110 protein-coding genes and 1 pseudogene (2 of these 111 running past the window's edge) are annotated in these 114,390 nt (G+C 59.2%); 55 read left to right on the top strand and 56 right to left on the bottom strand.

The window, feature by feature from the left end; genetic code table 11:
* Positions 1-62: the 3' portion of a universal stress protein gene (locus BDK61_RS20255; RefSeq protein ID WP_121304371.1), read on the top strand. 382 nt of this gene lie to the left of the window's left edge; 62 of the gene's 444 nt are visible here — the last part of the coding sequence; the start codon falls outside the window, past its left edge; the stop codon is at positions 60-62.
* Between the two features lie 259 nt (positions 63-321).
* On the opposite strand, the gene BDK61_RS20250 is transcribed toward BDK61_RS20255, so the two are convergent.
* A complete protein-coding gene (locus tag BDK61_RS20250) occupies positions 322-1,383 on the bottom strand; it encodes a hypothetical protein (RefSeq protein ID WP_121304370.1) in 1,062 nt (353 codons plus the stop codon).
* A 436-nt stretch (positions 1,384-1,819) separates the two neighbouring features.
* Between BDK61_RS20250 and xseA the strand changes: the two genes are divergently transcribed.
* The 6 genes from xseA (at position 1,820) to BDK61_RS20215 (ending at position 7,252) form a co-directional block, all read left to right on the top strand.
* Positions 1,820-3,031 carry an exodeoxyribonuclease VII large subunit gene (gene xseA, locus BDK61_RS20245; RefSeq protein ID WP_121304369.1) on the top strand — a complete coding sequence of 404 codons (1,212 nt, stop codon included), beginning with the start codon at positions 1,820-1,822 and terminating at the stop codon, positions 3,029-3,031.
* On the top strand, positions 3,028-3,204 hold the full coding sequence (gene xseB, locus BDK61_RS20240; protein ID WP_011225057.1) for an exodeoxyribonuclease VII small subunit: 177 nt from the start codon (positions 3,028-3,030) through the stop codon (positions 3,202-3,204). Before xseA ends, xseB begins: the two co-directional genes overlap by 4 nt.
* Before the next feature lie 289 nt (positions 3,205-3,493).
* Entirely contained in the window at positions 3,494-4,639 is a 1,146-nt protein-coding gene (locus BDK61_RS20235) for an ISH3 family transposase (protein WP_121302948.1), read from the top strand.
* Positions 4,640-4,826: 187 nt separating this feature from the next.
* Complete coding sequence (locus BDK61_RS20225) at positions 4,827-5,321, top strand: hypothetical protein (protein WP_004966844.1); 495 nt, start codon at positions 4,827-4,829, stop codon at positions 5,319-5,321.
* A gap of 266 nt (positions 5,322-5,587) precedes the next feature.
* Positions 5,588-6,169, top strand: coding sequence for a hypothetical protein (locus tag BDK61_RS20220; RefSeq protein WP_121304368.1), 582 nt, complete (start codon positions 5,588-5,590; stop codon positions 6,167-6,169).
* A 63-nt stretch (positions 6,170-6,232) separates the two neighbouring features.
* Entirely contained in the window at positions 6,233-7,252 is a 1,020-nt protein-coding gene (locus tag BDK61_RS20215; RefSeq protein ID WP_004966842.1) for a hypothetical protein, read from the top strand.
* Here BDK61_RS20215 and BDK61_RS20210 read toward each other — a convergent pair whose 3' ends face one another.
* From BDK61_RS20210 to BDK61_RS20190, 4 genes are all read right to left on the bottom strand, one after another.
* Positions 7,253-7,744: a DUF3368 domain-containing protein gene (locus BDK61_RS20210; RefSeq protein ID WP_011225035.1), complete on the bottom strand. Its 492-nt coding sequence runs from the start codon at positions 7,742-7,744 to the stop codon at positions 7,253-7,255.
* Entirely contained in the window at positions 7,734-7,979 is a 246-nt protein-coding gene (locus tag BDK61_RS20205; RefSeq protein WP_004966840.1) for a UPF0175 family protein, read from the bottom strand. The genes BDK61_RS20210 and BDK61_RS20205 overlap by 11 nt, the downstream gene beginning before the upstream one ends.
* A gap of 821 nt (positions 7,980-8,800) precedes the next feature.
* Positions 8,801-10,075 (bottom strand): IS4-like element ISHma1 family transposase, encoded by a 1,275-nt coding sequence (locus BDK61_RS20200; protein WP_011222252.1) that lies wholly within the window; start codon positions 10,073-10,075, stop codon positions 8,801-8,803.
* 559 nt (positions 10,076-10,634) lie between these two features.
* Positions 10,635-11,780 carry an ISH3 family transposase gene (locus BDK61_RS20190; protein ID WP_121302948.1) on the bottom strand — a complete coding sequence of 382 codons (1,146 nt, stop codon included), beginning with the start codon at positions 11,778-11,780 and terminating at the stop codon, positions 10,635-10,637.
* Positions 11,781-12,680: 900 nt separating this feature from the next.
* Between BDK61_RS20190 and BDK61_RS20185 the strand changes: the two genes are divergently transcribed.
* The 3 genes from BDK61_RS20185 to BDK61_RS20175 all read left to right on the top strand — a co-directional run bounded on the left by BDK61_RS20185 (position 12,681) and on the right by BDK61_RS20175 (position 15,240).
* Positions 12,681-13,916, top strand: a complete 1,236-nt coding sequence (locus tag BDK61_RS20185) for a tyrosine-type recombinase/integrase (RefSeq protein WP_121304367.1) — start codon at positions 12,681-12,683, stop codon at positions 13,914-13,916.
* A gap of 101 nt (positions 13,917-14,017) precedes the next feature.
* Positions 14,018-14,863: a ParA family protein gene (locus BDK61_RS20180; RefSeq protein ID WP_004965622.1), complete on the top strand. Its 846-nt coding sequence runs from the start codon at positions 14,018-14,020 to the stop codon at positions 14,861-14,863.
* Positions 14,860-15,240 carry a hypothetical protein gene (locus tag BDK61_RS20175; protein ID WP_004965623.1) on the top strand — a complete coding sequence of 127 codons (381 nt, stop codon included), beginning with the start codon at positions 14,860-14,862 and terminating at the stop codon, positions 15,238-15,240. The genes BDK61_RS20180 and BDK61_RS20175 overlap by 4 nt, the downstream gene beginning before the upstream one ends.
* Positions 15,241-15,771: 531 nt before the next feature.
* Here BDK61_RS20175 and BDK61_RS20170 read toward each other — a convergent pair.
* A complete protein-coding gene (locus tag BDK61_RS20170) occupies positions 15,772-16,842 on the bottom strand; it encodes an NAD(P)-binding protein (protein ID WP_121304366.1) in 1,071 nt (356 codons plus the stop codon).
* 643 nt (positions 16,843-17,485) lie between these two features.
* Here BDK61_RS20170 and BDK61_RS20165 point away from each other — a divergent pair.
* Both BDK61_RS20165 and BDK61_RS20160 read left to right on the top strand, forming a co-directional pair.
* Positions 17,486-18,484: a transposase gene (locus BDK61_RS20165; RefSeq protein ID WP_121302241.1), complete on the top strand. Its 999-nt coding sequence runs from the start codon at positions 17,486-17,488 to the stop codon at positions 18,482-18,484.
* A 472-nt stretch (positions 18,485-18,956) separates the two neighbouring features.
* Complete coding sequence (locus tag BDK61_RS20160) at positions 18,957-19,592, top strand: IS6-like element ISH15 family transposase (RefSeq protein WP_011222305.1); 636 nt, start codon at positions 18,957-18,959, stop codon at positions 19,590-19,592.
* Positions 19,593-19,795: 203 nt separating this feature from the next.
* Here the strand turns inward: BDK61_RS20160 and BDK61_RS20155 are convergent, their stop codons facing one another.
* Both BDK61_RS20155 and BDK61_RS20150 read right to left on the bottom strand, forming a co-directional pair.
* Positions 19,796-20,590, bottom strand: a complete 795-nt coding sequence (locus BDK61_RS20155; RefSeq protein ID WP_208644701.1) for an IclR family transcriptional regulator — start codon at positions 20,588-20,590, stop codon at positions 19,796-19,798.
* A 74-nt stretch (positions 20,591-20,664) separates the two neighbouring features.
* Positions 20,665-21,516: an IS5-like element ISHma10 family transposase gene (locus BDK61_RS20150; protein WP_121304364.1), complete on the bottom strand. Its 852-nt coding sequence runs from the start codon at positions 21,514-21,516 to the stop codon at positions 20,665-20,667.
* A gap of 387 nt (positions 21,517-21,903) precedes the next feature.
* On the opposite strand from BDK61_RS20150, the gene arcD reads away from it, so the two are divergent.
* On the top strand, positions 21,904-23,370 hold the full coding sequence (gene arcD / locus BDK61_RS20145; protein WP_004965630.1) for an arginine/ornithine antiporter ArcD: 1,467 nt from the start codon (positions 21,904-21,906) through the stop codon (positions 23,368-23,370).
* A gap of 760 nt (positions 23,371-24,130) precedes the next feature.
* Here the strand turns inward: arcD and BDK61_RS20140 are convergent.
* A complete protein-coding gene (locus BDK61_RS20140; protein ID WP_011222611.1) occupies positions 24,131-24,535 on the bottom strand; it encodes a DUF4864 domain-containing protein in 405 nt (134 codons plus the stop codon).
* Positions 24,536-24,664: 129 nt separating this feature from the next.
* On the opposite strand from BDK61_RS20140, the gene BDK61_RS20135 reads away from it, so the two are divergent.
* Positions 24,665-25,225, top strand: a complete 561-nt coding sequence (locus BDK61_RS20135) for a PAS domain-containing protein (protein WP_121304363.1) — start codon at positions 24,665-24,667, stop codon at positions 25,223-25,225.
* A 45-nt stretch (positions 25,226-25,270) separates the two neighbouring features.
* Here BDK61_RS20135 and BDK61_RS20130 read toward each other — a convergent pair whose 3' ends face one another.
* From BDK61_RS20130 to BDK61_RS20110, 5 genes are all read right to left on the bottom strand, one after another.
* Entirely contained in the window at positions 25,271-26,263 is a 993-nt protein-coding gene (locus BDK61_RS20130) for a DUF3592 domain-containing protein (protein WP_121304362.1), read from the bottom strand.
* A gap of 102 nt (positions 26,264-26,365) precedes the next feature.
* A complete protein-coding gene (locus tag BDK61_RS20125) occupies positions 26,366-27,994 on the bottom strand; it encodes a hydantoinase B/oxoprolinase family protein (protein ID WP_121304361.1) in 1,629 nt (542 codons plus the stop codon).
* Entirely contained in the window at positions 27,991-29,985 is a 1,995-nt protein-coding gene (locus tag BDK61_RS20120) for a hydantoinase/oxoprolinase family protein (protein ID WP_121304360.1), read from the bottom strand. The genes BDK61_RS20125 and BDK61_RS20120 overlap by 4 nt, the downstream gene beginning before the upstream one ends.
* A complete protein-coding gene (locus BDK61_RS20115; protein WP_004965643.1) occupies positions 29,986-31,194 on the bottom strand; it encodes an Nramp family divalent metal transporter in 1,209 nt (402 codons plus the stop codon). It abuts the gene before it with no gap.
* A 181-nt stretch (positions 31,195-31,375) separates the two neighbouring features.
* Positions 31,376-31,921 (bottom strand): ribbon-helix-helix protein, CopG family, encoded by a 546-nt coding sequence (locus BDK61_RS20110; protein ID WP_121304359.1) that lies wholly within the window; start codon positions 31,919-31,921, stop codon positions 31,376-31,378.
* 346 nt (positions 31,922-32,267) lie between these two features.
* Here BDK61_RS20110 and BDK61_RS20105 point away from each other — a divergent pair, with 346 nt between their 5' ends.
* The 3 genes from BDK61_RS20105 (at position 32,268) to gdhB (ending at position 36,702) form a co-directional block, all read left to right on the top strand.
* On the top strand, positions 32,268-35,135 hold the full coding sequence (locus tag BDK61_RS20105; RefSeq protein WP_121304358.1) for a bacterio-opsin activator domain-containing protein: 2,868 nt from the start codon (positions 32,268-32,270) through the stop codon (positions 35,133-35,135).
* Between the two features lie 125 nt (positions 35,136-35,260).
* Complete coding sequence (locus tag BDK61_RS20100) at positions 35,261-35,404, top strand: rubrerythrin-like domain-containing protein (RefSeq protein WP_121304357.1); 144 nt, start codon at positions 35,261-35,263, stop codon at positions 35,402-35,404.
* Positions 35,405-35,406: 2 nt separating this feature from the next.
* A complete protein-coding gene (gene gdhB, locus BDK61_RS20095; RefSeq protein WP_121304356.1) occupies positions 35,407-36,702 on the top strand; it encodes a glutamate dehydrogenase GdhB in 1,296 nt (431 codons plus the stop codon).
* Positions 36,703-36,774: 72 nt separating this feature from the next.
* Here gdhB and BDK61_RS20090 read toward each other — a convergent pair whose 3' ends face one another.
* The gene (locus tag BDK61_RS20090) at positions 36,775-40,674 is read right to left on the bottom strand and encodes a PAS domain S-box protein (RefSeq protein ID WP_121304355.1); all 3,900 of its coding nucleotides are present in this window, start codon (positions 40,672-40,674) and stop codon (positions 36,775-36,777) included.
* A gap of 234 nt (positions 40,675-40,908) precedes the next feature.
* On the opposite strand from BDK61_RS20090, the gene BDK61_RS20085 reads away from it, so the two are divergent.
* Both BDK61_RS20085 and BDK61_RS20075 read left to right on the top strand, forming a co-directional pair.
* Positions 40,909-42,855: a hybrid sensor histidine kinase/response regulator gene (locus tag BDK61_RS20085; RefSeq protein ID WP_121304354.1), complete on the top strand. Its 1,947-nt coding sequence runs from the start codon at positions 40,909-40,911 to the stop codon at positions 42,853-42,855.
* A gap of 1,152 nt (positions 42,856-44,007) precedes the next feature.
* Positions 44,008-45,117, top strand: a complete 1,110-nt coding sequence (locus tag BDK61_RS20075; protein ID WP_121304353.1) for a guanosine monophosphate reductase — start codon at positions 44,008-44,010, stop codon at positions 45,115-45,117.
* Between the two features lie 60 nt (positions 45,118-45,177).
* Here the strand turns inward: BDK61_RS20075 and BDK61_RS20070 are convergent, their stop codons facing one another.
* A complete protein-coding gene (locus tag BDK61_RS20070) occupies positions 45,178-45,456 on the bottom strand; it encodes a hypothetical protein (RefSeq protein ID WP_049919378.1) in 279 nt (92 codons plus the stop codon).
* 332 nt (positions 45,457-45,788) lie between these two features.
* Entirely contained in the window at positions 45,789-47,858 is a 2,070-nt protein-coding gene (gene fdhF, locus BDK61_RS20065; RefSeq protein WP_121304352.1) for a formate dehydrogenase subunit alpha, read from the bottom strand.
* A gap of 205 nt (positions 47,859-48,063) precedes the next feature.
* Between fdhF and BDK61_RS20060 the strand changes: the two genes are divergently transcribed.
* From BDK61_RS20060 to BDK61_RS20050, 3 genes are read left to right on the top strand one after another with little or no spacing between them, the layout of a single operon-like run.
* Positions 48,064-49,977: a NosD domain-containing protein gene (locus BDK61_RS20060; RefSeq protein WP_121304351.1), complete on the top strand. Its 1,914-nt coding sequence runs from the start codon at positions 48,064-48,066 to the stop codon at positions 49,975-49,977.
* Positions 49,974-50,699, top strand: coding sequence for an ABC transporter ATP-binding protein (locus BDK61_RS20055; protein WP_004965665.1), 726 nt, complete (start codon positions 49,974-49,976; stop codon positions 50,697-50,699). Before BDK61_RS20060 ends, BDK61_RS20055 begins: the two co-directional genes overlap by 4 nt.
* Complete coding sequence (locus BDK61_RS20050; protein WP_121304350.1) at positions 50,696-51,508, top strand: ABC transporter permease; 813 nt, start codon at positions 50,696-50,698, stop codon at positions 51,506-51,508. Before BDK61_RS20055 ends, BDK61_RS20050 begins: the two co-directional genes overlap by 4 nt.
* Positions 51,509-51,582: 74 nt before the next feature.
* On the opposite strand, the gene BDK61_RS20045 is transcribed toward BDK61_RS20050, so the two are convergent.
* The 5 genes from BDK61_RS20045 to BDK61_RS20025 all read right to left on the bottom strand — a co-directional run bounded on the left by BDK61_RS20045 (position 51,583) and on the right by BDK61_RS20025 (position 54,334).
* A complete protein-coding gene (locus BDK61_RS20045) occupies positions 51,583-52,110 on the bottom strand; it encodes a winged helix-turn-helix transcriptional regulator (protein WP_049919379.1) in 528 nt (175 codons plus the stop codon).
* A gap of 70 nt (positions 52,111-52,180) precedes the next feature.
* Positions 52,181-52,747, bottom strand: coding sequence for a nitrous oxide reductase accessory protein NosL (locus tag BDK61_RS20040; RefSeq protein WP_121304349.1), 567 nt, complete (start codon positions 52,745-52,747; stop codon positions 52,181-52,183).
* Positions 52,748-52,804: 57 nt separating this feature from the next.
* On the bottom strand, positions 52,805-53,125 hold the full coding sequence (locus BDK61_RS20035) for a DUF7471 family protein (protein WP_004965673.1): 321 nt from the start codon (positions 53,123-53,125) through the stop codon (positions 52,805-52,807).
* Between the two features lie 138 nt (positions 53,126-53,263).
* Positions 53,264-53,686: a universal stress protein gene (locus tag BDK61_RS20030; RefSeq protein WP_007188444.1), complete on the bottom strand. Its 423-nt coding sequence runs from the start codon at positions 53,684-53,686 to the stop codon at positions 53,264-53,266.
* Positions 53,687-53,854: 168 nt separating this feature from the next.
* A complete protein-coding gene (locus BDK61_RS20025) occupies positions 53,855-54,334 on the bottom strand; it encodes a pyridoxamine 5'-phosphate oxidase family protein (protein ID WP_121304348.1) in 480 nt (159 codons plus the stop codon).
* 214 nt (positions 54,335-54,548) lie between these two features.
* Between BDK61_RS20025 and BDK61_RS20020 the strand changes: the two genes are divergently transcribed.
* The 4 genes from BDK61_RS20020 (at position 54,549) to BDK61_RS20005 (ending at position 59,521) form a co-directional block, all read left to right on the top strand.
* A complete protein-coding gene (locus BDK61_RS20020; RefSeq protein ID WP_121304347.1) occupies positions 54,549-54,998 on the top strand; it encodes a DUF2267 domain-containing protein in 450 nt (149 codons plus the stop codon).
* Between the two features lie 253 nt (positions 54,999-55,251).
* Positions 55,252-56,154: a universal stress protein gene (locus BDK61_RS20015; RefSeq protein ID WP_121304346.1), complete on the top strand. Its 903-nt coding sequence runs from the start codon at positions 55,252-55,254 to the stop codon at positions 56,152-56,154.
* Positions 56,155-56,278: 124 nt separating this feature from the next.
* Entirely contained in the window at positions 56,279-56,713 is a 435-nt protein-coding gene (locus BDK61_RS20010) for a pyridoxamine 5'-phosphate oxidase family protein (protein ID WP_004965685.1), read from the top strand.
* A 222-nt stretch (positions 56,714-56,935) separates the two neighbouring features.
* A complete protein-coding gene (locus tag BDK61_RS20005; RefSeq protein ID WP_121304345.1) occupies positions 56,936-59,521 on the top strand; it encodes a calcium-translocating P-type ATPase, PMCA-type in 2,586 nt (861 codons plus the stop codon).
* Positions 59,522-59,536: 15 nt separating this feature from the next.
* Here BDK61_RS20005 and BDK61_RS20000 read toward each other — a convergent pair whose 3' ends face one another.
* The 3 genes from BDK61_RS20000 to BDK61_RS19990 form a co-directional block, all read right to left on the bottom strand.
* On the bottom strand, positions 59,537-60,961 hold the full coding sequence (locus tag BDK61_RS20000; protein ID WP_121304344.1) for an FAD-dependent oxidoreductase: 1,425 nt from the start codon (positions 60,959-60,961) through the stop codon (positions 59,537-59,539).
* A 212-nt stretch (positions 60,962-61,173) separates the two neighbouring features.
* A complete protein-coding gene (trxA, locus tag BDK61_RS19995) occupies positions 61,174-61,533 on the bottom strand; it encodes a thioredoxin (protein ID WP_004965691.1) in 360 nt (119 codons plus the stop codon).
* A gap of 161 nt (positions 61,534-61,694) precedes the next feature.
* Complete coding sequence (locus BDK61_RS19990; protein ID WP_004965693.1) at positions 61,695-62,099, bottom strand: helix-turn-helix domain-containing protein; 405 nt, start codon at positions 62,097-62,099, stop codon at positions 61,695-61,697.
* 241 nt (positions 62,100-62,340) lie between these two features.
* On the opposite strand from BDK61_RS19990, the pseudogene BDK61_RS24390 reads away from it, so the two are divergent.
* The 3 genes and pseudogenes from BDK61_RS24390 (at position 62,341) to BDK61_RS19975 (ending at position 64,524) form a co-directional block, all read left to right on the top strand.
* Positions 62,341-62,928: pseudogene (locus BDK61_RS24390) on the top strand (hypothetical protein).
* A 593-nt stretch (positions 62,929-63,521) separates the two neighbouring features.
* Positions 63,522-63,962, top strand: coding sequence for a DUF302 domain-containing protein (locus tag BDK61_RS19980; RefSeq protein WP_121304343.1), 441 nt, complete (start codon positions 63,522-63,524; stop codon positions 63,960-63,962).
* A 1-nt stretch (position 63,963) separates the two neighbouring features.
* Positions 63,964-64,524, top strand: a complete 561-nt coding sequence (locus BDK61_RS19975) for a class I SAM-dependent methyltransferase (protein ID WP_011222590.1) — start codon at positions 63,964-63,966, stop codon at positions 64,522-64,524.
* Positions 64,525-64,622: 98 nt separating this feature from the next.
* On the opposite strand, the gene BDK61_RS19970 is transcribed toward BDK61_RS19975, so the two are convergent.
* From BDK61_RS19970 to BDK61_RS19940, 7 genes are read right to left on the bottom strand one after another with little or no spacing between them, the layout of a single operon-like run.
* The gene (locus tag BDK61_RS19970) at positions 64,623-65,312 is read right to left on the bottom strand and encodes an urease accessory protein UreF (RefSeq protein WP_121304342.1); all 690 of its coding nucleotides are present in this window, start codon (positions 65,310-65,312) and stop codon (positions 64,623-64,625) included.
* A complete protein-coding gene (locus BDK61_RS19965; protein WP_121304341.1) occupies positions 65,309-65,890 on the bottom strand; it encodes an urease accessory protein UreE in 582 nt (193 codons plus the stop codon). The genes BDK61_RS19970 and BDK61_RS19965 overlap by 4 nt, the downstream gene beginning before the upstream one ends.
* A complete protein-coding gene (gene ureD / locus BDK61_RS19960; RefSeq protein WP_011222587.1) occupies positions 65,890-66,789 on the bottom strand; it encodes an urease accessory protein UreD in 900 nt (299 codons plus the stop codon). Before ureD ends, BDK61_RS19965 begins: the two co-directional genes overlap by 1 nt.
* Positions 66,789-67,412, bottom strand: coding sequence for an urease accessory protein UreG (gene ureG, locus BDK61_RS19955; protein WP_121304340.1), 624 nt, complete (start codon positions 67,410-67,412; stop codon positions 66,789-66,791). Before ureG ends, ureD begins: the two co-directional genes overlap by 1 nt.
* Positions 67,409-67,795, bottom strand: a complete 387-nt coding sequence (locus tag BDK61_RS19950; RefSeq protein WP_121304339.1) for an urease subunit gamma — start codon at positions 67,793-67,795, stop codon at positions 67,409-67,411. Before BDK61_RS19950 ends, ureG begins: the two co-directional genes overlap by 4 nt.
* On the bottom strand, positions 67,792-69,498 hold the full coding sequence (gene ureC / locus BDK61_RS19945) for an urease subunit alpha (RefSeq protein WP_121304338.1): 1,707 nt from the start codon (positions 69,496-69,498) through the stop codon (positions 67,792-67,794). Before ureC ends, BDK61_RS19950 begins: the two co-directional genes overlap by 4 nt.
* Positions 69,495-69,911: an urease subunit beta gene (locus BDK61_RS19940; protein WP_121304337.1), complete on the bottom strand. Its 417-nt coding sequence runs from the start codon at positions 69,909-69,911 to the stop codon at positions 69,495-69,497. The genes ureC and BDK61_RS19940 overlap by 4 nt, the downstream gene beginning before the upstream one ends.
* Before the next feature lie 632 nt (positions 69,912-70,543).
* Between BDK61_RS19940 and BDK61_RS19935 the strand changes: the two genes are divergently transcribed.
* From BDK61_RS19935 to BDK61_RS19910, 6 genes are all read left to right on the top strand, one after another.
* Positions 70,544-71,851, top strand: a complete 1,308-nt coding sequence (locus BDK61_RS19935) for an urea ABC transporter substrate-binding protein (protein ID WP_004965723.1) — start codon at positions 70,544-70,546, stop codon at positions 71,849-71,851.
* Positions 71,852-71,853: 2 nt separating this feature from the next.
* Positions 71,854-72,792 carry an urea ABC transporter, permease protein UrtB gene (gene urtB / locus BDK61_RS19930; RefSeq protein ID WP_007188457.1) on the top strand — a complete coding sequence of 313 codons (939 nt, stop codon included), beginning with the start codon at positions 71,854-71,856 and terminating at the stop codon, positions 72,790-72,792.
* Positions 72,793-73,947, top strand: coding sequence for an urea ABC transporter, permease protein UrtC (gene urtC, locus BDK61_RS19925; RefSeq protein WP_121304336.1), 1,155 nt, complete (start codon positions 72,793-72,795; stop codon positions 73,945-73,947).
* The gene (locus BDK61_RS19920) at positions 73,947-74,753 is read left to right on the top strand and encodes an ABC transporter ATP-binding protein (protein ID WP_004965728.1); all 807 of its coding nucleotides are present in this window, start codon (positions 73,947-73,949) and stop codon (positions 74,751-74,753) included. The genes urtC and BDK61_RS19920 overlap by 1 nt, the downstream gene beginning before the upstream one ends.
* A complete protein-coding gene (locus BDK61_RS19915; protein ID WP_049919390.1) occupies positions 74,753-75,451 on the top strand; it encodes an ABC transporter ATP-binding protein in 699 nt (232 codons plus the stop codon). The genes BDK61_RS19920 and BDK61_RS19915 overlap by 1 nt, the downstream gene beginning before the upstream one ends.
* Before the next feature lie 177 nt (positions 75,452-75,628).
* On the top strand, positions 75,629-77,044 hold the full coding sequence (locus BDK61_RS19910) for a sodium-dependent transporter (protein WP_121304335.1): 1,416 nt from the start codon (positions 75,629-75,631) through the stop codon (positions 77,042-77,044).
* Between the two features lie 214 nt (positions 77,045-77,258).
* On the opposite strand, the gene BDK61_RS19905 is transcribed toward BDK61_RS19910, so the two are convergent.
* Positions 77,259-77,960, bottom strand: coding sequence for an endonuclease III domain-containing protein (locus BDK61_RS19905; RefSeq protein ID WP_004965732.1), 702 nt, complete (start codon positions 77,958-77,960; stop codon positions 77,259-77,261).
* Between the two features lie 307 nt (positions 77,961-78,267).
* Here BDK61_RS19905 and BDK61_RS19900 point away from each other — a divergent pair, with 307 nt between their 5' ends.
* Positions 78,268-79,032, top strand: a complete 765-nt coding sequence (locus tag BDK61_RS19900) for a DUF7093 family protein (RefSeq protein ID WP_121304334.1) — start codon at positions 78,268-78,270, stop codon at positions 79,030-79,032.
* A gap of 68 nt (positions 79,033-79,100) precedes the next feature.
* On the opposite strand, the gene BDK61_RS19895 is transcribed toward BDK61_RS19900, so the two are convergent.
* Positions 79,101-79,790 (bottom strand): hypothetical protein, encoded by a 690-nt coding sequence (locus BDK61_RS19895; protein WP_121304333.1) that lies wholly within the window; start codon positions 79,788-79,790, stop codon positions 79,101-79,103.
* 81 nt (positions 79,791-79,871) lie between these two features.
* On the opposite strand from BDK61_RS19895, the gene BDK61_RS19890 reads away from it, so the two are divergent.
* Entirely contained in the window at positions 79,872-80,345 is a 474-nt protein-coding gene (locus BDK61_RS19890; protein ID WP_007188464.1) for a hypothetical protein, read from the top strand.
* A gap of 90 nt (positions 80,346-80,435) precedes the next feature.
* Here the strand turns inward: BDK61_RS19890 and BDK61_RS19885 are convergent, their stop codons facing one another.
* The 3 genes from BDK61_RS19885 to BDK61_RS19875 all read right to left on the bottom strand — a co-directional run bounded on the left by BDK61_RS19885 (position 80,436) and on the right by BDK61_RS19875 (position 83,202).
* Positions 80,436-81,464 carry a disk-shape morphogenesis protein volactin gene (locus BDK61_RS19885; RefSeq protein ID WP_004965739.1) on the bottom strand — a complete coding sequence of 343 codons (1,029 nt, stop codon included), beginning with the start codon at positions 81,462-81,464 and terminating at the stop codon, positions 80,436-80,438.
* 166 nt (positions 81,465-81,630) lie between these two features.
* A complete protein-coding gene (locus tag BDK61_RS19880) occupies positions 81,631-82,539 on the bottom strand; it encodes a DUF7139 domain-containing protein (protein ID WP_121304332.1) in 909 nt (302 codons plus the stop codon).
* Between the two features lie 312 nt (positions 82,540-82,851).
* A complete protein-coding gene (locus tag BDK61_RS19875) occupies positions 82,852-83,202 on the bottom strand; it encodes a hypothetical protein (protein ID WP_121304330.1) in 351 nt (116 codons plus the stop codon).
* A gap of 124 nt (positions 83,203-83,326) precedes the next feature.
* Between BDK61_RS19875 and BDK61_RS19870 the strand changes: the two genes are divergently transcribed.
* Both BDK61_RS19870 and BDK61_RS19865 read left to right on the top strand, forming a co-directional pair.
* Positions 83,327-83,542 (top strand): hypothetical protein, encoded by a 216-nt coding sequence (locus BDK61_RS19870; RefSeq protein WP_121304328.1) that lies wholly within the window; start codon positions 83,327-83,329, stop codon positions 83,540-83,542.
* A 255-nt stretch (positions 83,543-83,797) separates the two neighbouring features.
* Complete coding sequence (locus BDK61_RS19865) at positions 83,798-84,241, top strand: MaoC family dehydratase (protein WP_007188468.1); 444 nt, start codon at positions 83,798-83,800, stop codon at positions 84,239-84,241.
* A 99-nt stretch (positions 84,242-84,340) separates the two neighbouring features.
* Here the strand turns inward: BDK61_RS19865 and BDK61_RS19860 are convergent, their stop codons facing one another.
* The 5 genes from BDK61_RS19860 to BDK61_RS19840 form a co-directional block, all read right to left on the bottom strand.
* Positions 84,341-85,237: a hypothetical protein gene (locus tag BDK61_RS19860; protein WP_049938538.1), complete on the bottom strand. Its 897-nt coding sequence runs from the start codon at positions 85,235-85,237 to the stop codon at positions 84,341-84,343.
* Positions 85,234-86,301, bottom strand: a complete 1,068-nt coding sequence (locus BDK61_RS19855) for a glycosyltransferase family 4 protein (RefSeq protein WP_011222576.1) — start codon at positions 86,299-86,301, stop codon at positions 85,234-85,236. The genes BDK61_RS19860 and BDK61_RS19855 overlap by 4 nt, the downstream gene beginning before the upstream one ends.
* On the bottom strand, positions 86,298-86,675 hold the full coding sequence (locus BDK61_RS19850; RefSeq protein WP_121304326.1) for a 6-pyruvoyl trahydropterin synthase family protein: 378 nt from the start codon (positions 86,673-86,675) through the stop codon (positions 86,298-86,300). The genes BDK61_RS19855 and BDK61_RS19850 overlap by 4 nt, the downstream gene beginning before the upstream one ends.
* Positions 86,676-86,705: 30 nt before the next feature.
* Complete coding sequence (locus BDK61_RS19845) at positions 86,706-87,695, bottom strand: zinc-dependent alcohol dehydrogenase (protein WP_121304324.1); 990 nt, start codon at positions 87,693-87,695, stop codon at positions 86,706-86,708.
* 132 nt (positions 87,696-87,827) lie between these two features.
* Positions 87,828-88,697 (bottom strand): alkaline phosphatase family protein, encoded by an 870-nt coding sequence (locus BDK61_RS19840; protein ID WP_121304436.1) that lies wholly within the window; start codon positions 88,695-88,697, stop codon positions 87,828-87,830.
* Positions 88,698-88,786: 89 nt separating this feature from the next.
* Here BDK61_RS19840 and BDK61_RS19835 point away from each other — a divergent pair, with 89 nt between their 5' ends.
* Genes BDK61_RS19835 through BDK61_RS19820 form a run of 4 tightly spaced genes read left to right on the top strand, consistent with a single transcriptional unit; the run spans position 88,787 to position 92,514 of the window.
* Positions 88,787-90,757 (top strand): aldo/keto reductase, encoded by a 1,971-nt coding sequence (locus tag BDK61_RS19835; RefSeq protein WP_121304323.1) that lies wholly within the window; start codon positions 88,787-88,789, stop codon positions 90,755-90,757.
* Between the two features lie 49 nt (positions 90,758-90,806).
* The gene (locus BDK61_RS19830) at positions 90,807-91,190 is read left to right on the top strand and encodes a DUF7475 family protein (RefSeq protein WP_007188475.1); all 384 of its coding nucleotides are present in this window, start codon (positions 90,807-90,809) and stop codon (positions 91,188-91,190) included.
* A 45-nt stretch (positions 91,191-91,235) separates the two neighbouring features.
* Complete coding sequence (locus BDK61_RS19825; protein WP_007188476.1) at positions 91,236-92,009, top strand: CDP-alcohol phosphatidyltransferase family protein; 774 nt, start codon at positions 91,236-91,238, stop codon at positions 92,007-92,009.
* A 25-nt stretch (positions 92,010-92,034) separates the two neighbouring features.
* Positions 92,035-92,514 carry a hypothetical protein gene (locus BDK61_RS19820; RefSeq protein WP_007188477.1) on the top strand — a complete coding sequence of 160 codons (480 nt, stop codon included), beginning with the start codon at positions 92,035-92,037 and terminating at the stop codon, positions 92,512-92,514.
* 191 nt (positions 92,515-92,705) lie between these two features.
* Here BDK61_RS19820 and BDK61_RS19815 read toward each other — a convergent pair whose 3' ends face one another.
* The gene (locus tag BDK61_RS19815) at positions 92,706-93,464 is read right to left on the bottom strand and encodes a creatininase family protein (RefSeq protein WP_049919394.1); all 759 of its coding nucleotides are present in this window, start codon (positions 93,462-93,464) and stop codon (positions 92,706-92,708) included.
* Between the two features lie 478 nt (positions 93,465-93,942).
* Positions 93,943-94,395 carry a pyridoxamine 5'-phosphate oxidase family protein gene (locus BDK61_RS19810; RefSeq protein ID WP_011222570.1) on the bottom strand — a complete coding sequence of 151 codons (453 nt, stop codon included), beginning with the start codon at positions 94,393-94,395 and terminating at the stop codon, positions 93,943-93,945.
* Between the two features lie 193 nt (positions 94,396-94,588).
* On the opposite strand from BDK61_RS19810, the gene BDK61_RS19805 reads away from it, so the two are divergent.
* Positions 94,589-94,813: a hypothetical protein gene (locus BDK61_RS19805; protein WP_004965767.1), complete on the top strand. Its 225-nt coding sequence runs from the start codon at positions 94,589-94,591 to the stop codon at positions 94,811-94,813.
* A gap of 71 nt (positions 94,814-94,884) precedes the next feature.
* Here BDK61_RS19805 and BDK61_RS19800 read toward each other — a convergent pair whose 3' ends face one another.
* Positions 94,885-95,316, bottom strand: coding sequence for a DCC1-like thiol-disulfide oxidoreductase family protein (locus BDK61_RS19800; RefSeq protein WP_004965769.1), 432 nt, complete (start codon positions 95,314-95,316; stop codon positions 94,885-94,887).
* Between the two features lie 153 nt (positions 95,317-95,469).
* On the opposite strand from BDK61_RS19800, the gene BDK61_RS19795 reads away from it, so the two are divergent.
* Positions 95,470-96,768 carry a DUF6498-containing protein gene (locus BDK61_RS19795; RefSeq protein ID WP_121304321.1) on the top strand — a complete coding sequence of 433 codons (1,299 nt, stop codon included), beginning with the start codon at positions 95,470-95,472 and terminating at the stop codon, positions 96,766-96,768.
* Positions 96,769-96,796: 28 nt separating this feature from the next.
* On the opposite strand, the gene BDK61_RS19790 is transcribed toward BDK61_RS19795, so the two are convergent.
* Both BDK61_RS19790 and BDK61_RS19785 read right to left on the bottom strand, forming a co-directional pair.
* Positions 96,797-97,174 (bottom strand): hypothetical protein, encoded by a 378-nt coding sequence (locus BDK61_RS19790; protein ID WP_121304320.1) that lies wholly within the window; start codon positions 97,172-97,174, stop codon positions 96,797-96,799.
* A gap of 249 nt (positions 97,175-97,423) precedes the next feature.
* On the bottom strand, positions 97,424-98,614 hold the full coding sequence (locus BDK61_RS19785) for an outer membrane protein assembly factor BamB family protein (protein WP_121304434.1): 1,191 nt from the start codon (positions 98,612-98,614) through the stop codon (positions 97,424-97,426).
* Positions 98,615-98,842: 228 nt separating this feature from the next.
* Here BDK61_RS19785 and BDK61_RS19780 point away from each other — a divergent pair, with 228 nt between their 5' ends.
* Positions 98,843-99,055, top strand: a complete 213-nt coding sequence (locus tag BDK61_RS19780; RefSeq protein WP_004965776.1) for a hypothetical protein — start codon at positions 98,843-98,845, stop codon at positions 99,053-99,055.
* A gap of 63 nt (positions 99,056-99,118) precedes the next feature.
* Complete coding sequence (locus BDK61_RS19775; RefSeq protein ID WP_121304318.1) at positions 99,119-99,382, top strand: MTH865 family protein; 264 nt, start codon at positions 99,119-99,121, stop codon at positions 99,380-99,382.
* A 105-nt stretch (positions 99,383-99,487) separates the two neighbouring features.
* Here the strand turns inward: BDK61_RS19775 and BDK61_RS19770 are convergent, their stop codons facing one another.
* Positions 99,488-99,685, bottom strand: coding sequence for a heavy-metal-associated domain-containing protein (locus tag BDK61_RS19770; protein ID WP_121304316.1), 198 nt, complete (start codon positions 99,683-99,685; stop codon positions 99,488-99,490).
* Between the two features lie 701 nt (positions 99,686-100,386).
* Between BDK61_RS19770 and BDK61_RS19765 the strand changes: the two genes are divergently transcribed.
* Positions 100,387-102,300 (top strand): methyl-accepting chemotaxis protein, encoded by a 1,914-nt coding sequence (locus BDK61_RS19765; RefSeq protein ID WP_121304315.1) that lies wholly within the window; start codon positions 100,387-100,389, stop codon positions 102,298-102,300.
* A gap of 71 nt (positions 102,301-102,371) precedes the next feature.
* Here BDK61_RS19765 and BDK61_RS19760 read toward each other — a convergent pair whose 3' ends face one another.
* On the bottom strand, positions 102,372-102,806 hold the full coding sequence (locus tag BDK61_RS19760) for a universal stress protein (RefSeq protein WP_007188487.1): 435 nt from the start codon (positions 102,804-102,806) through the stop codon (positions 102,372-102,374).
* Between the two features lie 120 nt (positions 102,807-102,926).
* On the bottom strand, positions 102,927-104,282 hold the full coding sequence (locus BDK61_RS19755) for a sulfatase-like hydrolase/transferase (protein ID WP_121304313.1): 1,356 nt from the start codon (positions 104,280-104,282) through the stop codon (positions 102,927-102,929).
* Positions 104,283-104,743: 461 nt separating this feature from the next.
* On the opposite strand from BDK61_RS19755, the gene BDK61_RS19750 reads away from it, so the two are divergent.
* The gene (locus tag BDK61_RS19750) at positions 104,744-105,142 is read left to right on the top strand and encodes a ribbon-helix-helix domain-containing protein (RefSeq protein WP_121304311.1); all 399 of its coding nucleotides are present in this window, start codon (positions 104,744-104,746) and stop codon (positions 105,140-105,142) included.
* Positions 105,143-105,204: 62 nt separating this feature from the next.
* Here the strand turns inward: BDK61_RS19750 and BDK61_RS19745 are convergent, their stop codons facing one another.
* Together BDK61_RS19745 and BDK61_RS19740 are read right to left on the bottom strand one after the other, a co-directional pair.
* Positions 105,205-106,275 carry an NAD(P)/FAD-dependent oxidoreductase gene (locus BDK61_RS19745; RefSeq protein WP_004965787.1) on the bottom strand — a complete coding sequence of 357 codons (1,071 nt, stop codon included), beginning with the start codon at positions 106,273-106,275 and terminating at the stop codon, positions 105,205-105,207.
* 121 nt (positions 106,276-106,396) lie between these two features.
* Positions 106,397-107,071 carry a ribonuclease HI family protein gene (locus tag BDK61_RS19740; RefSeq protein ID WP_007188489.1) on the bottom strand — a complete coding sequence of 225 codons (675 nt, stop codon included), beginning with the start codon at positions 107,069-107,071 and terminating at the stop codon, positions 106,397-106,399.
* Between the two features lie 85 nt (positions 107,072-107,156).
* On the opposite strand from BDK61_RS19740, the gene BDK61_RS19735 reads away from it, so the two are divergent.
* The 5 genes from BDK61_RS19735 (at position 107,157) to BDK61_RS23610 (ending at position 110,820) form a co-directional block, all read left to right on the top strand.
* Positions 107,157-108,263, top strand: coding sequence for a hypothetical protein (locus BDK61_RS19735; protein ID WP_121304309.1), 1,107 nt, complete (start codon positions 107,157-107,159; stop codon positions 108,261-108,263).
* Between the two features lie 117 nt (positions 108,264-108,380).
* Complete coding sequence (locus tag BDK61_RS19730; RefSeq protein ID WP_121304307.1) at positions 108,381-108,716, top strand: hypothetical protein; 336 nt, start codon at positions 108,381-108,383, stop codon at positions 108,714-108,716.
* Between the two features lie 107 nt (positions 108,717-108,823).
* Entirely contained in the window at positions 108,824-109,153 is a 330-nt protein-coding gene (locus BDK61_RS19725) for a hypothetical protein (RefSeq protein ID WP_004965794.1), read from the top strand.
* 73 nt (positions 109,154-109,226) lie between these two features.
* Complete coding sequence (locus BDK61_RS19720; protein ID WP_121304305.1) at positions 109,227-110,435, top strand: PQQ-dependent sugar dehydrogenase; 1,209 nt, start codon at positions 109,227-109,229, stop codon at positions 110,433-110,435.
* A gap of 211 nt (positions 110,436-110,646) precedes the next feature.
* A complete protein-coding gene (locus BDK61_RS23610) occupies positions 110,647-110,820 on the top strand; it encodes a hypothetical protein (RefSeq protein WP_004965797.1) in 174 nt (57 codons plus the stop codon).
* Between the two features lie 105 nt (positions 110,821-110,925).
* On the opposite strand, the gene BDK61_RS19715 is transcribed toward BDK61_RS23610, so the two are convergent.
* A complete protein-coding gene (locus tag BDK61_RS19715; protein ID WP_279629729.1) occupies positions 110,926-111,624 on the bottom strand; it encodes an SDR family NAD(P)-dependent oxidoreductase in 699 nt (232 codons plus the stop codon).
* A gap of 223 nt (positions 111,625-111,847) precedes the next feature.
* Between BDK61_RS19715 and BDK61_RS19710 the strand changes: the two genes are divergently transcribed.
* Positions 111,848-112,777: an SDR family NAD(P)-dependent oxidoreductase gene (locus BDK61_RS19710; protein ID WP_121304301.1), complete on the top strand. Its 930-nt coding sequence runs from the start codon at positions 111,848-111,850 to the stop codon at positions 112,775-112,777.
* Positions 112,778-112,861: 84 nt separating this feature from the next.
* Here BDK61_RS19710 and BDK61_RS19705 read toward each other — a convergent pair whose 3' ends face one another.
* From BDK61_RS19705 to BDK61_RS19695, 3 genes are all read right to left on the bottom strand, one after another.
* Complete coding sequence (locus tag BDK61_RS19705) at positions 112,862-113,269, bottom strand: hypothetical protein (RefSeq protein ID WP_121304299.1); 408 nt, start codon at positions 113,267-113,269, stop codon at positions 112,862-112,864.
* Positions 113,270-113,468: 199 nt separating this feature from the next.
* Positions 113,469-114,077, bottom strand: coding sequence for a class I SAM-dependent methyltransferase (locus BDK61_RS19700; RefSeq protein ID WP_004965804.1), 609 nt, complete (start codon positions 114,075-114,077; stop codon positions 113,469-113,471).
* 222 nt (positions 114,078-114,299) lie between these two features.
* Positions 114,300-114,390: the 3' end of an agmatinase family protein gene (locus BDK61_RS19695; protein WP_007188496.1), read on the bottom strand. Its footprint extends 1,016 nt past the window's final position; only the last 91 of its 1,107 coding nucleotides appear in the window; its start codon lies off the right edge, out of view; it ends in the stop codon at positions 114,300-114,302.

The following is a 114,390-nucleotide window of genomic DNA, read 5'->3' as shown; positions in this document are numbered from 1 at the left end:
CCACCACGCAAGATGTCCTCGTTCAGGCCCCCTGTCCCGTGGTGTTCGTCCGTCGAGAGTGACTGGTGTGAAACTGTGGCGCACAGCTTCGATGCCACCTGAGGACTTGGCGGCGTGGCTTGAAGGCCTAATCTGGCGGTTCAATCCCGGTGCGTCCGAAATAACTGCCGTTATTTCAGAGACACAGCGTGAGTCCGGATTCTGCGGACTCTCTTGCAAGCCGCTTCGCAGAGTTGAACGGTGCAAATTGGAGCGGTTTCCTGAAGTCCGGTGAAGTCTGGCCTCGTGGCTTCATCTATGAGTGAGACCGTGCAGAGAAGACTACTCCTTCGCTTGATTGGAACCCTGTTTGAAGCTCTCGATAACAACTGCGATTTTGTCCGTCGATGGAACGTCTCGGACGCTGTACTCGTGTGGGTGGTGCTGGTCATGTGGATATTCATCCGGTTGCGGGATATCGTATGTTTTGGTGCCTTGGAAACCGCTCAAGAACTCTCGGGTGAGCATCGGTTCTACGAACGCCAGCTGTGACCCCTCTTTGTCCCCGATGAATCCCTGAATGAGTGTGTTGTCAAAGTTCGTGGGGTCACCCTGCTCGTCGGGACCGTTTGGGAGCTCAGGAGCGTCTGTCGGCGCTGCGTGTTCACCCATGTCTGTAATATACCGCTCATCAGCGACGGGCGGCGGTGGTCGCATGTACCCCTCTGGAAGTTGAGCGAAGTCGAAGTTAGTCTCGATTCCGTCCGATGTTTTGGCATCGTATGGTGGAACCTGCGGACCCGCAATGTTGTCCACCGTTGCCGGGTCAAGCATGTGGAAGTGGATATCGAAATGGGGCTTCTCCCACGCTCCTTTGCCACCAAAATGGCCGTCTGGATTCCAGTTGAGTCCCAAGAAAGTAAATGGCGTATTAGCCGCGTCCGGGAACGGCACAAAGAACTGCAGCGACTGTTTGAAGTGGATCGTTGCTGCCTGTCCGCCAATCCGATACTTATCAGTCTCTGCCCGATTGTCTGATTCAGTTATATCCGTCTCGTCTGGAAGCCCTTCGAGTGCGGCGTGATCGAACTCAATTCCGTGATACTTCGCCTCTCCTGACGGTGTTTCACTCGTAAAGGTTCGGACTCGCCCGTTTCCGAGGGTAACGCTTCGTCCATACTCAGTGATTCCACTTGGCGGAAAGCCCTCCAAGCTATCGGTGCTATTTCCAGTACCCTTCGCGTCGGACTGCTCATCGTTGGCAGTTGCTATAGGTAGACCGACTCCGGCTAATATCGCACTTCCTGCAAGGGTCGACTGAAGCAGTGTTCGCCGACTTAGTGCGACCGTCGAATGGTCTGGCGACTGACCTGCTTCCTGTGTCTGATCGGAATCTTCCACCATACTAAAAAATATACTTCCATTTACACTTTAAGCTGTGCGCGGCTGGAATAGAACCGCACACCTCCAACGAGTTCGCCGCGCTGTCAACCTAAAACAACCTCCTGCGTTGGAGTCAGCAAAATCTGACACTGAACTGCTGGCCACGGTACTCAGATTGGCGCGGCGATTGTGCTGTGCTTTGTCGCCGGAAGAAACCCAGTGGCGTGGGTTTACTTGCCACCGTGAGGCTGGTCTTGGAAACCCCTCACCCAGCGGGGGTCACAAAATTGCTTCTCACACTGCCGTCAGACTGCCATCGTGACAGTTCCATGCCCTTGCAAGGACAGCCTGAGCTGGTCCGTTGACGCTACTTCCTATATGACCCCGGTTAGATGACGAACGTAACCTGACGGAACCACCATGGCTTAAGTACACAACTGCACTACAGAAGAGGCGAATGGGCTCGGGGCCGGAGTTGACGCAGACATCGCTGGAGACACTTCAGGAAGCACTCCAAACGGAGCGAATTACCTACGTTGATACGCTGAATGAAGATATCGGCGCAGTTGTTGAGAGTGCAGACCAGCTTGCCTTCGATTACGTCGTCGGTGATGTCTCTGACTATGGCGTGTCCTCGAATGACCATGTCCATCTTGATCTGGTCCATGAGGGCTCGACGATTCACTGCGTACTCTTCGGATACAAGCGGTCAGCTATCGACGCTACGATCGAGGATGGGATGCAGGTGGCCGTGAAAGGCTCACTGTCGTACTACGAAGACGGGGGCAACGTGTCCGTCATCGTCGAAGACATCGTTGAGGTCGGTGAAGGCACGTACCAGCGGATATACGAGCAAAATCGGCAACTGCTGGACTCGGATGGGTTGCTTGATCCGGAGCACAAACAGGCGCTTCCAGACTTCCCAGAACGAATCGGGATCGCCACCAGTGCAACAAGCGATGCCCGAATGGATGCAATTACCAGCATTCACGAGCGATATCCTGACGTTGATATCGTCATCCAGAACACGAGTGTTCAGGGCGACGATGCAATGATGTCGATCATGGGTGCGATCAGTGAACTCGATGACGACCCGCGGGTCGACGTTATCGTTCTCACTCGCGGCGGCGGTTCTGACAAGCATCTCCGGGTGTTCAACGAAACACCGCTCTGCCGTGTCATCCACAAAACCGAGACGCCAGTCGTGGTTGGAGTCGGCCACGAGAACGACCGAACACTGGCCGATGAAGTGGCCGACAGGCGGGTGATGACACCGACCGAGGTGGGCAACATCGTTCCAGAGCGGCCCACGCTGGAGGCGGAACTGGAAACACTCGAAGAACGTCTCAACACAGCCTACACAGAGACTGCCGAGACGACGCTGGAAACGATGGATGACCGACTCACACGGGCCTACAGACGAACAGTTGAGTCGGATCTGTCTGCGTTCGAAGCTGAGTTGGACCGCACATACGACACCCACGTTCGAGATGAACTGACTGATCTTGTGAACCGGCTAGAGCAAGCACGGACCCAGTATGACCAGCAGCGAAAACGTGAACAAGAGGTCGCTGCCCATCGCCGCCAGCGTCGACGGCTGCTGCTCATCTTGGTAGCGCTGGGCTTGCTTGTTGTGGCCTTGCTCCTGTACATCCTGCTTCCACTATGAAAGACGAGACAATCGCCGACAAGACCGACCGACTTGAACAGATTATTGAACAACTCGAAAACGGAGACGTCGCGCTGGAACGAGCGAACGAACTCCATGCTGAGGGCACGGAACTGATTGCTGAGTTGGAATCCGAGCTAGCTGTTGGGGATGGCGAGGTTATTGATCGCTGAAGTCCGGTTAAAACTGTTTTGAGCTATAGTAGCTCTCCTCACAGAACGTCCCGTATTTCGATTTCTGTGGTGGCTCTTGCGATGGCTGCACCCTCGCCGTCAACGTTTATCTCAGAAAGTTAAGACCCAATGGACGGCTAGGCAGCGGATTTAGATTAGCTAACCAACAGCCAGAACAGTTCTCATTCTCTGTTGGTTAGCGTGTTCAGAGTACTGGAAGAGTCCGGGTACGCTTACGAAGTCTCAGTCGATCACATCGGGTTAGAGGAAGCGTCTACTTGGGAAGAGTGTGGAAGCCACCCAAGCAGACAGCGAGATAGAAGAAGAGCACCTGCTTAATTTTGTCGTCAATAGTCTTGACGAGGAACTTTCATTAGATCTCGGCGAGAATGTCAAGGTCACGGCAGAGACGCTCTATGAGGTCCTCGCCGGCGCCAGCGCCGGCGGGACCTCGATCAATCACGTCTGCGAAACGACTGACGACTCACCACACGCTAATACCGTCCGTGGACATCTCAGCGATCAGTTTGAACTGGATTCGGTTGAATCGGTTGGAGACACGCTGCTTCAACGAGATACGCTTGAGACACTTCCAGATCGACCGGTGGAGGTCTGCGCAGACCTCCACCTCGATCCCTACTACGGTGATGAGGACGAAACCGAGGCTCTGTACTCCTCACAGGCCAAGCGTGGAACAACGACGTTTCACGCCTATGCAACGCTCTACGTGCGCGTACGCAACAAGCGATACACGCTGGCGGTTCGCCAGCTCGTTGCTGGCGAAACCACCAGCGATGTCCTCGGTGAGTTTCTTGAACTCCTTGACGGCCTTGACCTCGGCGTCAAGGCCGTCTACCTTGATCGAGGTTTCTACAACAGCACCTGTCTCAAGCTGCTGTACGCGCACAATTACGCCTATGTGATGCCGATCGTCAAGTGGGGTGAGACGATTCAAAACAAACTCAGCAAAGGCTGGAGCCGCGAGATCGAACACGATCTCGCTGGCGAGGTGGAGTTCCCTGTGTTCATCGACTGCGTGTACCAGCAGGGACGGTACGACGAACACGGGGTGGCGCGTCACGGCTACGCCGCTGACGCGCCCTTTATCGACACGCCACGAGATGCACGAGATCACTACAGCAAGCGCTTCGGCATCGAATCAAGCTACCGATTAGCCAAGCAGAGCCTCGCTTTCACTAGTTCTCAGGATGCTGGACTACGGTTGGTAATGTTTGTAGTGAGCCTACTGCTTCAGAACAGCTGGCGATATCTCCACTGGAGGTACGTGGCGGCGCCCCGCCGTGGGGGGCGCCGCCTCTTGCAGTGGTCGTTCACGGAGTTTTGCGAAATGACGCTTCGCGCAGCTTGGACAGCACTTGGTGTCCGCAGGTCTGTTCCAGCGAATCAACCACTTGACGGCCGGTTCTTCCGGTAGCTGTCCATCGGGCCGGACGGCGGTCGTCAGTGGTGACACTGTCGCGTCGGCGGCAGTCCGCCGCCGACAGCGACGGTCCATCCCGAAAATCATGCTCACCAGCGGTTCGAAGATGCTCCACAGCTAGTTCGGTTTAGTTCACCGTAATCAAACGGGGTTACGCGGCTGTCGATGTGATCGACTGAGCGTGTGCTCCATAGAGTCGTTCCCGACGAAACGCGGCACAGCACGGTTCACCGAGGATTACGTGTACTTCGAGGAGTCGTTTTGGGGGTACATTAAGTCACTCTACCGAGACTACTGGCAGCGCGGAACGTGGTGGTCCAGCAGTGCCCTTGTCGGCTATTTGTTTGCGTTTCCAATCGGCATCTGGTGGGTAGTCAGCGCGGTCCGCGGTGGCAGCTTCCTCCACATCGCCGTCGTTGGCGGGTTGATCCTCGTACTCTGGGCGGTGAATTACGCATGTGGGTTCCGATCACCAGACCGAATTCGACTTGCTACTATTGAGCAGGTCTCTGCAACAGATGGCATGATGGGACTGACACGTTCTCGACTCGTCATTAGGTACACTGACGGGGGAACAACCTGTAAACGCCGCGTGAACCTCCCGTCACTTTACACGAGCGGTGGAGAGACAGTATACGAACGGGCACAGGAAGCGTTTGCCGAGCGCGGATTCTGAAAGGCGCCTTTTATTTCGAGAGGACATCCCTTGAGCGAAGGGCGGTAATGCTGAATATGCGCGTCGTATCTTGCACGGCTATCAGAACATCTCTCTGAGTTGGTAGAACTCTCGGCGGTCAATTCGCAGGTCTACCTTGCGGCTGTTTCACTCGTCTCCACAGGTGAAGAAACTATATTCAGTGGCTGATATTATAGACCAAGACCCATTTTTTGATCCCCCGGTCGGGTGCGGGGCGGTCCAGTGAGGGCGTCCCGACAGTACCCATGGCATCGAAGACCACAAACGGCGAGCAGACCGGAGAACAGCACCCAGCATCTAGCGAAGCGCAGTTCCCAGGCCTCACACTCCACGCCGAGGGGACCGCAGATCGACTTCGGCGAGTCAATGAACCCGGGAAGGCCGATTGTCTCGAAACAGTCGAGGTCGAGCTAGCTGTCGAGTACGATATCGCCTCCTACGACGAGTGGCGCAATCTCGTCGACCCAGACTACGCCATACACGGACGGACCGTTGAGAAGGGCACGATCATCGACGACTTGCTCGACAGACTTGAAGACCACTACCGCCGGCAATCGTCCTCTAGGTATGAAGCCCCGGACTGGAATCTCACGGTGACCGGCTCGGCGACTGCGTGGCGACGACTCTTGATGGAATTTACCCAGATGCGAGGTTCAGATTCCGACCGTGCTGACAAAGGCACTCTTCGTCTCAAACGGTTGCTCGCCGCAGGCCTCGTAGACACAGGCGCAGCGCTGGCTGCCCTCGAACTCATCAATCAGTACGATCTGGACAGATCAACGGACACGTTCATCGCAGAAGTGACAGACAGCACGGACGGCGAGTAGTCAACCCGTCCTGTCTTGGTCTCTGTCGGTTTGTACTTCCCTCGGGGCTGGAGTTTAAATACGATGACGAACGCAACCAAGCGTGTGACTGACCGGAATCCTGAGTACGATCCCGCTGATATCCTCGGCGCAGCGAGTTCCGACCCTGAAACGAGGGGGAACGGACGGGAACGAGTCCTCGAATCCACCGGCTATCCCGACCGTACAGAGGATGAGACTCGTACCTGCAGAACCTGCGGACAGGATATCCCACGGGATGAACGCCAGTGTCCGTTCTGCGCTCAAACCGGCGTCTCAGAGATACCTTCCGACGATCAAGGTAGTAGTCCACTTGGGGAGTGGACGTTCGGTCGAGTAGTACTCGCGCTCGTCGAAGCGAACACTGACTTCCATGCACGAGCCCTCGGCGCTGCGGCCTTCTCCGTTTCCGACAGCATCGCGACCGGCGAGGATGTCTCCCATGGAACGGTGAAGTGTCGAGCAGCCTTCGGGACCGGGCCAGCCGCCACTCTCACCAAGGGCTGGCCCGACCTGCCGACCGAAGCCACGATCGACGAGGAATCCGGACAGGCGCTTCTAGAGACAGCCGACGAGCAGACCAACTGGGGCGGGAATGGGGACGACGTCAAGCCACGGATCTACCTCGAGGACGGGTCGCCAGTCACCGACCGCTCGGAGTTCCAGCAGCTCACGGATGAGTTCCGACAGGACGATGGGACGTACTGGCTTGTTCCCGGCGTTGTGAAGCGCCATCAGGCAAGAGCCGAACCGGAGATAATCGGCATCGGATTCTACTGTCGGCAGTGTGGCGCCGTGACGGGACACGAATCACACGGGCTGGACGGTTTCGAGTGTCACTCACACCTTGACCGGCTGATCTGGACCTGCAGGGAGTGTGGGCAGCACCGACACGAACCCGACCAAGAGGATGACACGGGGGACGTCACGGACTACGAGCATCTTCCCGACGGCGTCTCTCCCGAAGACATCCACGGCGACGAGCCAGACTTCCAGGAGCAGGAATTTCAGGACCAGATTAGTGCCTATCGCAAGCGGATTGGCTCCTTTCCGTGGGAGCGGTAGCTATTCTGTGGCTTCAGAGAGGACTTTTGAGTAAAGCTCATCAGAGATCCAGAAGCCAGCGTCACGAAGGGCGTCAAGTTCGTGTTTTAATTCAATGTCTCCAGCATTGGCTCCGCGGAGTAGTATTCCGATGACTCCCGTTACGGTCAGGCTGTGTCTCCGAGCGACCTGTCGACCGTCTTTTTCATCCAAAAGGATGAGGTCAGGATCGTGCTCGATGGCATGACAAATAGCAGCTGTTTCCCCGAGATCCAGCTCGTGGAAGATTTCAGTGAAGAGGTGCGACTGTTCGACCTCGGTAATCGTCAGGAACTCATCGTCATGCAACGAGCGAAGCGTGTCTACACCTGCCTCTCCATCAGTGAGTTCGTCCCACACCTGACGCGGAATGGTGATGCTCGAAAACTGCGATTTGAGAAGGGTGAGTTGGTCGATAAGTGCAAGATTCAGCAGCGGTGACGTGTCCGAGACTACAAGCTCGTTATTCGGCATAGTCGAGGTCTTCAGCAAGTTCAGTGTCGGTGTAATGGCGTTGGATTTCGCGGTCTCCGAGTAATGTCTGGAATTCTCGGTGGGACAGTTCTGCCAATGCACGCGCTTTCCCGAACGAAAGGACATCACGTGCGTAAAGCGAGACAGCCAACTCTTGTTTCATTGCCTGCGGCCGCTCTCCCTCAGGAATTTGGAGCGCCTCATACACCTCCTCGTCAATTTCGATAGTAGCCATACTCGTCTGTTGGATAACCCGATTATTGAGTGTTTGGCTGCGCTATTCGCATATGGCGTCGTGTAGTCTCACCTGTGCGGTCGAAAACGTCTGTTCTCGTAGATGGGAGTGCAATTTGGCTACGATACGATTCGTGTTCGACGTCCATGACCGACCGGTGAACAGCTGAGGTTTTGTGTCTCCCTCGGAGCCAGAGGAGATCATGAGTACGACAGCGCCTGCCTTCGAGCGGAGTCCAGACTGTATGGCAAATGATACTGTAACCCGCCGTTCTGTGTCTCCGGCATTGTTGAAGAGTTGGCTGGCTTCGCACTCGGACAGCTATACTTTTGTTACGACCGAGGATGTCATAGAACGATACGAATCGTATTCCTTTCGCTGCAATCGAGATGAACTATCCGTTCACTACACCTGCGTGTTAAGTATGCGCAACTAGGGGCTCAGCGCCGTGCGGAGGTGGGGTGACAATGAAGAAGACAGGTGAGTGCTGATGCCCGGCAAAGTGAAAGAGTACGTGAAGATACCAACCTATCATACAAAACCAGCACAGTTTCACCAGTAGTAAATATAGAATGCCCACTGATCAGGAAGCATTCTGTCGGCTGTGTTAAATAGTGCCCTCTGAGCGACGCTGAAGTGACACCGATCTTTAGACCACCGGCACAACCCCTGAGGGCCCAACTCAAATCTGACTACTTTGACTAACGCCGCTACGCAACAGAGCAGTCAACTGAGCTAGAGCCAAGTGCCGTCTAGAGGCTTGAGAGCCAATCCAACACCGCGGCTGGATCTCCCAAAAGGGCGCGTGCATTCGTCTTTAGCTAAGACTCACACCTCGGTTGTGTAGCGGTAGCGAGCGTCTCTTGTAAGATCGGTCGTTGTTGGTGGATCTTCTGAGCATCCTCGATCAGCCGCTCCAGCAACGGCGGTGGCGAGTAGCCGAGGTACTCACCGAGTTCGTGGAGGATGAGCTGGGCGTGCGACCGGAAGGTCGCCGCCCAGCGTTCCGGCGGAAACACGATCTCATCGTCGGCCTGCTCGGTGACCAGATCCAACAACTCTCGGCTCACCAGCAGTGACAGCAACGCAGCGTATAGTAGAATTTTCACGACATCAGGGTTGTTCGTGTCGAATTCGTCCAGTTCGTACTGCGTTTTCAACTCACGGAACAACGTTTCTACCTCCCATCGACACCGATACAGCGTCGCTAGATCCGCCGGGAGAAACTCCTCTCTCGGCAGATTCGTGATGTACAGGTGGTAGTCGTCGGCGTCCTCGTTGCGGACGCCGACGACGCGAAACCGCTTCGTGTCCAGCGACCGAGTTCCCTCGTACTGGCCGCGCTTGAATTCTGCTTCCACCTCTACGTCGATGTACTTCCGCGAGAGATCATTGACCACGTCGTGGATCTGCTTGCCCTCCAAGGGAATGGCGCGGCCGCGCCATTCCCGTAATTCCGCCGTTATCACCGGATTTGCGTTCTGCTTCAGCCGACTCACAAAGTAGCCGTCGTTCTCGTCGATCAACGCAAAGCGGCGGTATTTGAAGTACGCCCGATCAAACAGAACCAGTCGTCCTTGCAGCCACGATCCCGTCTTGAACAGCGCGCTGTCGTGCGTTTTCTCATCAGTCACATCGATCCGTTCAATCGTCTGGTCGGTGGCGTTGTGGAGCAGGTGGAGCTTCGCTCCAGCCTGCTCCTCGTGGCGGGCTTGAAACTCATCAGAGAGGAACTCGTGCAACCGCAACACGGTTCCATCAGCGATCATCACGTCCCTGAATCGGTCGATATCAGCGTCAACAGCATCAGGGACAGCGACCTCGTCGAGCGCGGCCTCGACGAGGTCGCGGAGATACTCTGCAAGAGTAGGCGTCAACCGGTGATAGAAACCGCCAGAAGAGATCGGTTCGTCAGCTGTAGCGTTGTAGCAGCGTCTAAACCCAGCGAGTGTTCGGCTCTCGCCTGCGGCGAAGCCGAACACGAGCGCCCACACGAGGACAGGAATCTGAAGCTTGCCCTCTCGCTCGACCACGCCGAGTTCCTCGGCGTGCTCTTCGAGGAACTCGGAGGGAAACAGTGTAGTGAGCCGACGCATGATTCTCGACGAGGAGGTGTCAGTGTGCACAGCGGACTCCTCCTCATTCCTCTCGAAAAGTAGCCTCGATAAGCCGCTGCTGTCACGTGGTTCGTCTCTTAGCTAAAGACAGATGGACAGATGCTGGGTCGTGCAGGACGCGCCAGCAGCGACCTCGAAAGTCGATGTGTTGGCCCGTAGAAAGTACATCTGCGACGAGTGTGCCATCGGCAGTGTGTCCAAATACGCACCCACCGCTCAACGTGGGTGCTCAGCGAATATCTACAAACGCACCCAGGTATCTGGCAGGATGTGCATGAGCGCCTCCGGCGTGTGCCGGACGAGTCACCGGACCGCTGGCCCGGATTCGAAGCATTCTGTGAGGGCACATAGACTCAGTCGATCACATCGACAGCCGCGTAACCCCGTTTGATTACGGTGAACTAAACCGAACTAGCTGTGGAGCATCTTCGAACCGCTGGTGAGCATGATTTTCGGGATGGACCGTCGCTGTCGGCGGCGGACTGCCGCCGACGCGACAGTGTCACCACTGACGACCGCCGTCCGGCCCGATGGACAGCTACCGGAAGAACCGGCCGTCAAGTGGTTGATTCGCTGGAACAGACCTGCGGACACCAAGTGCTGTCCAAGCTGCGCGAAGCGTCATTTCGCAAAACTCCGTGAACGACCACTGCAAGAGGCGGCGCCCCCCACGGCGGGGCGCCGCCACGTACCTCCAGTGGAGATATCGCCAGCTGTTCTGAAGCAGTAGGCTCACTACAAACATTACCAACCGTAGTCCAGCATCCTGAGAACTAGTGAAAGCGAGGCTCTGCTTGGCTAATCGGTAGCTTGATTCGATGCCGAAGCGCTTGCTGTAGTGATCTCGTGCATCTCGTGGCGTGTCGATAAAGGGCGCGTCAGCGGCGTAGCCGTGACGCGCCACCCCGTGTTCGTCGTACCGTCCCTGCTGGTACACGCAGTCGATGAACACAGGGAACTCCACCTCGCCAGCGAGATCGTGTTCGATCTCGCGGCTCCAGCCTTTGCTGAGTTTGTTTTGAATCGTCTCACCCCACTTGACGATCGGCATCACATAGGCGTAATTGTGCGCGTACAGCAGCTTGAGACAGGTGCTGTTGTAGAAACCTCGATCAAGGTAGACGGCCTTGACGCCGAGGTCAAGGCCGTCAAGGAGTTCAAGAAACTCACCGAGGACATCGCTGGTGGTTTCGCCAGCAACGAGCTGGCGAACCGCCAGCGTGTATCGCTTGTTGCGTACGCGCACGTAGAGCGTTGCATAGGCGTGAAACGTCGTTGTTCCACGCTTGGCCTGTGAGGAGTACAGAGCCTCGGTTTCGTCCTCATCACCGTAGTAGGGATCGAGGTGGAGGTCTGCGCAGACCTCCACCGGTCGATCTGGAAGTGTCTCAAGCGTATCTCGTTGAAGCAGCGTGTCTCCAACCGATTCAACCGAATCCAGTTCAAACTGATCGCTGAGATGTCCACGGACGGTATTAGCGTGTGGTGAGTCGTCAGTCGTTTCGCAGACGTGATTGATCGAGGTCCCGCCGGCGCTGGCGCCGGCGAGGACCTCATAGAGCGTCTCTGCCGTGACCTTGACATTCTCGCCGAGATCTAATGAAAGTTCCTCGTCAAGACTATTGACGACAAAATTAAGCAGGTGCTCTTCTTCTATCTCGCTGTCTGCTTGGGTGGCTTCCACACTCTTCCCAAGTAGACGCTTCCTCTAACCCGATGTGATCGACTGAGAGTACTGTTCTCAGCACATGAATGTCGGGAAAGCATTGCTCAACTCCTTACACTACACAGAATTCAGTGCATCTAAGATCTAAACCGCATAAAACGGACTTCCCCGAACTACACAACCTCGGCGGATAGGTTTGATGCGTGCCTTCTATACAATTATCTAAAGTCGTACTAATCTCCAGAACGAAGTTCAAAGCTCTCATCGGCTACGTCTGAAGCCGATACTGTCTAAGTGCGGAGTGAGAACTTACTGATATCGCTACCAGTGTTTAATAAGAACCGCCAGTGTCACAGGCGTCGTTGTACTGCATTTCGATTTCCTCTATCCCGACACCGAGTCCTGCGAGAGATGTATGGGTACAGAAGCAGCGCTCGAAACAGCTCTCAAACTGGTCGCACCGGTCCTGACCGCTGGTGAGTGTGTCGAATTCGTCGCCTCGGTGCTGATCCTGCCCGACTGAGCGTCTAGCACTCGAACGCTTACTGGGGATGAGTGGGAACGCTGTCCAGAGTCGTCAAAATCCGCGCATTTATTGATACACGTTCTGGTGTCGATGTTATCAGGTGTTGGTCTCGGTGACTAACCACACGAATACCCCAATTAGTCGCCAATCTTCTCCGAAACTAACTCATCCTCCGAAACTGTGGTCCGCGTCAATTTGGTATAGCAAAATATGATTTATGTGTTGTAGTAATGAATTTGCCAGTGCTTGTCTTGTTGTGGGTTTCTGCATGAGAAAACAATACAAGACAAACTATTAGTAGTACGATTGAAATACGCTACATACGAAATTACGGCGGTTTAGAGTACCAGCAGGGACAGTACGTCGGTTACGCTGTCCACACACTCAGATCAATGACTGAAACCCGCTATTCGACGATGGACTTGGCTGACTGCAAAGCATTTTACCATGAGACTGTTGTGCCGGCGATGAAAGACGACGGCCTCAATCCAACCACTGAAACCCCCACATATGCGTGGCTGAACGGACGGTTTCCGGGACTTGTCAAGCACCTCCAGCGCCGATTCGACCTGTCTCCGGGGCAGTTCTACGACGAGATCGAAGTGCCGGAAGACGAGAAGGCGTCGGAGCCATTCGATTTTCTCTCTGATAACACACAGCGAGCCATCGAGGAGTACCTCGCCGAGCTTTCGACCCGACGTGGGCGTGCTGATGCGACAATCGACACACGTCGGTCGATTTTGCGACGGTACGCAAAAGTATATACCAATATCCACGATACAAAAGATTTGCTCGCACCGCTGGAGAATCCCGATGAACGCGTTGCTGAGATGAATCGGGTTGCAGCGACCTTCGACGCACTTGACCAACTGGACGAAGCCCTGACGACGCTTGCATCACGGCGTAAATACGTTCAGGACACACGGCAGTTCTACAAGCACTTGGTGATGTTTGGCGGTGCCGCGTACAATCCGCTTGCTGACCTCGAAATCCGATTTGGGTGGGATACGACTCCATCCTGGGACAACAAGGCACTCGATAGAGACGCCGTTCAGCGTCTCTATGCAGCGGCGACTGAGCTACGCGACCGATTCATCGTGGTCGCATGTTGCGGGTGGGGGCTTCGACCGAGCGAAGTGGCCTCGCTCCATATCCGGCAGCTCAACCTTGATCCGGATGATAACTCTCACTCGTACATAGAATTCGCCGACGGCGAGCGGAAAAACGGTCCTGGGACCGTAGCTTTGCTGGCTGGTCTGAAGACGGTTACTGAGCGTATTGAAGCACTCTCAGATCCGGATTGGAACGGCTATTTGCTCCCTTCCTCGGCTGCCACCACTGGCCACCTGACCGCTGAAACCGTTCGCCGACGGTTCAAGTCAGTGGCAGAAGTCGCGGATATCACCGTTGATGGTGACAGGCCGACGCCGAAAACGGGTCGTCGATTCTGGTACACGACGTACGGCGTCGCTGTCCGGCGGGTTGCAGAGCGGTTTGAAGACGTCGCAGCTGAGCAGGGGTCGGCGTCTGCGCAAGTTGTGCTCGACAACTATCTGTCGGAGTCTGAAGCACGGTCGCACCGTCGGGCAGAGATGCGAGAGGCGCTCGCGGGGTTGTTTGATGAGTAGTTGGCCTCGCCGGGCTGGTAGTTAGGTAAAATAAAATGACTATACTGTATAGCTATACCGTCTGACTAATCCTTATATCTGTGCAGTGTATTCGGTAAGGTATGCTGACCTACACCGTGTACAGCGAGGCCGGCGGTGTCGGCAAGACAACGATGGCGGCGAATCTCGCTGTCGCCGACGCCCGTGCTGGTCACGACGTACTCGCAATCGATATGGACCCACAGGAGGGGAGCCTCTCATTCCTGTTTGACGTTGCGGACCACCGAACTGACTCAGAGGCCGATAGCCTAGTTCGGCATCTTGTCGAGCGGCCACGCGGTCCCTTCTCTGACCTCATTGAAACCTCAGAGGGTGTCGATGTCCTTCCCGCACACAATTCTCTGGAAGTGCTCTCGAAACACCTCCGGCGTCGCGAGGAGGAAGCAGCGGACTTCGGCGAGAACTGGAACCCCAACGTCCAGCTCCTACGTGTGCTAAAAGACGCGGGCGTTCCGTCCGAGTATGACACCGTCATCATCGATCCACCGGCGACTGCGGACGTGAAACTGTACAACGCATTGCACGCGACGCGGAACCTCGTCATTCCGTTCGAGCCGAGTGGGAAGGGACAGCAGTCCGTTGCGGGACTTGCAGACCTCGTTACCGGCCTTGAAGACACGCTGGACATTAACGTGGGCGTGTTAGCTGCAGTACCGAACCGATTCAAAGGAACGAACGATCAAGAAGAGATGCTCAAACGACTCCAGGCGGAATCGTACGACATCCCGGTAGTGTTTCGTGAACGAACGTCCTTGCTCGAAGGGTGTTGGCGCAAGCAGTGTTCGGCGTTCAAATATATCGAAGAACATCGGAGTCGGGAACGTGACTACGAAATCGAAACGCTGGAACAGTTCGAGGAACTGGCGGCACACCTCCGCCAGACCCGCGAACAGGAGGCAACAGCATGAAATCCGGCTCCGGCGACGATCCGTTTGCAGAGACGGACGCAGATCCAGAGCCAGAATCAGACGACCAGCAGGATGAGATGGCTGTCGAAACCGAGTCCACCGACGTAGAAGCTACGACCCAACCCGACATTCCATATAAATTCCGTCGTGACTCGGTCAAACAGGACCGCAAGCAGCGACCGATTTTCATCCGGCCCGAAGTTGCGGAACGCGAGTCCACGTTCCTCCGCAATCTGGAGGATGAAGTTGGAGAGGACGTGTACAAGACTGACGCGCTGGAGGCTGCCCTCGTCGTTGCCATGGACAACCCGGACCTTGTGGCAGAAGAGCTCCGTGAATGGGGGTACGACTGGGAGCAGTCAGCGGCTTCCCGATAAGATCTGCTTTGATTTTTGTTCGTAAGCACAATTGTCGACGAAGCCTTGTCTTTGCGCCTTACTTGTCGCTCCGTTTGATGTGCCCCTAGCCCTGACTCGGTAGGCTATCGAACAAAACTGGAACTGATAGTTGTGTTAGCTGACTATTCCTGTTCGCTGGTCTCCTTGACTACTTAATGCAGCTACAATAGCTAGCTATACTATCTAGATATGTTGACTAGCTATTTTGATTAGCTATACTTTCTGGCTATAAAAAGGCAGTCGGGCCTAATAGCTGAAGACCCTCGTTAGCCTTTGTAGGTGTTGCGGCGAGCTGATGCGAATAATCTCTATCCGAGCCACTCAACCACTCAGACGGTTGCCGTCGCCGGGATATGAAGCAGGTTGCGTCAGGTGCGAAACCAAGAGCAGAGCTATCCGCTGGGGGTACTCATCCATAGAGTAACCAATGATGTGACGACCCCAGTATCAACCGCTCCTGACCGACCACCCGTCTCAGGCCAACTGAGTGTCTAACATTGACTTGCGGGGTTAAATGAAGGTTCGAACAGCACTCAGAATATCTGCCGGCTGCTGGGGCTCGAAACTCTCCTGATACTCAATATCAGACTTTGCCAGACGAGCTATTCCGTCCAACCCGATGGTGTGATGGACGGGCGAGACCACACCAGTGACAGCTTTCGTCCAGAAGTTCTGGCACAACAACCTGCGTGTATACGACTCCCCCTGCACAAAGGACCTCACAGCAGCTTGGCCGGACTGTGCCGCATGTACCATTCCAAAGCCCGTCAGGCGGTTCGCCAGTCCGATTGCATCGCCCGCGATATGTACTGTACAGTCGTTTAGCTCGTACGAGCAGTCTGAGAGACTTCGTAGGCCGTTTGAAACGTCGGTTCCGCTGTACAGGGTCTCACGTTCCGGGGGCTCAATGTCGACTTCTGCAAGCAACTGTCGCATATCCTCATACAGTTCGGCAGGAGACTTGTCCTCCTGGCAACCAAGCCCGACAGTTGCTTCGTCTGGCGATTGTGGCACGATCCAGAGGAAGTAATTCTCGTACGCAAGCGCTCTTGGTTCTGGATACAGGTGTGAGAAGTCGGCTTCTATCCTCCCGCTCAGCGTCGGACACGCCACGTCATATGACAGGGACGTGAACCGCCTTGAGATCGGGAACTGCCCGGTGGCATCAATTAGCAGATCTGATTCCGCAGACAGCTTCCGAAACTCCGCTTCGTCAACTTCTGCGTCCGCTATAATCTCTGTTTCTTCGAGCGTGCTTGCCCAGTGTTTCTCTAATTCCCCTCTATTCAGTATTACACCATCAGGGACATTTATCGCAGTCTTCCCGTCGGAACCGACAAATATCCCGGTTGTAGCTTCCCTGACGTAGCCCGGAACGTGCCGATCTAGTGGCAATTGTGAGTAGTCCCAGACCATCTCTCCCCAGGCGCCTCTTCGGTCACCGCTGTATGTGCCCTTATCGTAGAGATGTACGTCTGATGTAACCTCTTCTGCCAGTTGCGCTGCTGCTAATCCGGCGAAGCCCCCGCCGACAATAGAAACCCTCATATTGTCCACTTTGGCGGTAGCTATTTCAAACATACCCTATTGCCCGCATGTCTTTCGCGCCGGTTTCCGAACGCCGTGAACGGCTACGCTGTCCGTTGAACGGGGTATTCGCCTGCTATCCTGCTTTGGCGGCACTGTTTGCATCTTAGAACTCCAGAACCGATGTCTACCAGAATGGCTGCTATGGTGGATGAGGTGGGACCCGATGACCGAGGTCTAACAAACCATGTGACAAGCGTAGTGCCGGATCGTGTCGGCAATTCGGTCACGTCTTCACCTGCAGGATATCGGACCGGAAACTTAGCAGCATCTGCCCGGAAAAACGCATACAGATCGAGTAGCTAACTCATGAATAGGGAAGCTTGGTTATTCACTGACAGTATTATAATTGAAGAGCCAACTGTCTACCTATTTCAGAAATACGAGGACCAAATATGCGGTATTCGTTAGTAAAATACCTACGTATGACAGTAGATAAGAAAATATAATGTTAAAACTTATAGCCGTTGTCTAGAGTGTAGCAGTGGACATTGAGATGCCGCGAGGATATCGAATTGCTATCTTCGTATTCAAATTATACCGTGCGGGAGTATAACGAATGTACCACTGTTATTGTCTTGCGGACGTGAGCGTGTCATAGAAAGGGTCACATACGAAGCAGCAGGGTGCGGAAAGTGTGTCCAGCACAACCGCAACCCTGCAAGATTTGGATTCGGTAGACGCCTTCTTGAATGTCGCGGCTACCGAGACAGTACCGCTGTTTGAGCATCTTGAGTTCGAGTTTCTGCTAGAGTACGACGTGTTCGCCCCCGCTTCGAGGGGGCGAACACGGGTGCATCAGCCACCAGACCTCTTTCGCGGCTTTCTGCACTGCTACTACGAGGATGTCTACGGTACACGCCCGGTTGCACGAGAACTTCAGCACGGCCTCGTCTGGTACTATTGCGGGCTCGACAAACCGCCATCCAGAGACACAATCGACCGGTTTCTCACCGACCTAGAACACGTCATCGATGATGTTTTCCAGAGGCTCGTCGAGCAGGCCGCCGCCCGCGGCCTGCTCAACTCAACGTACTCTATCGATTCGACGCACGTTGAAGCGATCCAGTACAACGACGATGCGTCGTGGAACTACGATTCAACGGCCGAAGAGCACTACTACGGGTTCGGCTGTACGATCGTTTCGACCGGTTCAAAGATCCCGATTGCAGCAGAATTCACCCAACGCAAGCAGGCAGACGCTGAGACGGCGATGCGCGTCACAAAAGACGCGCTCGCCGTCGGGACACCGATCTGGATGCTTGGAGACAGTGCCTACGACATTCTTGAGTGGCACGACTTCCTGCTGGAAGTAGGGATTGTACCAGTCGCCCCGTACAACCCACGAAACACTGATGACCCGCTCGATATCGAATACAGGGTCGAAGACCGTATCAAGGAACACAGTGAGGAGGTTCAGCTCAAGCAATCAGTCTTGGATGAGACGTACAACCGCCGTACAGGAGTCGAACGCACCAACGATGCGGTGAAGGACTGCGGCCTCGGGCACGTTCGCGCCCGAGGCCGCGTCCACGCACGAACAGAGGTGTTCATTGCGCTGTGTCTCCGCATCGTTGTCGCAATCACAAATTTCGAGCGAGGAGACGACCCGGGTCGTGAGAAGCTCACACTATGAGGAGGATTCTATGACACGCTCGACGTGCTAATCTGTTGCTTCCGAATACCTAGTTCCCATTAGAGTCACGTTCCTTCGATGTAATCACAGGAGCCGACTGAGAGGCCGGAAGCGTGGTTGTTGACGAACGGCACAGAAGCGACTGGTATGGTCTATGAGTGGTATCTGCGCAATCAGGCTGTGACTGGCTGATCCGGTGGATTGGAGACAACCTATCGACGATACTATCGAGCAGGGAACCGATCACACTCTGCTCAATCTTGTATATTGACTATACCGAACAGAATCTCGGTTGCTCTGGTTCCTGACGCGCTGGCCGGTGCGTGGCTGAGGCCTACGGACAGAGCGCAGAGGGTATGTTGTTGTCGTCAGGAGTATTCCCCGGGCTAGCAAGCAAGCCCGATTCGGAATTAACGAACCGTAGTGTTCAGATAAGGATTGAAGAGTGAGGCACGGCGGTTTTGAAGTGTCTATGCCCAAAAACGCCGGCCTCGGCGGTAGTATCGACCAAATCGACTTAGATTTTGTGGAGCGAGAAGCGACACCGCGACTGCTGATGAAGCTGAGTATTCAACTGCATTTGGCTGGACTATCACTTTCGAATACTGTCTCGGTTCTTGAAATATTCGGTGTCCAACGCGCTCGATCAACTGTCTATAATTGGGTTCACAAAGCAGATTTACAGCCCAAAGATGGACAGTCACCGGATCACGTTGCGGTTGACGAAACTGTGATCCAACTCAACGGTGAGAGATATTGGCTGTACGCCGCTGTCGATCCACAAACGAACAAATTGCTTCATACGAAGCTTAGACCAACTACAACAAAGGTTCTCGCCCATGCATTTCTCACCGAACTCTCTGAGAAACACGACGTCGACGACGCCGTGTTTCTCGTCGATGGCTCCAGATCGTTACAAGCTGTGTGTCAACGACATGGCTTCGATTTCAGATACGAAAAACATGGAAATCGGAATGCTGTTGAACGTGTCTTCAGAGAAATAAAACGACGAACTGTCTGTTTCTCAAACTGTTTCAGCAACGCCGAAGCGGAAACAGCCGATGATTGGATCAGATCGTTCAGCTTCGCATGGAATCAGCTTATCTGAACACGATGTAACGAACATAGCTAAAATTCAAGTCGCTCGAAGGGGTTTCAGGGGGATTCACAGCACTCGCCACGACTGGTTGACTCAGGTAGAGGGCGTCTGAAACGCGACTCCACATCGGTGAGTCGCCGGTGCTGTCTCTGGGACATATACCTGTAACAACGCTCTGCAAAGGTGCCCATTGTATTTGAGATATGTGAATACTACTCACCGCTGGCGGCTGCGGACTCCAAATTGATCTCGATGATGTTTGCTGCCTCCATTACCAGTTCAGGGAGGTCATTGTAGAGGTAGTCACCGGAGAGCCGCGTTTTCGGTGCGGTCACACTGATTGCTCCACAGACCGTACCGTCCACGTCTTGAATCGGAGCGCCTACAGACCGCATGCCCCGAATTTCCTCCTCATCGTTTACCGCGTACCCCCGCTCTCGAATTTCTTCGAGTTCTTCCCGTAGCTCGTCGGGGTCAGTGATTGTCTGCTCTGTCTGCTGAACAAGTCCTTCGGTAGCTATTGTTTCAGTGACCCGATTGTCATTGAAATATGCCAGCAGCGCTTTTCCGGTCGCAGTACAGTGGAGGTACTGTGGGGATTCCCTGGTCCGCCGTTGATAGTCCACAGCGACAGTTTCGCCCCCATTATGCTCGTACAGCGTCACTTCCCTGCTCCGGTACGCAACTGCGAGATGGACCCATTCGTTTGTCTCTTCGGCTAGGCGATTTACTTCCTCTTTTCCGAGCTGATAGAGGTCGATCCGATTCCGAACGCTTTCACCGAGTGGTATGAACCGCAGCCCCAACCGATATACCCCGTCTGACTTATCGATAAAGCCCTCAGCAACGAGTGTCTGTAGGTACGTATGTAGTGTACTTTTGGCAACATCTATATTCCCACAGAGATCGGAAAGCGTCGCCTCAGACTGTGACTGAAGTTCACGCAGGACCTCACTGGCAGTCTGCATTGACTTGATTCGTCGGGTTGGTGGCTCGCGTTCAGTCATGTGCTGATTCTCGTTTATCATGGTTATATGATTTTGGTATATCGGCTCAATTGAATCCGGCGAATTTCGGCGTTTCAGCGTTCAATTGCCTGCTCCACGTTGTAAACGCCGGCTATGAGCGTTATCTCCCGGAACTGGCGGAACCAGTCACGCGCTCGGACGGCGGAGCCGTGCGAGCGCTTGATTGAGGAGTTGACGGACTCGGTCTGTGATCGCTGACCATAGAGCTCGTCGTCTATTCGGGCGTTGTGTGCGTGATCGTAAGGAGCGAAAACACGGTGCTTTATCAGCGGACGAATCCCGGCGTTTCGAAGCTCCTCACGGAAGCTCATGTCATCATAGCCTTTGTCAGCGGCCAAGCTTCGAAGGTCGCCCGCGTTCCGCAGGGCGACCTTCGGGCCGATCTTGGTTTCGTCAGGCCACTTCGTGCTGCAGTGTAAGTCAAGAATTGCTCCCTCAGCTGTATCTACGAGAAACGTCGTCTGGATCGTTTTGACGGAACGATCAATCCGTCGCAAGTAGTGAGACGATGCCTGCTGACGGTCGAAGTAGGTGGCATCAATTGCGGCGTGACCATTCTGGTCCAGCAGCTCCGCCGACCGGCGGAGCAGCTGTCGCCAGACAGTTATCGATGCCCGTTTGAACGCCTTACACAGCGTCGAAGGCGCGGGAAACTCCCCGCGTTGAAGATTCAATACCGCTCGAACACGTTCCATCTCTTCGGCCCAGTCGATGATTTCCTCGTACTCCGCGCTCATGTGTTCGCGCAGATAGAGCAAGACTGCGTGCTTCCAGCCGGCAAACCCGTTGCCGGCTGGATCACTCAGTTCCATCAGCGCAGCGTCAGTAAGCTTTTGAGCGAGCGAAGCCACTTGCTTCACGAAGCGGAAGAGGGTGTTGTGCATAACATTACTCTCCCGCTTCATACCCGTGATTCTAACGACCTATCCCGGCGCCGTCTGTGGATTCAATTGAGCCGGTATATCGAATGCACAGTCTGTTGCTGTAGCCCTCTTCGTCTAAGATATATGCGCCAGATTGGGATGGTCCGCCTCAGTGGACTGGATCTCGAAGCACAATCCAATCCGAACCGGATATATCGACTGTCAGCAGCACTCCCCTACATGAACTTTTATTAATGATGATGTCGATGGAGCAAACGACATGCGCTGTTGCCATAGTCGGTGTAGTCGCCAAACTGGCCGTATAGCGACTGAAAAGCCGATACGGACCTCATCGGCAGGAACAGATTTTGATGCAGATACAGCATTGCGCAACGAGCGGAATGGCGATACGTAACCGAATCAATAAGAATGAGTTCTGAATTCGACATCAAGCTGTACGACGACATTGACCCCGAGGACCGACCCTCTCTGGTAGAGGCGCTGATACCGATTATTGGGATGCTAACCGCACTGGGGATAGGTATCGGAATTTACGGGCTTGACCCTCAGTTCCCCCTCCTCTGGGGGATTGCCTTCACTGGCCTGTTCAGTTACTTCCGATTCGACATCTCCTGGGACGAGATGTACTCCGGGATCACACACACGTTGCTGATGGGCATTCAGGTCGTGTTCATCCTGTTTATCGTCTATGCGCTCATCTCGACCTGGATACAGGCCGGAACGATTCCGACGCTCATGTACTACGGCCTTGACCTGCTGCACCCGATAGTGTTCCTCCCGCTCACAGCGATCATTACTGCGGCGATAACGTTTGCTATCGGGTCATCGTGGACCGCGGCGGGGACGCTCGGCGTTGCCTTCATCGGAATCGGTTCTGGACTTGGACTCCCTGAACCAATGACTGCAGGGGCAATCCTCACCGGCGCATACACGGGTGACAAGCAGTCACCGCTCTCGGACACGACAAACCTCGCTTCGGCGGTGACGAACACTGATCTGTACGATCATATCAATGCGATGCGGGCAGGGACGTTCCTTGCCTTCTCCATCGCTGTCGTCCTATACGCCGGCCTCGGCATCCGCGCATCAGGGGCTATTCCTGTTGACCGGATCGCTGAGATCCAGACGGCGCTTACGGGCTCGTTCACGATCTCACCGCTTGCCTTCTTCCCGCTTCTCGTGACATTCGGACTGGCCATCTACGGCATCTCTGCAATTCCAGCTCTCGGTGCTGGTGTCTTTGCCGGCGCGATAACCTCGGCCGTGCTTCAGGGCAACTCGTTCACGTCGGTCTGGACCGTCGCACAGAGTGGGACAAGCCCGGAAACAGGGATGGAACTCGTAAACGGCCTCCTCGCAAGCGGTGGCATGGTTGGCGGTGCATGGGCCGTAACAATTGCCATCGCCGCACTCGCACTGGGTGGGCTGTTTGAGTGTACTGGAATTATCGCCGTTCTAGCCCATCACCTCGGCCAGCTCAGCAAGAGCGTTGGTAGTCTCACTGGTATTACGGTCCTGTCGTCAGTCTCGATGAACGTCCTTGCGGCAGAACAGTACATCAGTATCGTTGTTCCCGGCGTGACGCTGGGCAGTCTCTACGAGGAGAAGGGGCTCAAGACAGAGAACCTTTCGCGGGCGATTGAGTCCTCCGGGACCGTCACAAGTGCGCTCATTCCATGGAATAGCGGCGCAGTGTTCATGGCTGGCACGCTTGGTGTCAGCACGTTCCAGTATGCGCCGTATTACTTCCTGGGCTTCCTCTCGCCGCTCATCCTCATCCTCATGGGAGTTACCGGCTGGCAGATCACATACACTGAGGCTGAGGCTGACGACCATATGACGAGTAACGTGGCTGCACCGGCAGATAGTGACTGATCACACTATTCGAAGAGTGAGCATGTGAGAACCCAGATCCTATCTGGAATACACAGTGCACCTCCGGTCTCGCAACCTGCTGCCTATTGGGTCGAGTGTAGCAGTGAGTGAAATACAGTAACTGACACAGCCTGACCGAAAAGGTTGGGAAAATTGAAAATATAGGTTTTGGTACTATATCTGATTAATTGGGAAATGCACTAAACACGCCTGCGACGTGTAGAATTAAGCGGCTATTCTTTGAAGATTAAAACTGCGGCATCTCACAATCTAGCGTCCTACTGCCAACTATTACGAGTTTTACGCTCAGTATGCCGATTTAAGCAGCTCAATGGTATAATGCCACTAGGTATAGTGGAAAAGTAACGTTGTGAGCAAATCTGTATAAAAAGAGCACGAGGAGCGCTGAACGAACTGAATGACGCAATTTCATTCGGTGCTGATAGACCAGTTGAACTTGAGTTAGTGTCTCGTCGCGTTACGTGAGACGGCACAATGAACGGAACTGTTCTCCAAATAATAACATATCTTACTTATATTGGAATATTACACGACTACAGAATGGAACGTGCTGCTTGAAGGAGGCTGTGTTTTACTCATGCCACTGCTTTGTGGCTGGCGGGTCGACACCTGTAAACTGTTCGCCGCGTGAAAACGCCTGAAATAGGTGGCAGTAGCACTTGAATGGGCCGCACTGACAGTAGCTACTGCAACCCAGTTCACAACACGTTACCGGGCACTGGTTCAGTTGCTGCCCCGTTCAGACCACCACAACACGGTCGGTCTGCCAGCAGCCTCGAAACTCACCGACGGACTGCACTGACAGACCGAACTCGTACGTGGTTGTTCGGCCATCCGGCCCTGTCACCGTCACCCGCTGTTCAGCATAGTTCTCATCCCGCTCGACAGGGCCCCGCACAGCCTCCTCAAAGTCGATCATCGGCCGGTACTGTGGTGACTGGACCATGGCTATGAACCGGTCAAGCGGGCCAGTAGAGCGGCGGTTGGCCGGGGAGGCGAAGTTGTACGCCGTCATGATTCCCGCGTTCTCAAACGGGTCGTCATTTGTTTCCAGCGCGTCAAGCTGCAGGGAAACGGCGTCGCCGGGGCTGTACGTCTCACGAGGCGTCGGAAGGTCGGCCACCGGATATTCGCGTTCAGACATTGGTATCGTAGGGACGAGCGCGTACCTGCAACAGGTGCTGTATCAGCATGAATGGCACGCCTGAGCAGCCATAGGCCGGACATCGACGGGAGTTTGTGTTACCGCTAACTACAACAGCCAACTGCGAACATGGCCCCACTCAGGGACGCACTTATCGACTGTATGCTGCTAGATGAGGAGAGATTTCGCCGTCGGCTTCCAGACATTGTCGAAACACACAATCTCCAGAGTGTTGACCTGGAACTCGCTGACGAGTCACCGACTGACATCCTCCAAGACCTCGATGGGTTCGAGCCCAGCTCTGTGACGGCGTCTGAGCGGGAACGCATCGCCAGAATGGTGCGACTCGGGACGGTCCCGCTGGGTCTGACGCTCACTGGCCCGGCGTATCAGGATAATCCAGTCCGATACGCGACACAGACGTTTCAGGAGATGACCGGGTACTCGCTAGCAGCGCTTCGCGGCGAGAACCTTCGATTGCTGCAGGGGCCAGCAACTGACGCCGATGCAATCGCAACGCTTCAGGAAGGGATCGATATCTGGGAACAGCGGACCGTCGAACTGTGGAACTACCGAGCGGACGGGACACGCTTCAGAAACCGAGTGACGATAGTGCCACTTACCGGCCCCGATGGTTCCATCACGAACTGGCTCGGGGTGCAGAAAGCTATCGACACGCCGGACACCTGACTGCCGGTGGCACCGCTCAGAACGCGTCTCTGACCGGCTGGCCGGTCAGCTTGCGATGTAAAGGAGATGCACCAGCGCAGCTGTCATCCCGGCAGCAATCATCAACGCCCATCCAGTCCGCCGGACACGCTGCCCGTACTCGCTTAGGTCGTTGTCTTCAGTTCCGAGTATCGTGACGAGCCGACTCGGCTGTCTGAAGGGACTTGGCGGCTTCGGGTCTGGGAGTCGCCGCCGGAGTTGCTGGTACTCGGCGAACGACCAGCCGCCGTACAGGCACAGTGAGAGGATCATCCCGACCCAGAAGCTGAACCCCGCGAGCATCGGGAGCCCGATCGGCCCCAGAAGTTCTGCCTGAATCTCCTGTGGCGGGCCTCCAAATTCACCGGGGGTGTTGAGAAGGCCGAACACCAGCGCGACCATCGAGAGCCAGAACCCGACGAAACAGACACCGAGTCCCTGTTTCGATAGCCGGTGGAGTGTCTCGCCGTGACTGTCAACCCACGTCTCTCGTGGCGCTGGCTGCCCCTCACTTGCCGGACGGAGCTCTTGCTGACCCGGGTTCTTCGCCCCCAGCCCGGCCAGTACCCCGATGACGGAGAGGAAACCACCGACTGCGATGGCTCGCAGTGGGAACGGCGTCCGCTCTCGAATCAGGAACGCGTCGTCCGGGTCGGCTGGTGAGACGTATGCGCGGGCCGTCGTTCCCGGCTCGTAGGACTCGACCACCGACTCCGCCCTCGATCGGTCGGAGTACGTCCGGACGCCTGTGCTCGGGAACACCTGCTCGCTGGTGTAGGTCTCCCCCTGATATTTGTACGTGTACTGAATTTCCGGTTCGTAATCGATTCCTCGCCCGCCGTCCATTCGATCGACACTGGAATCGGTGATGGTTGCCTGGACGGCAACGGCGTTGTCGACCGCCTGTGACTGCTGGACGTAGTCGTACCCGCCGAACCCGAGCAGACCGGTGGCAAGGAGCAGCAAAAGTGCGCTCTTCTGTGAAAGGTGGAGGGTCGTGATTCCGACCGAGACCTTCATATCAATACACAGTATTGTATCCCACTCGTATGAGCGTAGCGCTCGACACACGCCACTCCACAGGCCGGTCGCGTTCTATCAGGGAGCAACCGAATCGAGACGTTACCCCTCGTCTGCCTTCCCATCGCGTCGGTCACGCTCTCTCGCTTCCGGGTCCCGCTCTGCTGGGTTGCCGTGTCCGCCGCCGCCGGGCGTTCGGACGGAGACGGTCGTCCCAGCCTCGACATCAATGGAGGCCTTGGCAGGGACTGGCTCGCCGTCGACCAGATTCTCCCCTGTCGTGCCGTCCTCGCCGCCAGCGATTCCAGCAGGGGCCGTCCGCCGGCGCTCCGTCAGCAGTGACACGGTGGCGTCGGTCTCGACGGTGACGGTGCGTTCGAGCCCCAACCCGCCGCGGTATCGACCGTCGCCGCCGCTTGACGGACGCAGCGCGTACCGCTCGACCCGGAGCGGATACTCTGTCTCCATCGCCTCGACGGGCGTATTGAGCGTGTTCGTCATGCCGACCTGCACGCCGTCCATCCCGTCTTTCTCGGGGCGGGCACCGAACCCACCGCCGATGGTCTCGTAGTAAGTAAACTCACCAGTTCGGTCGCCGATGATGAGGTTGTTCATCGTTCCCTGTCCACCGGCGGGAACTCTGTCGGGGACTGCCATGGCGAGCGCCGCCAGTGTGACGTCCATGACTCGCTGGCTCGTCTCGACGTTGCCACCGACAACTGCGGCTGGCGCATCCGGGTTGAGCACCGACCCCTCGGGTGCGGACACAGATACCGGCTCGTAACAGCCGTGGTTCGGCGGGATTTCCGGGTCGGTGATGGCTCGGACGACGAAGTAGACCGCGCTCTTTGCGACCGAGAGCGGCGCGTTCAGGTTGCCCGCCACCTGGTCGGCAGTCCCGGTGAAGTCGACAGCTATCGAGGCCCCATCGATGGTGACGGCCACGTCAACCGGGATGTCGGTATCGGTCACACCGTCACCTTCGAGGATATCCTTCGCGCGATACGTTCCGTCCGGGAGAGCATCGAGTTCAGCCTCGACCCGCTCGCGGGAGTACTCGATGACGGCATCGAACGCGTCGAGCAGCGTCGGCCCGTGTTCTTCGAGGAGTTCACCGATGCGTTCCTTGGCTCGTGCGTTGGCGGCGCGCTGGGCCCGGAGGTCCGCCTCGCGCTCGTCTGGCGTCCGGACGTTAGCACGGATGAGGTCGTGGACCGCCTCGTTGGGTTCGCCGCCGTCGACGAGCCGAACAGCAGGCAGGCGGAGCCCCTCCTCGTAAATCTCCTGTGCGCCCGGTGGCATACTTCCCGGCGAACTCCCGCCCACGTCGGCGTGATGGGCCCGCGAGACGGCGTACCCGACTATCTCGTCGTTTGGTGCGATCGTCGAGACGAGCGTGATGTCCGGAAGGTGCGTCCCGCCGGCGAACGGGTCGTTGACGATGAACACGTCGCCCGGTTTCGGGTCTTTTTCGAGGACAATATCCACCGCATCGGGCATCGCGCCGAGGTGGACCGGGATGTGTTCCGCCTGTGCGACCATCCGACCCGACGCGTCGAAGAGCGCCGTCGAACAGTCCTGTCGCTCCTTGATGTTCGGGGAGTACGCCCCGCGGATGAGCACGTGGCCCATCTCGGTTGCGACACTCTCCAGCTGGTTCCTGAGGATTTCCAGCGTTACAGGGTCGATTGTCTCCTGTCCGTCACTCGATGTCGTAGCTTCGTCGTTCATATGTCGCTCACCGCCGCTGTCAGTGTCCCGTCATCGCGCACCTGGACGTTCCACGCCGGTGGGATGACGATTGTACTCTCATCGCCCTCGACAATCGCGGGGCCGTCGATGCTATTCTGTGGTTGCAGTTTCGCTCGCTCGTAGACCGGGGTTTCGCGGACCTCGTCGGCGAACACCGCCTCCCGAGAGCCCTTCTGTGGGTCGCCTTCGGCAGTGTACTTGACCGGCGGCGCGCTCCGTTCGACGGTCGTCGTCACGCGACAGTTCACCAGGTCGACCGACTCGTCCGCTCGATAGCCGTAGGCAGACTCGTGGGCTTCGGCGAACCGCTCGCGGGCGTCCGCGGTGTCAAACGGTCGGTCGACATCCACGGTAAGCTCGAAACTCTGGCCGGCGTACCGGAAATCGGCGGAGTACCGTACCGTCGCCGCCTCGCGGTCACTGACCTCAGCCAGCAGTTCTTCGGACAACTCCTCGTAGACTGTGTCAACATCCTCTGGGTCGACCGCGTCGAGTGACCGCTGATACGTCCGTACTGCGTCGCGCTTCTCGTCGGCCGCGAGCAGACCGTATGCCGACAGCACACCTGAGGCGCGTGGAATCACCACCCGGTCGATATCGAGGCTATCCGCGATGGATACCGCGTGCATCGGCCCGGCACCCCCGAACGCGGCGAGCTCGAACTTCCGCGGGTCGTACCCACGCTCGACGGTCACAGAACGGATGGCCCTGGTCATGTTCGCGTTTGCGACGCGGTAGACGCCACGGGCGGCTTCTACGGGCCCGTCGAAACCCGCCTCGTCGGCGAGATCTGCAAGCGCGTCGTAGGCCGCATCCGAATCGAGCGAGAGTTCGCCACCCAAACTGGTGCTTTCGCCGATGTAGCCCAGCACGAGGTTGGCGTCGGTGACGGTCGGCGCAGTCCCGCCCTTTCCGTAGCAGGCAGGGCCGGGGTCGGCTCCGGCAGAGCGCGGTCCGATGCGGAGTGCGCCCCCGGCGTCGACCCAGGCGATGGACCCGCCACCTGCACCGACTGTTTCGACGTCGACCATCGGCGTCTTGATCGGCCGCTCGTTGATGACGCCCTCCGTCGTCCGTTCGGCTTCGCCATCGCGGACGAGACTCACGTCGCTGGAGGTCCCGCCCATATCGAACGTAACGAGCCCGTCCTGTTCGTCGGCCGCCATCGACCCTGCCCCAACGACCCCGGCGGCAGGGCCCGAGAGGACGGTCGTCACGGCGTTCCGCCTGACAGTGTCGGCATCGGTGATGCCGCCGTTGGCCTGCATAATTCGGGGCTGTGGGACTCCGAGTTCCCGCGCTCGGTCGGTGAGGCGACTGACGTAGTGGTCAATCGCCGGGCGTACGTATGCGTCGACGGCCGTCGTTGACGTTCGTTCGTACTCGCGGAACTCAGCGAGGACTTCGTGGGAGGCTGAGACGGGAACATCGAGTTCGTCGCGCAGGATTTCTGCCACCTGGCTTTCGTTTTCCGGGTGCGCGTATGCATGCAAGAGCGAGACGGCAACGGACTCGATATCTATTTCGCGCAACTGCTCGGCGATTGACCGCACTTCGTCCTCGTCGACGGGCTGTTCGACGCCGTCGGTGGTCGTCCGCTCGGACACTTCGAAGCGTCGGCGTCTGGGAACCAGCGGTGTTGGCTTTTCGGCGGATAGGTCGTACAGCGACGGGCGGTCTTGGCGGCCGATTTCCAGAACATCCCGGAATCCATCGGTTGTGACGAGTGCCGTCTTTGCGCCGTTCTCTTCGAGGAGCGCGTTGACTGAGACGGTCATCGCATGAGAGAACTCGCTCACAGTCTCCGGGTCGATGTCGGCCGCGTCACAGGCCTTCTCGATCCCGGCGATAACGCCCTCGCTCTGGTCTTCAGTGCTCGGGACTTTCGCGGTCACGAGTTCGCCGTCGAGCGACAGCGTCACATCGGTGAACGTTCCACCGACGTCGACGCCGATCCGCCGGTCTCCCATCTACAGCACCCCCGCGACGCTGAGCAGCGTCCGAACGCCGAGCCACACGACGATGAGCGTCACAATCGCGCCGAGGGCGTTCGCTATCGACCCGTTCGTGTACTCGCCGAGGAGGTCCCGCTGGTTCATCGCGTATATCAGGAATACCGCGACGATCGGCAATAAAATCCCGTTGACCACCTGTGCAAACACGATGATCTGGACGGGGCTGCCGCCCAGCAACACCGAAAGAACCCCGACACTGAGGATCGTCCCCCAGACCGCACGGAACTGTGTGCTCTGCATATCCGAATCCCAGCCGAGTGCACCTGTGGTTGCCCACGCGCCCGCAAGCGGTGCTGTCGTCGCGCTCGTGAACCCGGCGGCAAAGATGCCGATGCTGAAGAACAGTTCGGCGTACGGACCCGCGATGGGTCGCAGCTGTTCGGCCATCCGGCCGATATCGCTGATTTGGGTCCCTGGCTCGAACGCTGCAGCCGCGGTGACCATAATCGTAATCGTGATGACGCCGCCTGCGACGATCGAGAGCACCGTGTCGATGCGGGAGTGGCCGATATCGTCGGGCCCGCTCCACCGCTCCTGGACGTTACTCGCATGCAGGAACAGGTTGTACCCGACGATGGTCGTTCCGATGAGGCCGGTGATGAGGTACAGCGACCCCGAGGGGATACCGGGGACGAACCCCATCGCAATCGCACCGGGATCGGGACCGATGAGGATCGCCGATGCTACGAACGAGAACGCCATCACGGCAACCAGACCAATGAGCGCTCGCTCGATCAGCTTGTAGCGCCCAGTGTAGAGCAGGAGTCCGGCCACGAGTCCCATCACGACCCCCCACACCGTCGAGTCGATACCAGTAATCGTCGCGAGCCCTGCGGCACCGCCGAGGATATTCCCGGCCTCGTAGGCGGCGGTCCCGACGCCGATCGCGCCGACAACGAGGAATATACTCACGTACTCGACGATCTGATTGTCGAACCGCTCTCGAAGTGCTTCGCCGAGCCCCTCCCCCGAGACAAGACCCAGTCGCGCACTCATTTCCTGGAGAACGATCGTTGCAACAATTGAGAAGACCATTGTCCACAGGAGTGCGTAGCCAAACTCCGCCCCGGTAACACTCGCAGTTGTGACCGTGCCTGGGCCGATGAACGCGGCGGCGACCATCGCTCCCGGGCCGACGGCTTTGAGTCGTTTTGTAATGCTCATGATTGTTGGTTTTGATAGCCACTGTCACGGTCCCAGCAGGTAATGAAAAACATTGTTAAGACCTGTGTGTGGCCGGAACATCGGTCGTATGAACCCTGTGTCTGTGTCACCAAGTGTGTGAACTAGTAAGAACCCCCACACCCACCGATTTGAGTCTGTTTACGTCCCGTGCCGGGGGTATTCACCGTTCTCGCTCTCTCAGTAGAACTTTCGAAACACTCTCGTCGACTTCAATTTCGAACGGGAGGTCGGCGATGCTACCACGGATGAACCGAATCATCAACCACCGCACCGACTCGGATGGGAACACCACGTGGAAACTCCCTTTTTCGTCCCGCCGAACGGTCAGGAACCCACACAGCGAGAGCCATTCGAGAACATCTTCGAGCGAATCGAACCGCTCAGCGTATTCCTGAGCGTGGTACTGTGCCACCTGATCGATCATTTCGAGAACCTCCTCGTCCTGTTCTGCCGGATCGCTAAACTGACTCAGGAGTGCGTGAAGCAAGTCGACGTCCAGCAAGACGTGCTCGCCCGTCGAGAGCATCTCGTAGTACGTCTGGAGGTGGTCGCTGTCACTCGCGTGTGCCGAGTCGAAGTTTGCCGCGTAGAATGCGATTGCCTCGCGGATCAGCTGGCTCTGGCTTTCCCCAGTTCGGTCGGTCAGCCCCTCTAACGTCGCCTTGGTCTCCTCGTCGAGAGAGACGGTGACGCGGTCGGTTGGCATAGTGCCCCTCCTCACTGGATGGCCTTAATATCGTGTTGTTTGGTGACAGAGCGCTCTCAAGCATGGCAGCGAGACCAGTGCGTCAGTGTCTGCGGGATGTCCGTGATGTGTCTTCGTGAGGCCCAGCCGCCGGCCCATGGCGCTCACCCGAAATCAGCGCAGAAATAAGTAAATATTAAATCATTCACCAACAAATGAGTTCAGAAATCTGGTGTTTATTATTGAACCATTCATCCAGCACGCGGCAACTGAACCATACCTTTCCCGACAGGTGTCGACGTCCTGAACGAGCGGCCACGCTTAGCGCCACCGTTCATAGCGATAGCTTCGCGCCCGGGAGCAGCAGATGAGAGACGCCGGGAGTCCACTCGACACGGCTCAGGTTCTTGTTGTCGGTTCGACGACCTGGAGCGAGCCGTTCTCAGAAGCTCTCACAGCAAGCACCGAGGCCACTATCCGCACTGTTGAGACGACATCGGAAGCCCTCGATACCGTTCGGCAGCGCTCGGTCGATTGTCTCGTCGCGGGAGCGTCACTCGATGACGAAAGTGGGATTGGGCTGGTCCGACAACTCCGAGAGTCGGCTCCGGCCCTCCCAGTCGTTCTCGGGACCACGGATGGAAGCGAAGCCCTAGCGAGTGAGGCAATCGAGGCCGGCGTTTCCGACTACGTTCCCCTCACAGGAACGGACGGCCTGCGGATAGACGAGTTGATTGAGCGAACCGGGAAGGCGCTCCAGTCCGCTCGGCAAGCGATCACGCAGCGCGAACGGGCACGGCAATTCGACGCCGTCTTTCACGACACACAGACGGCCACGTGGGTCCTCGATCCGGACGGCTCGCTCACCCGTGTGAATCAGACGGGACGAGCAATGCTCGATGCGGACGCAGACACGGTCATCGGTGACCTGTTCTGGACGCTGCCGTGGTGGTCACAGTCCGACGCGACAGAACGCGACATCCGGAACCTCGTCGCGGCTGCACGCGACGGACAGTTCGGTAACGCAGTCGTTCACCGGCCGGCCACGGCTACGGATCGCGTTATCGAGCTTTCAGTCCGGCCGGTCGAGAACGACTTCGGCGAGGTCACCTCGATCGTGATTGAAGGGATCGACACCACGGAGCAGGTCACCCTCGACCGTGACCTCCGTCAATCTGAGGAACTCCACCGGGTCACGCTCAGCAATATGACCGACACCGTCCTCATGACGAACGAGGCCGGGGACTACACCTACGTCTGTCCGAACGTGCACTTCATTTTCGGCTACACCGACGAAGAGATCCGCCAGCAGGGAACGATCGACACGCTCCTTGGTGAGGACCTGTTCGACCGAGCGGAACTCGCCGAGAAGGGCGTTCTCAAAAACATCGAGTGTACCGTCACCGACAAAGCGGGTCACGAGCACACGTTGCTGGTCAACGTCCGCGAAGTCTCCATTCAGGACGGCACACTGCTGTATAGCTGTCGGGATATCACGAAACGGAAACGGCGTGAGGAAGCGTTGACAACGCTACAGGAGACCGCACGGAAGTTCCTCTACACGGAAACCAATCAGGAAATCGCCCAGCACATTGTCGATGACGTCCTCAGTGTGTTCGACGTTTCCGCGAGTGCCATCTATCTGCACGACGCCGAGACGAACGAACTCCGCCCGGTCGCACAGTCACAGGCGATGACCGAACACCACGGGCCGCTCCCGGCCGTCCGAACGAATGCCGACACACTTCCAAGCCACAGCTTCGTCAAGGATGAGACACTCGTGTTCGACGATGTCCACACGTCGGACCGACTGGAAAACCGGGCAACCGACCTCCGTAGTGTCATGTTCATTCCGCTCGGCAACCACGGCGTGTTCGTTGCTGGGTCGACGGCCGTCGGGGCGTTCGACGACGTGACACAGGAACTCACCGACCTGCTTGCCGCCACCGCCGAGGCTGCCCTCGACCGGGTCGCCCGGGAATCCCAGCTCCGGAAACAGGACCGCGAACTTCAGCGACAGAACGAGCAGCTGACTGCTCTGAATCAGATCAACAATACGATTCGGGAGATCGACCAGACGATTGTCAGCGCCGAAACGAAGGAAGAGATCACCCACACTGTCTGTGAACGGCTCACTGACACAGACCGATTCAAATTCGCGTGGATCGGGAGCGTCAATCCGGGCGGTACTACCGTCGAACCGCGAGCGTGGGCCGGCACCGAACAGGGGTATCTCGACAGTCAGTCAATCGCGGTCGCGGCCTCCGAAACCGACCCCGCGGGCCAGACGGCTGCGACCGGCGACGTGACGATGATATCCAACGTCGCCGCCGATCTTCGGAACGCGCCGTGGCGGTCGGACGCGCTCACGCGTGATTTCCTTTCTGTCCTGAGTATCCCGCTGGTGTACAACGACCTCAGGCACGGGATTCTCACCATCTATGCGGACACGAAAGACGCGTTCGATGAGACAACGCGCACAGTGTTACACGAACTCGGCGAGACGATCGCCTCGGCACTCAGCGGCATCGAACGGAAACACGCGCTGCTCACGACGTCGGTGGCCCGCGTCGAGTTCGTCATCGATGACGAGCGGTTCCTCCTGTCGCGACTCGCCCAGTCAACGGGATGTACTATTGCCTACGAAGGCGGCATCCAGCACGCACCGGTCGGTAACAGCGTGTTTGTGACGGTCGAAGACGCTGACGTGCAAGCGGTCGCGGCGGCTGCGGCTGACATGACGACGATCGACGACGTGACACAGATAAGTGACGACGACACTGACAGCGGCGTCCTGCGGCTGGAGCTGTCACAGCCGTTCCTCGCGCTGGAACTCGCCGACCACGGCGCTATCTTCCGGCAAGCGACCGCAGACCCGGAGGGAACGACACTCGTCGTCGATGTGCCCCAGAGCGTTGACGTTCGAAACATCGCACAGTTGGTCGACAGTACGTTCTCCGGCGTCAAACTCAAGCGCAAACAAACGCTTGAACGGGGTATCGAGCAGGACCGCAGTTCGGAGTTTCTCACGGACCTCACGGAGCGACAGCTCGAAGTGATTCAGACCGCCTACTACAGCGGCTACTTCGAGTCACCGCGTACAAACTCCGGTGAGGACATCGCATCGATGCTTGCGATTTCGTCACCAGCGTTCTATCAGCACGTGCGGACCGTCCAGCGGAAACTGTTCACAGCACTGTTCGAAGAACGGAGCGTTTCGGGCCGGGAGTACTAAAGGGGTTCAATAATAAACAACTAACTCCACCCCTGCCTCTTTGTTTAACCTCTGAATATTCCTTTGATGTCCTTCTATTCCTTAATCGAGTACTGGCGGTCGGACACCGCCACTCGTGAATACATATGAGAGATGTAGAGCAAGACCACGGCGAGAAGACACCGTACGAGTGCTTTGCGTGTGGCAAAGTCATCACTGCAGTGAGCCTACCGGAGAGCTGTCAGGACTGTGGCGGCGAAATGCGCAACCGACTGACACCACTTGAATAACGATGGGACCAGAACTGAGCTCCGCCTCTTCGTCGGACAATTCGTCGACGCCGTCCGAGCCCGAATCAGCGCTCGAAACGGCCCGTCTGCAGCTCCACCGGGCCGCGGACCACCTCGATATCGACCCGAACATCGTCGAACGACTCAATCATCCGCAAAACGTCCATGAGGTCACTGTCCCGATCGAGCGGGACGATGGCACAGTGGAAGTGTTCACCGGCTATCGAGCCCAGCACGATAGCGTCAGGGGACCGTACAAAGGCGGGCTTCGCTATCACCCCGACGTGACGAGGGACGAATGCGTCGGCCTCGGGATCTGGATGACCTGGAAATGTGCGGTGATGGATCTCCCCTTCGGCGGCGCAAAAGGGGGTATCGCGGTCAATCCGAAAACGCTGAGCCGAGACGAAAAAGAACGGCTCACTCGCCGGTTCGCACAGGAACTCCGTGCGGTGATCGGGCCAAACCGGGACATACCAGCCCCGGATATGGGAACAGACCCACAGACGATGGCCTGGCTGATGGACGCCTACTCCATGCAGGAGGGTGAGACGATACCGGGGGTCGTCACCGGTAAGCCACCGATTGTCGGTGGGAGTGAGGGGCGTGAAGACGCGCCCGGCCGGAGCGTCGCGATTATCACACAGCAGGTCTGTGAGTACTACGACCAGCCGCTGTCTGAGACCACGGTCGCAGTACAGGGCTACGGCAGTGTCGGTGCGAATGCCGCACGGTTGCTCGACGAACAGGGCGCGACTGTCGTCGCGATCAGCGACGTGAACGGGGCAATGTACGACCCCGCCGGTATCGATACGGCGACAGTGCCATCACACGACGAGGAACCGGAGGCGGTCACCGAGTACGCCGACACCGTAATTTCGAACGACGAACTACTGACGCTGGATGTCGACGTCCTCATTCCGGCAGCGCTCGGGAACGTCATTACCGAGGCAAACGCGGACAACATCGCTGCGGAGTACGTCGTTGAAGGGGCGAACGGCCCGACTACGTCTACCGCTGATTCGATCCTCGCTGACCGGGACGTCGTCGTGATTCCGGACATTCTGGCGAACGCCGGCGGCGTCACGGTGAGCTACTTCGAGTGGCTACAGGACATCAACCGCCGGTCGTGGTCTCTCGAGCGAGTGAACGACGAACTCGACGAAGAGATGCGAGCGGCCTGGGACGCAGTCCGAACGGAGTTCGAAAACCGCGATATCACGTGGCGCGATGCGGCGTACATCGTCGCCCTGTCCCGCATCGCGGAGGCCCACGAAGCACGGGGGCTCTGGCCGTAACACTGGGTCCGCTGATTTCATACGGGGGCCACACCGTCAGTCGGGGGCGAGAAACCGCTACCGGCGCTTCCCTCAGTAGCAAAACTCGAACCGTGCCCCGCCAGCAGCCCCTTCCGTCACACGGACGGTCCAGCCGTGCGCTTTGGCCATGTCCTCTACGATCGAGAGCCCGAAGCCAGTGCCTCCCTTGGTAGACGTAACGCCGTGTTCCAGTACGTCCCCACGCTTTGCCGGGGGGATCCCATCGCCGTCGTCCGCGACGTAGAACCCCTCACCGCCGTCTAGCTGCCCGACGGTTACCGTGACAGCTTCCCCGCCATGCTCGATAGCGTTTCTGAAGAGGTTCTCGAACAGTTGCGTCAGCCGGCCGGCGTCACCAGCCACTGTCGGGACCGTCTCAGCAACCGTCAGCGTTGCTTCGACGGTGTCGACGTATCCCCAGGCCTCCGTCGTCACGGTCGCAAGGTCGATCTGTTTCGTATCCGTAACCGTGGTCTCACCACGCGCCAGCGTCAGGAGGTCGTCGATCAGCCGCTCCATGCGGTCATGTGCCGCCTCGATCCGGTCTACGTGACTGAGGTCGCCCGACTCCTCGATGATGTCGAGAAATCCGATGGCGATGGATAGCGGATTCCGGAGGTCGTGGGCGACGACACTGGCGAACTCATCGAGCCGCTCGTTCTGTCGCTGTAGTTCGGTTTCCCGGCTTGCGCGGGTGAATGCCGCCTCGACGGTCGCGCCCAGTATCTGGAACAGGTCTACGTCTGCTTCAGAGAAGATCTGTTCCTGTGGCGTTCCGACACCAATAAGCCCAAACTCTCCCAGTGGCACGAACAGGCCACTTCTGAGGCTCCTGTCAGCTTCGCCGACCGACGCCACGGACTGGATGTCGTCGTAGCGACGCATTTCTGACGCCGCAAACGCCTCCCAGGCAAGCGACTCATCGGACTGCAACCGTGGCAGTTCACCGAGCAGTTCGCTCGTGGCAGCACTCGCCGTCAGTGGAACAAGCTCGTCTGTCTGGTCGGCGTACTCCCAGATCCCGGTGAGTTCGAATCCGAGCGTCTCGACAGCAGCCTCGATAGCGATGTCGCCGATTTCCGCACTCGACTGTGCGGCACTGAGCCGCTGTGCTGTTTCCTGCAGTGAGCGGAGCTTCGACTCTAATTGTTTCTGTTCAGTGATATCCTCTAGAACAGCTAGTACGTTCGTTATTTCCCCGTCGGGAGCAGCGATCGGGGCAACCGATAGGAGCAGATCTAGTTCCTCACCGGCTTTCGTCTTCCGTCGAACCTCCTTGCCCCGAATCGGCTCGCCGCTCAATACGCGCTCTCGGTGGGATTCAAACTCAGCCTGCTGCTCGTCCGGGACAATCGGATTGAACTCGCCAAGCACCTCCGCCCGTGACCAGCCGAACATATTCTCGGCCCCGTCGTTCCAGCGGGTGACCGTTCCGTCCGTGTCGATTTCCATGACGGTGAGTGGCGTCGCCTCGATGAGTGATTCAAGTCGCTGGTTCGTCGTCTCAAGTTTACGTTCCCGCTCGACCTGTTCAGTTACGTTGCGGGCGATACCGACGATCCGGACGATCTCATCGTCAAGGATAACTGGCGCGAGGCTCGTGTCCCAGAACCGTGCGTCGTCAGCGATATCCAGTTCTTCCCGATACGAGATCGGCGCACGCTCCTCGACACAGCGCGTGTAGTTCGCCGCGAGTTCAGCACCACGTTCATCACCGAAGATGTCTCGTGGCGTCCGTCCTCGAACGTCCTCGGTTGTGAGTCCTGTCTGTGACTCGTAGCCGGGGCTGAGTCGAGCAAACTCGAACGCTCGCTCGTCACCCGCCGTATCGACGTCAAGCATGAATATGGCGTCACCGGAACTGTTGAGCAGTGCCTCGTACTCTTCAGCAAGTTCCTGGTGCGCTCGTTCCCGGGCTTTCCGCTCCGTAATATCCTGAAAAACGCCTCGAAGAACGGGCTCATCGTCCTGTGGGTCGTCGACGCGTTCTCCCCACGCCCGAACGTCGCGCACGTCGCCGTCGGTCCGAACGATCCGGAGATCGATGTCATACGGTTCCCGGTCCGCAATCGTCTGTTCCACTGCCTTCGAAATCTTGTCTCTGTCGTCAGGATGATAAAAACCAAGCGCGTCATCAAGTGACGGCTCGTACTCGTCGGCAACACCGTGAATCCGACGGACGCCGTCAGACCAGTCGAGGCTGTCCGTCGACGGGAAATACTCCCACACACCGATATCCGCGATGTTCTGCACCCGCTCGAACAGGAACTCCTGGCGCTTAAGATCGGTCTGGTCCTGCATCCGGGATATTTCGGCGCTTACAAGCTCTGAGAGTAGCTTCACAAACGTTCGCTCAAGCGCCCCGAAGGGTGCGACTCGTGTTGCCGGACTCGAAAAGTTGACTGTCCCGTACCGGACCCCATCGACGATGAGTGGCACGCCGATATACGATTCCAACTCCAACTCACGATACGCAGGGTGGGTCTCTTTCCCTTCAGTGACAGCGTCTGCGAACGAACAGACCGCATCTGTTCCGACCACCTCCGCGCAGTACGTCGATTCGAGGTCGAACTGGTCCCCGGATTCGATTTCCGCATCTGGGGCGTGTACTGCTCTGACTGTGTAATCGTCGCCCTGAACGTGTGAGACGATTCCGATGTCGAGCCCGAGTGTCTGACAGCCCAGATCGAGCAGTTCTTCGAGGCGCGTCTCGGCCGAGATATCACCCTTTGCCATGACGGTCTGGAGTTCCCGCAGTGCATCCCGCTCCTGCTCTAACTGTCGTTTCGCCCTGCTCTGTTCGGTAATGTCTCGGGCAACGACGAGCACCTGCCGGTCAGCGTTGCCCCGGAACGGTGTGACGCGGACATCTAACGTCCGCTTGCCGCCGTCGGTCGTCACATCGAGTTGCAGGTCCGTGTCGTACAATCCTGTCACGCCACCGTCGGTCTCGATATCATCGACCGTTGATTCGACCGCCGTTGTGAACCGCTCCGTATCGGATTTGGACATCCGGTCTCCAACGACCGCTTCCAGCTGTTGTCCCGTTATTTTGGTCGCTCTGTCTCCGCTAACCAGTCGTCTCGAAGCGGTGTTCGCGAACTCGATTGTCCCTTCGTCATCGAGAACGAACACAACGTCGTGGATATTTTCGAGGATGGCTTCACTGCGCTCTAACTCCAGTTCTCGTTCCCGCTCCGCCGTGGTCTCTTGTGAAAAGACGGTCAGACCGTCATCGTTGGGAAACGCTCGTATTTCAACCCAGTAATCCAACGGCTCGCCAAGGTACTGTTCGAACGACACCGGGTCGCCGGTCTCCATTGCGGTTCGGTATTTCTCTTCGAGTTCCGTTCCAACTATGGAGGGAAACTCTTCCCAGATGACTGCACCGACGACAGCGTCGGGGTCGCGGTTGACGCGCTTTGCCATCTTCTCGTTTACGTATTCGATACGCCATTCGTCGTCGACAGCATAAATCCCGTCAGTTGCCCGCTCAAGCGTTCGCTGGAAGCGGTCTGACAGTCGCTCGGCGGCCGCTTGCTTGCGAGCGGCCTCGGTGAGCGTCTGGATACGGCTCGCGAGCAACTCGAAACTGTTCTGACCTGCGTGGACCGGAACGTAATCGGAGACACCCGCCTGTGTCGCTTCGCTGGCGATTCGCTCGCTCCCCCGGCCGGTAAACAGGATCGTCGGTCGTTCGTCCTGTTCCGCTTGTAACCGGTCCAGAAGATCAATTCCCGTCCCGTCCGGCAATGAGTACGATGTGACCACACAATCGATAGCCGAAGTTGCAAGCAGGTCGAGAGCAGCCTCTATAGTCCCGACTGCTGTGACGTCAAAGTCAGATGAGATATTCCGGAGTTTCGTCTGCGCTAACTCAGCAAAGTCGCCATCGTCGTTTACATACAAAACGTGAATGGTATCGGGAGTCCCGTCACCGGCATAGGCCATTATTACAACTATGCATCGAGATTTCATGAATCAACCGCGCCAGTTTTTATATATGATATTCAGGTGCCCCATATAGCTCTGTACTGCCCGGTTTAGTTGGATATTCGGCGTCCAGCATGCCACCGGCTCATACCGCTACTGAGTCACACTATGACACCATCAAAGTATATAATCTGATACTTGGGTCAGCAAGTTTATCGTTCGAAGTTAGGTACATCCGATATTGTGTCAGAGATGACGAGTATCCTTGTGCTTCATATTGATGATGAACCCGATTTTCTGGACGTGGCATCGGAAATACTTGCACAGCAATCCGATCAACTCAAGATTATAACCGCAGCGAGTGCCGCTGAAGGGCTCGATAAACTTGCTACACGTTCTGTTGACTGTATTATCAGCGACTACCGGATGCCTGAGAAAGACGGTATCGAACTCCTCAAAGCTGTCCGTGCAGAGTACCCTGACCTACCGTTTATCCTCTTCACTGGGGAGGGGAGTGAAGCGGTCGCCAGCGACGCAATTGCCGCCGGTGCAACCGATTATCTCCGAAAAGGGCACGGAACGGAACGATACGAACTCCTCGCAAATCGTATCGAAAACGCCGTCGAACAGTACCGCACCAATCAGCGCGCTGCCGAACTTGAACGGGTTCGCGCGCTCGTCAGCAACATCGACCAGGCGCTCATCCGGGCGAGTTCGCTCTCGGAGATCAAAACTCGTGTCTGTGAGATCATTAGCGACTCTGAGCCCTATCGTTTCGCATGGATCGGCGAGCGTGACCCTGAGACAGACCGAATCGAGCCACAGGCCTGGGCCGGCGTCGAGGACGCGTATCTCGATACTATTGTTGTCACTGCGGATAACTCTCCGACTGGACAGGGTCCTGCAGGCACGGCCGTCCGCAAACGACGTATTGCGACGTCGCAGAACATTCAAGCTGACCCGGCGTTCGAGGTCTGGCGAGAGGAAGCACTCGACCGCGGCTATCGAAGCAGTGCTGCGGTTCCGCTAGAATACAATGACACGCTGTATGGTCTCCTGTGCGTCTATTCATCCCGTTCGTTTGCCTTTGCCGAGGACGAACAGGCATTACTCAGTGAACTTGGGAATAGCATCTCACACGCCATGCATTCGCTGAAGAGCCGAGACGAACTGCGTGCAGAGCGGACATTTATCGATCAGGCGCTCGATTCGCTTGCCGACATATTCTACGTGCTCGATTCCGAAGGCAACGTCCAGCGCTGTAACGAACAATTCGAAAGGCTGGCCGGGTACGCCGACGAGGAGATATCTGATCTCGACGCACTCAGTCTTTTTCGGGAAGAAGAACGAGAGGGAGTCTCCGAGGCGATTGAGGAGGCGCTCACAACGGGGCAATCAACCATCGAAGCGGAGTTCCGTACCGCAGCGGGAAAGCGCGTTCCCCACGAGTTCACTGCTGACCGGCTAACTGATCAGGACGGTGACCTGATAGGGCTCGTCGGCACCGGTCGAGATATCTCCGAACGGACAAGACGTGAACGGGAACTGCAGGATCAAAAAGAACAGCTAGAGCAGTTTGCTGCAACTGTCAGCCACGACCTGCGGAACCCGTTAACAGTCATACAAGGTCGCCTGGCGCTCCTGCAGGCCGAACAGTCAAACGAGCATCTCGCTGTGATCGAGACAGCGACCGATCGGATGGAACGCATTGTCGAGGACCTCCTCTGGCTAGCGCGAGAGCAACAAGAAATCGGGTCACTGGAACCTGTCTCGATCGACACAGCCGCTGAGGCCGCGTGGAAGCTCGTCTCTGACCCTGCAGACGAAGCCGAACTGTACTGTGATTGCGGGGCCGATACCCAGCCACTGGTCAAAGCTGACACCGATCAGTTCCGGCATCTGCTCGAAAATCTGTTCAGGAACACGATTGACCACGCAGGCCGGGATGTCACTGTCGTTGTGGGCGGGATTTTCGGTGACGCCACCGGATTCTACATCGAAGACGATGGCCCTGGAATCCCTGCCGAGGACCGCGAAAAGGTGTTCGAGGCTGGCTACTCGACTTCCGAATCGGGGACTGGTCTGGGCCTCAACATCGTCAAACGAGTCGCTGACGCCCATGGCTGGGATATCTGCGCAACTGAGAGTTCGATGGGTGGGACACGATTTGAGATAACGGGCCTCGAACTCGTGGAATAACTCACTATTTAGAACCGCACTGTTTCGAACCGGTCATCGGGCTTCCTGTGCGTTGGTGGATTCACCTCTACTGAGTTACTTATCCCCACCGAGCTGGCTACGATTTCCCACTTCTCTGCCACGTGCTGCTGGATTGAATTGCCCTTCCGTTACACATTCAGGGACTCGGAACTACAGGAACTAGTACAGATCCAACTGTCCGGTCATCGTCCACCTCGATGCCGCAATTGCGGACGCTCAGTGACCGCATAGCTAATAAAATGGCATAAAACGTCACAATCGTTATTTCGTACCAACTGTATGTTACTTAATGCGGTTCTGGTCCCCGCGCCACCTCCCCCACTGAATCCGATCACGTTCATCAAGCGGTCCGGGTCCAGGACCCGTCGACGCGGATACCGACTCCGAATGGTGCGGTGCACACCACTCCCCCCGGCTGCCCACCATTCCTGTGCTATTGCATGGGGTGTACTTCTCACGTTATCAGATGGAAACAACGCCAGTAAAAATGAGCGGCTTGCAACCAAATCAACAGACGGCGTGGGGATATCATAAATACTTTATATACACTCGTATCCGAGCTAGGTGGGTTCTGTGCCCTGCCCAATCGCACTGGATTCACCCACACGATTGCTTTGGGCTGGAATCCGTCGTCGAAACCGACGACTTCCGATGGGACGTTGCACCCCATCTCTCCCACCCCCACAGCAACGTCCCATCCTTTTACGGGATTGGCGGAGCCGTGCGTTCCGGTGATGACTGCACTGAAATTACCACTATGCTAGGAGTTACCACAAAAAATATGTCGAACGGTGAATTACAACTATACGGGTTCTGGTCCCCGCTTTGGGCCCTTTCCTACTTTGCGCCCACTCGCCCCACCCCATGTCTCGGGTCCAGAACCCATCCGTGCCTCTGACTGCAGTGGGTGGCACACACGGTGCCCATCGCCACCCGTCATCCGCTTTCCTGCAGGAGCGCAACACCTACCTTTTCCAACCATGCTTCTGAGGGAACTGCTGTTACTGTGAGTCGGTAGCTTCGCTCGCTCTAGTGAGGATATCCGCGAGTTCCTCGCGGTCGAACAGCTGTTCGCCTTCGGGAATTCTAATCCGAGACCTTTTGTGCTAGGAGGAGTTCCTTTAGCGGGGTATGAACGAGTTACGCACTGGATTGAGTTATGGCGACGTTCTTCTCGTCCCGAAACGATCACCGGTCGACAGTCGGAGCGACATCGACCTCTCAACGCCGCTTACTCCGACCGTCGAACTGGACACGCCGCTCGTCTCCGCGGCGATGGACACCGTTACGGAGGCAGAACTGGCAATCGAGCTTGGACAGTCTGGCGGATTCGGGGTACTACACCGGTTCCTGACGCCCGAGGAACAGGCCGAGCAGGTCGAGCAGGTGACGGAGGCAGGTGAACAGGTCGGCGCAGCCGTCGGCATCAATGAGGATTACGTCGCACGAAGCGCGGCCGTGATTACGGCCGGTGTCGATGCGCTCGTCGTTGATGTGGCTCACGGTCACCTCAACCGCGCGCTCGACGCCGTCGAAACCCTTGCAGACGAATTTCCTGACGCCGATATCATCGCTGGCAACGTCGCGACGCCAGCGGGTGTCGAAGACCTCGCTGCCGCCGGGGCCGACTGTGTCAAAGTCGGTATCGGACCCGGGTCCCACTGTACCACCCGGAAGGTCGCGGGTGCTGGCGTCCCCCAACTGACCGCCGTTGATGACTGTGCCACGGCCGCCGAAGACCTGGATGTCACTATCTGCGCGGATGGCGGGATTCGCACGTCCGGTGATGCGGTGAAGGCCCTCATGGCCGGGGCAGACACCGTAATGCTCGGGAGCCTCTTTGCCGGCACAGAGGAGGCCCCCGGTGTTGTCGTCGAAGTCGATGGGACGCGGTACAAGCGGTCACGCGGGATGGCGACCACCGCGGCGGCCGAGGACCGTGATGACAAGCAGAACAACGTCAGTGCCGACGAAGGAGTCGAAGCATTGACCCCGTACAAAGGCTCGGTCGCTGCTGTGGCCGAGGAGTTCTGTGCTGGCATCCGCTCCGGGCTCTCTTACTGTGGCGGGCACACCATCGCTGCGGCTCGCGACAAGGCGGAGTTCATTCGTGTCGCCCAGAGTGCGAAAGAACGCGAAGGGTTCCACACGGACCAAGATTGGGAAGGCATCAACGTGGAGAGTGAAGCGACACAGGTCCGCGACGCCGGCACCGAGGCGACAGTCGACAGCGACGACTGAACTGCTAGCAGGCTGTTCCAGAAGCGCGCCGACCCACCGCTGTCGGTGTAGCCGCCCTCGTTACTCGCTGTCTCCACCAGTCGCTGCCGGGCCATCGTCCGCTTCCTCAGCGCTCTGTAGCAGGAGATCGGTCCCGGCTGCGGCGACCATCCCGACACCAACCGCGCGCAACTGTCGGCGATACGCTGGCTTCACCGTGAGCTGGGACGCGTTCTCGAAGTTCTTCCCGATCATACGCTTGATAAGTTTGACACTGATCTGTGGGAAGAGCGCAGTTACGACGCCCTGAACGAGTACCACTGCCGCAGTGAGTTTCCGGTTCTTTTGACTGCCCATCATACGTATAACTATAGTTGCAAGTGGGATTACCATTGCGCCTAATCCACTGCCGTGAGAAACGTAGAAATTGTTTTATCCTCCCTTACAGCGAGCCAGTAGCTCTAGTACTCCGCAGGCTGGCTCTCTGTCTACCGACAGCTGTCTAATAGTGACTGCTATCTGTCATTTCTGCATCGACCGTACTACGCCGTGCGGTCGTCCCGACACCCAGTTACAGCAATCAGTATGAAACCACACCGCTGGAACTCACCGAGTTGGATGCTACTCTCCAGACCTACGTCTTCGCCCCTCTCAGGCGTCTTCAGAGTTTCTCCAGAGCGTCTCCGGACCCGTTAGTTATCGTCTGTGCTAGCCGATGACTTCTGCACCTGCACCGCCGAATGCTTATATTCTGGAATCTCGGCGACAGGGTCGAAGGCATCACCGGTTAGTGCGTTTGCGAGCGGGTCCAGATAGTGGAACGTACAGAACACAACCCCGGGCCGGATAGCCGCCGTGACAGCCGCTGATACTGTCACGCTGCCGCGGTCGTTCTCAACAATGACAGTATCGCCGTCCTCGATACCCCGAGCGGCAGCGTCGTCCGGGTGGATCTCAAGCACGTCCTCTCCACGCATTCGCATAAGTGTCTCCGACCGGCGGGTGAGCGCCCCGCTGTTGAAGTGCTGGAGCGCGCGCCCCGTAGTGAGGACGAGTTGCTCCCCGGAGACGGCATCGGCTGGCGGCGTCGGCGAGACCGGGCGCAGCGGCGCGGTTTGCTGGCCCGAAGCGAACGTCTCCGTGTGGAGAACGTCGGTGCCGGAATCGGCGTCCGCCGGGAACGGCCACCGCTGGTAGCTGTCGCCGATGCCGTCGTAACTCATGCCGGCGTACAGCGGATTGACCCGCGTTAGCTCTTCGAACACCGCTTCCGGACCGTCGTAGTCGAACGCGTCTGACCGGCCGACCAGCCGCTGGCCGAGGCCGGTGAGGATGTCGAGGTCACGGCGAGCGTTTCCGGGCAGGTCAGCGTTCGGCCGCATCCGCATCACCCGCCGGTCAGTGTTGGTCACCGTCCCTGCCTTCTCCGCCCAACTGCTTCCCGGGAGCACGACATCGGCGTGGTCAACGGTCGCTGTCTCGAAGAGGTCGATGACGACGCAGAAATTGAGGTCGTCGAAACCGGCCCGGACAGAACTGGCGTTCGGTTCCGTGACAGCCGGGTTCTCACCGAAGACGACTGCAGCTTTGACGGAGTCACCGAACTGGTGTGTTGCAGTCGTCTCTGTCAGGCCGGGCTCGCTCGGCGGTTCGACGCCCCACTCGTCGGCGAGACGCTGTCGGGCATCCGCATCAGTAACGGGCTCGTATCCGGGGAGCACGCTTGGAAGCGCGCCGACGTCGCCGGCCCCTTGGACGTTGTTCTGGCCACGGAGCGGGTTCACGCCCGTGCCCGGGCGACCGACGTTGCCGGTCAACAGCGCGAGGTTCAACAGCGCGTGGACGTTGTCGGTCCCGCACGTGTGCTGGCTCATTCCCATCCCGGTGACGATTGCCGCTGTATCGGCCTCGGCGTATGCTCGGGCCGCTTCTCGGACGGTTTCCGGGTCGACGCCGGCCACGTCGGCACCCGACCCGACGTCGACATCATCGAGATGTGCTGTCAGGTCCGCGTAACCGGTCGTCCGTTCCTCGACAAAGGACTCATCGACGAGTCCCTCATCGAGGACGACCTTCGCCATCGAATTGAGCAGTTGGATATCGTATCCGGGGCGAACGTCGAGGTGGATGTCGGCGGCCTCGGTCGTGTCTGTCTCGCGCGGGTCGATATGAATGAGCGTGGCGCCGTTGCGAATCGCCGGCAGGAAGTACGAACGGAAAATGACAGGATGCTGTTCGGCCGGGTTCGCGCCGGTGACGAGCAGGCAGTCGGTTTCGGCGAGGTCATCGAGTGTGTTCGTCATCGCCCCGGCACCGAGGCGCTCGCTCATCGCGGCCACGGTCGACGAATGACAGAGACGAGCGCAGTTGTCGACGTTGTTGGTGCCGAGCATCCGCGCAATCTTCTGAAAGACGTAATTCTCCTCGTTCGTGCAGTTCGATGACGCGAAGAACTCGACGGCGTCTGGCCCGTGCTGGTCGATGATTTCCCCGAGTTGGTCGGTCACGCGAGAGAGGGCGGTCTCCCAGAGTGCGGTGACGAAACGCCCATTCTCCCGGACCAGTGGCTCGGTTAGCCGGTCTTCGTGTTCGACTACGTCGAATGCGGCTCCGCCTTTTGGGCAGATCTCTCCTTTCGTGTTCACTGGCCCCGCTGTGCCGGTCGCCTTCCCGTTGCCCGCGTACTGTATCGTACAGCCAACGCCACAGTACGGACAGACTGTCTGCTCGGCCCGGGGATTTCGGTTCTGGTCGGTGCCCATTTCTACGTAACATAATAGAAGCGCAGCTACAAGTAGTCAGGCGGTAAAACGTAGGCGATTTTATAACCGTGAGGATACCCACACCACTCGAACGCTGTCAGAGCTGGGGTCTGGACTGGTGTGGCTGGCCCTGTGTGCAGGTGCGCCGCCAGTTTCGAGAGCCACACCACATACTGTAATGGGACCTCGCTCGTAGTGCCGGTAGATGCGACCAGCTCTGACGACTGTGCAAGTTTTCGCGCTACTCGCGGTAGCTCTCAGTACACTGGTCTTCGCTGCGTCGTTCGCCGTCGACACCACCAGCGCCCGCCCCGAACCAGTGGCGATCGATAACACTGTGCAACGCGGTGTTACGGCGGCCGACGAACAGATCGCCCGGAATCGGAGTATCAGCGTCCCCCGCGCGCAAGTCTTCTACTCACAGTACCGCTACGTCGTCAGCTACGTCGGTATCGGTCAGGCCGTGACCGCGCTCACGGAACCGGGCCACGAGCAGCAGTTCGGCTATCCACTCGCGGTGTACGTTTCAGACTACAGTGACAGGCCGGTCAGGTGCGGCGACGACGGCTCGCTCCGGACCGCCACACCGCCGGACTGGGTCGAAGCCAATCAGGCCCACTACGTTGTCGATGGCTCGGCGCGAGTCCCGTCCGGGCCGGCAGTTGTGCCCTTCGCTGACCGGGACGATGCCGCGGCGTTCACCGAGACGTGCGGCGGGCGAATAATCGACTGGGAGACTCTCAAGACCTACTCGTTCGACCTCAAACAGGCGGCAGCAGTCCGAGAACAGGTTGGCCCACGACGAAGCGATGCGGACGCCACTGTACAGGCGGCACGACAGCACCGAAACCGACCTGTCTCGGTCGAAGTTGGAACAGACGCCCCGACGGTTCAGGCCGCCGTCGATGCGGCACCGCCGAATACGACCGTCGTTGTCCCGGCTGGCACCTACAACGAACAGGTGATGATAGACAAGCCACTCACCCTCAGCGGTCCCGGAGCGACGCTTGACGGGGGCGGCAACGGAACTGTCGTGACCGTGACTGCCGACCGCGTCGGCGTCACTGGGTTCGAAATCACTGGCATCGGCAACACGACGGTCGGCGACCCGACACAGAGCAACGACAGCGCCTGGGACGCCACCGTCACGACCGCCTACGGCAACAGCGATGCCGCCGTGACCGGCTGGAACGCGTCCGGGCTCTACGTTGCGAACCTCAGCGTCGAGACACCCGCCAGCGGCGTCGTGCTGCGGCGGACACCCGGCGCGGTCGTCGAGAATGTCACGGTCAACGGGACGGCAGACTGGCAGGACGGGTTCATGGGCGTTATCGGGATGCACGGGCCGATCGTCGTGCAGGATTCGGTCTTCAACGGCGGGCGTGACGGCGTGTACCTCCACCGGGCTGATGGGACCGCCGTCCGGAACAACACGTTCCGGGACAACCGCTTTGGCGTCCACCTGATGTACACCTCCCGGTCGCTCGTTGCGGACAACGTCGCTCGGGGACAGGAGTACGCCGGCGTCGTCGTCATGACGAATCCCGTGGCAAACGCCATCGTCGGGAACGACGTGCGCCACTCCGGCAGCGGCGTCATGTTAGCCGGGTCCCGGAGCTATATTGCGCACAACGTGGTAGTCGACACTACGCAGGCGATGTCGACAAACGCCGACCGGTCACTGTACGAGCACAACGTCCTCTACGGGAATGACATCGGGGTGCGGGCCTCAACAGTCGTCCCGTCGAACATAGTCACCGAGAACGATTTCATCGCGAACGACCGCCACGCCATTTCGGGACCCGGCCCACTGCGCGTGTACACGCACGACGGCAGGGGGAACTACTGGAGCGGTGCGTACGATCTCACTGGCGGGACTGGCCCGGTGTTGGCCCAGTCCTACTCGCCCACCGATTCTGTCGACCGCCGTCTCCACCAGACCGACGCTGCGGTCGTCCTCAGGGCGGCACCGAGTGTCCGGGGGCTCCGGGCGCTCCGCGGCACCACGCCCGGATTCCGCCGGGGCAGCATTGTCGACAGGGCTCCGCTGGCAGACCCTGCGAATCCTGAGACCGTCAGGCGTCTTCGAAACGAGACATCGATGGAGGGGGCAGCATGACTGGCGAGACGTACCTCACGGCAAACGAAATCACAAAAACGTACGGTGATGTGACAGCCGTCTCGGAAGTGTCACTCGACGTGCCGTCCGACGCCGTGACCGGGTTCATCGGCCCGAACGGGTCCGGGAAAACGACGCTTCTGCGCATACTTCTGGGCGTCGAGCGACCCACCAGCGGCACCGTCTCGTACAGCGGACCTGATGCCGAGCGGCAACTGGGTTACCTGCCACAGCGGCCGACCTTCCGGCCCGGGTTTAGCGTCCGGGAGACTGCCGCGTTCTACGCGGACCTCGTCGACGACGACCCGGACCGACTGCTGGAACGCGTCGGCCTCGAAGAAGTGGCCAGCCGCCCCGTGTCCGGGCTGTCCGGGGGCATGACGCGCCTTCTGGGAATCGCACAGGCGCTGGCCGGCGACCCGCCGATTGTGATGCTCGACGAACCGGCAAGCGGGCTCGACCCGGCAATGAGCCGACTGATATTCGACATCATCGAGTCGATTGCCGACGCCGGTCGTGCCGTGGTTCTTTGCTCGCACGAACTGCCGCTCGTCGAGGAGACAGCCGACAGGCTGGTAGTGCTTGAATCCGGCCGTCTCGTGCGGACTGGGTCGGTAGAATCGCTTCGGGAACAGACCGGCGGGCCGCTCCACGAGACGTTCACAGCGCTTCTGGAACAGGACCGAGCCACTATCGCTGCGCCGGAGGGAGAGCAGGCATGACGGAGGGCAACCGGTTCTGGACCGTTTTCGTGCGGGAAGTCCGCAGTGCGGTCAGGACACGCACCTATCTCGCACTCGGGCTGGTCACGGGGATTGTCCTGTTCGGGCTCGCTCATGCCGGTGGCGGCCCCGCCGGCGGCTACGTTCCCACCGTCGTTGATACACTCGTTGCCGTCGAAGTCCTCGTACCGACGCTTGCCTTCGCTGTCGGCTATCGCGCCATCGCCGACCCCGCCGTCCGGGGAGAACTCGACATACTTGACACCTACCCGCTTTCGACGTGGTCGTACGTCGGCGGGGTGTACGCGGGCCGTGCCCTGCTGTTGCTCACCATTGTCGTCGTCCCGTTGCTGGCGCTGGGCATCAACGTAGCGACGACTGCAGGACCGGAGACGACGGTGTTTGCGAGCCACCGCGGTGTCGATTCCCCGTTCCTGTTCATCCGATTCATCGCACTAACAGTCCTGTACGCGCTCTCGTCGCTGACTATCGCGTTCCTGCTGTCAGCGCTCGCCGGCAGCCGGGGCCGAGCACTCGTGCTTGCACTCGCCGGGCTGCTTGTCCTCACTGTCGGAAGTGACCTCGCGGTGTTCGCGGCGCTTGACACCGGCGTCACCACCGGCACGCTCGGCGGCGCGCTCGCCATGACGCCGGCGGGGGCGTACCGCGGCCTCGTGTTCGATCAGGTCCTGTATGTCGCTGTCCTGGGCCGCTCAGCGTTCGTCCCGACGTGGGTCGCCGCCCTCTCGCTCCTGTTCTGGTGGGGACTCACGTTTGTGGGGGCGATGCTTGCGACGGATGCGGCCTGATACTGACGGCTGTAAGCCCGGAAAGAATAACGTCCTCTGAATATCCCGCAGTAGTTACGGCCGAGAGTAGCAGTTCAGTCGTCGTCCGAGGCGGCTGCGAGCCCTTCGTCGACCAGCCGCGTGAACCGGTCGATGAGACGGTCCGTAAGCGATGGTCGGACCACCGCGAGCAGCCGCTGTGTCGCGTCCGGATCGCTCAGAGCCACGACAACACGCCCCCGTTCGCCGTACGACTTTTCGAGTATCTCCGCGTCGGCCAGTGCCGAAACGTGCCAGGAGACAGTACTCCGGGCGACGCCCAGTCGGTCGGCCAGTTCGTCTGCCGACAGGGACTCCGCTTCCAGCAGATGTAGAAGAATCGTCCGCGCGGTCTCCCGCCGGGCAAAGGCAAGCACACGTCGCTCCCAGGGGTCGTACTCCCGGCTGTAATAGTGCGTTTTACCCTGAATCTCTTCGGCGACGATATCGCCGGCACGGCGCAGTTTCCGCAGGTGATACTGTGCCTGCCCGGTCGCAATATCGAGGTCGGCCGCAAGTGCGTTGAAATGTACTCCCGGTTTGGAATCGACATGGGAACGCACTTGCTCAGTAACCGTGGACATAGTCTTCAAGATAGCTTTCCACCCACCGAGACAACAGGGTATCGGGCGTTCTCACCGCGTGGGAACTCGCCTACATCCCGCCAACCAGTTCTCGCGATATGTCTTCTGCGGGGAGGGTCTGACCGCCGTACTCTTCGGCAAATGACTCGGCGTCCGCGCTGTCGCTAAACGGAACGATAGCCGTCCCCATCGTGCCCTCCACGTCGGAGTTCGCAACGACGGTGAGTTGCCCCACCGGCGCGAACGCCTCGGCCTCCAGATGCCGGGAGATAATTGTCTTGCCCCCGTCGGTCCGAATCTCGTAATCGGTTGTGCTGTAGTCGGTCAAGAACGTCTCCGCGGGGGTCCACCCCGATTGCTCTTTGGCGAATCGGTGGCGATACGTGCAGGTCGTACTGCAGAACCGTGCCGGCGGGTCGTGGCCCTCGGGCGTGTTGTCCTGGTAGTACGTCTGGCCGACCGGACCCGGGTGCTGGTCGATGACCATCCCACACTGGTCACAGTTCTGGCCGCTTTCGATGCTGACCGGGTCGATTTCTTCACTGTTTCCCAGGCATCCAGAGAGTGACACGACTGCCACAGTCCCAGTCCCGGCCAAGAAGCATCGTCGTGTGAGGCCTGTTGCATGTTCAGACATACTAGATGCTACGCTGAACGACACCAAATGGTTCATGGTGCGACTGTCGAAACGCGGTCAGTCGGGGAGGCTCGGCGGCGCGACTGAATAGATCGCACTCAGTACCAGTAGCGCGATGAGGAAGTCGAACCCGTGTTCAGTGAGGTGGTGTACGACCATTGGGACAGCACCGAGGACGGTCCCGATGCCGACTACGGACCGAAATACCAGCAACCCGATAGCGACGGTCAACAGCACGTACGGCCGCGACCGGCGGCGGTATGTACTGACTGCGGCGATGGAAAACAGCGCCAGCGTTCCGAGCGCAGAGAGGCTCAGAACGGCGATCAACAGCGCCGTTTGACCGGGGCCGATCCAATCAGCCGTGGGTTGGAGCATCTCTCAAGAGTACGTTTCGAGCGGTCGCACTGGAATCGGTTTCGGTCGCAGTCGCTGTCGCGCCTGAATCCCAGTCTAGGATGTGTTCTGGACACCGATATCCCAGTGACTACCCGTTCGAACAGGTGTGTGGTCCTCTCAGGTCGCCACCAGAACCGGGCGTCCCGCGTTCTGGACGACCCGGTCGGTCACACTTCCGATCTGGTCGCCTTTGCTGTGGGAATGGCCGTGGTATCCGAGCACTATCAGGTCGGCGTCGACTTCGTCGGCATAGCTGATAATCTCCACGTACGGTTTCCCGTGGCAGCAACGAGTCGTGACCTCAACGTCAACTGCGTCGCCTCTTTCGGCGACTTCTGCGAGTTCATCGTTCCCCCATTCCTCGACCTCGATGGTTTCCAGCTCCATACTGCTCAGGGCCGGCTCCGCGTGTCGGTCCGTGTCGACAACGAAGACGGCGTGAAGCTCGGCACCGTGTTGCTCAGCCTGTTCAAGTGCGTGTGTCGCTGCGCGGTTCGCGTCAGCGCTCCCGTCGGTCGCAACCACAATCGTGTCGTACATACTAGAGTAAGGGGCACCCTCCTATTTCAATCCGCTGACGAATCTCAAATGATAATAATCTGTTGTCACATACTGCGGCCGTCTACAGATCAGCGGCTAGATTTCGTCGAGATGCTGTCTATCGAGCTTTCAAGAGCGCATACGGCCTTTTGTCATGAGCCAGCGCAGTCATGGTTCGATATTTTCCCGAAAGTCGGGCGCCAATCCGGTCTGTCGGATACCGGCAAGCTCCGTTATCTCGAACTCGTAGAGTGCGACCCCGCCGGAGGTGGTAGCCGTCTGGAGCGTGTTGGGCCGCCAGGCGTTCTGTGTCATCGCCGTGATCTCCGACCAGTCGTCCTCTGGCACACTGCTGATATCGCCAGCCAGCATCACGCTCTGCCACTCAAACGCGGTGTCGATGTCATAGACGAGAAACCGGCCGCGGCCGGCCCGCTCAGTCAGTTCCGCTTTCTGACTTGATTCGCCCAGCAGGTAGGTGAAATACAGGCACGCCCCGTCGTCAAAGCCATACGATAGCGGCAGCAGATACGGAACATCTGCTGTCGGAAGCCCCAGAACTCCGGTTGAGTGTGTCGCGAGAAATGCCTGAATCTCGTCGTCGTCCATCTGTTCGAGTCCGTACTCCGCTAGTTGGTCGATTGTCATAGGTCGCGTCTGATCATCCAGTTACGTATCACGAATGCAACCCCACGCTAAAAAAAGTAGAGCGGGCGATTCAGGGCAGCTTGTCATGTGGCAAAGACTGCTGGACCGACAAAACCGCCCGTTACTCGTCGACCGGTAGTACGTATGCCCACTCATTTTCATCCAGTGGGAAGTTTCATGCGCATCTATAGTGTTGCAATCCCAACATTAGCGCATGGACTACGATGAGTTCACCGGCGAAATACAGCACAGGCTCGAACTACCCGGCACTGGTGAGGCCGTTCGTGCGATTCGCGCGACACTGCTGCCGCTGGGACAGCGCATCCCGGAGGAAAACTCCGAGGACTTTGCCGCCTCGCTCCCGATGGAAATCAATTGGTACATGACCGGTGCTGTCCACGACCACGGCCAGCGGTTTGACTGGACGGAGTTGGTTGAGCGCGTTGCCGACATAGAGGGTGTTGACCCGTCGGACGCAGCGTATCACGCACGCGTCGTTGTTGACCTGACGCACGCTGTGGTTCCAGCCGCTGACTTTCAGGACCTCCGTGACCAACTGCCTGAAAGCGAGGGCGCTGAAAACTGGCGTGAACTCTTCAGAATGGTTGATGCCGGTGGCTGGGGTGAAGCCGAAGAGGCGCAAACTGGCGGTGGCCCGCAATAGTTCGCTGAAGACTATCAGATGGACAACCAGTAGCCCATCTCATGGTATTTTCCAGATGACTATTTTTCTGATACATTCTGCTCTTCTCTGTCCGATTGTTTCGTTCGCTCAAACTCTGGGAGGCATACCAACAAAAACTGTTGTGAACGCGTGCGAGACACTCGAGACGCCGCCCTCAACAACTGGATTTCTAATAGCGTGAGAATCGCGACTGCAGTTTATTTACTGACAGCAACAAGGTGTAAACACAGCGATGTTTAATTCAATTCTGGTTCCGACCGACGGCAGCGAACACGCGACCCGGGCCGCTGAACACGGGGCAGCGCTTGCACGTGCGTTCAGCGCGAGCCTGCACGTCATGGCTGTCATCGATACACGAACAGCAGGCGGGCCATTCAGCGGCGGCGATCTCGAAGACGAGACACTCGACCGCATGACGGCTGACGCCGAAGACACAGTCACGGCCATCACAGACGCAGTGGACGCCGCTGGAGCGATACAGACGACTATCCGCACGGGCAATCCCGCCGACGAGATATGTGCATACCGCGACGACCACGATATAGACCTGATTGCAATGGGCACACACGGTCGCACAGGTGTCGGGCGATATCTCGCCGGGAGCGTGACAGAGAGCGTTGTTCGGCACGCCGATGTCCCCGTTTTCACTGTCCGCGCCACCGAACAGAGTCGCAAGACCGACTCCTACGATGATATTCTCGTCCCGACGGACGGAAGCACGGCCGCAACAGCCGCTGTCGAACCGGCCTGCGAGATTGCGGCGCAGTTCGATTCCCGCCTTCATGCTCTGAACGTCGTCAATCTTGGCGATGTTGCGACCGGTTCGGAATACACGTTGCCGACAGACCTGATTGATACGCTGGAAGCACAGGGTGAGAAAGTCACCGAGCGGATTGCAGCGCGAGCCCGCGAATCCGGCGTCGAAACTGTCACACAGGTCGTCGATGGATTCCCGGCGGCGGATATCCTCGATTACGCCGAGGAGAACGACATCGATCTGATCGTGATGGGGACGGCCGGTCGAACTGGGCTTAATCGGTTCATCATGGGAAGCACGACAGAACGGCTCATCAGACACGCCGACATGCCTGTGCTGGCAGTCAACGCCCGAGACCAGCGTGTCGACGAGGCCTGAAACAGGGACACTCGTTTCTGTCTGTCAGCGTCCGACTGCGTACGCTGTCCGCCATGTCCAGCGGGGCGGCAGGCAGATACGACACGACCATGCACTTATTGTTGTTCCTGTCGTGACAATAACTATGTCCGCGGAAAACCCGGTTACGATGACCGACGAGGAACGGGACGCGCTTCTGGACAACGGGGGGACGGGCGTCCTCTCGCTCGCCGCCGGTGACGCGCCGCCACACTCGGTTCCGGTCTCATATGGGTACGACACGCCGACCACCACCTTCTATTTCCGGTTGGCTGTTGGGACGGAGAAGTCGAAAGGCGAACTCAGCGACCGTCCAGCGACCTTCGTGACCTATCACGAGACGGAGACCGGATGGCAGAGTGTGGTCGCCAGCGGTCGACTTGAAGACATCGAGCGGGAAGGAATCGAGACGGAAACGCTAGCGGGGCTCGAACACGTCGAAATTCCGATTATCGACATCTTCGAACGCCCACTCCGCGAAGTGGACTTCGGATTCTACCGTCTCGTGCCGGATGACCTCACGGGACGGACCGAACCCTAGTGCGAGACGGCCCCCCACGCATCACTCATCACTGGGGGCTACATTACACGACTTCAGGACTCACCGTCACATCGGCGTCTCGAAGTTGGTCTTGCTCGCTCATTTTGATGCGGCTGTCACGAACCAAACACGACCGTCCCACCGTCGAAACCAGCGTCTCAACGCAGAACCGCCGTACTGTGGAGGCAAACACATATCAACACAGCGGCAGATCAGAGTTCCATGTCCGAAGCCGCCCACACGCAACCAACTACCGACGTTCTTTCGCGGCTCGACAGCGAGTCTGCTGGGCTCTCGGCATCGGAAGCCCGAACTCGACGCGACAGATACGGCGAGAACGAGATTACACGGGGGAGCGAACGGACACCACTCGACATCGCTGTCGCCCAGTTCGATAGCGCCCTTATTTGGGTTCTCGTTGCGGCCGCGATACTGTCCGTGTGGGCGGGCAACGCAATCGACGCAGTGTTGATAGCCGTGATTGTGGTCGGGAACGGGCTGTTCGGCTTCGTTCAGGATTACCGTGCAGAGGGCACGCTCGAATCCCTGCGAGAATTGACCGCACCAACAGCGACAGTCCGACGCGACGGCCAGTCCGTTGAGGTCGACGCGACCGAACTCGTCCCGGGCGACGTTATCGAACTGGAGAGCGGCGATGTCGTTCCAGCCGACGCTCGGCTGATTGACTGTCAGTCTCTGGAGGTTGACGAAGCAGCGCTCACTGGTGAGAGTACCCCGGTTTCGAAGGGAACTGACCCAGTAGACGCCGATGCACCGCTTGCGGAGCGCGAATCGATGGTGTACAAGGGCACGAACGTCACACGCGGTTCGGGCGTGGCCGTCCTCACGGCAACCGGGATGGATACCGAGGTCGGGGCCATCGCTCGCCAACTCGCGGGGACGGAGGAAACCGACACACCGCTGCAGACGGAACTCGACACGCTCGGGCGCACGCTCGGCATCGGCGTGATAGTGCTTGCTGCACTTGTGGTTCCACTCTTAGTCTTCCGGGGGACCGAACTGGTTCAGGCGGCACTCACCGCGATATCGCTCGCTGTGGCCGCGGTTCCCGAGGGACTGCCAGCGGTTGTGACGCTAACGCTGGCTCTCGGTGTCCGGAAAATGGCCGACGAGAACGCGCTCGTACGGCGCTTGCCCGCCGTCGAGGCGCTGGGCTCCGTCGATGTCATCTGCACAGACAAGACCGGGACACTGACCGAGGGGCGAATGTCAGTCAGTCGGATCTGGGTCAACGACGCCGTTGTCGACAGTGACGAAATGTACGGGGACGCCCTGCCGGACCGCGTTGCTACGGTGCTCCGCGCAGGGACACTGTGCAGCGATGCGACGCTCGAAGCAGGCGACCCGACAGAGCGAGCCATTGTCATGGCGGCTGATGAGTCCGGAATCGACGTCGAACGCCTCCGTCAAGACTATCCCAGAACGGACGAGATCCCGTTCTCGTCGGAGCGCAAGTGGATGGGCACTGTTCACGATGACACGGTCTACGCCAAAGGCGCGCCTGAAGTCATCCTCTCGAAGTGCGCCCGCGTCCTCACCGATACCGGTCCGGCGGACCTCACCCCTGATAGAGCTGAGCAGATCAAAGAACAGGTCGGTACGTTCGCTGACGACGCGCTCAGGGTGCTCGCAGTGGCGTACACAGAGGATGTCGACGTAGTGGAACGGGATGACACAACTGGCGATGCCGACGATGTCAGTGACGACCTGACCTTCGCTGGGCTGGTCGGTATGATCGACCCGGCTCGCGAGGAAGTCGCCGACGCGATTGCGGCGACCGAGCGTGCAGGCGTTGGTGTGAAGATGGTAACCGGCGACAACGTCAGGACCGCCGCAGCCATTGCCGGCGAACTCGGCCTGGGCCAGCGCGTGATGGAAGGCGGCGATGTTGAGGACTGTTCCGAGGACACGCTCCGCGACCGTGTCGAGTCTGTCGACGTGTTCGCACGCACGTCCCCGGAGCACAAGGTCCGGGTTCTGCAGGCGCTGCAGGTAAACGGTCACACTGTGGCAATGACGGGCGACGGGGTCAACGACGCACCCGCGCTGAAAAACGCCGATATCGGTGTCGCGATGGGCGTCCGTGGGACTGACGTGGCTAAACAGGCCAGCGACGTTATCTTGCTGGATGATAACTACGCGACAATCGAGCGGGCAATCGAGCGCGGGCGAGCCATCTTCGATAACGTCTGGAAGTTCGTCGGCTACCTGTTGAGTGCCAACGTGGCCGAAGTCGCCATCGTCTTCATCGCCTCGCTCTTTGGCTACCTCGTCCTGCCGGCAGTTCAATTGCTGTGGATTAACCTCCTGACTGACGGGCTGCCAGCACTTGCGCTTGGGGCCGACCCCAAAAGCGGTGACGTGATGCAGCGACCGCCCAGGGACTCGGATCGCGGTATCGTTGACCACGATATGCTCGCCCTCATCGGGGGCACAGGGGTCATCTCGACACTGGTAATGCTCGGCCTGCTACTGGTCACGCTTGCCGGCGCATCCGCAGTCACGCCCTACGCGATGACAATGGTATTCACCGGCTTCGTCTTCCTCGAATTCGAAAAGCTGTACGTGATCCGCTGGCTCCGAGAGACACCGACCCTCTCAAATCGCTGGCTGGCGTCCGCAGTCGGTGGATCGATACTCCTGCAGCTTGCCGTCCTGTACACCCCGCTCAACGTCTACTTCGGGACGGTCCCACTCGGACTCGTCGACTGGGGGCTGATCGGTGGCGTCCTCTTACTCGCCTTACCGCTGTATCTCGCGGTTGCCAGCGGGGTGAAGCGGCTGTAACGGGTCGGGCCGCCCTCACTCCAGCTGTCCGTTGAGCACTTTCGCGGCGACTAGCACCGGGTCCCAGACGGGGCTGAACGGTGGGGCGTACGCCAGGTCTAGCCGTTCGAGTTCGTCGATAGTCATGTCTGCCTCGATGGCCGTCGCAAGCGTGTCGATACGTATCGCCGCCCGGTCTTCCCCGACGAGTGCGCCGCCCAGCAGGCGACCACTATTTCGATCGGCGACGAGGGTCACGTCAGTGTCGTCGCCGCCGGGGTAGTACCCTGACCGGGACCCAGCCGTGACCGTCGTCGACACCGGGTCGAAGCCGGCGGCGCTGGCCTGTTCGTGGTCGAGAAGGCCCACGCGGCCACATTCGAGGTCGAACGCCTTCACGACAGCTGTTCCGGCGATGTCGCCGACAAGTGAGGGGTCGCCGGCGACGGTCTGCCCGATTGCGCGACCAGCCCGGTTCGCGGTCAGTCCAAGGGGGACCCAGTCAGGCTCGCCGGTCACGGCGTGGCGGTCTTCGGCGCAGTCCCCGGCGGCGTAGACCCTGTTGACGCTCGTCGCCCCGTACTCGTCGACCGCTATCGCGCCTGAATAGCCAAGGTCGACCGGCGTGTCCGCGAGGAGGGCAGTGTTCGGCCTGATGCCGATACCGACCAGCGCGAGGTCCACATCGGTGGTGCCACCGTCATGGGCAACCGCCGTGACGCGCTCGTCTCTGTTTCCGACAATCTCCTCAACGGCGGTGTCCAGATGCAGTATCACGCCTTGCTCCCGGAGCTGGCGGGCAACGCGCTCGCCGACTGCTTCCCCGAACGGCGGCAGGAGGTGGCCCGACCGCTGGAAGAGATGTGTCTCGATGTTGTGATCCCGGAACGCCTCGGCCATCTCGACGCCGACGTAGCCGCCGCCGACGATGGCGACTCCCTCCGGTGGTTCCCAGTCGGTGTACTTCTCGACGAGCGCCGTGTCGACGTACTCGATACTCGTATCGACGGCGAATTCCCCCGGCTCGGACAGCGCGGCACGAACCGAAGCAGCCGAATCAAGTCCGTGCATCGTGAACGCACCATCGAGTTCTGTCCCCGGTATCGGTCCAGTCATCGCGCGTGCCCCCGTCGCGACCAGCAGGTCGCCGTATGGCTGGCTGAACGTCTCGCTGTCGTGGGCGACGGCAACCGTCTCGGCGTCGGTGTCGACGCCGACGACTTCGTGGTTCCGGCGGAGGTCGATACCCCGCTCGGCCGCCTGTTCGGGCGACAGCGAGAGGAGGTCCGTCAGCCGCTCGACAGTCCCCTTCACGTAATACGGTGTCCCGCAGTGGGCATAGGACACCCACTTGCCTTTTTCGAAGACAATCACGTCACGGTCCGGTGCCTCGCGGGCGAACTTGCTCGCAGCGCTGAGCCCGGCTGCGTCACCACCGATGACCACGAACGGGTCAGTCATACAGACTCTCGTCTCGCTACGGTACTAATGGTTGAGTGTGGTGTAGGTAACCCGTGATGCCGCTGTGCCCGACACGGATTCAACGCTATTCGTTGGTCTTTCCGCGCCGCAAAAACTGCCTGTCTCCCGCTGTGACGACTGCATATGGACGAGGTGACCAACTCTCACGCTTCCAGAGCCAACGATGACGAGCCCTGTGTGTCACCGGTTCGTTATTCCGCGTAGGATTCGATAAGCGCCCGGAGGTCATCTTCTCCTTTGACGCCGACGACTTCTTCGACCTGCTCACCGCCGGCAAACAGGATGAGCGTCGGCACGCCCCGGACGCCGTACGACTGAGCGAGTTGCTGGTTGGCGTCAACATCGACTTTGGCGACAGCCGCGTCAGTTTCTGCGGCCAATGTCTCAACGACGGGTTCGAGCATCTGGCACGGGCCACACCAGTCGGCATAGAAGTCCGTGAGGACGAGGTCGTACTTATTAACGACATCATCAAGCTGGTCTGCTCCGTCGATGTGAAGTGGCTCGTTTGTCGTGGTGGTTCCAGCGTCGGATGCAGTATCAGTTGCCATCACCTGAATGTACGCGGCAGCGTCAGATAAGTCTTTGTACAGATTGCACAATACTATGAATACTGCTACCCGGCCAGACGAAGTGGGTCAGTTACCGCTTCACAGAGAGAAATCCGCCTGGATCGGGGGCGACAGAGTATGATAGAGAGAAGGACGCGGCGTTAGCTTTCGACGGCCGGGGCTGTGGACTCGGACTGTTCGTACTTGTTCTCGAATTCCTGAATGAGCTGGCCCATCTTCGCGTACCAGTCGTTGAGCATCCGCTGCATCTCGTCTGCTATCTGCGACGGGTCTGTCGGCGAGTAGACGTGGTAGTAGCCGCCCTGGTCGTAGTTGATCTGATCTTTTTCGATGAAGCCCGTCTGGAGAAGCCGCTGGACGGCGCGGTACGCGGTTGAGCGCTCACGATCGACTGCATCGGCGAGTTCGTCGACGGTCAGTGGTTCCTCAGCCTCGACAAGCGCCCGAAAGCACTCCTTGTCGAGTTCCTTGAGTCCGTGGAAACATTCTAATAGGCCCTCACACTGCATATCCCGCCGGAGCTGTTCAGACATCGAATCTGGCATCGTTATCACCTTTTTCTACCCGCTACGCAGTTATAAGACTTGTGTACGGTTCGCACAACTGCACGCAAAAGCTGCCAGCGAACGGTTCGCTGGAAGTCTCGGCCAACTTGTAGAATTAGCGACACAAAGTATTTCTGCGGTAGCTCCCTCCTCACTGACAGAAATAGAAAACGAGGCTCTCGGAAATGATATACGATCACACTGCTTTGGCAGCCACGCGACACATGCGGCCCAGTGAGGTATGAGCAGGTCTGCATCTCGGACACCTTCCCCGGGCGTCACAGGGTTACTCAGGAGTGCGATCCGCACGGGTATCGCTGTATCCTTCGCCGAGGGAATCCGGAGGCGGAGCCCTGGGGCGGTTGTGAATGCTCTCATCGCTTTCGGGGGAGCGTATCTGCCAGACATCTTGGAACGGCGGTGTTCCGTTGAATTTCGGCCGTGGCAGCGGATTTACGTAGAGACAGCGATGCTGACACACGCTGTCGGGATGCTCGGCCCGTACGACAATATCTGGTGGTAGGACAATCTGACCCATATTCACTCGGCGACGGTTCTTGGTGGGCTTATTCACGTACTCTCGCGGCGGTTGGGCGTAGACCCGGAGCAGCGGGTCATTACCGGTGTCGTTACCATGGGCATCCTCTGGGAATTCATGGAGTACATTATTCACGCTTCGTCGCGCCGAGTCGGTCTCGAACCAATACTCGTCTCCTACGGAAAGACTGACACACTGCTCGATCTCGTCTCCAATCTCGTCGGCGCAATTCTCGTTCTTGTCTTCGGCGACGCTCTTCTCGGGAACCTTGTTCGACGCGAGACTGAATGATTGTCTTCTCTCGTCGATCTCCCTCTGTCTTCTCCATGTTGAACAGTCATCATCCTCATCTGACCGCATCTGGAGATTGGTGACTGTATACCCAGCATTTACGACTCTATTCCTATCAACTCTGGAGTGTTTCTACAGCGCCACGTAACCGTCTCTGTGGTGTTGCTTCCGGACAAGTTATGTTTGCACACTATTTACACTACTAGCCCACATTAAGAGGGTTAGTACGGGGTCCAAGAGTGAAGCGGCTCCGACCGCGGACTCCCGCTATCGGCGTCCCGAGTGTGAGACTCCTCGAACGCTAAATGTGCTGGACAGTCACATGTAAGCCACCGGGGAGGCGTGCGGGGTTCCATGGGCGGGCTCGGCTCAGAGCCCATGGAAGCACTCGCTACCGGCGCAGTTTCCGTGCTACTCTCTACCCGTGTCGGTCCCGAGGAATTGGACACTAATCCACATTCAGCCTACAGGCTACAGTCGCGTCTTCGACGCTTAGCCGCCCTTCTGTTCGATTCCGTATTTCCGAGATCGCGCCACACTACTGAGAGTGTATCCGAAGAGATTTTGCTCTATAGGCACAATACAATACACGAATGACGCTCCCAATCGACCCGAGCCAGATCGACCCTGAAGACATCGGCGAACAACAGGCGACGCTCGAAATGAGCCACGAGGACGCGATCGAACACGTCCGGGACGTGTTCACTGACGCCGGATTTGGTGTCCCCGTCGAGTTCTCGCCCTCCGAAATGCTCAACGAGAAGATCGACGCGGACCGTGACCCATACTACGTGCTGGGGGCCTGTAACCCCGAAGTTGCCGACCGTGCCCTCGATGCGACGGATAACAAACTCGGCGGCCTCATGGCCTGTAACGTCGTCATCTGGGAAGAAGAGCCCGGGCAACAGCGTGTCTATCACGTCTCGATTATGCGTATCGCTCGCCTCGTCGGGATGGCACCCGACAACGAGGAGATGGCAGATATCGTCGCCGACACCGGTGACATCGTTGACGAGGCGTTCCAGAACCTCTAACATGGGCTATCACACCTTTGATGCCGGCCGGGCCGACAAGCTCGAAGACGCTCAGGAACGGTACCGTTCCCTCTCCGCTGAAGAGCTCTGCTGGGCGCTGTCGGCCAGTAGTGACGAGACGGTCGCAGACCTCGGAAGCGGGACCGGCTTCTACACCGACGATGTTGCACCGGCCGTCGACCACGTGTACGCCGTGGATATCCAGGAAGCGATGCACGACTACTACCGGAAGAAAGGCGTCCCCGACAACGTCGACCTCGTGACGAGTGCGGTTGACGACCTCCCGTTCGACACCAGCAGTCTCGACGCGGCGTTCTCGACGATGACGTACCACGAGTTCGCTAGCGACGGGGCGCTGCGCGAGGTCGCACGAGTGCTCAAGCCTGGGGGGACGTTTGCTATCGCCGATTGGGCGGCTTCTGGAAGCGGTCGCAACGGCCCGCCCGTCGATGAGCGGTTTTCCGCTGCCGAGGCGACGGATGCGCTCCGCCAGCACGGGTTCACGGTCGAGTTTGAGGCGGTGCGACCGGAAACGTTCCTGCTCGTTGTTAGTGCTGACTAACGGGGCGGCACTGGCCACCGGACACGCCCGATTTTTTCCTCCAAGAGCCGGTTCGGGAACAGGACTGGTCGGACTGTTACGCTCGAACCTGTTGGGCGTTAACTGGCGAACAGCCGGCGCTCTGCCCGCTCATGCTCGGCGGCTAATACGTCTACCAGTGGGGCGAACGGCGTCATCTCATCTATTCCTCGGTCCGCGCTATCATCGACTGCAGCCGTCATCACTGGCTGCAGGTCGTTCAGGATTCGCTGGGCATCCGTGTGGCCGAGTGAGAGGAGACGCTGAGCCGCGCCCAGCAGTCCGGTGACGAACCCGTGACAGCACAGCAAGCAGGCCTCCCGGACAGCCACGTCGGCCAGCCCCGTCGCAACGCCGAGTACGGCGGCGTAGTTCCCAGGTGCGTCGTCGGCATCAACGCGCTCCGCGTAGCGGTTCAGGAGCGCCTCGTCACGTAGTTCCGTCTGGAGCGAGAGCAACCGGTCGCCGGACTGTTGGGCGCTCTCGCGGAACTCTGCGGCCAGCGTCACGGCCGACAGGCGTTGGTCGGCATGACAGATCGCCTCGATATCACCGTCGGTCGCAGCGGCGTGTGCTGCCCGGAGCGCGACGAGTTCGGCGGGGCCGATTTGCCGTCTGAGGTACGTCGACAGGAGCCCTTCGAGGTCTGTCGCGTCTTCGACTCGGTCGTCCTGAATGAATTGTTCCAGCCCGTAGGAGACGGTGTAGGTCCCGACTGGCAGGAACGAATCCGCGAGGCGGAACGATTCAAGCGTTGCGACGTCGCTCATTGGTCCCCTCCGTCAATAGTACGAACGCCGTGGTCATGGGCGTGACTGGTCCCGTTGTGACTGTGACCACTACCCTCGTGGCCTGTCCCGTCACCGTGGGTGTGGTCGACCCCGTCATCGTCGAACGTCGTCGGCGGTACGTGCTCGTACCGCATCGGTACGTCCCCGGGGAGCAGGTCGGCGACTGTGTCTTCCATTCGTTCCTTCGAGTCGGTCACGGGGAACAGGGCCTCCTGCTCGCGGACCGCGAGGTTCCAGTGTTTGTTCCCGACCGCGTGCCCGAGCTCCAGCGCCGCGGCCGGTGAGATATCGCTGTCGGCGAAATCGAGCACGAGGGCCTCGATTTCGGCGAGTTCGACAACGACGAAAGTGCCGTCCTCAGCTTCAAGTACGTCGCCGTCCGCGAGGTCACGGGCAACCACGATACCGAGGTCCCGGCCGGCTGTCGTTTCAGTCCGGACCCGCGAGCGCTGGCGTTCGGTGTCCGAGAGCACGACAGTAGCGTGGGCAGATGCCTCGACGGTTTCAGGGATAGCATCGCCATCGCGATGGCCGAGATAGGTGTCTGCGACCAGCATCAGTACTTCCTCCCAGAGGGCGCAGGGGCGTCCAGTAGCTCAATGCGCGCGTGGTCCCAGGCCGCGTGGAGCGTTGCCTGAACGGTCTCAGCGCGGTCGCCAAGGGCACGGACTGCGACCCCGGCACCGTTCGGCAATGCTGTTGCACCGGCCCGAGCATCACCGTCGGTGACGACCGCGTGGAGCGCATCGCTCAGTTCGGCCTCGTCGTGGTCCGGCGCGAGGACGAACGTCGTCCCGTAGACGGTGAACTCACCGAGGACGCCGGGGGCTGTGGGGTCCTCGTCTCCCGGCGTCAGGTGTGTCGCGTCCTCGAACAGGTGCCCGTCAGGTCCGGTCGCTCGCACGCGCGAGAGGTACCGCTCGAATTCGAAGCGCTCGCCTCTGGCGAGACGGCCCGGGACGACCACGTCGCTGACCACGGCGGTCGCGCCGGGGGCCAGATCGACCGAAAGCTCCTGCAGGTACCGGGAGTCAGCGTGGAGGATTGTCGGCTCGGGCACGTAATCCAGATGACCGCCAGCGCCGACGCTAAGCGTCGTGTCGGCGGCGGCGTAGTTACACGTCATCGTCTGGACCTTCGTCGAACTCTGGGTCGAGACGTGTGCGACGGCCTCGTCCCCGACGGTTATCGACACGTCATGGCGGTCACCCTGCGCGACGCCGCCGGTCGGTGACTGGATGAATACGGTATCGGCCTCGGGGAGTGGGTCGTAGCCCAGCGTTCCTGAGATGTGGAACGGGACTGTCGCGTAATCGTGGACAAGGGTCGTCCCGTCGGCTGTCCGTTCGAAGGTCAGTTCGAGCACGCCGTCTTTCCCGGGGGACCCCACAGCGGCCTGTGGCACGGCCTCGGTCGCATACCCCTCGAACGCCGGATGGGGCGCGTCAGCGGCCATCAGGCGAACAGCACCCCGTCACGGACGTGCGACAGCACCGTGTCGATATTCGTCTCGTCTTTGCAGTTGGTGAAGACGACGGGTCCGTCCCGAACCTCGTTTGCGTCGTGCTCCATCACGTCGAGGTCAGCGCCGACGTGGGGCGCGAGGTCAGTCTTGTTGACGACGAGTAGGTCACAGTCGACGACCCCCGGGCCGCGTTTTCGGGGGATGTCTTCACCTTCCGCGACCGAAATGACGTACAGCGAGTAATCGGCGAGCTCGGGGTTGAACGTCGCCGCGAGGTTGTCGCCGCCGCTCTCGACCAGCACCAGGTCCAGCTCTGGGTGGTCTGCCAGGAAGGAATCGATTTGCTGGAGGTTCATCGATGGGTCTTCACGGATACCTGTGTGCGGGCACGCGCCTGTCTCGACGCCAGCGACGAGGTCTTCCGGGACGACCCCGGCGAAGCGCTCGCGGAGCACGTCCGCGTCCTCCTGTGTGAGAATATCGTTGGCGATGACACCCACATTAAGCCCCTGGTCGCGCAGTTCGGGAACGAGCGCGGTCAACAGCGAGGTTTTTCCGGAACCGACCGGCCCGCCGATACCGACCGTCGCCACGTCGCGGTGTGTGAGACTCATTCGTCTGTCCCCGCCGAGTCCCCGCCATCGGTCGCCGCCTCTGACTCCGTCGTTTCGTCGTCAGCGGACCCAACACTGTCGGACCGAATCGGGTCGTGAACCGTGACCAGTTTGGTTCCGTCGGGGAACACCGGTTCGACCTGAATCATGTCTATCATCTCCGGCACGCCGTCCATCACGTCCTCGCGGCCGAGCAGTTTCGACGCACCGGACCGGATTTTGGCGACCGACTGGCCGTCACGACCGCGTTCGATGCACCAGTCGCTGATGTAAGCGACGGCTTCGGGGTGGTTCAGCGGGACACCGCGTTCCTTGCGGCGCCGCGCGACCTCTGCGGCGGTAAAGACCGTGAGTCGTTCCTGTTCTTTGGCTGTGAGTTTCATAGCAGGTATCGCTGCGCAAGTGGGAGTTCGGAAGACGGTTCACAGGTGACGTGCTCGCCGTCGACCCGGACCTCGAAGGTCTCCGGGTCGACCTCGATGTCATCCGGACAGTAGCTGTTGTACACCATGTCGTCTTTGCCGGGCGTCCGTGCGCCCTCGATTGGCACGACGCGGGAGTCGAGCCCGTACTCCTCGTCGATGCCGGCCTCGGCAGCCGCCGGAGAGACGAACGACAGCGAAATGGCGTGCTTGGCTTTGCCGACCGCACCGGCGCGTTCGCGCTGGAGAATCGGCTCGCAGGTCATCAGTGACCCGTTGGCTTCGCCCATCTCCGAATGGACCGGGAAGCCGCCCTTGAACGTCATCGCCGGCTTGACGCCGAAGAACGCGGGGTCCCACAGGCAGATGTCGGCAAGCTTGCCGGGTTCGAGTGTCCCGACGTGCTCTTCGATGCCGGCGCTGATAGCAGGATTGACGGTGTACTTGGCGATGTAGCGCTTGATACGGTGGTTGTCCGCGCCCGTCCCTTCGTCTTCGGGCAGCGGGCCACGCTGGGATTTCATCTTCGAGGCTGTCTGCCACGTCCGCGGAATGACCTCGGCCATCCGCCCCATCGCCTGGGAGTCGGAGGTCATCATCGAAATCGCGCCCATGTCGTGGAGCACGTCCTCGGCGGCGATGGTCTCCGCGCGAACGCGGGATTCGGCGAAGGCCACGTCTTCCGGCACGTCAGGGTTGAGGTGGTGACACACCATCACCATGTCCAGATGCTCGTCGAACGTGTTGTCGGTGTACGGCATCGATGGATTCGTCGACGACGGCAGCATGTTCGGTTCGCCGACCATCTCCATGATGTCCGGCGCGTGACCACCGCCAGCACCCTCGATGTGGAACAGGTGCATCGTCCGCCCGTCGACAGCCCCGAAGGTGTTCTCGAGGAAGCCGGCTTCGTTCAGCGTATCGGTGTGCATGCACACCTGCACGTCCTCGTCTTCGGCGACTTCGAGGCAGGTGTTGATGGTTTTCGGGGTCGACCCCCAGTCTTCGTGGAGTTTCAGCCCACAGACACCGGCCTCGACCTGCTCGCGGAGCGGGCCCGGGTCGGAGGCGTTGCCCTTCCCGTAGAAACCGACGTTGACCGGCCACGCCTCGGCGGCCTGCAGGAAGCGCTTGACATTCTCTGGCCCGGTAGTACAGGTGGTTGCGCCGCCGCCGTACCCCCCGCCGAGCATCGTCGTGATACCGCCTGACAGCGCGTGTTCGTGAAGCTGTGCGGAGTTGAAGTGAATGTGGATATCGAGGCCGCCGGCGGTTGCTATCTTCCCCTCAGCCGGATAGACATCCGTCGACGGGCCGACGACCATGTCGACGCCGTCCATTGTGTCGGGGTTGCCGGCTTTCCCGATGCCGGCGATTTCCCCGTTTCGAATGCCGATATCGGCGGCAACGATACCCAGTATCGGGTCGATAATCGTCGCGTTCGTCAGCACCCAGTCGAGTGCGCCCTCCGCCTGTGTGACGCCGGGAGCCATTCCCAGCCCGTCCCGGAGCGTTTTCCCGCCGCCGAACACTGCCTCGTCGCCGTGGGTGCGTAGGTCCTCTTCGACCTTGGCGAACAGCTCCGTATCGCCCAGACGGACTTTGTCGCCCGTCGTCGGCCCGTACAGTTCGGCGTAGTTCTCGCGGTCAATGTCGCGTGTCATTGGTCGGGCTCCGTGTCGCCGTCGTCCGGTGCCGCCTCGCCTGTGTCTCCAAATCCTGCCGCACGCATGCGTTCGACCGCGTCGCCCGTCTCGCCGTCGACGCTCCCGTTGACAAGTCCGTTCATCCCGTGGGCGCGTCGCTTCCCACCAATTTCGACGAGTTCGACCGTTTGCTCGTCACCAGGTTCGAACCGGACAGCCGTGCCGGCAGGGATGTTCAGCCGCATCCCCATGGCCGCTTCGCGGTCGAACTCCAGCGCCGCGTTGGCCTCGAAAAAGTGGAAGTGCGACCCGACTTGTGAGGGTCTGTCGCCGGTGTTCCCGACAGTCACTTCCGTCGTCTCTCGGCCTTCGTTCAGCGTCACTGTCCCTTCACCCGGGATGACCTCACCGGGCACGAGTCCATCGCTCATCGCGCCACCGCCCCGAGTATTTCTGACTGTTTGTCTATCATCTGCCCTTCTCTTTGAATACACATACTAAAATGATTGCTCTCTGCGCAAGTGACGCCTCTATATCGAGAACTGGATTAAATGCTAAAGTTTCGACCCTACATAAAGGGGTTCGACTATCGAACTGTCCTACTTCCCGAAGCCAACACGACTCACGTCCAGTCTGCCGGTGGTTTCGGTGACCGGCGACACTTACAGCGCGGGCGAGCATACAGCGGGTGATTTCGGGACGCAGAAGCCAGATTTGACTGACAACGGCCGTACAGGTCACTGGACCGGAACAACGCCAGCAGTTTGTTCTTTTGTCCCATTGACCGATAGCGGCACAAAATAGCGGAATAGTTCAAATTTTACCGGCAGCACTACTGCTTTCGCTGACTATTCGTCATATCCTTTGACGACCTTATACTATCAAGACGATGTGGTGGACAATATAAGATAAGAGTGGTAAACCTTATTTTCTCCCTCCCAGACGGCAACACTGTGAACGAAATCATGGACGAACGTTTGGATATTGTGAGTAAAGAACGAGAGATGGCCAAAGATAATGGACATAATAATCCTAACAAGAACCTAGTATCGGAGGGGGACGCATGAATCGCTCGTCTGTCAGCCGCCGTCAGTTCCTCGGCGCGAGCGGGGCCGCACTCGTTACCGGCCTCGCCGGCTGTTCTGCCGGTGAAGGCGGGACCTCGACGGACACCGCGAGCAGTACCGACACGCTCAAAATCGGGGTGCTGGAGGACCAGTCCGGGAACTTCGCCCTCGTCGGCGACCCGAAGGCAAAGGCGTCGATGCTCGCCATCGAGGAAATCAACGCCAACGGCGGTATCGACGGGAAGCAAATCGAGACGTTCCAGCGCGACCCACAGTCGGACAATCAGCGCTATCAGGAACTCACCCGCACGGCGATCAACGAGGAGAACGTCGACGCCCTGTGGGCCGGCTACTCCTCAGCAACCCGGGAGGCCATCCGCCCGATAATCGACCGCAACGAACAGCTCTACTTCTACACCACCCAGTACGAGGGCGGCGTCTGTGACGAATTCACCTTCGCGGTCGGCCCGACCGCCCGCCAGCAACTCGGTATCGTCCTCCCGTATCTGGTCGAGGAGTTCGGCCCGGACATCTACACCATCGCGGCCGACTACAACTTCGGCCAGCTCTCTGCGGACTGGGTGAAGGTGCTGGCAAACGAAAACGACGCGAACGTCCTCGGTGAGGAGTTTATCCCGCTCAGCGAGTCCTCCTTCGGTTCGACGATCAACCGGATTCAGGAGGCCGACCCGGACTTCGTCATGTCGATGCTTGTCGGGGCGAACCACACGTCGTTCTACGAACAGAAGGCCTCGGCCGGTCTCGACGTGCCAATCGGCACTTCGACGGCAATGGCACAGGGATACGAGCACCGACGGCTCGACGCCCCGGCGATGGCCAACATCTACGCGGGCGTCAACTACATGGAGGAGGTGCCGACCGACAGCAACACCGGCGATGGCGGCTTCGTCGACCGATACTTCGAGATGTACCCTGATGCCCCGTACCTCAACGAGGAGGCCGAGACCAACTACTTCTCGACGTATATGTACAAGAAAGCCGTCGAGCAGGCCGGGACCACCGAACAGCCGGAAGTCATCGACGCTCTGGAGTCGGGCATCGAACTCGGCACCGAGGAGGCACCTGAAGCACCGGAGGGTGAGACAATCCGTCTTGACGGCGCGACCCACCACGTCGACCACCACATGTGGATTATGCGCGCCGACGACGACCACAACGTCGAAGCCGTCGAGAACCGCCAGATCCCCGAGACGTTCCTCTCGGAGACGGCCGGCTGCAACCTCCCCGAGAACCCGGAGCAGACCCAGTACACCCCGGTGGACTACTACGAGGAGGCCGAGTAGGGATGGTAAACGGGATCAACCTCGCGCTTCAGTTCCTCGATAGCTTCGCGTTCATCGTGCTCGCCGCGGCGGGGTTGGCCATCATCTTCGGGATTATGGGCGTCATTAATCTGGCACATGGGGAGTTCATCCTCATCGGTGCCTACACCGCGACGCTGGCCGTGACGCAACTCGGCCTCCCGCTCGTCGTGGCGATGCTCGTTGGCGGTCTGGTTACCGGCCTCTTCGGGATTCTGACCGAGCGGGTGATTATCTCCGGAGCCTGGCCCAATTACATCAGTCAACAGACCTTGGGCCGCGATATCATCGAACCGCTGTACGACCGGCTGGCCGATTCCATGGTCGCCACGTTTGGGCTCAGTCTGATACTGACTCAGGGAGCTCGAATCAGCTTTGGCAACTCAATCGACCAGATAGCCACGCCGTTCGGCGCGATCTCGTACGGGGCGTTCTCCTACTCAACGTACCGGATCGTCTTGGCCGGCGTTAGCATCGGGCTGCTCCTGGCTACCTACTACCTGTTCACCCGGACCGACTTCGGGATGCGCGCCCGGGCGACGATACAGGACAAGGAAACGGCACAGGCCATGGGCGTCAACACCGACCGGATGTACATGCTGACGTTCGGCATTGGCTCGGCGCTGGCCGGGCTGACCGGTGCGCTGTTCGCCCCAGTCATCTCGATGCAGCCGACGCTTGGCGACCAGTTCCTGGTCGAGGCGTTCGTCGCCGTCGTCGTCGGCGGGCCGAGCGTCGTTCTCGGGACCGCGCTGTCGGGGGGCGTCCTCGGGGCGATTCTGGCCACGTTCTCGAACCTCTACGGGACGTTCATCGGCCGTATCGCGCTACTCGTCGCTGCGCTCATCGCCCTCCGGTTCCTCCCCGACGGCATCACCGGGTTCATCGAACAACTGCGGAAACGGAGACAGGAGAGCGACTAGATGTCGAGAAACAGTGCAAACGGCGAGGCGAATAGGTCGCTCCCGGGTCGGCTTCGCAGTCGGTTCGAGGGGCCAAACACTATCGGGGAATCGCGTGGGTTCTGGGTCGGCTTCGCCGTCGCTGTGGCGGCGCTCGTCGTCTACCCGGCCTTCGGTGACGGCTCGCAGTTGTCGCTGTTCATGGTGCTGGCCCTGCTGGGGCTTTCGCTGTCGGTCGTCTGGGGCTACTCGGGCGTACTGAGTTTCGGACAGGTCGTCTTCTTCGGTATCGGGGCCTACACGTTCGGCGTCGTCTCGATCAACTTTGCGACCCCGGGGGGTATCACGGCCGCTGTCGTCGCCGGTATCGTCGGCGGCGGTGTCAGCGCAGCCATACTGGGCTACTTCATGTTCTACGGTGGCGTGCGGGATGTCTACGTGACCATCATCACGCTCGTCTCGACGATCGTCATGCACACCTTCATGGCCCAGACCGCCGGGTCCGAATGGGCCATCGGTGAGGCGGCACTGGGCGGGTTCAACGGGATGCCGGACATCCCGCTGCTGACGCTCGGCATCGAAGGTGCCTCCTACCAGTTCATCTACAACCCGTTCCCGATGCGGATTATCGGTATCGGATCCTTTGAAATCAGCCCGTTTTACTATCTCGTCCTCCTCCTGCTGGTCGGGACGTACCTCGGGTTGCGGGTCCTCGTTAACTCCGACTACGGCCGCGTGATGGTCGCTGTCCGGGAGGATGAGGACCGCACCGAGATGTTCGGTTACAACGTGACCCGCATCAAGTTCGTCGTGTTCACGCTGGGGGGCGCGCTTGCGGGTCTGTCCGGTGTGCTGTACGCCGCACGGAACGTCTACATCGACCCGACCGTGTTTTCGCTGCTGTTCGCGACGCTGCCGGTCATCTGGGTGAGTATCGGCGGCAGAAAGAGCTTGCTCGGGGCCGTTGTCGCCACGCTCGCCATCGAATACCTCCGCATCTCGATGGCGGGTGAGCTGGCGTTAGTCCTGCTTGGCACCCTGTTGCTGGTGACGATTCTGGTCCTTCCGAGCGGCTTCGTTCCGTGGCTCCACGAGCGGATTGTCGAAACTCGACTCGGTCCGGGCGAAGCTGACGGGGCCGACGCACCCGACGCGCCGAGTGAGGTGAGTGACTAATGAGTGATACTGAAACCGAATCCGACATCGACCCGCTTGGACCGAACGTCCGGCAAACCGCTGCGGAACTGGCAACGGGTGACAGAACGGAGACACTGCTACAGACCGACGGGCTCGTCAAGCAGTTCGGCGGGTTCACCGCCACTGACGACGTGGACTTCTCGGTCGCCGAGGGGGAGCTACGCTGTCTCATCGGCCCAAACGGCGCTGGCAAGTCAACGTTACTGAACCTGATTACCGGGACGTACGAGGCCAGCGACGGCAGTATCTACTACAACGGCCACGACATCACTGACCTCGACCCACATGAGCGGGTTTCTCGCGGTATCAGTATGAAATTCCAGGTCCCGTCCGTGTACGGTGACCTGAGTGTCAGAGAGAACGTCAGGCTCCCCGTCCAGCAGTTCGCCGACGGGGAGGAGCGACGGCGGCTGGTCGCCGAGGCTATCGAGGCTGCGGGCCTTACCGGCTACGAGGACGTTGCTGCGTCGCAACTCTCACACGGCCAACAGCAGCAACTGGAAATCGGGATGGCCGCCGCGCTCGAACCCGACCTGCTCCTGCTGGACGAGCCGGTCGCCGGCCTCGACGTGGCCGAACGCGAAGCTATTGCCGAGCGGATCAGGCGGCTCAACGAGGAGGAAGGGATCGCCTTCATTGTTATCGAACACGACACCGACTTCGTCGCGAGCATCGCCGAAGAAGTGACCGTCCTGCACAACGGTGAGGTGTTCCGAGAGGGACCGATTGAAGAAATCGAATCCGACCCAGAGGTCCAGCGGATATATCTGGGAGGTGAGTCATGATGCTCGAACTCGACGAGGTTTCTGCAGCCTACGACACAACGCCGATACTGCGGGATGTGGACCTCTCCGTCGAGGAGGGAGAAATCGTCGGGGTGATGGGGAAAAACGGCGTCGGCAAGACGACGCTGCTGAAGACGGTGATGGGCTTGCTGGAGCCCAGCGAGGGGACCATCAGCTACGACGGCACGGACGTGACTCACGCGAGTGCCGACGAGCGCGCCCGGGCCGGAATCGGCTACATCCCGCAGGGCCGGGACGTGTTCCCCAAGCTAACCGTCGAGCAGAACATCAAGATGGGCGAGACCATCCGGTCGGAGAGCGACGAAACGCTGTACGACCAGATATACGATTACTTCCCCGTGCTCGAAGAACGGGCCAGTCAGGAAGCCGGAACGCTCTCGGGCGGGCAACAGCAGATGCTCGCCATCGGCCGCGCACTGGTCTCGAATCCTGACTTGCTCTTGCTCGATGAACCGTCCGAGGGCATCCAGCCCTCTATCGTCGACCAGATCAGCCAGGATATGCAGACGATCAACGACGACCTCGGGACGACGATTCTGTTCGTTGAGCAGAACCTCGGGGTCATCCGCGAGATGGCCGACCGCTGTTACGCGATGGAGCGTGGCACGGTCGTTGACGAACTCGGTCCGTCGACTATTGCCGACGAGGACGCGATTGCGGAGTACCTCGCGGTCTGAGACGGACTGCCGTCGCCGTTCCACGCTGCTGGCACCCGCTTTCGGACGGTCGCCTGCGGAATGACGCGTGGCGGTTCGGACGCGGGTGGACTGTCGGCTACCTAATTCCTTCCTGATTACACGCAAGCAACCGAATCAACAGGAACTTGAGTACCCACTGAACAGACCTGTACACGAATGTCCGATCGTGACTCATGGATATCGAACCTCGGTTTCGTGCTTGCTGCCGTCGGCGGTGCGGCAGGTCTGGGGAACATCTGGCGGTTCCCGTGGCTGACCGCCGGAAACGGTGGCAGTGCGTTCCTCATCGTCTACCTGCTCGTTGTCGTCGGCATCGGCGTCCCGGGATTGCTCGCTGAGTTCGTCCTCGGACGCTGTGGCCGACAGACGCCAACCGCGGCGTTGCGCTCGCTCACCGGCTCCCGCTGGGGGTCGTGGCTGGGCGCGTTTAACGTCCTCACAACGCTCGTTATCCTCTCGTTCTACTCTGTCGTCGGCGGGTGGATCCTTCGCTACACGCTCGTCTCACCGGTTGGGACGTACTTCGGGCAGCCCCAGCAGTACTTCGGGACAATGAGCTTTGGCCTCGAAGCGGTCGCCTTTCACCTGCTATTCCTCGGTATCGTTGCCGCCATCGTTTTCTTTGGCATAAGCAACGGTATCGAACGCGTCTCGAAGGTGATGCTTCCCGGTGTTGTAATTATCTTGCTCGGCCTCGCTGTGTGGACAGCCACCCAGCCGGGGACGGCCGCCGGCTACGCGTTCTATCTCAGTTTTGACGCCGAATACCTCGCCGCGAACTTCCTGAGCGTTATCGGGCCAGCGGCAGGCCAGGCGCTGTTCACCCTCTCACTCGGCGCTGGAGTCATGCTAACGTACGCCTCGTACCTTGACGACAACGCGTCGCTCCCGCGGGATACACTTGTCATCGCGGTCTCGAACACGTTCATTGGTGTCCTCGCCGGGCTGGTCGTCATTCCGCTGCTTTTCTCACAGGGTGTCGACCCCGGACAGGGCGGCCCCGGTGCGCTGTTCGTCGCGCTCGCGACGGCATTCGCGACACTTCCGGGCGGGGAACTCGTCGCGACCGCGTTCTTTGTGACCGTGCTGATGGCTGCGGTGACCAGCGGTATCAGTCTGCTTGAGACGCCGGTGGCAACGCTCGTCGATAGCTTTGGCGTCCCGCGACGCCGGGCCACGGTACTGGTCACGGTCCTGCTTGCGGCCACTGGGAGCGGGCTGGCACTCACAAGCTCGGTGTTCCAGTTCGTCTCCGGCACGCTCGCAGACCTGATGTTGACCGTCGGGCTGTTCGCATTCACTGTCATCGTCGGCTGGCTGCTGCGCGGGGACGCGCTGGCCGAGTTCCGCGCTGGAACTGACCGTTTCGAATGGCTAGCCAAGCCGTGGCTTCTGACCGTTAGCTGGGTTCTCCCCGTCGTCGTGTTGTTCCTGTTGACGAACACGCTCGCGTCGCTCGCCGGGATCTCAGTGGGACTTGGCGGTCGGGTGATTATCGCTGTCATCGGCACTGTTGCTCTGGCTGTCGTCGTTCGAAACGGAAGCCGGAGCGACCGGCTGAGTTCGCACTAGTCTGACTGTCCTGACTCAGTCCTTCTCCAGAAGCCGTCTAATCGGTGTCCGTGTCACGCATGACTACGGACCACGACAAGCTCAACCACTCAAGCCTGAAACGACGGTAAAATTGCCCACCGAGCACAAGTCGACGACTCTCCCTGTCACCAACTCGCCGTTGAGATCAGCCCTGTTCAGACAATGCCTTTCGACGTTCTGTCGTCGGCTGTCGCTAGCACTCCTCGCAACTGCAGTAGCGCTCGCAGACGGGGTTAGCGCAGTCGGGACTGCGCGCTGAGCAGAACTCCCGGCCGTGGGTAATCAGCAGGACGTGCAGCGGATAGGTCAGTTCGTCGGGAATGATTGCGTCTAGCTCGTCGTGGGCGCGCTTGTTCGTTGCTGATTCGGTTACCAGCCCGAACCGCTTGGAGACCCGCTCAACGTGGGTGTCGACAGCCATTGTCGGCTTCCCGAAGTGGAAGTTCAGGACGACGCTGGCGGTCTTTGGGCCGACGCCCTTGATATCGGTGAGCCAGCCTTTCGCCTCGTCGGTTGGCATGGCGTCAAGGAAGGCAAGAGAGTAGGCCCCACCGGTTTCCTCGCGGATGGCCGCAAGCGCCCGCTGAATGCGGGCGGCCTTCTGGTCGGGGAGCCCTGCGACGCGGATGGTGTCGGCCAGTTCGTCGTGGTCTGCCGATTCAATGGCTGCGAAGTCGCTGTATGCCGTGAACAGCGCCTCGGAGGCTCGGCGTGTGTTCTCGTCGGCTACGTTCTGTGAGAGAATCGTCGTCACCAACTGTCGAACTCCTTCGCCAGGGTCGGCGCTGGCGTCGGCGCCGTGGTCGCTTGTGCGTTCGACCGGGCCGTGCAGCGAGACGAGGTCGTCGTGGAGGTCACGAACACTGGCGGCGTCCCACTCCTCAGTCATCGACATACTTCTGCCAAGGCCCAGACCGACTTCAAGACACCGCCCTCGTTCGGTTTCGACTCGAGCCGGTCCACGCTGGCTCTATACCTTGCCAGAGACGGCCTTCGACGGTGACACGCCACTCACTAGACTGTGAGTAGGGAACAGCAAGACCGGTGTCGGGCTGTCTACCAGGGCAAGTCCCCCGTCACTATCAGCAACGGCGTCTAGCGATGGCGCGAGGACAGTCATGGATGGCTTCCTTGGGCCGACTGAGATATAGGTGTCATTGAGTGTGAATACCTTCTTACCTACACGAAGTGAATGGCCATGTATGGGGATGCGCTGTGAACTCTTTGGACATGAATTTGGAGATTCGAAAATAGAGGAGTCGTACGATGAAGGCGAGCGCGGCACTGTTCTAACCGTTCGGGAATACAGGTCTTGCCAGCGATGTGGACATATCCGCCATATCTCTGAGAATCGAGGCTTGATATCCACCATAGCGGAATCGAAAGCAAATGACGAGCGGTCGGACGATGCCGAATACAGAGCCGAAACCGAGCGGCAAGTGGGACGGAGAGAGTATGCAGAGGACGAGACCGAGGCGACGGACACGGGTCAGCCGGCGGAAACGGAATCGACCGATACTCCCGAATCGACTGCGGATGCCTCGGATACGGTCGCAAATCCATCCTCGGATACGGAAATGAGTGATGCGTCATCGGCGGTGACCGCATCGACACCACCGGAGCGGACTGACGATGCCGTGATACTGTCTGAATCAGCGACACAAGAACCAGATGACGACGGCTCCACGCCGCCGAATAGCGACGATGCAGTCATCATCGATGGTGCTTCAGACACTGTGAATCCGTCGTCTGAAACTTCCGAAGGATCAGGTACTGGGAACGGCCAAGACGAGAGTTTGCACACAGCGGACGACCTAGAGAGTACGACAACCGATTCAGACCCCACATATCGGTGCCCAAGATGTGAGTTCGAACTCCCAGTGAATGAATCGTCGTTCTTTCGCGGTGATGTCTGTCCACAGTGTCGAGTCGGTTACCTCGAGGACACATCGGACAGCGAGTCCTAAGCCTTCGACGAGACGACCCCCCAGAGAGATGGTCACTATGGAACAGTAGTTTTGCAATGAGCGCCCGCTCAATAGTTCTGGAACAGCAGTTTTCGCACGTCATCTTTCGTCCGTGCGCTCACCGTTGAACCGTCGGGGAGCGTGACTTCGTATGGTTCGTCGGTTTCATCTGACCGAGTCCACTTTTCGTCATGTTCAGTCAGCAAACGGTTCGCGACCGACAGGGTGTCTCCCGGAGCGTTGTTGGGCTCGGCTGCGTCACCGGTTTCGACGGTATCGGGTGCTGGACCAGCCTGTCCCGACGTATCGGTTTGTGTGCTATCGTGTCCGTCGCCGGCCGCATCCGCCGAGTTATCTGGACCAGTTGCCCCTTCTTTATCACCTTCGTCTGCTTTCGTCTCGGACTCGACATCTGCGAGGCGAGTGGCGAGTTCACTTGTCCCAAGCGCCGAGAGCAGCTTCCCTCGCATCTCGTCGGCGTCAATACCACTTCCGGGAACCTCCGACACCTCGGACGCGATGCGTTGGAGTTCCGGATACTCAGCTGAGGCGATTCGCTCGTAGTCGGGACGGCTCAGGCCTTGCTCGCCTTCGAGCTGGTCCGGTGGTGTGTATGTATCGAGGAGGTAGTCCACGACATCTTGCGTACGAATATGACCGTACGTTTCGATGAACGCCTCTTCAAGGTCCTCTTGAATTGCCGTTAAATCCGCCTGTTGTGTGTCCGTAATCTCGATCTCCGGCATTGCCTCAAACATCGGTCGCCCAACTCATAACTCGTTCCCTAGAGGGGGAGAACTGACGGAACCATTGTATAGCAGAGACACGCATACTCTGGTATGCGGTGCCCCCGCTGCGACTCCGACCTCAGCACGTACACGCTTGCGACCGGCAACCAGACAGCGATCGTCTGTGAATCGTGCGGCTTCGCAGACCTCTCTACGTCCCATCACAACGAGGCATCTCCTCCAGAGTCCTGGGAACTCGCTTTTGCCCGGTTCAACCAGCATCCTGATTCTACCCCCGGGAAACCCGAGAATACTGGCCGGACACCCAGCGTCCCGATTCCAGAGAGTGACGAATCCACAGACCGACCAGAGTTCTCGCTTGAACAGGCTGGTGTTGCGGTCGGCATCTCTCTGGGGTCTGATGCTAACACGTTCCGACAGGACGCTGCTGACGAATTGAACCGCGTTATCGACGAGACCGAAAGTGAATCAAGTGGAGACGGTACAGCCAATTTTGATGAGAACGATACGGACAGTCAAAACGCGGACACTGAAGCTGACGAAAACGGGGACGAAACTGAGTAACGCCAAACGTCGGTTGAATTATCTGGAACGAGGACCAGGCACAGATTCTGGCTGATGTCGGCGAGTATTGTGTCGGTGCGGGAGTACCCGTTACTCAGCGGAGGCGTCTGGTTCCTCGGGCTGCTCGGCTTGCCCTTCGCGCTCCTCTTCCGACCGCGCTGCGACGAGTGCTCCCTGTGCGACGCTATACAGTGGATTCTCGGCCTGGCGGACATCGCTGATCGAGAATGGTATCTCGGAGTCATTGATCCGTTCGGCGAACAACTCTTCGAAGCCATCAGGACTCGATGTCCCGCCAGTCACAACGACCGGGACATCCAATCCCTCCTCGACATCTTCCTCATCAACTTCACTGATGATGTTTTCGATGACATAGTCGAGGAGATTGTCGTAATAGATGCTCAATGCACCTTCAATACCACCGACATCCGTCTCAAAGTTGAGTGCGAAGTCTTCTTCTTTGACCGAAGTAACCTTATCTACGGGCGTGCCGGTCGCCTGTGCAGCTTGCTCGTCGATCCAGTCACCACCGCGTGCGATGGAGAACTTCATTACGGGGACTGCATAGTACGACAGACAAACGTTGGTCATCCCAGCGCCAAAGCTGATGCCGAGGCCAGTGAACTCACGATTTGCAAGCTCCGAGTAGATGACGGCCATCCCCTCATTGATCGGCTCTGGGCTGTATCCCATATCAGTAAGGAGTGACTCAACCGTCTTTTGATGATACAGCGTCGAAACATCGGCGTCGATAGGGTCCGCAGGAACCGAGAAAAACAGACGCTCATTCGGATACTCCGGTTGTCCCACCACCTGTTCAGTGATGAGCTTAATCATCGGAATTGCTGATTGCTCGTCGCTTGAGAGAATCCCGGCCTGCATCGGTCGGCGCGTCTCTTCGCTGAAGATGTTCGCGAAATTCAGGGCGTCATCGCCAACAATATAGACCCGATCATCCTTGCGGATGTGGAGAACGTCACTTCTCGACAGCATTTGTTCGGCCATATCGCTGTAGTCAATTTCAACGAAGGAGTTCCGTTGCTGCACGAATACTGTTTCGTTACCATCTTGACGTGCAGACAGGAGGTTCATCGTACCGACATCAAGACCTTGGGGCATACAGTTGTATTCCTCCTACCAAGTTGAAAAAACTAGCCTATAATATAGAACAAATTACAACTTACGTACCAACTTTGGAGCGAAAGAAGTGTAAGGATATGCTAACATGATAAAAGCAACCCAACAAAACCGCCACAGTAGAGCGTGTATGGGCCAATCAGACTGTTCACTCGAAAAACAATGACCGAAGGCGGCTCATAAGACCTTTCTGCCCTTCGACACCAGTCTCTACATCATCGTCTTCGGCCTGCTCATTCCGGAACTCGGTAAGAGCGTTGACCTGCTCTTCGGTTCCAGTGCTTCGATCCGTATTTGATTGGCCACCTTGCAGCTGCCTGAGTCCATCTACTGCGTCGTCAACATCGTTGCTGTCGGCCCGTGTCGTGGTCGCCTCGGAGTTCTCGATAGCCGTCTGGTCGAGGTCGGAGTCTGTGTCCGGCATATCTAGATTCAGCCGCTTGGTCTTGGGCTGTTGTTCGACGCCGCCCCAGGATAGTTCCGCCCCCTCCATGGCTTGCTCTATGTCGCTGTCTACGTCTGCTTTGCTGACTGACTCTGACTCACTCTCGGCCGAGTCAACCGGCTCGGCTGACTCAGCTGGCGTTGTTGCTCGCTCGAGGTAATGTGCGACCAGTGCCGCTCCTGTCGACGCTACAAGTGTAACTAGGCCAGTAGCGTAGACGCTGATAGTCCAGACGCTACCGTTGATGCCCTCACTGGTCGTCCACCCGTACGGAAAAACATCAACCAGAATCACAGTTGCAGCGAGACAGAACACTGTGCCAGCGGCACTGACAACTCGGGTTTTGAAGCCCACTGGGAGGAGCACGACGACGCTCAATAGCACGGAGGGCAGTCCAATGAACCCGACGACGAGTGCAATCTCCCGGATCTGCCAGTACAGCGTACTCCCGGATTCTAGGACGTTACTGTACAAAAAGAGGCCGAATCCGACGACGGCAAGCGTGACTCCAGCGAAGAAGAGGCCAAACCCGATATAGATGTCTCGCTCTTTATCCGGTTCGCCGATATAATCGCGATAAATCGACCTGAGCCTGTCGCGATAGCCCGACACAGGATCGGCAGATTCAGGGGACCTGTTCGATGTAGATGCAGGGCTCATTCAATTTGTTATTTTGTTCGGATGGGTGTTAAAGATGAGCTTACCCCATGTCACTCAAACTTTGTTACGATACTTCGAGGCGAAAGACGCACCATTCACGGCGGAAATAAAGCCGACAGTTGGCGTTTCCACGCCTGTTCGACAAATCTACGGGCAGAGTATGCCTGTGAGAACAGGTCGTCCGCTGAACCCTGCTCTCCGAACGTGGGAATCCCTGCGCTTCAGCACGGGAGGGTCTCAAGCAGGGCAAGGCGACACGTCGGTTCAGGGACGTGAGGGAGTCACTCCCTCTTCAATAATGATCCCGTCGTTCTGAATGTGGATGAAGATGGTCTGTTCAGGCTCATCAGAGACTGTGACGGCAGCGACTGACTTGTGTTGTCCGTCGAGGACGGCCTTGACCTTATAAACGCCATCCTGTAACAAGCTAACCGAACAACCCGACTGACCTGCCAGAAGGTGATAATGTGCTGTATGACACCGTTCCTTGTCATCGTATATTTTTATCTGGATATCATGCTCGGCGTCGGTGGCATTTCTGATGTGGAGGTCTTCGCGTGCTAAGCGCCACTCTTCACTGGTCGCCGAGAGGAGTGTTCGACTGTTGGAGGGCATGTCGACATCGTGCCTATGTTATAGCTGAAATATATATTTTAAGAATAAATAGCGAAGATACACGTCGGCAGTCTGCAACTCACATATATGCGCACAACCACTACCCGGTGATTGCTACTTATTCATGCCTAACCTAGCGAAGCAGATTCTCAAGATACTGGAAGCACAAGGAAACGAAATGGCATCTGTGATGTTCGTGCTTGACCAGTTAGAGAAAGCGGAGACCCAGTTCTCCATGGCGGAGTTTGATGAGACGGTTGACCAACTTCGTAGAGATGGCGTTGTCCGGGTCACGAACAGTTCCGACCCCCGAAATAACTGGCAACTCCAACGACGGTAGCAGCTCGACAAGAGCAAGATGATGGGTACGCAGTTACTGATGAGGTGTGATAGAAGGCTCCGAGTAAACGTGGGTAGCTCCTCGTTATGGGCTTCGAGTTCTGCAATCTCGTCGTTTAATTGCTCTTGTCGTCTGCAGCGCCACTGGCTGCAATGTTATCCATGTGCCTGATGCCGTCGATACGCCTGCGGCCACTCACCCTGCCAGCGGTCGTACCACGTCGGATTTTTATCTATCCATCACCTTCATAATTATATGCAATTTTACGAGGATATCGTGGTCGGCGACGTCCGACAGTCGGATGGATACACTGTGTCGAAATCCGAAATCACCGAATTCGGCGAAAAGTATGACCCGCAACCGTTTCACACCGACGAGGAGGCAGCGAAAGACTCAGTCTTTGGCGGACTAGTCGCCTCTGGGTGGCAGACCGCCGCGATCTGTATGCGTCTCAACGTCGAGACCAGCAAGGACATGGCGACACAGGCTGGCGTCGGCGTCGACAATCTCCGCTGGCATCAGCCACTCCAGCCCGGTGACACGCTACGATTACGAACCGAAATCATCGACAAGCGACCCTCCGACAGTGACCCGAGCCGGGGGTACCTCACCGCCCGCCACGAAGGACTGAATCAGGACGACGAACTCGTCATTTCATACGAGGCGACAGCCATGATCCGCCGCGAGACCGACGAGTGACGACAGGGTCAGGCAGTCTGTGATACCTGTGTGGCAGACCGGTCGTTCCGAGAAATACAATCACTTTAGCCGGGTTTTAGGGCTTAACAGCGCGGCGACTCACGAGTCGACACGGCCCAGGAAATCCAGTTGATGCGTATGGTACAGTAGTTCGGCGGCAGCGACCTGCGCACGTCGGCGTGCCAGCCAGCCGTCGAGTTCCTCGAAGTCGCTACCAGTCATCTCGCCGACCGCGTCCTCGATAGTGTCGAGAATGTATCTGAGGAAGTAGGCTTCGTCAGCCGGGTAGCTCCCGTCGACAGGCCGGACGACCCAGTCCGACCCGGCCACCCCTGATAGCGTTATGCTGTCGAGGCGCTGGAGATGGGCAAGCACGTCGCCGCCGGCACGGCTGTCACCGCCCTCTTTCGCGTCCATGTGGTCGTGATAGTGCTGTTCGACTGCCCGGTCGGCTGGATGGCTCGGCTGAAAGCGGGTCGCCCCGTCGAACGTGATCGGGAAGTAGTACAGGCCACCCGGTGCAAGCGGTTCGAGCAACGTCGGCAGTTTCTGACGGTCGAGAATATCGAGCAGGGCGGCCCCGATGAGGAGGTCGTATTTGCCGTCGGCGGCCGCCGCATGGGCCACCGCCTCGGCCTGTACCGTCTCAATTTCGATTCGTCGGTTTTCGGCTTTCAGGACGAGTGGGCTGTCGCCTATCGATATCTGACGGTCGACGGCCCAGTCCCGGATGTGGTCGGGCAAGTGAGCTACGTTCTCCGACTGAATATCGACTGCAGTGTAGTGGACTTCTCCCGCGGGAAGCACGTCCCATTCGAGGAACCGGGTGAGCATCGTGCCGATGCCGGCCCCGATTTCGAGGACACGTAGCGGCCCGTCGCTGTCGGCTGCCCGGGCCGCCAACTGCTCGCGGAGCATCTCGACCAGCCGGCGGTCCAGCGCGCGGTCGTCGACAGTCCGCTTCGCCCGCAGATACCGCTGGAACGATTCCGTCACGCCGGTACCTCCGTGGGCTGAACAATATCAGACAGCAGGTCCCGAACCCGCCCGACCGTCTCTTCCCAATCCGGGTGCGTCTCGTAGTTCCGTCTCGCGGCCCACCCCATCTCAGCCAAGCGGTCCCGGTCGGTGGCGAACCGCTCCAGTTCGCGAGCGACGGCTGCCGAGTCGTCCGGGTCGACGAGTACCCCTGTTTCGTCGTCGGTTACGATGTCGGCCGCTCCGCCAGCCCGGGTGGCCAGCGCCGGGAGGCCGAAGCTCATCCCCTCCAGATAGACGATGCCGAACCCTTCGTACCGGGACGGTACCGCAAGGACGTGGCTCGACCGGAGGGTTTTCGCCAACTCGCCGTCTGGGAGCCGACCCGCGAACTGCACGCGGTCAGCTAAATCGTGTTCGCGGACGCGCTCCTGTACCGAAGTCACGTGGGCTGCATCGACGTGGCGACCGACGACGGTGAGGTCGATGTCGACAGCAGCCGCAGCCACACCATCGACGAGCGTATCGAGCCCCTTTCGAGGCGAGACATTTCCGACGAAAACAACCTGCAGCGGCTCGGTGGTAGCCCGTCGCTCGATTGTCGCTCGGTCGATATCAGGGTCGAACTGGTCCCCAGCCGGCGGCGCGACGACGGTGTCCTCGGGGTCGACGCCGAGGTTGGTAACGACGTTTCGGGTCGTGGCGCTGTTACAGACCACGGCCTGAACAGTCCCGAGGTAGCGACGCTCGACCGCCCGGTACAGCGGTGCAAGTCGGCGCGGCTCGCTCGCCCGCAAGTGGTGGACGATGCTGACAATCGGGTACGAGAGGGCACGGTTTGTGCGGACGAGCGACGGATGGGCGAGTTCGTCCTGTAACATGACATCGACATCCACATCCAGCCGCTGGCGGAGCTTTCGCGACCCGTTGTCGAGCAGCCCTCTGTGGTAGTCACGCCAGGGGAGCTGGATACACTCGACAGTGTCGCCGGCCGCTCGGAGTCCCTCGACGAGTTTTCTATCGTATCGAAACCCGCCTGACTGCTCGTCGAGGCTCCCGTACAGGGTCAGGCCGACCCTCATACGGCGGCGTTGTAACTCGCAGCGGCTTCCTCGTCCTCCCAGATGGTGACCGACAGTTCGGTGACCGTCTCGTCGGTGACACGCTCGGTGACACGCTCAAAGATAACACGGGCAAACCGCTCTACGCTGGGGTTGTAGCCTTCGAACTCCGGAAGGTCATTGAGCATCGTGTCCCGGTACTGGTCGGCGAGTGACGACAGGGCTGCGTCGGCATTGTCGATGTCGACGATGTAGTCGAACTCGTTGAGTTCGGGGCCGCGGAAACATAGTTCGACCCTGTAGTGGTGTGAGTGCGGGTCACCCTCGGGCCCCGGGTTCGGGACAGTGAGGTAATGCTGTGCCACGAACTCAGTCCGAACCGTCGTCGTGTACATACCCGAACGAACGGCCGGGACCCACCTAAATCACGGGTGTCCGTTGTACGTCAACACTACCTGTACAGCGTCGTCTGGCCGGCTCTCTAGCAGTTGATACGCTTCGGCTGCACGCTCGATATCGATCTCATGTGTCAGTAGCGCCGAGAGGTCAGTGTCGCTCAGCCACGACCGGACGACATCCAGCCGCCGGTCCTTGTCCCAGCGGTCGGCGTGATCCGGATCGATGCGGCTCACCTGACTGCTGCGAAGGCGGATGTGGCTCCGGTGGAAGTGATGTCCGAGGTCAAGCGAGACATCCTTTGAGCCGTACCACGAACCGACGATGACCTGGCCGGCATAGCCAGTAGCGTCGATCGCTCTGTCGAGTGCGGTTGGGTTCCCCGAGAGCTCGAACGTGATGTCGGCGTCGTCGTCATCGAGATTCCCGAGAGAGACTGAGCGGTCTGCCCCGAGCGCTTCCGAGAGCCGACGGCGGCCCGCACAGGGATCGACCGTCACGAGCGACGCCAGCGGAAAATCGGCCAGCAGCCCGGTCGTCAACAGGCCCACCGGCCCCTGACCGAAGACGACAACCCGAGCCCCGATACGCGGTCGAGCGTCCATCACGAAGTTGACCGCCGCTTCGACGTTCGGGATGAACACCGCCTGCTCCGGCGGTAACGTCGTGGGAATAAGCGACGACGGCTCGGCGAGGAAGTGGCTTTCGTGTGGGTTGAACGCGAACACACGCTGGTCGAGCCAGTCGTCGTCAACCGCGTCCCCGACGGCCGTGATACAGCCGACTGCGGCGTAGCCGTACTGCAGTGGATACGAGAACGTACCATCAAGGGCGTCGATCGTCTCGTCGGTCGCGAGTTCCGAATCGACCTCACCACGGTACACCAACAGCTCTGTTCCGGGACTGATTCCTGAGAGTTCGGTTCGAACACGGACCTCCGATGGTCCGGGGTCAGGCACCGCCTCTTCGTCAACCCGAACCGACTTCCCGCCGGTAAAGTACAGCGTTCTGGCGGACATTACACCGTCTCCTGAGGACGTGGGCGGCCGGTGCCGATGTTTCGATGCCAGCTCCTTCGGACGTGGCGACGGCTCCGGGAATGCACGTCTCCTATCCAGGCTTTCTCCGACTAAAAAGTACCTCCTGATTGACTACAAGTATCCCAACGAATCCAGTCGGTCCCTGTCGCTTTCGGCGCCGTAGACGCGCGACACTGGGAGCGGCTCGGGCGGACGCAGGTCGGGCTCGCGTTCCCCGCTGTCGACGCCGTCGGTCTCGGCCCACGGCACCGCCAGCAGCGCCGGGACTGGCGTGTGCATCGGATGGCCGTACAACCCCCACTCCCCGAAGAGATTGCCGTGGTCGGCGGTGACAGCGATGCGGCCGTCGACGTTTTCAGCCAGCGCTTCCACCTCCCGGAGGACATACCGGAGGTTCGCCTCGTAGGCGTTCCAGACGCGGTCCGCCGAAACCTCGCCACGACGGAGCGCGACCCACGGATTTGCCGTGTTACTGTGGCGTCCAGTACGGGCCAGACCGCCGTCGCCGTCGAGCGGGTCGGGGACGAACGGGTGATGTGGTTGCATATAGTGGACGACCAGCCGCTCGGGGTCCAGCCGCCGGGATAGCGCGATGGCCCGGTCGGTCACGGCTGCAGCCGGGACGGTGTTCAGGTCCTCGTCCCACGCGTACTTCCAGACCTCGTCCAGCGTAGCGAAGGCGTCGGCATCGAGATACCGGTCGGTCCACGTGTTGCCGGTGACCATGACGGTTTGAGCTGTTTCTGGATGACCGGGGAACGTGTTTTCCAGCCACTCCGAGGAGGAACTCCCGACCGAGCGGACCGTCGAAACGGTATCGAACAGCCTGGTGTCGGGGGCGACAGCCCGTAACAAGTCAGCACGACAGGCATCGAGAACAACGAGAACGTCCCACTCGCGCTGGTAGACGTTTGTTCCGTACGGAACCCGCCGGCCCAGCGCCTGCAATGCGCGCAAGTACGCTGTCCCGAGCCGGCTCATTCCCGGTTCTGTCACGTCTGGTGTTCGGCGGCGGCCAATAAAATCCCACTGGCGATATGATATATATGCGAGGACGCCCGCGTTCGAGTGTGCATTGTCTGTTCGTCGGTGCGGGCAGTATCGCGACGGAGTACGCGGCCGAGCTGGCAGACAGCCCGCTCTCGCTGGCGGGCGTCTGCGACCTCGAAGAAGACCGGGCGACAGCACTCGCCGCGGCGCACGACTGCCCGGCCTTTACCGACCTCGACACCGCGCTTTCTGCCGTTGACGCGCCGCTGGTTGTGAACCTGACGAACCACGCCGCCCACGCACCGGTGACCCGAACGGCGCTCGAAGCGGGACGGCACGTCTACTCGCAAAAGCCCCTCGCACTGGACGAGGCGGCGGCCGCGGAGCTCTTGGCGCTGGCCCAGGACCGGAATCTGGCATTGGGCTGTGCCCCGGGGACGCCCGATGCGCCCTCACAGCGTCGCGCCGGGCAAATGCTCGCCGACGGCCGTATGGGACCCGTTCAGCTGGGGTACGCCTACGCCCACGTCGGTCGCGTGACAGATTGGCACGACCGACCCGGCTCGTTTCTCTCTATCGGGCCGCTGTACGACGGGGGCGTCTATCCGCTCGCGCTGCTGGTCTCGTGGTTCGGCCCTGTCAAATCCGTTCAGACCGCAACGACACTCGATAGCTGGCCCGAGCGAGAGCCAGAGCGACCGTCTGCGCCCAGCCACGTCGAGGCGATGCTTTCGTTCGACGGAGGGCTGACGGTCCGGCTGACCGCGAGCTTCTACGCGCCACACCGGAGCCGCGAGTTCTACGGGCTCGAACTCCACGGTGACGACGGGTCGCTATATCTCCGTGGGACCGGCGCGATGGCTGATAGTACGACCGCCGTGCAGTACGGTCGTGTCGGCCGCGAATACATCGATGCTCCCGCACAGCACCCCACGCAACCCTACCGCTATCTCGGCCCGGTCGAGTCGCTTGCGGCCAGTGTCATTCGGGGGACCCCATCGCGGATGACGGGTCGCCGCGGTGCCCACATTGTTGCAGTCTGTAACGCGATTGAGACGGCTGCCGAGACGGGCGAGTCTGAGACTGTGTCCGACTACGGCACGGCGGCGGACTCAACGCCACCGCCGACCGTCACCCCGGACAGAGACTGGGACGGGAGCCGGGAGCAAGCGATCCGGCTCCCGGCTATCGGCTTTGGCTGTTCCCGATATCGTGACGGAACGTACATCGACCGTGCGGACTCTATCGCGGCGGCCCTCGACGCCGGCTACCGACTGCTTGACAGCGCTGAACTGTACGGGAACGAACACCGTATCGGCCGCATTCTGGCTGCCCCCGGTGCCCCCGACCGGCGTCGGGTGTTCATACTCGGGAAAGTCTGGCGGACGAACCACCGTCGAGAGCACATGCTGACGGCCTGTCGGAGCAGTCTCGACGAACTGGGTATCGACGCGTTCGACTGCTATGCCCTGCACTGGCCCGAGGCGTTAGCTCATCGCGGGTCGCTAACGCGACTGGCCGAGAAATCGGTCGCGCGTCAGGAGGCGTTGACCTTCCCCGAAGACGATAGTGGCGACATCGAGACGGACTCGGTCTCGCTCCAGCGCGTCTGGGAGAATCTGGAGGCCCTCCACGAACGAGGCTGGACGCGCACGCTCGGGCTCTGTAACGTCTCGCAGACACAACTGGAGACAGTCATCGAAACGGGGACTGTCAGGCCGGCGCTGGTACAGGTCGAGCGCCATCCGTACCAGCCACAGACAGACCTCATTGAATACTGCCACGAACGCGGCATCAGGGTCGTCGCTCACTCCCCGCTGTCAGCCCCCGGACTGCTCGACGAGCCTGTTCTGGCGGCTATCGCGGAGGAGTACGGCCTATCACCAGCCGGCGTGGTACTGGCCTGGAACGTCACACAGGGCGTCGTTCCGATTCCGTCCAGTACGACACCGTCCCACATCGTCGAGAACCTCGCCGCCGCTGGGCAGCGACTCGACGCAGAAGCGTGTGCCCGCATCGAGGCACTTCGACAGCCGGATTTCGAGCGGTAAGCGGTGCAATTGGCAGTATCATTATGTGACTGAACGCCGAACCTAGCCCATGGCCGCGACGGAGACACAGGGACGTTCCCTCGACGTAGCCTCACTGGATAGCCGACACTGGCTTGGTATCATCGCGGCACTCGTCACAGCCGCGATACACCTCCTTCTCGGCGTCAGGCTGGCTCCATCCGGGCTCGGTATCAGCTTCATCCTCGCGGGACTGGGGTTTCTCGGCGCTATCGCGCTGGTCGCCTTGGGTATCCGCCGTCGCCTCGTCTACGCTGTCGGTATCCCGTTCACGCTCGTCCAGATACTGCTGTGGTACTACGTCAACTTCGCCGCCGGGCCGAAATCGTTCCCGGCTGATGTCGGGACTCTCGGCGCAGCCGACAAGCTCGCACAGCTCGTCCTGCTTGCGGTCCTCGTTGCGCTGTTGCGATGAGCGAAGCTAGCACGGCGGCGAACAGCCGGGAACCAGGAGGGTTCGATGGCCGAGCAACACGGTGACAGCCCAGTTCCCGTCGAACTCTCTGTGGTCGGCGGGTTCCTCATAGCCGTCATCGTCGGCATGCTGTTTCCCGCCGATGCGATGACGCGCTGGATGTTCCACCCGGCGGTCGTCGCGGGCTGTTGCTGGGCTGGACAGCTCTGGTACGTCGGCCGAAAGCTCAGCGTCCCGCCGGCTGCCGGTAACCCCTGGCGCTACATCTTCGGGATGGCGAACACCGTGACGCTACTCCGGGGTGGGCTCTATGCTGTCGTTGCGGGCTTTCTCGTGGTGCCGGCGACGACCGACCTCGCCTGGGTCCCGGCGGCGTGTTACGGCGTCGGCGTCGTGCTGGACAAACTCGACGGCACCGTCGCCCGAACAGTCGGCGAACAGACGCAACTTGGCACGCGGCTGGACATGGCCTTCGACACCTTTGGGTTCGTGGTCGCACCACTCGTCGCGGTCTTCTGGGGCCAACTCCCCGTCCTGTACCTCTCGCTGTCGGCGGCCCGGTACGCCTATGTCGGCGGTATCCGCTGGCGGCGATACCGGGACCGACCGGTTTTCGAGCGGCCCGACAGCAACCTCGGGAAGTATCTCGCCGGCGTCCAGATGGTGTTTATCACTGCCGCACTCGTCCCTGTGGTACCGACAGAACTCGTCTTCAGGCTCACGCCGGTCGTCCTCGCACCGTCGCTGGCGGTGTTCCTTCGTGATTTCCTCGTTGCCAGTGGGCGACTCCCCCGCGAGTGGTTCGACCGGCAGCGTTGATACGTCTCTGTACCCATCATTCCATATGCTCTTTCTGACACACCTGCTCGCGGCCGCGATTCTGGGACGTGTGTCACGGCTGTCGCCGCTGTGGCTGGTGGTCGGGACCGCCGTGCCCGATGTGGTCGATAAGCCGCTTGCCATGGTCGGTGTCACCACCCTGTATCACTCTGTCGGTCACTCTGTTTTGCTCGTCATTGTGGCTCTCCCTCTAGCGCTTTCTGGGCGCGCCGGACTGTCGGCAGCACTCGGGTGGGCGCTGCATCTCTCCCTCGATGCGCTTCACGTTGTTCTCAACGGCCGCCCCGGCGACGCGGTCTTTCTGCTCTGGCCTGCTGTCACTCCGACGGACCCACTGGCGCTCCCACCGGGGTCGTTCTTCCTGTACTACCTCTGGAGTCCATCGTTTTTTCTCGAAGTTATGCTCTGGCTGACTGCCGCGGGGCTGCTCATCAGGCACGTCACAAGAAGCGCCCGTGCTGGCCCGCGGGACCGGATCGATTGACCGACTCTGCTCCTGCGTACACTACAGCACGCATTACAGCCCCGAATCGTTGCTGCATGGAGACTACCGACACTGCTGGACTGAATCAGTCTCTGCCAACAGAACAACCAAATCGACAGTCTCTCGGACAGCGGCATCTCTTCTCACCTCAAATCACTGCCCGGCAAGGCTGACACACGCCTATACCTCCATTAGACGGCATTGCGCTCGGCTGTGGCCTGCTTGACGTACGCTTCGACGACATTTTCGATAATCGCTTCGCCGGCCTCGGCGGTTGCCGCCGTCGGATCACCGAGGACGCCGTTTTCAGTAATTGATTTGAATCCGTCACTTAGCAACCGAGCCGGCGAAATATCACCTTCAGGCCCGGGTTCGACATCCTCCATCCTGACGAGTCCCTCGTCGATGGCCAGCACAATCGCTGTCTCGGCGGCCCCGGCGTGAATTACATCTTGCTCGTACTCGATACCGGCCTTGCTGAGTCCCTGATTCAGCAGTTGCATATGTTCGTCGAGGTCGGCGAGCGGGATTACGGCGGCTTCGAGTTCACGTGCGATATCGGGTGCCACGGTTTTGACCGGTCCGAAGTTCCCACCGTGGGTCGGGACCAGCACGATGTGTTCGAAGCCGTGGGTATCGAGTGACCTGCAGTACGACCGGATGACATCCATCAATGTCTCGGGTGGAACGGTTATTGTCCCGGGGAACTCCATGTGATGCCCCGAACATCCGGGGCGGATTGTGGGGGCGGCAAGCGCATCACCCATCTCGGCCGCTATTCGCCGTGCGAGTTCATCCCCATCCAGCGTATCCATATTCAGCGGCAGGTGTGGGCCGTGCTGTTCGATCGAACCGACAGCTACGACCACTGTCCGTGTTCCGTTTTCGAGGGCAGACTCAATTTCTGGCCATGCCATCTCCTCAAGACACACTGACCTGCGAGAAGACATTGGTGTCAGTTTTCTGTCTTGAAACAAATACCTGCCGAAACCTGCAGACGATCATCCATCAACCGGCAGTGGATCCACTGTTGCCTCGCTTTTTTGTACTCAGAACTGGCTTTAGTCCTGCTGTGCCAGTAACTCGGTGTTAGCCTTCTACACAGTCAGTGCAGCGGCCAGCGCCGGGTAGCGAGGGCCCACCGCATTCTGTGCACGCATCAAGGCCTGCGCTGGGCTTTTCCTGTGGGACAGGTATTGTATTCAGTGCTTTTCGTAGCCGCTTCTTCATGTAGCGTAGTATTGCGGCCAGCTATTTTAGCATTTGGGGTAAATGTGACTCAAACAGCTCAATCAGTGTGCGAAAAGACATATAATCTGCTGTGCGTGGCACAAAATAGTGCATTTGTACACGCACAACTACAACCCCTACTTCAGTGAGGCCGATAGCAGCGCGGCCAGTCAAAACAGGGTCAAAAGATGCCGACGGTCACTGCTGGCCAACAGCGCGGCCTGACCGTTTTTGCGCTTTCAGTGCCCACACGTTGGGATTCTCCTGCAGTTCGTACTCAGAGAGTAGGTTTGACTGGTATGCGTTATCGGCGAGTGACTCACGTGCGGTGTCCCATTCGTCAATTTCAATACGGCTGAGCGGGCCGGCGACGATCACACTCCGCCATGCACCGTCCGGACCAATATCGAAGGTGGTGAAACTCGCTACGTCAGCTTGCTCCGCATACGTCTCCTTTCGGAGCTCGGTGGTTGCGCCCAGAAACACGAAGTACAGGGTGTCCTCTCCGTCGTACCCGAAGGAGAGCGGCACGCCGTATGGCACTCCCTCAGCGGCCATCGACAGCACACCAACACCTCTCTCAGTTAGTACCTCATCAATGACCGAATCTTCCAACTCCGCGCCCAGTAAGGGCTGGAAATCTGAACTCATAGCTAAGATATGTTCCTGATACTGAATTAAAGCTGGATAAGATTCCCGGGAACTCGGAATCCGACTCCCGATTAACGAACCCGGGACGCACAGGAGCACAGAGCATCAATATAATAGGTAACAGCCGACGCCGGCCCCTGTCACCTGCTATCTGATTGCAAGCGTTTGTTACCTGTCAGCCCGAATGGGAGGTATGGCGATCGACCCATTGACAAACGACGAAGTTCTGGCGGCCCTCGAAGACTGTGAGGCGACGGCGGTCCCGACAGCACATATCTCTGCACGCCTTGCGGCCCCGAAACCGTATGTCACGACACACCTCCAGCAGCTCGCCTTGAAGGGACTCGTCGGATTCAACACACACAGAGGCGTTCGCCGCTGGCGGCTCACGGCTGCTGCAAGGGCAGCAAGTGAGTAAGGTACAGTCGCTCCTTCCTGCTGTCGTCTGGGCACTGCTGCCTTACAGAGCGCCGGGCTATGACCACACGGCTACGCGTCGGCGCGAATATCCCGATCGACGGCGTCCTTCGCAAGCGTGTCGAAGCGGTCCTGTGCGTCGTCTGCCAGCACGTATCGCTCGTGGACATCATCCGGCTCTCTGCCGCGCCCGCTTGCCAGACCAACGACATGAGCGATTTTCTCGTAGTTATCTCTGACGAGCGAGCCAACGAGATCGGGGAGCCCGGCGCGGCCGGCGAGTTCCTCGGCGGCTGCACGGCCCGCGTACACCTGCTGTGCCGGCCGGTCGACTAAAACCATTGCAAACGGCGGCTCGTCGAACTGGGCCGTCAGAAACGACTGGGCAGACTCATCGTACCACGAGATCGCGCCGATATCGTCGACCTGTTCGAGGGCTTTCGCAGCCACTGAGCAGTACGGACATTCACCGTCGTAGATAAGAACCGAGCTAAAGCGGGCCATACATCTACTAGGGGTTCTCGCTGGATATATTGTTGGATTGGGAGGGCTGTAGGTAGTGTCAGCGGCCAGTTCGAACAGTAATTTGCCTGTCTATTTCCTTGGACTGTTTCGTAATCAGTTCGTTCATACGGCACTAGCTATCACCACGGAATAATGCCCTCCACCGGACAGCTCCTCCGGACAGCGGATAGCCGTCGGACAGACCTCCTCGGCACTATCGCCTCGAATTCGCTTCCAATTGTTGGTGTTGCGTTCCTCGACTGGAGTGCGGCTGCATTGCTGTTTCTCTACTGGTTTGAGCTTGGTGTCGACTCAGTCTGGGCACTCGTCCGGGCAGTGTTCGCTGGTCGCCCGCCGGAGATTGAGACCGGCACCTTACTCATAGGACCGTTGGCGGCACGACAATACTCTCTCTCCGTCCCAAGAACCGGCCTGCGAGTCTACCTTACGACGTTGCTCGTGCTCCCAGTTACCATTCTCATCTTGGCGGCCGTCTGGTTGTTTACTGGGGCCCTGCTCGTCGGGCCACTGCCGGAACCCAGCCCAGAGAGGCTAACTGGTGTGCTACTGGCAACTGTCGGGATTTTCGTTCTGACGGGCGTTACAACGGTACGGAAGTACTTCTACAACGGGGAGTATCGGAACCACAACTCGACGACGGCGTTTCGTGGCCTGTTACCTCGGATATGCACCGTCTTTTTCGGTGGGATACTCACTCTGACACTGCTAACGGCCGCTACGGAGGGGCCTGAAGCGGAACTCGGCAGTCTTGATCCATCTGTCGTTGGACTGCCGCTATTACTTATGGTCGTTTGCTTCAAATTCATGTCTGACCTCTTGGGCGTCTATAGCGACCGCCTTGCCGTCTATTTTAAGTCATACGACCAGGAATACGGCTGGCAAACGGCCCCGCCGAAGGCACGGTCTATCGACGGGACACGCACTGCTGCACCTGAGTGCGCTCGCCCGGTTCGGTTGGGGCGGGTCATCGGCGGCCTCCTCAGACTCCCATACCACCCGGGAAGCGCATCTATCGGCGGTATAGGACTTCTCGTTGCGGCCCTGTTTGCAATTGGGGGTGCGTGGGATACCGTCGCCGTCATTGTTGCTGCAAGCGTTAGCATCCCGATTCTCCTGCTGTGTCTCGATCAGCTACTTCGATACGGGACGATCGAATACCGAATTGACCCTGATGCTGGTGTCCTCGTCGCATATGATCGTCTGTTTGGCACAGCACTCTGGCGCATCGAGTCGTGGGCGGAAAGCGGCCTGCGCGTTGAGAAGACCCCTCTCGATTCGCTGCTCGGAACAGAGACGGTTACTATCAAACACGCCGACGGCGAGTATCTACTGCCACATCTACCTGATGCCGCCGCAGTTGTCGCGGCGTTTGACCGACAACCCGAGCGGTCAGAACCGATAATCCCCGGTCGGGCTGGTCTACTCGGGTGAGTCGTCTGCGTGACCCGCGGAAGGGTCGTTATCTATCCTTGGAGACGGTGTCACCGGTCCACAGGTCATAACCGACGACAAGCGCCATGCCACTCGTCGGTATGACCAACAGCAGTCTGCCAACGGGTGAGAAGCCGGCCATCGAGAGACCGATGTACGCAACAGCGAGTACTGGTGGGACAGTGAGGGCGGCACCGAGTCGAGTACTGTCTGCCCGCAGGTAGCCGATGCCCCAGCCGACGAGTCCCAGGATTACGAACGGGATCGCAAGAGCCCAGATGAGGAAGGCGGTGAGTTCTCTCCCGATATCGTCCGTTCCAGCTGTGGTGAACAACAGTGTCCCAAGCAAACAGGCCCCAGTCCCAAAGAGAGCGCCGAATGCGAACGCGCGCTGCAAGCGTGACATCGAGGTGCTGTCACGCCTGAGCACTGCACTTAGACCGACTACTAGTAGTGCATTTGCGCCTATGATGAGTCCGGGCCTGAGCGTCTGTTGCACCCAAATTGCGCTAAACGGCGGCGGGTTGAACACATACGAATCTCCCGGTCGCGGTGTCGGCCAGAGTTCAAGCGGCACTGTGGTGACGAGCAGACAGACTGCACTTAGGCCGAGGAGCGAACCGGCGGTCTGAGATGAGCGACGCCACATAACAGGTCACTCACCTCCGAGAGCCACAACAGTGCCATCCGGAGAGACGCCCACGACTCCGCCATCGAGTATCGCCAGTGAAACAGCCTGATATTCGACCGGATACTGCCACACTGCCTCGCCGAAACGCGTTGTGAATGCGGTGAGACCATCTTCGCGCTGGAACGTGAACACAGCGTCATCAGCCGCGGCAGTCACCGCTCCACCGAGCTTGATTTCCGAGCACCACCGGGGCTCCGGTGGGCCGTCATCGACCCGGTCAAACGCGAACGTCGCGCTGGATGCCTCACCCGGGCGCTCGATTGCGTACACGCCTTCGGGCGTCACGACCGGAAACTCAAGTGACCGCCTGTTGTCGAGACGCCACTGCTCGGTCCCGTCTGTGAGTGACCGGCCGAGCAGGTCGCCGTACGTGTTGCTCACGTAGACCGTCCCATCGGACACGACAGGATGTCCACCGGGCCGGTCCGAGCGTCGCCACTGGACCACCCCGGTTGCGGCGTCTATCGCAACTATCTCTGTACCGGCCACAACGACAGTGTCGTCTGCCACGGCCAGCCTCGTCCCGTCGGCGTCTGCCGTCCACTGCCGGTTTCCATCGTCGGTATCAAATCTCGCTACTCCATCAGTCGTGGGAACGAATAGGGCGTCATCAGTCACTGTTGGAACGCCCGCCCCGGCCGTGTCGGTGTTTCGCCACGCAACAGCGCCGTCCGCAACTTCGAGTGCAGCGATACCGTCCGCCGTCGCGAGAAAGACACGACCGTTAGCAATCACTGGTGACGTTGCGCCGTCTCCAATGTCGACTGCTGACGGGACTGTTGCTGGTGTGAATTCGCGCCGCCACTGCTCTGTCCCGTCACGGAGCGACAGCGCGACGACATCGGTTGGAGTCGCTAGCATGACAGTTTCGTCCGCGACGACGACCGCGCTTACACTCGTGTCTTCACCGCCAGTAGCGGATGGAGAAACATCTGCTTGCCAGCTGACCGATGGTGCCGTCGTTTTCATCTGGACTGGTGCATAGCCCGTGTTCGCTGCATCGAACCGCGGTAAGGGCCACGAGCCATCGGGTACCGTCTCGAAGCCGGGGTTCTCGATACCCGATTCAACGGTATGTGATGGGTCTGGCGCGCCCTCATCGGGGCACGTCGACGAACAGCCAGCGACGCTGGCGACTGTTCCGGTGGCGACCATTCCGAGGAATGTCCGCCGCGATGTGGAGGGCATCGACTGTTCGTTTCGATACCTGCACAAAAAATGTTAACAAGATATCCCGACGAGCAGGAATTTCTCTCCTGGGGACACAGACCGTTCAGTCATCTCCAAGCCAATAGTCGGATGAAACCCGTTCTACCATGTATTGGCGGCTCTGCCTGTGATAAATCCAGCAAAGCTTAGTGAACCGTTCGCAATAGCGTTTCCATGGCCGAAACGACACTCGCGACGATGGACGAATTATTGGAAGGCGCTTTAAATGACGTGGACGACCCTGAAGTCCGATATAAACTCAGAAGTGCGCGACAACTTCTGCAAGTCGTTCAACAGCGGCAGGATATCATCGACGAAGCCATCGACACTGCCATTGAGGATGAGGCAGTCTTAGAAAACCTCCGCGATCTTGGCTATACTGAGTAATACGGCACTAGCTGCCTGTTGACACAGAACAAGTCTTTTGTCCCTCTCAACCAACGTTTTGGCATGACAGCAGATACTGCTGAGCAGCTCAGAGCGGAATTAGAGTCGGTGTTCACGAACGCAGAGTACCCCGTCAAAGAACCGATGGATCTGGTGCCAGCCCTGCCGGACGGTCCCGGTACGACATTTGAGGCGGGTGATGTACGCGTCGGGGTGATGGATTTCGGTGCAGAATACGCCGAGTATCAAGAGTACCCGTACGAGACGGCAGAGGCCCTCATTGACGATCTGATGACTGGGTTTCGGGAAGAAGGACTGTTTGACTGAGCCGGATTTTCCGTCTCACCTCTCTACGGGGTGACAGCCATCCGCTACCCAGCAGTGGCAACAAAGCCGTATCAACAACAACTACACTATTCACCACTGGCTGTCTCAGGTCCCCGCGTCATACCCCGCATCCTCCACAGCGGCGATGAGTTGTTCCGTGCTGACATCGCCGTCGACAGACACCTGCTCGGCGTCTCTGTCGGCTTCAGCGTCTTTGACACCGTCAAGGGCCTCGATGGCCTCCTCGACGGTCTGCTCACAGTGACCGCAACTCATCCCTTCGACGGTCAGTGCCGTGGACATAGTGATTTAAGTAAGGACGGCATGGAACTTTTCGATTACGAAGTAACTACCAAAACACTAGCAAATAGTTTCAGGCAAACGATGATTCAGACCTTCAAAAACTTTGTTCAGGAGCGGCAGAATCTGGACGGAACTGTTTGTGTTGTAACTGAGAGTCACAAGAGCTTTTTACTTGCTTGGTAACGTTGCACGTGGGTTCTGCTACCCGGCCCTACAGTCAGTGTGTCTCCCCCGGGCTACTGACGTACCGGAGCACAGAACCTGTCGTCGTGGATGGCGACTCCCACGGTGGGTTGCATACCGTTTCTCCCACCCCACCCCCAGCAACCCACCTTTCGTTTTACCAGAACTGCGGTCAGTGTGTCTTCCCTTATTGACAGAGAGACTGTTATGTGCCGACTTTGGTGTTGTTGTGAGTAAACCAAGACCTGTGTTTTCAAGGGTCGCTACCGCAGCACTGTGCTTGCAGTCGCTGCCGTCCAACTCAAGCAACAAAGTGTGATAACTGTCTCCCAGTGAATACACACGGTCGCCTGTCGTAGCTGTTGACCCTTAGCGCATACCTGACCGCATGACAACAGCGCAAATAGTGAACAAATCATATTGAATATTAGTGTATATCCTTGCACTATCCAGCGTGTACTAATCAAATTTGATAATTTCATGAACAGTGATATAATTTCTGAGCGTTTTTAAGAGATATGGCAAATGGCAACATGACAGGTGCTGGAAACATTGGAAGTCAGGACACCACCGGCGGCGATGGTGGCTTCCTCTCGACCATCCCGGATGGGAGTTCAATTCCTGACGAGACGTGGCAGCGCCGCCACAAATATTTCATAATCACAGTTCTGTCGCACATTCCGTTTTTACTGGCCCTCGGGCTCGTTGAGACGACGCAGAGCCCAATCATTGGCGCAACCATCCCCTCGATACCAACCGGACGGGTGCTGCTTCAGATTGGCCTTATTGCTGGGTTTGCGTTCGCCGCAGCCCTACCGCAACTCAGCCGTCGAGTGCGAACTGTGCTAGCGGTCACAGGACTCGCGTTCTGTACCGGCACGCTTGTACACTTCAGCGGCGGGTACATCGAGGCACACTTCCACTTCTTCATCGCAATCGGTATCGCCGCCATCTATGAAGATTGGATTCCGTTCGGCATCGGCATTGGATACGTTGTCGCGAGCCACATCATCTTCGGCATCATCGATCCCACGTCAGTCTACAACCACACGGCGGCGCAGCTGAACCCCATCGCTTGGGGCGCCGTCCACGGCGGGTTCGTCGCAATGCTGGCTATCTCACTGACGATCCACCTGAGTTCCATCGAAAAGTCCCGACAAAAGGCACAGACAGAGATTGAACGTGCCCGCGAACGGGCGAATAAGATCGATAACCTGGAAGAAGAGCGAGCCGAAATTGAACAGCAGCGCGAGGAAGCCCAACGCCTTAGAGACGAGGCCGAGCAAGAGCGTGAAGAGGTCGCTGCGCTCAACAGCCATCTCGAACTGAAGGCACAGACGTACAAAGACGCAATGGAGGACATGGCTGACGGCGACTTCACAACGCGTGTTGATTCGGACAGTATGAACGACTCGATGGCTGAAATCGGCGTTGCGTTCAACGGTATGGCGGACGAACTCGAAGCGACGCTCGGTGAGATTCAGTCGTTCGCTGCTGCCGTCGATAGACAGGTCACGGAGTCGGACTCAGCGTTGCAGGAAGTCGCGACAGCGAGCGACGGTGTGAGCGGCTCTATCCAGCAGATCGCTGCCGGCGCTGATGAACAGCGGGAAATGGTTGAAGAGGCGAGCGCCGAAGTCTCGAATTTCTCAGCGGCGGTCGAAGAGATCGCGGCGTCAGCTGATGAAGTCGCACAGACTTCTGCCGAAACCGCAACAATCGCGACTGATGGGCAGTCACTCGCCGAAGACACGCTAACTGATGCGAAAGATGTCAAGGCGTCTATCGACGAAACGGTGGAGACAGTAACCGAACTTGACGACCAGATGGCAGAGATCGCGACAATTGTTGATTTCATCTCCGATATTGCCGAACAGACGAATATGCTGGCGCTGAACGCGAACATCGAAGCGGCCCGCGCTGGGAACTCCGGGACTGGAGATGCAGGCGACGGCTTCGCTGTTGTGGCTGACGAGGTCAAGACACTGGCCGACGAGACCCAGGAATCTGCGGGGAACATCCGAACCCGAATCGAGAACATTCAGGCCCAGACCGGCACTGTCGTCAGTCAGGTTGAACGGGCGAGTGAGCTAGTGGAAAAAGAGATCGAAGCCGTTGAGCGGTCCGTTACTGCGTTCGAACGGGTTGCTGAGAACGCCGCGGAAACCGATACTGGTGTCCAAGAAATTAGCGACACGACTGATAGCCAAGCAGCGACCAGTGAAGGTGTTGTGTCGATGATCGACGAGGTAGCGGAGATCAGTGTTGAGTCGGCAGACGAAACGGAATCCGTGTCCGCGACAGTCGAAGAACAAACTGCTTCGATCAACGAAGTGAGCAATCGGATGGAGTCGCTGTCTGACCAGGCACAACAGCTCGAAACGCTGGTCGGGTCGTTCAGCGTCAGAACCGATGTCGCTCAGTCACAGTAATTAGGGACCCGAATTTCTAGTCTCCGCCTACATCAACTACCGCAGCCTGCGACCACTGACGAACCGCGCGCTTACTCCGACTCGGAAACGCCAACAGTGAGGACTGGAACGGACGACTTCGTGACGACCTTCTGTGCCGTGCTCCCGAGCATATTCTGTTCATATTTGTCTGCCTGCGTTCCCATCGTAATCAGATCAATATCGGCGTCTTCAACGTACGACACAATGTTGTCTGCCGGTTTGCCCCGCTGGGTCGCTGTCGAGACTTCGATTCCGTCCTGTTCCAGTGTGTCCCGGACTGCCGACGTGGCTTCTTCGCCCTCCGCTCGCAGGTTCTCAAGCACTTCGTCCTGCATCTCGTCATCCATCGACAGGAACGCCCGGTCGTCGATGACATACAGCGCGTGGACGGTGACATCCCGCCCGTCGGCAATATCGATCGTGTGTTCCAGTACCTGCTCCATTGACGCACTCCCATCCGTTGGAACGAGAATATCGCTATACATCGTTCGTACAAATCAAGTTCCGACAAACATCCCTTTCGATTCTGTTCAGGCATCGCAAATACGACAGCTAGAGGACGAGTGTGGCGGACGATGCTCGGTTTCGGCCTGATTAGCACCGTTTTAGAGATAGCCGAGTCGCTCCAGCCGCGACTGGAGATCTATGTCCTCAAAGCCATCGATGTCGTATTCTGCCATTTCATCCTCCCCGGCGGCGAGTTGGGTGATTTCGAGCGTCTCACTGTGCTCTGCGGAGTCAGCGACAACGTCCGATGGCGGGCGGTCAATAGGTGTGTCGTCGCTCGACTCGGACCGCCGGCCCCGCACGACCGCTTCGTACTCATCATCCCCCCACGCTGCGCGCTTGTATACGGTGTCGCCGGGCCCATCACGATACACCAGTGATGCAGACTGTCGGAATCGGTCCGGTTCGTCAGTGTACTGTTCGGCGTACTCCGCCGTCTGCCCGGTCGGTGGTGCCTGATATGCAGTTGTTTGCCCATCGGGTGCGACGAACCACCCAGAGTCGTCCGCTTCGCCGTCAAAGGCAGCCAGCACAGCGTCGGGAAACTGTGCCAACGTCGCCAGGGACTCGATTCGCCGTCCCCCGGTCTGCCCCGGTCCGCGGACGACCAGTGGGACGTGAAACAGTTCCTCCTGCGTGCCCATCCCGTGCATGACGGCCGGTGGTTCTGTGGCGGCCTGTGGCGGCTCTCCGAACCCATCACCGTGGTCCGACGTGATGACCACGAGCGTATCGTCTAAAACACCACGTGCCTCCAGAGCACCAATGACCTGCTCCAGAATGGCGTCAGTCTGGCGAATCGCGCCGTCGTACAGCGGCTCAAGCAGTTGTCCGACGCCCGCCGGGAGTTGCTCCCCATAGACACTCCACTCCCACTTGATCGGGAGTTCGTCATGCGTTGCCCAGTAAAAGTCCGCCCCCCACTCATCGTAGGCGTCCCGCGTTGCGTACGGCATATGCGCATCCATCAGATTCAGGCACGCAGCCCAGGACTCCGTTTGCTCGTCGATCCACTCAGCCAGTCTATCAGCGTACCAGAAGCCGTCGACACCGTTGCGGGTCTCGGATGGGTCGTCAACGTCCGTCGAATCGGGCCGTTCCGTCACGACGGTCTCGAAGCTGTCACTGAGCCCGGACGGGTGAACCGTGAGATACGGGTTCTCGGTGAACACGCCGGTCTCGTAGCCCTCCCCATCGAGGAAATCAAAGATGGTCTGGCCGGGTTGCAGCCGTTCGGTTATCTGGAGTTTATGACCCTCGGACGGAACACCGGTAAATAGGCTCGTATGGGCCGTCAGCGACCAGCTCGCGGTCGTTCGTGCCTGCGTGTACACCGTCGCCTCACGACCAAACTCTTCGAGGAAGGGTGTGGTCTTGCGCCGATGACCTAACAGCGAAGTGTTCGCCGCGCGTACACAGTCAAGAACGACGAGTAACACGTTTGGCCGACCCATTGTCAGGCTTTAGGAAGTCTTCACGGCAAAAGTATGTTCTGTAACCGTTCTCTTTCACGACAGACTGGCTGTCATATCGATACGTCTGGGAATTACATCGAATGCCCGGAGAGCCAGTCGGTTATTCGACGGTTGCCGGCGGAGAACTCTTCTGTCAGTAAGCGCCAGAGTCAACTCTTGCTACCGTTGCACACCGGCTACGATTTTCCCACCATTTCGAGGCAACGGGTCACGTCTGGGACTATGACAGAAACCCGACACACAGGCTCTGTTACAATCTGCAGCAAGTACTAGTTTTGTCTCCCAATCGTCCAGTACTGCGTCGAGACTGCGCCCCTTACTGACCGACTGTTTCTCCCTGTTTTCTATTTGAAAAGTAGGGCTTCAGTAGAGCCAAGACACAGTGTGCCAGGCCCCACGGGAGTATATTTTATATGGGTCGACAGTCTGATGAGTAATACGTGGTCAAGTCAACGGTCCGGTTCCCCGAAGCGGTGATGGACTGCGTCGAGGAGATGGTAGAAGAGGGTGTCTTCTCGAACAAGTCCGAGTTTCAGCGGTTCGCCGTTGAGTACGTCCTTTCGGAAATCGAGGACTACGAACCGGAGATGGTTGATTTCGACGAACTCCAGAAAGAGGTCTTTCAATACCAGGCGGTTTCCAGTCGGGCCGAGATGTCGCCGGAGATCAACGAGAACTTCTACGAGAACGCTGCGCGCGTCCGGCAGTTCGCTATTCGCGGTGATATCGAGACGGCAGAAGAGTACATCGACACTGCCTACCCCGTCACTGACCCTCGTTGCTTGCTGCTTGACGACTTGCTTGAATCCTATCGACAGCGCGACACCGACGACGAATAGTTGCTTTCCGGAGTCGATACTCGGTTGCCTTGCCGTATTTGATTGAACTATCCTTCGGAATGTTAGTCGTCGTCAGCGCGGGCCTCTGGCGCTTCCTCTGACCGTGGCCCGGCAGCATGCCCCTCGTGGGTCAGCGCCGTGGCGAACAGTTCCTCCGAGACAGCGGGCACCTCCACATCTTCGACCGCTCCCTCGGACTCGATGTCGTCGACTGAACGCGGGTACTTCCTGAGGTCTTTGTGGATCGCAATACCCGCGTCTGCGCCCTCACCCATGGCGATCGGGATCTGGTTGTGGCCCGGCGTCAGGTCTCCGACAGCGTAGACACCGGAGACACTGGTCTCGCCGTGGTCGTCGACGGCCACCGTCCCGTCGTCGTTTCTATCGAGCCCCAGTTCATCGGCCAGTTCCGCGTGGTAGTCCGACCCCAGCATCGGGAAGCCACCCTTGTACTCCCGAACGCTTCCGTCCTCGAATTCGTAGGCGGATAGCCAGCCGTCGTCGTCGGTCTGCTTCCCGGAGAGTTCCGTTTCGACGATCTCGACCGGGTGATTGTCGAGCATCGTCTGCGTCTCGTCGCTCCACTCCGGCGTTTCGCCGCGGGTCAGGATGTCAACGTCGTCGGTGTAGTTCAGCATAATCATCGCGACGTGGGCCGCGGCTTCGCCGGTCCCCATGACGAACACCGGCTCACCGACAAACATGAACGCGTCACAGTGGAGACACCAGTGCAGCCCCTTGCCGGTCCGTGGCAGCGGCGGGTCCGGGCGCTCATCGGCGAACCCGGTCGCCAGCACGACTCGCTTGACCGCCAGTTCGCCGTCGCTCGTCGTCACCGTGAAGCCGTCCTCCTCGTCAGCGAGTGGGTCCACTGACTCGACAAAGCCCCGCTCGTAGGTTCCGCCGTAGTCCTGCACCTGTTCGCGCGCTGTCTCCAGGAATTCGTTCCCTGAGACATCCTCGGTCACGCCGATGACGTTGTGCGTGTCTGTCATCATTGCAGCGCGGCCCCCACCGCGGTTGATAACAATCGTGTCCATCCCCAGCCGGGAGGTGTATAGTGCGCTCGTCAGTCCGGCAGGCCCGCCGCCGACAACGGCCACGTCGTAATCGTACTGCCCGTCAGTATACATTACCGTAGTGTACGTGCTCAAGGAATAAAAACAGCAGAACGGCGGCGACCGACACAGCAATCTGACGCTGGTGAGCCACGCTATGAGTGACGCGAACGACCGATTCGCTGGCAGTCCTCTCTCACCCCGGGCCAAGGGCCGCGATGTCGGCCCCGACCGTCGCCTGTGCATCAGCCGGATTCGGGTCACTGTCGGCCAGATGCGTCCACTCGTGGGTAGGCAGTGCCGACAGATGGTCCGTGATTGCGGTGCTGTACGGCGTCGCCTTCACGGTGCTCTCACTGTCACCCCAGATATGATTGATGACGGTCATCGAATCGATGCGTATCTCAACCGATTCCGGGTCACACCGTGTCGCCAGCGCCTGCAGTCCAAGGTGGAGGGCAGCGTATTCGGCGACGTTGTTGTTTGTCCGGGAGCCGACCGGTCGTCCGAGTTGGGCAATCGGTGTCTCATCAGCCTGAATCACAGCACCAGCACCAGCTGGGCCGTTACTGTGTGCGCTGCCGTCCACATAGAGGACGACTCGTGACGCGGCGTCGTCGGTCGTTTCTTGCTGTGTCGGGGGTGGGCTGGATTCGAGGAGATCATCGATTGCGGTCCGTATCTCAGCAGCAGACGTGTCCGGGTCGAACAGGCCGCCGTAGCCGGCAACGGCAGCATTGATCGCATCGATAGCGGGGGTGAGCTCGTAGCGATACAGCGCAAGCAGCTCGTCGACCCGTGTTGCCAGCGGCGAGAGCGTCTCGGCTGGCAGACGCTCTCTGTCACCTGCCGGCTGATCGTGACGGTCCATCAGTAGAGTGTAACTGCGGGCGAGTAAAAGACACTTCGCCGCGACAGGCCCAAAACGGCCGAACACATACTACGGCTATTGGGTGATGACTGCGCCAACGCTACTCGTGAGCCAGTCCGGACAGCTCACGCAGGGGCTGTCTGCGATTGTTTCGCCACACAGCGACGGACCGGTTACTACGTTCGTCACCGACCGCCCGGAGGACAACCAGTACTACCTTTCGCCTACAACTGTCGAAGCCGTCGAGCAGCGCTGTTCCGACTCCGACAACGGGCCCGTGACTGTGGTTGTTGACGGTGAGATGCACCCGGGACAGAGCGTTGACTTGCAGACGCGACTTTCGCCGGTCACGGTTCGAGATAAGCGTGCCGCAGTCTGGGAGTGGCTTGGCGAAGCGAACCCTGTTGCAGCGACGTGTCTGGAACTCCAGCAGGCTCGGATTGCCCGCCGCGCGGCCGCCGCCGAGCAACGCGACGCAGCGGAACAGGGCCCATCCGGGACAAGTGGCTCCGTCACAGCGCATGACGAACGGATACAGGAGTTACGGGACACACTCGAAAAGCGACGAACAGTGGCCCGCCAGCGGGTCCAGACCAGCTACTCGTCCGTCGACGGCCGGGTAGTGCTGCTCGGTCGGGTTAGCGCTCCGACGACCCCCATCTGGGCTGCCCTCACTGAAACAACTGCAACCGCTACTGTTGGCCGACCGGCCCAGCCGACGACTGCGACGGCGACAGTCGGGCCGCATACGCTGGCGGTGACCGACACGCCCGGAATCCTCGGTAGCCACGGTGTCCCGGACTGGCTACGCAGCGCCATCCCCGGCTTGACAGCGGCAATTGAACAGGCAACGTGCGTGCTTGGCGTCGGTGAGGGCTGTGAGACTCTGCTCACCGCGGTTGCTGAGGAGTTCGATGTCCGGTGCCGAACCCTGCCATCCGACACCGAGTCCGCGGCCCGCGACGCGCTCGACACACTGCTCGAAACGTCGGAGTTCGCGGTCAAACTCCCCTACAGTGACGCCGCACATGCGCTTGTGTCGGACTTACACGGGGAAGCGACCGTGCACGCAACTGAATACGACGATGCGATTTATGTTCGTGTGGAGGTGTCACAGGCAACAGCACGTGACCTTCACCGCCGCGTCTCGGAAGTCGACGGTGATGTACAGCCGTACAATTCCAGTGAGTGATGCACTAGCTTTGACGCACTTGTCTGGTCGCGTTGGCCTCGCCTCCAGTTATATTAGCGACGACAATCGTACTGTCTGCTCTCCCGCACGAACAGTGTTATTCTCCCGGAGAACCATATGTCCTGTATGGGCCAGACGACGCTCACTGGTGTCGACATTGCGTCGCTCCGGGAGACGTATCTTCGGAAGGTCACTGAAACCCTCCCGGCGCGAGCACGGGCGAGCGGGGACTGGCCAATTCACCGAGACCACTGTTTCAGCCGCGTCGTCTTGGATACCGTGTTTGAAGACGAGTGGTACGACCACGTCAACGGGCGGCCGGCGTACGAACACCTCTCTGTGGCGGAACTCACGCTAGCTATCGACATCGCCGACCGGATGCTCGACGAGGGACGGTCCGCAGTCGTCGAACTGAACAATAACTCGCTTCGGTGGCGTGGAAAACTCGAGTAGCAGATACCGTACAGCTACCCAGCGGTTGCCGCGTTGCTTGCTCCAATGACTGGACGCGACGGATGGGAGCCCAAATAAGCCGTCGCTGCCTACCGGATAGATATCTGATGACCGTCGACCGAATCGAAGTAAGTCACACCGCTGCAGAGAAAGCCGACCGATATCTCACGCCAGGACAACTCAAGACCGTACTGCGGGACCACACTGGGTACGTGTGCCGACGCGCGTCACCGAACCACGACGACCTGTACCCGGACAACGAATTTACACTGCGGGGTGAGTTTTACGGACTACCGCTTGACATCGTGTTCGCCATCGAAAGCGACCACGTCGCAGTCATCACGCAGATGTCACAGCACAGCGACAGCCTGCGCGGACAGTTCTACGAGTACGTCGGCGATACCGCCAAGGACGCCGTCGAACACGCCCGGTCCTAAAGCGTATGATTGCAGCGGACTGTCCGCAGTTGGGACCGCAGTTAACAGCACTGAGACCGTAGCTGTGGCCACGATGGACAGACGGACCTTCCTTGCTTCGAGCGGGCTCACGGTCGCAGGGACACTCGCGGGCTGTAGTGCCCTCAGTGACAACCAACAAGGGGACGGCGATACAGCCACGGATTCTAGACAGACCGACGACTCAGCGACCGCTGTGACTGTCGAAACCGTCGCCGATGGGCTCGAATCCCCGTGGAGCATCACGCCGCTGCCTGATGGCTCGCAACTGCTGGCCACGGAGCGCGTCGGCAGCGTGGTGCTGGTCGACTCGGCCGACGGTACAGTCACACCGGTCAGTAACGCACCGTCTGTGTATGCGAGCGGCCAGGGCGGGATGCTTGATGCGGCGTTGCATCCAGACTTTCCGGACCCGGCGTGGGTGTATCTGACATATTCGAAGGCCAACGACAGCGGTGAGTCGGCCACACATCTGGGGCGTGGTCGCCTGAACGTGACTGACGCGCAATTCGAGGAATTCGAACAACTACACGTCGCCGAGCCGTTCGTCGACTCTGACGGCCACTTCGGGTCCCGCGTCGTGTTTGGCCCTGACGGGCTGGTGTACATGACTGTCGGCGACAGGCAGTTCAAGAACTTCGGGCCTGACCACGTCGCGCAGGACCGGACAAACGAACTCGGAACAACGCTTCGACTGACGCCTTCGGGCGGGATTCCCGATGCGAACCCGTTCACCGACGACCCGGACGCGGTCGATTCGATATTCAGCTACGGCCACCGTAACGCACAGGGAATGACCGTCCATCCTGACACCGGCGCTATCTGGCAGGCCGAGTTCGGCGAGCAAGACGGCGACGAAATCAACATCGTCGAACGGGGCGCGAACTACGGCTGGCCGGTCGCCGACGAGGGCTGTACCTACGGCAGCGGGGACCCGATCGGTGTCAGCCATGCGGACCGCGACGATGTCGTCGCACCAGTGTATTCGTGGGACTGTGGTTCCGGTGGGTTCCCACCCAGCGGCGCGACTTTCTACACCGGCGACGCATTCACTGAGTGGACTGGTGACTTGCTCGTCGGCGGACTGGCGTCGCAGTACCTGGCCCGGTTTACCGTCGACGGGCGAACGGTCGAAGAGGCGACACCTCTCCTCGCCGACCGCGGATGGCGCATCCGCGATGTCGTGGTTGAACCCGGAAGCGGACATATCCTTGCTGTCGTTGATGCGTCGAATGCACCGATTGTCCGACTCCAGCCCGCCTAAGTCGGGAGACTCGGCGACAACTGTGTGGGGCCGGCGACCTGTGCATAGGGTCTAATTGGTGCGGGAGAGGTGCGGCAACGGTGACTGGATACCGCTCCGGTCGCATCGGTGCCGTTCTAGTCGCAAAACGCCACACAGATTTGCATCGTTTAGTCCCGAACCGCAAGCTCCGGACCGGGTCATTTTTGCTTCTGAACCCGCTAAACCGGCCGTGAATCAGACTGCGATTCTGCACGCCGCGTTCGGAGTACTGATCGTCGCAGGGTTCCTCGTTTCGGCACCACTGAGCTATGGCCTGTACGGGCTGGGAGCTGCGTGCTTCATTGCTGGCATCGTACTTGCCCGCCAGGATAGCGATGAGCCGGAAGCCGCTGATAGCGTCTGATAGCTCAAACATAGACGCTGCTCTCAGGACGAGATAGACGGTTCCGCGGAGCTGTACCGGCCCGTAAAACCACACCTGGCCGCGCACGGACCGCTACCTGACCGGTCACGCTTCTTGCAGTCGACCACCGTCGATGGCCACGTTCTGGCCAGAAATGTACGCAGCCGCGTCACTACAGAAAAACAGAATCGGTGCCGCAACGTCCTCGAACGTGGCTGCCCGCCCACGCGGAAACTCCGAGACATCTACAACCGTGTTCTCGACCGCGAAGGGCGACACAGCGTTGACTGTAATCCCGTCGTCCTGTGTATCATACGCCAACGTTCGCGTGAACTGCAGGACTGCCTTTTTTGCCGCGAAGTACGGGAAGTTCATCGGGACTGCCCTGTCATCACGCGCGTCTGCCACGCCGAAGTTGATAATCCGTCCCCAGCCGGCTGCCCGCATCGACGGGAGCGCTCGCTGCGAGCACAGATACGTCGAGTATAGACACCCCTCAACAGCGGTTTTCCACTCATCGAGGGACAGCTCATCCCACCGCCCCTGTGGGAGCGGACCAACTGCGTTGACCAAGATATCGACATCCCCCAGTTCCGATTCACAGTCCGAGAACAGCGAATCAACGGCGTCAGGCTCAGTTACGTCACCTTCCACAGTCATTGCCTCAACGCCGTGATCCCGTGCGTCGGCTGCTGTCTCCGCCGCCGCTTCTTCGCTCGTCCGGTAATGCACGGCGACATCGGCACCGGCAGCCGCCAACTCAAGGAGCATCTCTCGGCCGACTCGCTTCGCAGACCCTGTCACAAGAGCAGTGCGCCCGTCTAGCTCCGGTTGAATTGCTACCACCTCTCAATATACCGCTGTGACCATCAAAAATGCGCGGGTACTCACAACTCTCGATGACTGGCTGCTGTCCGGTCATGAGCTCTTCTCGTACTGGCAACCGGCTCGTGAGTTCGATACGTCGCTCGGTCGCAAATAACCGTACTAGCCGTTCCGTTATACTTGGAGAGACAGTAGTACTACCATGGCGAAACGACCTGCGGAACGGGCCGGTGTCGCGGATATCGATTGCACGGGCATGCAGGTACTTGTCACCGGTTCGACCAGCGGTATCGGGCGCGAGGCGGCGCTGTCTCTGGGTCGCCTCGGGGCGGATGTTATCGTGCATGGTCGGGACGCTGACGCAGGTGCGGCGGTTGTCTCTGAATTGTCGGGGTTGGGCGTCGACGCGGCGTTCGTCCAAGCCGACTTCGCTGCTATCGACGAGGTTCGGTCTCTCGCAGCCACCGTCCGTGACGAGACAGACGGGCTCGATATCCTCGTTAACAACGCCGGCGGACTGTTCCGTCAGGGCCGGCTTACGGACATCGGTGTTGAATACACGTTCCACGTCAATCACCTCGCGCCGTACCTACTAACCACAGAGCTGCTTGACCATCTCAACGCTGGCGCTCGTGTCGTTACAACCGCCTCAAGCGCGCACAGAGGGACCTCACTTGATCTGGACCGGGTAACCACTGTCGACCGCTACACGGGGACGTGGGCATACAGTCATTCGAAGCTCGCGAACGTGCTGTTTGCGACGGAGTTGGCGCGCCGACTCGAGACCACAGGCCGGGATGTCGTTTCGAACTGTCTCCACCCAGGTGCGATCCCCGGGAGCGGGTTCAGCCGGTTCCTTCCCGGCCCGATCCCGCAGTTCGTCAAGCTCTTCGATGCTGTGCCGGGAATCACGTCTGTCGAAGACGGCGCAGCCGAAATCCTGCATCTCGCCGTGTCCAGCCGAATCGGCGATGTTTCTGGCCGGTACTTCGCTGGCCAACGCCCGGCGACACCCTCACACGCTGCTCGGGACCGGACGGCTGCAAGCCGGCTCTGGCGGCGAAGCGCTGACCTACTGGGAATCGATGTGCCACTCGGCGATGTACAATCGTCCGCTCCAACTGAAAACTGACTGTCGAGTGAGATCACAGGACTGCTGATCGGGGGTCTCGCGTGCCGAGTTCTCCGTGCGCGACAGGGCTATGTTCAGTGTGTCTCAGGCGTCTGATTCGTCAGCGTCGCTGTGTCCGCCATCGCTATCACTGTCGTCATCGCTGTCAGCCTCAGCATCACTGTCAGGGTCGGCCGACGCGTCTTCATGCTCGTTTCCTGCTACGTCTTCCTCTGACCCACTCTTGGTGCCGTCATCCTCGTGTTCCGCGTCTGTCGTCTCAATCGTAATCGGTTCATCGCTGTGCGTCTCGTGGCCGGTCGCTGCGTCCTTTGCTGCAGCACCAGCGACGTACCCAGTGGTCCCACCGACGAGTCCGCCGAGCATAGCGCCGGGGAGCCCGCCGCGCTTCAGCCCACTCACCGTTCCGACGAACCCGCCGACAAGCGAGAGCGCCGCAGGATTCGGCTCAGTAGCTGGCGTCTCCGTGGCGTCGTGCTGTTCCGATGCCATACTAGGCAGTATGTTCTGTAGATACAAATGCTGTCGCACGGCCAACACCAAGCGAATTAACCATCTAGGCGGCCACAGCGAACGCCACTCCAGTAGTTGCCATCTGCCGGCACCGGGCAGTCCGGACTTTCTGTCCCGGCCGTGCTGATTTCCGCTATGAAGAGCGCGCTTCGCTACTGCCGCGTCGGCCGCCGTCTGTTCACTCTTTTTGCGCGATAACGGCGACAAGTGGGTCGTTTTCCGGTTGCGCTGTAACCGTCTCTGTTACCGTCAACCCACCTGCACGACAGTATGCCTCAACCAGCGTCGTGCGCTCGTCCATGTCGGCAACGCGCCACGCTCGGACTGCTTTCGTGGGGAACATCCGGTTCGTGAAGCTGATGATGACACGGCCCTGCGGTGCCAGAATCCGGTCGAACTCACTGAACACAGCAGCCGGATACTGGAGGTACTGGACCGATAGCGCGCACAATACTGCGTCAAACGCATCGTCATCAAGCGGCAGCGACTGCTCACGATTGAGGTCCTGCACGAACCACTCATCGAGTGCGTCGTTGGCCGCAAGCTCGGCTGCGTTGAGTCCGTGACCAACAGTCCGACCGTAGTCCTCGTCCGGCAGGTGTGAGACCCAACTGCTCATACAATCGAAGATGCGGTCGCCGGGAGACAGCACCGACGCGTAGATGTTTGTCAACTTGTTTATGAATCCATCGTCGGCGTGTGTCACGAACCGCGGGCTATCGTAGAAATTGTCGTCGTCGGTTTCATCCCGCCGAGATCGCCCCAGTGAGGTAAGGACCGACGCCATACTATCGGTTAGAACTCCATCAAGAAAACCCGAACGACGGTCTAAATGGGGCCCATCTCAACACCGAGCGTACTGATGCGTCCACGTATCGCCGATGGCTATCCTGTGACACCATTCCTGCGTCATCCGAGCCAGCGTCCATCGGCCGACACACCATCCCTCAAGTACCGCCCACCAACGGAGTACAACAATAGCGATTGAGGCGTATACCGCGGCGTTATCTCAGTCGTCGGCGGGCGTCTCGGCTTCTTCCGTGGGACCGAGCGGTTCCTTGGGCTTGATCGGGTCGCCAGATTCCAGTCCCTTTTCGGCG

Source organism: Haloarcula quadrata (genome assembly GCF_003634715.1).
GTDB classification, from domain to species: Archaea; Halobacteriota; Halobacteria; order Halobacteriales; family Haloarculaceae; genus Haloarcula; species Haloarcula marismortui.
Note: the sequence above shows the minus strand (reverse complement) of the source record. Positions and strands in the feature narration are given on the sequence as shown.

Bases quoted from the DNA above. Each gene is read 5' to 3' on its own strand.
- trxA (WP_004965691.1), bottom strand. From the start codon at position 61,533: ATGGCAACTGATACTGCATCCGACGCTGGAACCACCACGACAAACGAG.
- BDK61_RS20170 (WP_121304366.1), bottom strand. From the start codon at position 16,842: ATGTTTGAAATAGCTACCGCCAAAGTGGACAATATGAGGGTTTCTATT.
- BDK61_RS19895 (WP_121304333.1), bottom strand. From the start codon at position 79,790: ATGTTTGAGGCAATGCCGGAGATCGAGATTACGGACACACAACAGGCG.
- BDK61_RS19975 (WP_011222590.1), top strand. From the start codon at position 63,964: ATGGGCTATCACACCTTTGATGCCGGCCGGGCCGACAAGCTCGAAGAC.
- BDK61_RS19820 (WP_007188477.1), top strand. From the start codon at position 92,035: ATGCTCTTTCTGACACACCTGCTCGCGGCCGCGATTCTGGGACGTGTG.
- BDK61_RS20115 (WP_004965643.1), bottom strand. From the start codon at position 31,194: ATGAGCATTACAAAACGACTCAAAGCCGTCGGCCCGGGAGCGATGGTC.
- BDK61_RS20205 (WP_004966840.1), bottom strand. From the start codon at position 7,979: ATGGCTACTATCGAAATTGACGAGGAGGTGTATGAGGCGCTCCAAATT.
- BDK61_RS19990 (WP_004965693.1), bottom strand. From the start codon at position 62,099: ATGCCAGATTCGATGTCTGAACAGCTCCGGCGGGATATGCAGTGTGAG.
- BDK61_RS19980 (WP_121304343.1), top strand. From the start codon at position 63,522: ATGACGCTCCCAATCGACCCGAGCCAGATCGACCCTGAAGACATCGGC.
- BDK61_RS19785 (WP_121304434.1), bottom strand. From the start codon at position 98,614: ATGGTCGCCACCGGAACAGTCGCCAGCGTCGCTGGCTGTTCGTCGACG.
- BDK61_RS20085 (WP_121304354.1), top strand. From the start codon at position 40,909: ATGACGAGTATCCTTGTGCTTCATATTGATGATGAACCCGATTTTCTG.
- BDK61_RS19850 (WP_121304326.1), bottom strand. From the start codon at position 86,675: ATGTACACGACGACGGTTCGGACTGAGTTCGTGGCACAGCATTACCTC.
- BDK61_RS20160 (WP_011222305.1), top strand. From the start codon at position 18,957: ATGCCCAAAAACGCCGGCCTCGGCGGTAGTATCGACCAAATCGACTTA.
- BDK61_RS19910 (WP_121304335.1), top strand. From the start codon at position 75,629: ATGTCCGATCGTGACTCATGGATATCGAACCTCGGTTTCGTGCTTGCT.
- BDK61_RS19815 (WP_049919394.1), bottom strand. From the start codon at position 93,464: ATGTCTTCTCGCAGGTCAGTGTGTCTTGAGGAGATGGCATGGCCAGAA.
- BDK61_RS20140 (WP_011222611.1), bottom strand. From the start codon at position 24,535: ATGTCTGAACGCGAATATCCGGTGGCCGACCTTCCGACGCCTCGTGAG.
- BDK61_RS20010 (WP_004965685.1), top strand. From the start codon at position 56,279: ATGTCCGCGGAAAACCCGGTTACGATGACCGACGAGGAACGGGACGCG.
- BDK61_RS20215 (WP_004966842.1), top strand. From the start codon at position 6,233: ATGACGAACGCAACCAAGCGTGTGACTGACCGGAATCCTGAGTACGAT.
- BDK61_RS20155 (WP_208644701.1), bottom strand. From the start codon at position 20,590: ATGACTGAACGCGAGCCACCAACCCGACGAATCAAGTCAATGCAGACT.
- BDK61_RS19810 (WP_011222570.1), bottom strand. From the start codon at position 94,395: ATGAGTTCAGATTTCCAGCCCTTACTGGGCGCGGAGTTGGAAGATTCG.
- BDK61_RS19700 (WP_004965804.1), bottom strand. From the start codon at position 114,077: ATGGCGTCGGTCCTTACCTCACTGGGGCGATCTCGGCGGGATGAAACC.
- BDK61_RS20100 (WP_121304357.1), top strand. From the start codon at position 35,261: ATGAGAGATGTAGAGCAAGACCACGGCGAGAAGACACCGTACGAGTGC.
- BDK61_RS19950 (WP_121304339.1), bottom strand. From the start codon at position 67,795: ATGAAACTCACAGCCAAAGAACAGGAACGACTCACGGTCTTTACCGCC.
- BDK61_RS20110 (WP_121304359.1), bottom strand. From the start codon at position 31,921: ATGCCAACCGACCGCGTCACCGTCTCTCTCGACGAGGAGACCAAGGCG.
- BDK61_RS20015 (WP_121304346.1), top strand. From the start codon at position 55,252: ATGTTTAATTCAATTCTGGTTCCGACCGACGGCAGCGAACACGCGACC.
- BDK61_RS19965 (WP_121304341.1), bottom strand. From the start codon at position 65,890: ATGCTGGTCGCAGACACCTATCTCGGCCATCGCGATGGCGATGCTATC.
- BDK61_RS19935 (WP_004965723.1), top strand. From the start codon at position 70,544: ATGAATCGCTCGTCTGTCAGCCGCCGTCAGTTCCTCGGCGCGAGCGGG.
- BDK61_RS19805 (WP_004965767.1), top strand. From the start codon at position 94,589: ATGGCGATCGACCCATTGACAAACGACGAAGTTCTGGCGGCCCTCGAA.
- BDK61_RS19795 (WP_121304321.1), top strand. From the start codon at position 95,470: ATGCCCTCCACCGGACAGCTCCTCCGGACAGCGGATAGCCGTCGGACA.
- BDK61_RS20070 (WP_049919378.1), bottom strand. From the start codon at position 45,456: ATGATGGGCAGTCAAAAGAACCGGAAACTCACTGCGGCAGTGGTACTC.
- BDK61_RS19875 (WP_121304330.1), bottom strand. From the start codon at position 83,202: ATGCCCTCCAACAGTCGAACACTCCTCTCGGCGACCAGTGAAGAGTGG.
- BDK61_RS19855 (WP_011222576.1), bottom strand. From the start codon at position 86,301: ATGAGGGTCGGCCTGACCCTGTACGGGAGCCTCGACGAGCAGTCAGGC.
- BDK61_RS19920 (WP_004965728.1), top strand. From the start codon at position 73,947: ATGAGTGATACTGAAACCGAATCCGACATCGACCCGCTTGGACCGAAC.
- BDK61_RS19755 (WP_121304313.1), bottom strand. From the start codon at position 104,282: ATGGGTCGGCCAAACGTGTTACTCGTCGTTCTTGACTGTGTACGCGCG.
- BDK61_RS19840 (WP_121304436.1), bottom strand. From the start codon at position 88,697: ATGAGCCGGCTCGGGACAGCGTACTTGCGCGCATTGCAGGCGCTGGGC.
- BDK61_RS20090 (WP_121304355.1), bottom strand. From the start codon at position 40,674: ATGGCCTATGCCGGTGACGGGACTCCCGATACCATTCACGTTTTGTAT.
- urtC (WP_121304336.1), top strand. From the start codon at position 72,793: ATGTCGAGAAACAGTGCAAACGGCGAGGCGAATAGGTCGCTCCCGGGT.
- BDK61_RS19800 (WP_004965769.1), bottom strand. From the start codon at position 95,316: ATGGCCCGCTTTAGCTCGGTTCTTATCTACGACGGTGAATGTCCGTAC.
- BDK61_RS19885 (WP_004965739.1), bottom strand. From the start codon at position 81,464: ATGCCCCAAGGTCTTGATGTCGGTACGATGAACCTCCTGTCTGCACGT.
- BDK61_RS19765 (WP_121304315.1), top strand. From the start codon at position 100,387: ATGGCAAATGGCAACATGACAGGTGCTGGAAACATTGGAAGTCAGGAC.
- BDK61_RS20150 (WP_121304364.1), bottom strand. From the start codon at position 21,516: ATGAAGCGGGAGAGTAATGTTATGCACAACACCCTCTTCCGCTTCGTG.
- BDK61_RS19720 (WP_121304305.1), top strand. From the start codon at position 109,227: ATGGACAGACGGACCTTCCTTGCTTCGAGCGGGCTCACGGTCGCAGGG.
- BDK61_RS20210 (WP_011225035.1), bottom strand. From the start codon at position 7,744: ATGCCGAATAACGAGCTTGTAGTCTCGGACACGTCACCGCTGCTGAAT.
- BDK61_RS20030 (WP_007188444.1), bottom strand. From the start codon at position 53,686: ATGTACGACACGATTGTGGTTGCGACCGACGGGAGCGCTGACGCGAAC.
- BDK61_RS19870 (WP_121304328.1), top strand. From the start codon at position 83,327: ATGCCTAACCTAGCGAAGCAGATTCTCAAGATACTGGAAGCACAAGGA.
- BDK61_RS19900 (WP_121304334.1), top strand. From the start codon at position 78,268: ATGGGGATGCGCTGTGAACTCTTTGGACATGAATTTGGAGATTCGAAA.
- BDK61_RS20050 (WP_121304350.1), top strand. From the start codon at position 50,696: ATGACGGAGGGCAACCGGTTCTGGACCGTTTTCGTGCGGGAAGTCCGC.
- BDK61_RS20125 (WP_121304361.1), bottom strand. From the start codon at position 27,994: ATGAACGACGAAGCTACGACATCGAGTGACGGACAGGAGACAATCGAC.
- BDK61_RS19775 (WP_121304318.1), top strand. From the start codon at position 99,119: ATGACAGCAGATACTGCTGAGCAGCTCAGAGCGGAATTAGAGTCGGTG.
- BDK61_RS19780 (WP_004965776.1), top strand. From the start codon at position 98,843: ATGGCCGAAACGACACTCGCGACGATGGACGAATTATTGGAAGGCGCT.
- BDK61_RS19760 (WP_007188487.1), bottom strand. From the start codon at position 102,806: ATGTATAGCGATATTCTCGTTCCAACGGATGGGAGTGCGTCAATGGAG.
- BDK61_RS19845 (WP_121304324.1), bottom strand. From the start codon at position 87,695: ATGTCCGCCAGAACGCTGTACTTTACCGGCGGGAAGTCGGTTCGGGTT.
- BDK61_RS20120 (WP_121304360.1), bottom strand. From the start codon at position 29,985: ATGGGAGACCGGCGGATCGGCGTCGACGTCGGTGGAACGTTCACCGAT.
- BDK61_RS20045 (WP_049919379.1), bottom strand. From the start codon at position 52,110: ATGTCCACGGTTACTGAGCAAGTGCGTTCCCATGTCGATTCCAAACCG.
- BDK61_RS20055 (WP_004965665.1), top strand. From the start codon at position 49,974: ATGACTGGCGAGACGTACCTCACGGCAAACGAAATCACAAAAACGTAC.
- BDK61_RS20130 (WP_121304362.1), bottom strand. From the start codon at position 26,263: ATGAAGGTCTCGGTCGGAATCACGACCCTCCACCTTTCACAGAAGAGC.
- BDK61_RS20020 (WP_121304347.1), top strand. From the start codon at position 54,549: ATGGACTACGATGAGTTCACCGGCGAAATACAGCACAGGCTCGAACTA.
- BDK61_RS19740 (WP_007188489.1), bottom strand. From the start codon at position 107,071: ATGGACCGTCACGATCAGCCGGCAGGTGACAGAGAGCGTCTGCCAGCC.
- BDK61_RS20200 (WP_011222252.1), bottom strand. From the start codon at position 10,075: ATGCGTCGGCTCACTACACTGTTTCCCTCCGAGTTCCTCGAAGAGCAC.
- xseA (WP_121304369.1), top strand. From the start codon at position 1,820: ATGGGCTCGGGGCCGGAGTTGACGCAGACATCGCTGGAGACACTTCAG.
- BDK61_RS19725 (WP_004965794.1), top strand. From the start codon at position 108,824: ATGACCGTCGACCGAATCGAAGTAAGTCACACCGCTGCAGAGAAAGCC.
- BDK61_RS20105 (WP_121304358.1), top strand. From the start codon at position 32,268: ATGAGAGACGCCGGGAGTCCACTCGACACGGCTCAGGTTCTTGTTGTC.
- ureD (WP_011222587.1), bottom strand. From the start codon at position 66,789: ATGGCCGCTGACGCGCCCCATCCGGCGTTCGAGGGGTATGCGACCGAG.
- BDK61_RS19735 (WP_121304309.1), top strand. From the start codon at position 107,157: ATGACTGCGCCAACGCTACTCGTGAGCCAGTCCGGACAGCTCACGCAG.
- BDK61_RS20040 (WP_121304349.1), bottom strand. From the start codon at position 52,747: ATGTCTGAACATGCAACAGGCCTCACACGACGATGCTTCTTGGCCGGG.
- BDK61_RS20135 (WP_121304363.1), top strand. From the start codon at position 24,665: ATGGCCCCACTCAGGGACGCACTTATCGACTGTATGCTGCTAGATGAG.
- urtB (WP_007188457.1), top strand. From the start codon at position 71,854: ATGGTAAACGGGATCAACCTCGCGCTTCAGTTCCTCGATAGCTTCGCG.
- BDK61_RS20000 (WP_121304344.1), bottom strand. From the start codon at position 60,961: ATGACTGACCCGTTCGTGGTCATCGGTGGTGACGCAGCCGGGCTCAGC.
- BDK61_RS19825 (WP_007188476.1), top strand. From the start codon at position 91,236: ATGGCCGAGCAACACGGTGACAGCCCAGTTCCCGTCGAACTCTCTGTG.
- BDK61_RS20220 (WP_121304368.1), top strand. From the start codon at position 5,588: ATGGCATCGAAGACCACAAACGGCGAGCAGACCGGAGAACAGCACCCA.
- xseB (WP_011225057.1), top strand. From the start codon at position 3,028: ATGAAAGACGAGACAATCGCCGACAAGACCGACCGACTTGAACAGATT.
- BDK61_RS20025 (WP_121304348.1), bottom strand. From the start codon at position 54,334: ATGACAATCGACCAACTAGCGGAGTACGGACTCGAACAGATGGACGAC.
- BDK61_RS20175 (WP_004965623.1), top strand. From the start codon at position 14,860: ATGAAATCCGGCTCCGGCGACGATCCGTTTGCAGAGACGGACGCAGAT.
- BDK61_RS19710 (WP_121304301.1), top strand. From the start codon at position 111,848: ATGGCGAAACGACCTGCGGAACGGGCCGGTGTCGCGGATATCGATTGC.
- BDK61_RS19890 (WP_007188464.1), top strand. From the start codon at position 79,872: ATGCGGTGCCCCCGCTGCGACTCCGACCTCAGCACGTACACGCTTGCG.
- BDK61_RS19830 (WP_007188475.1), top strand. From the start codon at position 90,807: ATGGCCGCGACGGAGACACAGGGACGTTCCCTCGACGTAGCCTCACTG.
- BDK61_RS19730 (WP_121304307.1), top strand. From the start codon at position 108,381: ATGTCCTGTATGGGCCAGACGACGCTCACTGGTGTCGACATTGCGTCG.
- ureC (WP_121304338.1), bottom strand. From the start codon at position 69,498: ATGACACGCGACATTGACCGCGAGAACTACGCCGAACTGTACGGGCCG.
- BDK61_RS20250 (WP_121304370.1), bottom strand. From the start codon at position 1,383: ATGGTGGAAGATTCCGATCAGACACAGGAAGCAGGTCAGTCGCCAGAC.
- fdhF (WP_121304352.1), bottom strand. From the start codon at position 47,858: ATGGGCACCGACCAGAACCGAAATCCCCGGGCCGAGCAGACAGTCTGT.
- BDK61_RS19705 (WP_121304299.1), bottom strand. From the start codon at position 113,269: ATGGCATCGGAACAGCACGACGCCACGGAGACGCCAGCTACTGAGCCG.
- BDK61_RS20035 (WP_004965673.1), bottom strand. From the start codon at position 53,125: ATGCTCCAACCCACGGCTGATTGGATCGGCCCCGGTCAAACGGCGCTG.
- BDK61_RS19905 (WP_004965732.1), bottom strand. From the start codon at position 77,960: ATGTCGATGACTGAGGAGTGGGACGCCGCCAGTGTTCGTGACCTCCAC.
- gdhB (WP_121304356.1), top strand. From the start codon at position 35,407: ATGGGACCAGAACTGAGCTCCGCCTCTTCGTCGGACAATTCGTCGACG.
- BDK61_RS19865 (WP_007188468.1), top strand. From the start codon at position 83,798: ATGCAATTTTACGAGGATATCGTGGTCGGCGACGTCCGACAGTCGGAT.
- BDK61_RS20005 (WP_121304345.1), top strand. From the start codon at position 56,936: ATGTCCGAAGCCGCCCACACGCAACCAACTACCGACGTTCTTTCGCGG.
- BDK61_RS19790 (WP_121304320.1), bottom strand. From the start codon at position 97,174: ATGTCACGCTTGCAGCGCGCGTTCGCATTCGGCGCTCTCTTTGGGACT.
- BDK61_RS20180 (WP_004965622.1), top strand. From the start codon at position 14,018: ATGCTGACCTACACCGTGTACAGCGAGGCCGGCGGTGTCGGCAAGACA.
- ureG (WP_121304340.1), bottom strand. From the start codon at position 67,412: ATGAGTCTCACACACCGCGACGTGGCGACGGTCGGTATCGGCGGGCCG.
- BDK61_RS19970 (WP_121304342.1), bottom strand. From the start codon at position 65,312: ATGAGCGACGTCGCAACGCTTGAATCGTTCCGCCTCGCGGATTCGTTC.
- BDK61_RS20075 (WP_121304353.1), top strand. From the start codon at position 44,008: ATGAACGAGTTACGCACTGGATTGAGTTATGGCGACGTTCTTCTCGTC.
- BDK61_RS19770 (WP_121304316.1), bottom strand. From the start codon at position 99,685: ATGTCCACGGCACTGACCGTCGAAGGGATGAGTTGCGGTCACTGTGAG.
- arcD (WP_004965630.1), top strand. From the start codon at position 21,904: ATGAGTTCTGAATTCGACATCAAGCTGTACGACGACATTGACCCCGAG.
- BDK61_RS20060 (WP_121304351.1), top strand. From the start codon at position 48,064: ATGCGACCAGCTCTGACGACTGTGCAAGTTTTCGCGCTACTCGCGGTA.
- BDK61_RS19915 (WP_049919390.1), top strand. From the start codon at position 74,753: ATGCTCGAACTCGACGAGGTTTCTGCAGCCTACGACACAACGCCGATA.
- BDK61_RS20185 (WP_121304367.1), top strand. From the start codon at position 12,681: ATGACTGAAACCCGCTATTCGACGATGGACTTGGCTGACTGCAAAGCA.
- BDK61_RS19745 (WP_004965787.1), bottom strand. From the start codon at position 106,275: ATGTATACTGACGGGCAGTACGATTACGACGTGGCCGTTGTCGGCGGC.
- BDK61_RS19940 (WP_121304337.1), bottom strand. From the start codon at position 69,911: ATGAGCGATGGACTCGTGCCCGGTGAGGTCATCCCGGGTGAAGGGACA.